The sequence below is a fragment of the Rhodococcus sp. IEGM 1379 genome, from assembly GCF_030056815.1.
Classification (GTDB): Bacteria; Actinomycetota; Actinomycetes; order Mycobacteriales; family Mycobacteriaceae; genus Rhodococcus_F.
Genome location: NZ_JASHKR010000002.1, coordinates 1 through 115,343, shown reverse-complemented (window position 1 = coordinate 115,343; position 115,343 = coordinate 1). Strand labels below are relative to the sequence as shown.

Genomic DNA, 115,343 nt, shown 5'->3' with positions numbered 1-115,343 from the left:
CCGACTTTTTCGCCGCTGAAAAGCACTGACGCCATCGGAAGTCCCGAAGCCAGACTCTTCTTCGACCCACAGAACAGAACAACGATCCGGTCCTCGATTTCGAAATGCAGAAGTCGGCCTGCCAGCGTCGTGACCGCCAGGACCGCCGCCAGTAGAACAGCACAGACAGCAAAGAGTGCGGCGATTTGCCATGGTTCGATTGCGCCCCAGATATTTTCGTTCATCCCCTCGCTGAACGCAACGTAGACGACCAGGAGGATCGAACCGCGATCGACCAGCTTCGTGGGCTTTGCATGACGAGTGAGCCATTCACCCACCCACGGCCGAATTAGCTGGCCTGCCATGAAGGGTAGGAACAATTGCAGAACGACGACTCCTATCGACGATGCATCGATTGGAGCATCGTCGGTCGTATCCATCAGGAGAATCACAAGCAGGGGTGTCACCAACACGCCCAGAATGTTGGAGAACGACGCACTGACGACCGCACCCGCAACATTTCCGCGTGCCATCGACGTGAAAGCAATCGAAGACTGGACCGTGGAGGGAACCAGACAAAGGAACAGTAGCCCGGTATAGAGGTCGTTCGAGAGCACCGACGGCACCAGGATGCGCATGCCCAGACCGAACAGCGGAAAAATGATGAACGTGACTGCGAGAATCGTCGAGTGCAAGCGCCAATGGCGGACACCTTGCCAGGCCTCTGCAGGTGAGAGCCGTGCACCGTAGATCAGAAACAGCAGGCCGATTGCAATTTTGGTCAACCAGGAAAACACCGATGCAGCGGTGCCCGATGCCGGAAAGAGGCTGGCCAGTGCGACTGTGGCGAGGATGGCAACGATGAAGCCGTCCACGTGGAATCTGCTGAGAATCTTCACTTCAATGAAGCTACAAGCAGCCCAGTCATCACATTTTGCAATTCCGCCTATATTAGTTATCACGATTCGCGATAAGGAGTGAGGATGTTGGATCCGGTTCTTCTGCGTAGCTTCATTGCCGTCGAACGCACTGGCAGCTTCACCACAGCAGCAAAACATCTCGGAATCCGTCAACCGACTGTCAGTGGCCATATAGCGAAGCTGGAGGCACGGGTAGGTCGAGAGCTCCTCATCCGGGACACCCACCGCGTCGAACTCACGACCGACGGTGCCGCCATGCTCGCCTTCGCTCGTGAAATCCTTGATGCACAGTCCAGAGCGATGCAGTATTTCGGCGGTGAAGAACTGTCGGGGCAAGTTCGATTCGGGGTGTCCGAGGACCTCGTCACGGATGAACTACCCAAGATCCTCTTCAAGTTTCGTCGTGACCACCCTGGCGTGAACATGGAACTGACAATCGGATTGAGCGAAGAGATACACAACCAATTACGCTCCGGCAAAATTGATTTGGCTTTCGTCAAGCGAAAGCACGGCGACAAACACGGACAACTCGTCTTCGAAGACCGACTGGTGTGGGCCGGCGCACCGGGCGCCGTTGTCCCGACTGGACAGCCCGTTCCCATCGTGACCTACCATCCGCCTAGCCTGACCCGCGACGCAGCTCTTTCGGCCCTCCGCAACGCCGGCATCGAGTTTCGGATCGCATGCACAACGAAGGGACAATTGGCGTTGAGAGCAGCGACTCTTGCCGGCCTGGGCTTCATTGTGCACAGCGAACAGTTGCTTCCACACGACCTGGCTCAGGTGCAGGGATTGCCATCTCCCGGTTCGATCGAATTTGTCCTCGTCACGACCTCTGGCCGTTCACAGTCAGCACCTGAGCGCGCCCTGACACGTGCCATCGTGGAGAACACACACAGCTTTCAGCGTCGAATTACCCGCCAGTAAGTGTGACTTGGCATCCTTACTAAACTCGAAACGCTGTAGCCGCTCGCTGAACGAGGGAGAACTGTGCCGGATCCAACGCAACGTCCTGTCGGGCCTTACTCGTCAGGCCTGCCCGCCGGTGCCCTCGACGTGCGTATGCCGGACTTGGAGCGCTTCGGCCGCCCTCAGTTGTGGCGATCGGCAATTATTGCTGTGGTCCTGTCGACGTCCATCATCTTGGCTTTGATCGTCTGGCCGTTCCGCAGACGTGGACGCGCCATTGCCGATGCCGCTGCTGACGGACTGGTGGACGGCTTCATCACCCTGGGTCCGACGTTCGTCAAAATCGGGCAACTCGTTGCGTCGTCGTCGGGAATCTTTCCCGCCCCGCTGGCCAATGCGTGTTTGCGTTGTCTTGACGACGTTCCGCCGTTTCCCGCTGACCAGGCACGTGACATCGTCGAATCAGACCTCGGTTACTCGATCGCCGAACTCTTTGCGGAATTCGACGACCAACCACTCGCGGCAGCGTCTGTCGCTCAAGTACATGCGTGTGTGCTGCACGACGGACGCGAAGCCGTCATCAAGATTCAGCGGCCAGACATTTACGCGCGCATGTTGATCGATCTTCGGGCCGCGTACTGGGGTGCGACTATTTTGGAAAAGTTTGTCGAGTTTCTTCGAATTGCCAATGCTACTGCCATTATTCGCGATCTACATACGGCAACGATGACTGAGCTCAACAGTGCCGTCGAAGCTGATCGCCAAACAACCTTCCGAAACAACATCGGAGCATTCGGCGACAACAAGGGCGTTACGACGCCGGAGGTGTACTGGGATTACTGCGGTCCCCGAGTCATCTGCATGGAGCGTATGCGCGGAGTGCCTCTGGATCGATTTGTCGCCGGTCCGGACGGCGTCGACGAAGCCCGCATGCTCATTCGGCGCGGCGTGAAAGTGTGGCTCGAATCCGTCATTGTTCACGGTCCTTTTCACGGCGACGTCCACGCTGGGAACCTATGGGTGCTCGACGATGGCCGCATTGCGATGCTCGATTTCGGCATAGTCGGCGTTCTCCCGGAAACGTGGCGCACAATCCTCTCGGACATGTTCCGTGCAACGTTGATCGACGGTGATTTCGCCCGCGTCGCACGAGGTATTCGCGCCTTGGGATATGCCACGGACTACGAGGTGGACGACGACCAGCTCGGCTTGCAGGTTGTCACCGCGCTGGCACCGATTCTGGGACGTGATCTGGGTGAACTCAAGCTGAGCGAACTCATCATGGCGCTCGTCAACCTGGGCAAGCAGTGGGGTGTTGCGAGTCCTGAGGAGTTGGTCCTTTTCGGCAAGCAACTCGGGTACTTCGAGCGGTACGCGACGGCCCTCGCTCCCGGCTGGGTGATCGGCCAGGACCTCTATCTCTTCAAGAATGTCTTCCCCGAAGACATTGCCGCCAAAGCGCAGCAATTAGGTATCACGATCCCTGATTGATCGCTGTTGCACTCGACCATCCACGACATTCCCGGCGCGGGCGCTAATCTGAAGCAACACTCGCGCAAGGAGCTTCCAGTGCATCCAGCACCCGTCACGATGACAGAGCACGAACCCGCCGGCAAACGAATCGGTACTGGTGCCACAACCCTCGGTACGCTTGTGAGCTCTCTCGACAGTTCCATGATCGAGTTACTCGACAGCCCGGACGGTCTCGAGGTCGAGATTCGCTCGATGACGCTCCTCGAGATCGGCGATATCGAGGATTCGGAAACCACCGGGGCAATTGCCGACGTCTATCTGCCGGTCGGAATTTCCGTTGATGTACTGATCGCCTGGTTGCAGGTATTCGAAAGACACCAACATCGCCCGAAGCTGATGTTGGTCAAGAATGCACGCACAGAAGTTGCACTCCGGGATGCGGCAAGGAAATCAAGAATCGCCCTGGCTGCGGTTCATCCGAAAGCCAGCTCCGGACATATCTATTCACTGATACAGAAGTTGCTCACACAGAGCACGTATCGCTCGCGCTCCGCCGAGAGTTCCGCGTCTACCGGCGATTCCGACCTGTTCGCCCTCTCCGAAACCGTCGCAGAACTGACCGGCGGTTTGGTGACGATCGACGACAACGCCCTCCACATCCTTGCGTATTCCGCAGGCCATGAAGGTGAGGACGACCTGCGACAACGATCGATCCTCGGTCGCGAATGGCCGAGTGCGTATACCCAACGACTGGATGAGCGAGGCACATTCGAACATCTACGACGCTCGGACGCCGTCGTAGATGTACCGGCCGAACCGAAAATCGGTGCCGCACACCGATTAGCAGTAAGTATTCGGCGTCCGGATCAAAGAACCGACACCACTTCGGGTGCACATCAACAACATCTCGGAACGATCTGGGTACAGAGCACAGATAAGCCACTCGCCGACGATTCCGACGAGGTACTGCGGGGCGCGGCGGCAGTAGCGTCACGCATCCTGATCAGAACGCTCGATGCGTCCAGTCGCGAGAGCACACAGGTCCAGCGCTTGTTCGGCGCCATGGGCGGCGGAATCGACGTCACATCCCTAGCTGACTCACTGTCATTGTCCATCGAAGGCCCCGCAGCGCTTGTAGGTTTTTCGACCGGCAAACAGGAACCAGCCGATCTGCAGCGGCTGACGAATTCACTGCGCCTGCACGCCAGCGCTTTTCGACGCGACGCCGTCACCACACATATCGTCGACCGGGTGTATGTGCTCTTCCCACATGCGGAGGAAGACGCACTTGTCGGCGAATGGGCCGCTGATACCATCCAGCACTTGGAAATTCGTTCACGGGTTGTCGCGCGTGCTGCGGTCGCTGTGATGATTCCCCGCTTGTACGGAGTCCCCGAAGCCCGAAGAGAAGTCGACCGCGTACTGGACGTTCCCGGGGACAAGCCTTCTCGGGTAACAACACTGGCGGCGTCTCGCACGGCGGTCCTGCTCGGCGAGATCCTGGATTTGGTGGGCAGCCACGACCGCCTTCGTGATCCGAGGATTGATCGACTACTTTCCTACGACGACAAGAACTCTTCCGACATGCAGTTCACACTCGCGACCTATCTCTCTGCATTCGGGGACGTGAAAAAGGCTGCGGTACTGCTGAATATTCACACCAATACATTGAGATACCGGGTCCGTCGCGCCGAGCAAATCATGGGCATCTCGCTCGACGAATCGGATACTCGACTTCTGACAGAGCTGCAATTGGCACTCCTCGCCCGTGGACCGGCTGAGCCCGAGCGCCTGAGTTCCGATGCCTGAAATCTGATTGTCGCGTATGTTTCCTCAGATGACCCGCACCGCATCTCAGCGCCCGAACCGCCGATCCGTGCTACGCAGTGCCGCAATCGGCCTCGGCGCAGTCGCTGCCGGTTCCACTCTGGGACCACTGTCTTCTCTCGGACCGCTGTCCGCGAAGGCAGGGGCCTCCCCCACCCAACTGACCGGCAAGACCGCGGTGGTGGTCGGCAGTGGCTTCGGCGGCGCCGTCGCGGCATTGCGTCTCGGACAGGCGGGCGTGCAGACCACGGTCCTCGAACGTGGCCGACGGTGGCCGATCCAAGCTGATGGCAACACTTTCTGCACAGTCAACGAGCCCGACGGTCGATCCGCTTGGTTCAGCGACCACCCGCCCATCAACCAGTTGACCCGGCTGCAGACCATCCCCCGGTATCCCGGCCTCATCGATCGGATCACGGGCAACGGCATCGACGCCGTCTACGGGGTCGGAGTTGGCGGCGGCTCCTTGGCCTTCGGGGCATTCACCCCGCAGCCCAGGCGCAAGGATTTCACGCAGGTATTCCCCAGTCAGATCGATTACGACGAACTCGACCGGACCTACTACCCGCGCGCCAAGAAGATGCTCGGCACCTCGCCGCTACCGGACGACCTCCTCGCGGATCCTTCCTACAAGGGCGCACGAGCTTGGCTCGACTACATCAAGGATTTCGGCGGAGAGCCTGTCCTGCACGACTTCTGCGTCGACTGGGACGTTGTTCGCGAGGAGCTTGCCGGCCGCAAGCCCGCTTCCTATTCCGTCGGCGAGGGCCCCTACGGCACCAACTCCGGCGCCAAGAACAGCGTCGACCACAACTATCTTCCATCTGCCGAGGCCACCGGCAACGTGACGATCCTGCCGCTGCACGAGGTCATGGAGATTCGCGAGATCTCCGGGCAGGACGGGTTCGAGGTTTCGGTCAAGCGGATCGACGAAACCGGCGCGGTACTCGAGACAAAAACTCTCGTCGTCGACTACGTATTCATGGCGGCCGGCTCGTTCCATACCTCCGCCTTGCTCGCGACTGCCAAAGCGAAGGGGTCGCTGCCACGGCTGAACGATCAGGTCGGCAAGGGCTTCGGCAACAACGGCGATTTCCTGATCGCGCGCGGCTTGCTGCGCCGGGACTGCGGTGCCAAACAGGGCGGTCCCGGTGTCGCCTTGATGTACGACGACGACAACCCCTACGGCCCGATCTCGATGTCCTGGGAGGCCTCACCGTTCCCGGACATCGCCGGCGGATCGATGATGGCAAACCTGATCCAGGTCATCTCCGACGAGCGCGGCTCGATCGACTACAACCCCGCATTGGGCCGGGCCGAGTTGAACTATCCGCACGGTGAGGCCGACAGCGACGTCGACGCACGCGGTCGCAACTTCGCGGGCCGTTTCCACGAGCGCACCGAGACCCGGTTCGGCTCCTCGGCAACCGGTGTCCCGATCTACACGCGGCTCGCGGACTTCGGCTCCGGTTGCACCTGGCACGGTCTCGGCGGCATGGTGATGGGCGAGGCCGCCAGCTACGAGGGCCAGGTCCACGGCTACAAGAATCTGTTTGTCGTCGACGGATCTCTCCTGCCGGGGTCGTCGGCTCTGGTCAACCCGGCACTGACCATTACCGCTGTCGCGGAGCGGTGCCTCGATCACTTCGTCGAATCCCGCGCCTGAACCCGAACTCTCTTTCCTTCCAACCTGTCCGATCAACGAGACAACTCGCCAAGTAAGTGGACATTCACGGGTACACAAAACTCGTACCCGAATCAATACCACTCACCTCAGGAGCCCTCTTGCGCACTCGTGGAGCCGTAATCCGTCAAGCGCCCGGCAAGTACGAGGTCGTCGACCTCGAACTCGATTCACCCCGCACAAACGAACTCACCGTCAAGATGGTCGCCTCCGGCCTGTGCCATTCGGACGACCACATCGCCAGTGGTGATCATGGTGTCGGCCGCTACCCCATCTGCGGTGGACACGAGGGCGCGGGCATCGTCGTCGAGGTCGGCCCGCACACCCAGGGCTGGGCCGAAGGTGACCATGTCATCTTCTCGTTCCTCGCCGCATGCGGCCGATGCCGCTGGTGCGCAAGCGGAATCCAGAACCTCTGTGACAACGGCGCAGCCATCATGACGGGTGGCCGTCCCGGCGAGGTCGAAAGCTTCCGCATGTCCTTGGACGGTGAGCCTGTTTCACAGACGTGCGGCCTGTCTACTTTCAGCGAATACACCACTGTCAGCACTCTTTCTGCCGTCAAGGTCGACAAGCACCTCCCCTTGGAAACACTGTGCCTCCTCGGCTGCGGCGTCGGTACCGGCTGGGGCGCAGCGGTCAACTCCGCCGAGGTCTACCCCGGCCAGACCGTGATCGTCATGGGTGTCGGCGGTATCGGGATCAATGCCGTGCAGGGAGCCGCTCATGCCGGCGCCTCCCACATCATCGCCGTCGATCCTGTCGAGTTCAAGCGTGAGAGCGCCCTGAAATTCGGCGCAACACACGCGGTCTCGACGATGGAGGAAGCAACCGAGATCGCCCGCTCCTTCACCAACGGCCAAGGCGCGGACTCTGCCATCGTGACTGTCGGCGTCACCACCGGCGAACATGTGGCACAGGCATTCTCGTCGATCCGCAAAGCCGGGACGTGCGTCGTCACCGGACTCGGCAAGATGACCGACATCGGAATACCGGTGAGCCTGTTGGAGCTCACTCTCTACCAGAAGCGAATTCAAGGATCTCTCTTCGGAGCATCCAACCCCACCGCCGACATTCCGTGGATGATCGATCTGTACACCAGCGGAAAGCTCAACCTCGACGGATTGATCACCAACCGCTACACACTGGACACCATCAACGACGGTTTCGCGGACATGCATGCCGGCCGTAACCTGCGCGGAGTCATCAACTTCTGACGCTCCCGAGAAGTTGCGGAGGGTGCGGACAGCGCCCTCCGCAACTTCTGTCGGTGGCAACCGAGACAATGGACACCGGACCGTGTCCACGGCCCCGGTTCAGGAGGGCAAACGATGACTGCGAACGGTTACGGAGACGTGCGGCCACTCCGGCCTGACGCCTTGTTCAAGCAGATCGCGATGCCCGGCTGGGTTGAACTGCACGTCAGGCAGATCAACCTCCGTACCCCCTCCGCCACACGGTATGCCGCCTGCGCGGTGGATGCCTGGAAACGTACGCCAGAAGTAGCGTCGGCCGAACCGGATCGCAGTCGTATGACCATCTGGGCGATACGCAAGGCCGAGAAGGCGACGCGCCTGGCGCAGGAGTCCGAGGCTGCAGCCACACTCGCGCGCCGCACGTCACCTCGCCTGTCCGATGAAGACATGAAAGCACTTCGCTCCATGCACGATTCAACCGAAGGCAAGTTGGCCTATTCCGCCGCGGTAGTCGCCGCCGACATCGAAAACTCCCCGGCCTGGACGGATCCCCACTTCGCACACCACCACACGCACGTCGACCTCTTTCGCCAGGTCACCGACATAGCGGTCAGTGCTCGCGGTCTCCTGCGCGCCAAAGAGGAACTGGGACCGAAACCACCGCCGACCTTGGAAAAAGATAGCGACGTGATGGAAGTATTCCGTCACCACACTCAATTGCACCAGCGCAGATTGGAAGCGATCACCCAACGGCTACAGGGATTGCTCCGCTATCGCGAGAACGTCCTCGCCTGCGAGATCATCATCGAGAAGCGAGAGTGGTTGGCCCAGCACGACCGCCGCTGGGAGCGCGCTCAGTTCATTCCCGAGATCACAGATTCTCTTGCCGGCGAAGACCTTCAGCGCGCAACCGACGAAGTCGAACACAACACGGCAACTGCCCTGGCCTTCCTGGAGGAGAGCGCTCGACGCCTTTCCCGCGTCATGTCCTGACTTGTTGTTCCCTCTGAACGTCGATGATCGAGTCAGCGCTGCATCGCGCGGCGCACACCTTCGATCAACTCCAGAAATTCGGCCTTCGGGGTAAAGTCCACATACTCCGAATCTTCGATTGCTCCGGGGACATGACCAGGCGCCCAGTAGAAGACAGCACCGGCGTTGTAGATCTGCCGCCCCGATTCGGAGTCGGTGTAGATCTGCCCCTTGAGTACGTAGCCGTAGCGCGGGCACTGACACCGCCCGCCTTCGAGATGCGCAAACGGTTCGGCGAAGTTCGCGGAGCAGGTCGCTGCCATGGCGCCGTGCAGCTCGCGGGCTCCTACGAAGAACCTGTGGCAACCCGAAATATCTTAGGCGCCTATATCTCCCAGACGTACTCCGCGTACGGTACCGACCGGTGCTGAATCAGTGGAGCCTTCCGGGCAGAGTCCGGCAAAGCGCTCCGACATCTCGGAGTGCCACAACTCCACCGATTCCTGCACATCTGGGGACATCGCCGGCTACTTGATCGACGATCCGTGCTGCGTCAACGGCATGACCTCGATGGTCATGTACGGGAAGAGCGGCAGATTCCAGAGAATCTCGTGCAATTCGTCTGCCGACTCGACATCGAAGATGCTGATGTTGCTGAACTGACCCACAATTCGCCACAGGTGCACCCACTTGCCTTGCCGTTGCAGGTCTTGTGAGTACGCCTTCTCTGTAGCGACTGTTTCGGCTCGCACAGTCGGATCCAGATCGCGCGGAATATCGACGTCCATCCGTACGTGAAAGAATGCCATGTTCTTTTCCTCTACTTCCTGGTCCAGGTCTTGACTGCGTCCATGTTCAGTTCCACACCCAGGCCGGGGCCCGACGGGAGATGCAACTGTCCTTCGGAGTACTCGAGCGGTTCCTGCAGCAACTCTTCGCTGAAGAGCAAGGGTCCGAAAAGCTCTGTTCCGAAGTTGATTCCAGGCTCGGCGCACGCGAAGTGCAACGAGGCCGCCGTGCCGATCGGACCCTCGATGGAGGTTGCGCCGTGGCACGCGATACCCGCAGCCTTTGCGATCGCGACGATCTCGCGACTGCGCTGCAGCCCACCGCATTTGGTGGTCTTGAGTGCGATGACATCGGCGGCCGAACGCCGGGCGATCTCGAGCGCGTCGTGCGGCGTCTGCACGCTTTCATCGGCCATGATCGGAATCGGTAGCAACCTGCTCAGTTCGGCAAGGACCTCGATTTGATCGGCAGGAGTGGGCTGTTCGATCAACTCGACGCCACCTTCGGCCAGCTGTGGCAGGTATCGCAGAGCGGTGAAACGATCCCAACGCGCGTTGATGTCGACTCGTACCCCGGCGTGACCGTCGAGCGCCTGCGCAATTTCGATGATGCGCGCCGTGTCTACTGCGGGATCGAGAGCGCCCATCTTGAGTTTGAAGCTGAAATTCATACGAGATTCCAGCTTTTCGTGGGCTTCTTCGATAATCTCAGCCGCCGGAGCAGCGCCCAGAGCCCAAGTGACGTCGACGCTCTCACGGAAGGCGCCACCGAGCAGCGTGTGCACAGGCACGCCCAGGCTGCGAGCCCAAGCGTCGTGCAACGCCACGTCGACGGCTGCCTTCGCGAATCGTGCGTTGGCGACGATCTTCTCGATATCGAGCATGATCGAGGTAATCTGATCGACTCGCCGGCCGATAATCATTGGCGCAATATATTTCTCGATGATGACCTGCATCGTCTCCACCGACTCACCGCCCCACCATGGACCGCCGGGGACAACCCCTTCGCCGTATCCGACTACACCGTCGGACGTACGAATCGCGACCAGCAGGAGCGGCTGCACCGTCATCGAAGTGGTGGCGAACTTGTGGGGGCGAACCAGCGGGACGTCGAGGATGGAGGTCTCGAGGGAGACGATCGACAGGTCAGTCATCAAATCGCTTTCTCTTGCTGCAGTAGTGAAATCAGGCCGGATCGAGCACGAAGTCGTAGGTCACCCGATTGATTCCGTCGACGCCGGGCTTCGGATCCAGAATCAGTTCGGGCTTGGTGGCTGTGGCCACGTCGTTTTCGATCCACTCGCCACCGGAGAAGTACAACTGCGTGGTGACGGTGCGCTTGCCGGGGGCTTTCACCATGAGGTGAAGGTGCGCCGGACGCCACGGGTGCCAGCCGGCCTTTTCGATGAACCAGCCGGTGGGTCCGTCGGTCGGAATCTGGTAGGGCGCGGGCTGAATCGTGGTGATTTCGAAACGACCGTCAGAGTCGACCTCGACGGTTCCGCGCAGGTTTCCGTCTGGAATGTGCGGGGCGAAGTGAGAGTAGTAACCTTCGTCGTCGGCATGCCAGAGTTCGACTGTCGCACCCTCGAGCCCCCCGCCCTCGAGGCCACGAACCTGCCCCTCGAATACCAGCTTCGATCCAACCTCGTCCTCGCGCATGGGAAGTGTGCACTTGGCCGGCAGCGTCTGGGCATCGGCTACGTAGTACGGGCCCTCGATGCTGCCCTTAGTGCCGTGTTGGCCGCGGTAGGCGACCTCCTCGACGTTGTGCTCAACGAACACGTCCAGCCACAGCGGCCACTCGCCGTACTGGCCGATGTCGATCAGCCACTGCTTGAGAACCCGATATTCGGGGTACGTGACGCCGTGCTTGTCGATGACTCCGGCGAGCGCCTCGAGGACATCCTTGGCGATCGCCGAGACGCGCTCGGGCGAAGTGTCCGCGGTGACGCGTTCCTGCAGGAACTTGTCGGTGGCGGCGGTGCCCGAACCAGCTGCGGTGGGGCTCTCGGAAGTGGTCATGTGGTCCTCCTCGGGATGGTGAAACTCTGTTACCGGGCGGGCGCCGTATCGCTGGGCTGAGTCGGCTCCCGAAGTTTAGATGTACGCTCTGCGTACACGTGTTACGCTGTGCGTACGTAGGTACTGTGCGCCCAGTCACAGAACTTTGTCAACCATCGAGCGTCTGACGTCGCAAAAACCGCAGATGAAAGGCCATACCGTGCCCGAGAATGATCGCGACTACATCCAGAGCATCGAGCGCGGCTTCGCAGTTCTCATGGCCTTCGACGAGAACCGCCCTAACCCCTCACTAGCCGACCTGGCAACCGAAACCAGGCTGTCGAGGCCGGCGGTGAGACGCATTCTCCTCACACTCCAGAAGCTCGGATACGTCACCGGAAACAACAGTCGCTGGTCCCTCACCCCACGGGTTCTGAGCATCGGCCAGCACTACTCCGCATCGCATACCCTCACCGAAGCGGCGCTACCGCGCCTGATGGAGATCGCGGAACACACCCACGAATCCGCCTCCCTCGGCGTCCTCGACGGCGTGGACGTCGTCTACGCAGCCCGCGTACCGGTCCGCCGCATCATGAGCATCAACGTGAACGTCGGAACCAGAGTGCCCGCATATGCCACCTCGATGGGCCGCGCCCTACTCGCTTGGGCACCAACCGAAATCGTCGACAATGTCATCGCCAACTCCACGTTCAACGCCCTGACCCCCACGACGATCACCGACGAAGGCGCATTCCACAAAGCCCTCCGAGTAGTGCGCGAGCAGGGATACGCCCTCACGTCCGAGGAACTCGAAGACGGACTGATCTCACTCGCCGCGCCGATTCGCGATGCCAGTGGAAGCGTCATCGGCGTGGCGGCATGCTCGTCGTCGGCGGGGCGGACCACCCCGGAAGCCTTCCGCACCGAAGTAGCGCCGTTTCTGGTCGAAAAAGCGAACCAACTCAGCGCCGATATGGGATATCGCAGCTGAACAAAATCAGTCGAACACAACACCCTTGGTCAGGACTGGGCATTTGCCTAGTGTGACCCGGACCACACAATGTCAAGGTTAATTCAGTACCGGACGCAGCCCCGTCCGGAAAGCGGGCCCAGTGCCAATTTCGACAGCCCTCGGTTGTCAACTGGTCGCCCACTCGATCTGGAGGTTACCCATGACGGATATTTTGGACGCCGCCCACAGCACCAGCACGAGCGAATACACGAGTATCCGCGCCTTCCTCGACGACGCTCTCATCGAGGACCCGGAGACCGGCCGCTACCAGGTGAGACGCAGCGTGTTCACCGACGAGCAACTGTTCGAACTCGAGATGACCCACATTTTCGAGGGAAACTGGATCTACCTCGCGCACGAAAGCCAGATCCCTAATGTCGGTGACTATTTCACCACCTACATGGGCCGCCAGCCCATTATGATCACCCGCAACAAGGAAGGTGAGTTGGGCGCGCTGATCAACGCGTGCAGCCACCGCGGCGCGATGCTCTGCCGCCGTAAGACCGACAACCGCACCACTCTCACCTGCCCATTCCACGGCTGGACGTTCAACAACTCCGGCAAGCTGCTCAAAGCCAAAGATGCACGCACCGGCGGTTATCCAGAGCAGTTCAACAAGGACGGCTCGCACGACCTGACCAAGGTGGCACGGTTCGAAAGCTACCGCGGCTTCCTCTTCGGCAGTCTCAACGCAGATGTTTTGCCCCTCGAAGAGCACCTCGGCGACACCACCAAGGTCATCGACATGATCGTGGACCAGTCACCTGACGGCCTCGAGGTACTACGCGGGGCCTCCACGTACACCTACGACGGAAACTGGAAACTGCAGACGGAGAATGGGGCCGACGGCTATCACGTCTCGTCCACACACTGGAACTACGCGGCAACCACCGCCCGTCGCACAGCCGGCGAATCAGCCAACGAAACCAAAGCCATGGATGCCGGGACCTGGGGCAAGCAGGGCGGCGGCTACTTCTCCTACGACTACGGTCACCTGCTTCTGTGGATGTGGTGGGGAAACCCCGAGGACCGTCCGCTGTACGAGCGCAAAGCAGAGCTCGAGGCCGAGTTCGGATCCAAGAAGGCCGAATTCATGGTCGGTGCGTCACGCAACCTCTGCCTCTACCCGAACGTGTACCTCATGGATCAGTTCAGCAGCCAGATCCGGCACTTCCGCCCGATCTCGGTAGACCAGACAGAAGTCACGATCTACTGCATAGCGCCCAAGGGCGAAAGCGCCGAGGCCCGCAGCAATCGCATCCGTCAGTACGAGGACTTCTTCAACGCGTCCGGCATGGCTACTCCGGACGACCTCGAGGAGTTTCGCTCCTGCCAGAAGACCTACCAGGCTTCCGGTGCACCGTGGAACGATTTGAGCCGTGGTGTGGCGCACCAGGTCGTCGGCCCCAACGAGGTCGCAAAAGATCTCGGCATGGACCGCGTCCTTTCCAGCGGAGCCAAGACCGAGGACGAGGGCTTGTATCCGATCCAGCACGGCTACTGGCGTGACGCCATGCTCGCGGCAGTTGATGCCGAAGAAGCCGGTGCTCCGCGCGCCGATTCCACCCGGACGAACTGAGGAACTCCATCATGACCACTGCAACCGGCACCACCGTCACCCAGCACGCCATCGAGCAGTTCCTCTACCGCGAGTCCCGCTACCTCGACGATCGCGAGTTCGAAAAGTGGATCGAGTGCTATCACCCGGACTCCGAGTTCTGGATGCCGGCTTGGGCCGACGACGGCGAACTCACCACCGACCCGCAAACCGAAATCTCACTGATCTACTACCCCAATCGCGGTGGCATCGAAGATCGCGTTTTCCGAATTCGGACCGACCGGTCCAGCGCCACAAGCCTTCCCGAGCCTCGGACCGGACACAACATCTCCAATGTCGAGGTGCTCGAGCAGCGCGAAACCCAAGTGGATGTGCGCTTCAACTGGTTCACCCTGTACTGCCGCTACAACGCTGTCGATACCTACTTCGGCACGTCGTTCTACACGATCGACTTCGCCGGCGAAGCGCCGCTGATCATGAAGAAGAAGGTCGTACTCAAGAACGACTACATCCATCACGTAGTGGACGTCTACCACATCTGACCGGCACTTCTTCTTCACGAATCGAGCTGTTTCCCATGACTTTTCAAGCTACGCAAGGCTTCCAAGTTGCACTGAGCTTCGAGGACGGCGTCACGCGCTTCGTCGAGTGCAAATCCGGCGAGACGGTAGCCGACGCGTCGTACCGTGCGCGGATCAACATCCCCCTCGACTGCCGCGACGGGGCCTGCGGAACTTGCAAGTCCCTGTGTGAGTCGGGCAGTTTCGACGGGGGCGATTACATCGACGAGGCCCTCACCGACGACGAGGCCGAGCAGGGCTATTGTCTGCCGTGTCAGATGGTTCCCGAGTCCGATCTGGTTCTTCAAATTCCCACCACGTCCGCTGTTGCCAAGACTGCGGCCGGTTCGTACACGTCCACCATCACCGAGATAGTGCGGCATTCAGATACCACGGTAGGTTTCACCGTCTCGGTGGAGAACCGCAGCGATCTCGTGTTCCTGCCCGGCCAGTATGTGAACATCCTCGTTCCCGGAACAGAATCGACTCGTTCGTATTCGTTCAGCACCGGCCCTACCGTCGAGAATGCGTCGTTCCTGGTCAAGATCACTCCGGGCGGCTTGATGTCGGACTACCTCAGCGAACGGGCGCAGGTAGGCGACACACTCCAACTCACCGGCCCGATGGGTAGCTTCTTCCTGCGCACGCAACAACGTCCTGCCCTGTTGTTGGCCGGCGGCACCGGTCTGGCACCGTTGCTCTCGATCCTCGAGAAGATGCGGGCCGAACGCTCCGAGTTGCCGGTTCACCTGGTCTACGGTGTGAGCTCCGATGATGATCTCGTGGAGCTGGATACACTGCGCAAGTACGCAGAGACACTGCCGCAGTTCACCTTCGACTACTGCGTGTCCGATCAAGGTAGTTCCGCCCCGAACAAGGGTTACGTCACCGGACTCATCGAACCGAAACATCTCGACAACGGCAATGTCGATGTCTATCTGTGCGGACCGCCGCCAATGGTCGAAGCCGTACGTCAGCATTTCAAGGACGTGTCGATCACGCCGACAAACTTCTACTTCGAGAAGTTCAACACTGCAGCCACTCCGGCCCTGACCACAGCTACCGAGCTGACTGAAGCCGAGCGCGCAGCCACCGTCAAAGCTGCGACCGAGACCGGACTTCCGCCAGTACCGGCATCCGTTCCCACGACAGATATCAGTACCTACGAGATCGGCGAGGAGCATCTGCCAGTCGCCGAGTCGGACGCACAGTTCGATGCTCGGATGGCACTCGAACTGGGCGCCATGGAACTCACCATCGGCCGACTCACCTCAGCGCAGTTGATCGAGTACCGAATCCTGGCCGAGAACTCGGCCGCATCGATCGAGCGCGATCGGTTCACGGACGCAGCGGCATTCACCGAAACAAATGCACTGTTCCACGACTTCCTGTTCCGTTGCACCGGCAACGAGATTCTCTTGCAGGCGTACCACCGACTCGAGGTAACCGAGCTTATGAACCGGATATTGCGAACAGCAGATTGGGTCGACGAGCACGTTGCGGACGATCACCTGCGAATCGTTCGCGCTTTCGCAGAGAACGACCGAACCGCCGCACGCGAGTTGATCGTCACCCACAGTGCGCATGCCAAATCCACGATGCGTCGGGCAATCGCCGACAATCACCTGAGCACCGCACAACCTCACGCGAGCGTTGCACCATGAGCCCCCGAATCTTTGCCGACCGGTTCACCGATCGCGTTGTCGTCGTCACGGGCGCCGCTCAAGGTATCGGTCGTTGTGTTGCCGAAAGGATCTCGGCAGAGGGCGGTTCGGTGGTTCTCGTCGACCGGGCAGAGTTGGTCCACGAGGTGGCCGGCTCACTCGAGCGCTCCCACTCCATCACTGCTGATCTGGAGCAGTTCGCAGGTGCAGAGAAAGCAATCGACGAGGCGCACGGTCACTTCGGACGAATCGACGTCCTGATCAACAATGTCGGCGGCACCATCTGGGCGAAACCGTACGAGCACTACACCCCCGAACAGATCCAAGCCGAAGTGCAGCGCTCCCTCTTCCCTACATTGTGGAGTTGTCGGGCAGTTCTCCCCCATCTGATCAGTGCTCGCAGCGGAACAATCGTCAACGTCTCCTCGGTCGCAACCCGCGGAGTTAACCGTGTTCCGTATGCGGCAGCCAAGGGTGGCGTCAGCGCAATCACTGCTGCACTCGCACTGGAAGTCGCACAATACGGAATACGCGTCGTGGCAACAGCTCCCGGCGGAACCGACGCACCAACTCGCGTCGTGGCCCGGGGGCCCAGTGCACAAACCGAGGACGAGAAGATCTGGTACCAGCAGGTCGTCGACCAGACCGTCGACTCTTCCCTCCAAAAGCGTTACGGCACACTCGACGAACAAACCGCTGCGATCACATTCCTTGCCTCCGAGGAGGCTTCGTACATCACCGGCACGGTTCTTCCCGTCGCCGGCGGCGATCTCGGCTGAACCAGCCTCTTCCGCTCCACACACTCTTCTTCCTGATCTCTCGAACGGAGATTTGCCATGTCCTCGATCGAAATTGGTTCCTGGGCCAGCGCCCGCCATCGATCTTCGGTGCTGTGGGTGGTTGCCATCGCAGCCATCGCCATCTTGTTCGACGGATACGACCTCGTCGTCTACGGCACGATTCTGCCGGTCCTGATGGATGACCCTGGCCAGATCGGTGCGCTATCCGCATCACAGGCCGGCGCTTTGGGGTCGTACGCCCTCGTCGGAGTGATGGTGGGCGCCTTGACCTGCGGCGCGATCGGAGACCACTTCGGGCGCCGAAAGATGATGCTGATCAACATCGTCTGGTTCTCGGTAGGTATGGCGCTGGCGTCATTCGCCACCAGCATCACCACCTTTGGACTTCTACGATTCTTCACCGGCATCGGTGTCGGCGGACTCGTCGCCACGGCAGGTGCGATGATCGCTGAATTTGCACCACCCGGGCGCCGAAACCTGTTCAACGCCATCGTCTACAGCGGTGTACCGGCCGGCGGCGTGCTGGCGTCGATACTGGCAATCATCCTTCGCGATGCCATCGGCTGGCGCGGCCTGTTCCTCATCGGCGCGCTTCCCCTCCTCATTCTGTTTCCGCTTGCATGGTTCCGACTTCCCGAATCGCCAGTGTGGCTCGTCGCTCGCGGCCGCATCGACGAGGCGCAAGCAGTGTCCCTGAAGACAGGAATTCCTCTTCCTGCCACCGTAACTCGACCCATCGATGCCCCCGCGGAGAAGGTCGGCTTCCGGGCACTCGCCAGCAAGCAATACGTCTGGGGCACTGCACTACTCGGCCTGATGAGTTTCGCCGGTCTACTCCTGACCTACGGCCTCAACACCTGGCTACCCAAGATCATGGAGAATGCCGGGTACAACGCCAAGGGATCACTCTCGTTCCTGCTGGTCCTTAATGGCGGTGCCATCATCGGTGGCCTCCTCGCCTCCCGGATCGCCGACATCACCGGACCACAGCGTGTGGTTGCCACCACCTTCGGACTTGCCGCGCTTGCTCTGCTGCTGTTCACCTTCGACTTCCCCCTACCCATCCTCCTGGCGTCCGTAGCAATCGCCGGAGTCGGAACCATCGGAACGCAGGTATTGATCTACGGATTTGTGTCCAACTACTATTCGACGCCCGCCCGCGCCGCCGGTGTCGCGTGGTGTGCCGGGTTCGGCCGCCTCGGCGGAATATTCGGGCCCCTCATCGGCGGCAGCCTGATCAGCGCCGGTATCAGTTCAGAGGCAGCCTTCTATGTCTTCGCCGGTATCGCAGTCCTGGGATGTATCGTCACGTTCTTCGTCCCGAAGCAGACACCAGATCTCGATACCACGCCTCTCGATATCTCGGCACTACCCGCAATAAAGGAAACCAGTGGCGAGGCCGGCGTTACGGTGGTCGGGTGACCCATCGCGACGTGCTGGTCGGCCGAGAGCGCGAACTCGCAGCTCTCGGCCGGGCATTGTCGACAGCGCAGGCAGGTTCCCCGACGCTTGTGCTCATCGAAGGGGACGCCGGGAGCGGCAAGTCGACACTCGTTAACAGGTTCATCGACATGGCGGCGCACCACACCCTTCTGCACGCCCGTGGGCTGGAATGGGAATCGCAGACCCCCTTCGGGGTGGCCCAGCAACTACTCGAACGCCCGGTCTCCATTGCTGCTCCGGTGCCGGTGGCCAATGAGATTCTTGCAAGCTCCGACGGTCTGACCTTCGTCGTGGTCGACGACGCTCACCACAGCGATGTCGAGTCGCTTCAGGCTATTACGTCGGCACTTCATCGAGGCCGAGATACCCCGCTGCTGATCATCCTCGTCGCCGAAGAATCTCCGCGACTGAGCATGGAGGTGAGTCACATTCTGGAGCTTCACTGGGCGCAGCGCCTACACATCCGCCCGCTCGACGCTTCCGAGATTGTCGAGATCGCTCAGGTACGCAACGGTATCGATCTCGGTTCCGGTGCAGCACGACAACTTCAGGAGTTCACGGCAGGAAACACACTGGACGTCGTCTCACTTCTGGACGAGTTACCTCCGTCGCAGTGGTCCCATTGGCACCGCACCTTGCCGCTCCCCCGCCACCGAGCAGCCTCGATCGCTCATGACCTTGCGGCGTGCAGTGACGAAGCACGCACTCTCGTCGAGGCGGCAGCGGTGCTGGGCAACAACACCACGTTGTCCCACCTCTCACTGCTGGCCGAAGTCCGAGACATTGTCGAAGCACTGGACAGTGCCTTCGCAAGTGGACTGCTCACAATCCACGAACAGCGCGGCAGCACCGAAGTATCCTTCCGAGGTCCGATGATCGCGGCCGCAGTGAGCGCCACATTGGGACCGGCACGCTTGCATCAACTTCATCTACGCGCGGCCGACATAGCCTGGGGCGATGGCGAACGGTTGTTCCACCTCGCGGCCGCCAGCACCACACACGACGAGCGCCTCGCCTCGGACCTGGTTACCTACGCGGCACTGCGCGCTGCGGAGGGCGCCTGGTCCGAAGTCGCCGACGCCTTGGTCACCGCCAGTTCCCTCACTACCGATCAGAGCAAACACGAAGATCGGCTACTTCGAGGAGTCGACGCGCTGACCGGATCTGGCGACATTCCGCGGGCTATGGTCTTCGCTCCCGAAATCGAAAGCATCACGCGCAATCCACTTCGCGACGCTGTTCTCGGGTACCTCTCCATCCATCGAGGGCGCCCGACCGAGGCTGCCGACCTACTTACTCGCGCGTGGAGTAGCTGCCGGGCAGACCTCGAGCCCGCCACTTCGGCCTTGATCGCTCAACGTATGGTCCTGCACTCACTCGCCACGCTGGATGGGACGGCGCTGGTCGAGTGGGTCGATCGCGCAGTCGAATTGGTGGGCCCCACTGATCCCGCCGCAGTCGAGTCCGAGGCGATCAAAGGACTCGGATTGGGTGCGACAGGTCAGGTCGACCAAGCGCTCGCTGCATATGAAGAACTCTCCGACCGGATTCGCCCCGGAGCTCAAGCTCAGCGATTCCAGATGGGCCGCGGATGGCTCGAGCTTGCTCTTGATCACCCTGAAGCGGCCCGCCGCGACCTTGAAACCGCAGTATCCACCGAGTTTTCCAGCGGTTCGGCGCGGATTTCACTGTGGGCGCAGGCCTGGCTCGCGCGCACTCAGTTCGCGCTCGGCGCGTGGGATGAAGCCTTGACGACGGTCGAAAGTGCCGGCGCAGAACTGGATCGATTCGAGATCGAAATAGTCCGGCCACTGATTCATTGGTCCGGGGCTCAAATACATGCTCTGCGTGGAAACTGGGATCTGGCTCGCGATCATGTACGTCGGGCGTATGCCGGCACACATGCGTACGAGATCATGTATGTTCCTTCGCTTCTCGCCAGAGCTCAGTTCGCCGAGGCCGCGGCCGACTATCCCGATGTCCTTCTTGCGCTGGCACCGCTGACCTCGAGTAGCGCGCAGCAATGGCTCGACGAACCTGGATTCTGGCCTTGGGTCGATCTCTACGCGAACGCTCTGGTCATGGTCGGGAGAGTGGACGACGCCGACGCATTCTTGCGACCGCATGAGAGGACAGCACTTAAGCGTAGACACCGCTCTGCAACGGCTCGGCTCGGCTACGTACGTGGCCGCATCCATGGTGCGCGCGGCGAACTCGATGCTGCTCGCCAATGTTTCGATGAGGCATTGCTGAGCATCGTGGAGCTACCACTCCCCTATGACCGCGCCCGGATCAACTTCGCGTACGGCCAAACCCTCCGTAGGGCAGGGAAGCGCGGGGACGCCGATGTTGTCCTCCGTGCTGCTCGTGCGCTCTATCTGGCCCTGGGCGCCGGTACGTATGTCGAGCGTTGCGATCGAGAACTACGCGCCGGAGGATTGAATCCTTCACGTACGGACAAGGGCATCACCGACTTGACACCGCAAGAACGTGCCGTTGTCGATCTCGTTGCCGCAGGCAAGAGCAATAAGGAAGCTGCCAGCGAATTGTTTCTCTCCGTCAAGACAATTCAGTATCACCTCACCCGCGCGTACGCGAAACTCGGACTGCGATCACGTAGTGAACTCGCAGCCTTCTTCCGCGAACGCGGACTCTCGGATCCGCACCAGGAAAACTGAGATATGACAAATATTCCCACTGACGAAGCTGCGGCACGCATCGCAATGGAGCGTGTGCCGCAACCTGTTCACCGATATCGGCAAGTTCTGCGCGACTTCGGCGGAATATACGCAGCGAACGCCGTCATCGGTATTGTCTTTTCTGCCACGGGCCCAGTGGCAGTGATCTTGGCTGCGGGATTGGCCGGAGGCCTGACCCAAGCACAGTTGGCCTCTTGGCTTTTCGGCGCCTTCTTCGTGAACGGAATCCTGACGATTACAGCGTCCTGGCTCTATCGCCAGCCGCTGGCCTTCTTCTGGACCATTCCCGGAACAGTAGTTGTGGGCGCGTCGTTGGAGCATCTGCCGTGGGAGCAGGTACTCGGAGCGTTCTTCGTCACCGGCGTTCTGATCTTGTTTGTGGGATTGACCGGCTGGATCAGACCGATCATGGCTACTCTTCCCATGCCTATCGTAATGGCAATGGTTGCAGGGGTTTTCCTTCATTTCGGTACCGACCTGGTCGAGGCGCCTGCCCACGATGCAGCGATTGCACTACCTATGATCGCAACGTTTGTTGCACTCAGCGTGTTCGTGAAGGTCGGACGCTTCGTTCCTCCGGTCCTCGGTGCATTAATTGTCGGCGTCATCATCATTCTCGCCACCGGACGGTTCGCCTCCGCCGGTGACGCTCACGAGTGGTTCGCTCATCCGGTCCTGACCAATCCCCAATGGTCCTGGCAAGCAATGATCGAACTAGTTGTGCCGCTGGCCATCACCGTCATCGTGGTACAGAACGGACAAGGGATCGCGGTTCTGCGAACGGCCGGACATCAACCTCCCATCGGGACAGTGACAATTGCTTGCGGCATCTTCTCGCTCGTCAATGCGACGGTCGGTTGCGTGTCGACCTGCCTCACCGGACCGACCAACGCTCTCCTCTCGATGTCCGGGGAACGGACAAGGCAATACACCGCCGGAATTTTCTGCGGACTGCTCGCCGTCGTCTTCGGCCTGTTCGCACCGACATTCGTTGCGTTGATGCTGGCCACGCCTGCAGCGTTCATCGTCACGCTAGGCGGTTTAGCGATGTTGAAAGCCCTGCAGGGCGCCTTTGTCACCGCGTTTGGTGGCCGATTCACTTTCGGCGCAATGATCGCGTTTCTGGTGACAATCTCCGACGTCGAGATACTCAACATCGGCGCCGCGTTCTGGGGCCTCGTATTGGGTGTCATCGCCTCGCGAATCCTCGAGAGCAAAGACTACGCCGCCACCTGACATGCGATTATACGCATTATCTACTTTGACAACCATTTGCAATAAAGACTAGATCTATAGCCATGCAACTCAACACCCGCGTATCGCGGAGCCTCACCCTCGCCGCATCGGTAGGCCTCTCACTCACCCTCGCCGCCGGCTGCGCGTCCGATACCGGCGGCTCTCCACAACCGGAAACCGGTACCACCGCAACAGCTCCCAAAGAACAGGCATCGGCAACACCTCGCCTCGCCGTGTCCTACGACGGCGGAGTTCTGATTCTCGACGCAACCACACTCGATACTGTGGACGAAACGGAGATCGAGGGGTTCACCCGCCTCAACCCCGCCGGCAATGGTCGACATGTCATCATTTCCTCAGGCGAGGCCTTCAAGGTTCTCGACACCGGCACCTGGTCGTCGACCCATGATGACCACACTCATTACTACACAACCGATCCCGCGATGACAGATGTCGAATTCGCAGCCAACGAGCCGGGGCACGTCGTACGCCATGCCGGCAAGACCGTACTGTTCAACGACGGATCGGGCCTAGTCGAGATTTTCGATCCGATTCACCTGGCCAAGCGGCAACCGCGAGTCGAGACCTACACAACACCAGAGCCTCACCACGGCGTCGCGGTAGCACTCGCCGACGGAAATCTGCTGACCACGATCGGAAATTCGGAGTCTCGCAACGGCATTGCCCTCCTCGACGGCGATCGCAAGGAAATCCTGCGCAATGAGCAATGCCCCGGCGTCCATGGCGAAGCCGTTGCTGCCGGGGAAACGATTGTCCTGGGCTGCCAGGACGGCCTGCTTGTCTACAAGGACGACGCTATCACCAAGGTCCAGAGTCCAGACCCATACGGCCGCATCGGAAATCAGGCAGGGTCCGAGGAATCCGAGATCGTACTGGGTGACTACAAAAGCGACCCCACGGCAGAGCTCGAACGCCCGCAACGCATTTCACTGACCAATACGTGGACCTCGGAGCTGAAACTCGTCGACCTCGGCACCAGTTACACCTTTCGCTCTCTGGGGCGCGGACCACACGGAGAAGCATTGGTTCTCGGCACCGACGGCGCTATCCACGTCATCGACCCACACTCGGGCGCAGTGATCAACAAGATCGCAGTGATCGACGAATGGACCGAACCGACCGACTGGCAGGAACCGCGGCCCGCACTCTTCGTCTCGGATCACACGGCCTACGTTACCGATCCCGCTTCGAAGAAGCTGATTGCCGTCGATCTCGAGGATGGCACCATCGCCGGCGAGACCACTCTCGATCACACGCCCAACGAACTGACCGGCGTTACCGGCTAATCTCTATCGTATCCATGTTAACTAATTGATGTTATCGCCGTTTACATGAGCTCGAGAGCGAAAATACTGGCGGCGGCGAGAGAACTGCTCAACGCCTCTACCACCGGGGATATCTCCACCCGCGCCGTGTGCGAGAAAGCGGCGTCGGCGCCCCCGCTCTCTACCGCCAGTTCGGCGACAAGGACGGCTTGCTCGCGGCCGTCGTAGACGCGGGATTCGCGGAGTACCTTGGCCGGTAAACGGGCCGCCGTCCCCTCGTCCGACCCGGGGGCCGATCTACGCGCCGGCTGAGACACGCACACCGCCTTCGCTCGTACACATCCTGCCCACTCTCGACGCTCACCTCACCAGCGATTCGTCAATACCTCTCTCCACCAACGAAATTACCTTGATGCGTGAATGGCTACGGCGACTCTCCGATTCCACCACAACCGATCAGGAGTGATCGCATGACTGACATCGTTACTCGCACTGCAATCGTCACCGGAGCCTCCGGCGGCATTGGCCGCGCCACCGCAGAAAAGCTTGCCACCGACAAAATTGCTGTGGCCGTTCACTATTCGGGAGATCTTCGACGTGCGCAGGAAACCGTCGACGCGATCACTCTGGTACTCGCAAAAGGAGTTACGAGGACGCGATATCACGGTCAATGCTGTAGCACCCGGCCCCACGGCGACCGAACTGTTTCTCGACGGCAAGGACGAAACGACGGTGGCGAACCTGTCGAAACTCGCCCCACTGGAACGCCTCGGCCCACCAGCAGATATCGCCGAGACAGTCGCTTTCCTCGCCGGACCGGCGCGCTGGGTCAACGGCGAGGTTATCTACGTCAATGGCGGCGTCGTCTAGTTTATTTCCGCTGCGCCGACGTTCGCAGTCAGCCCTTCGATCCAGGCTCCTCCGGGTTGGGGGTGGCCGGATCGATGGTGTCGGCGTGATCCTGCTTCTGTTTCAATTCGTCCTTCGAACTGGCTACATCTTTTCGATGCTGCGCCGCATGCTGTTGCATGGCAGATGCTTCCGCGGCTTTGGCATCGGCCTCGGCCTGAACCATGCGAGCCTTTGCCTCGGCCTCCTCCGCCCGTGCCTCGCGTTGACCGACTTGGAAGGACGAGTCCGCGACCTCTTCACGAATCTCTTCTGCCTGATGGTGCAGATGCTGGTTGCGCCTGTTTCGAGCCGCCCACACCAGAAGTCCCACGACCACAATCACGACGACCACAATCACAATTGTCCAGATAACACTGCTGGTACTCATACTTCCAGAGGTACCCACCAGCGCGCTTCTCACACGCCGAGACTGCCAGGACTTAAGTTGGCACCGCACAAACCAAGAGATTGTCATCGACAACCGACCTGCTCACTCACAGGAGCGTCGACAACTCCGCATGACCGAACAGTCCCGGCAAGCCTCCAGTGTGCAGGAAGACGGTAGTTGTCCCCGCAGCAATGACATTGTCCTCGACAAGATTCATCAACCCTGCAAACGCCCGGCCGGTATATGTCGGATCGAGGAAGATCCCCTCGGTGCGCGCGAGATGACGGATTGCACGAGAAGATCCGTCTGTGAGCGTCGAATAGCCTTGGCCGACTTGGTCTCGTACGATCCGGAGATTTCCCGATCGCACTGCAGGACCGGGCATCTCGTCCAGCAATCCGGCTACAGTCGACACTGGATCGCTCACAGCTCCGACATCGACGCCGATGACCCGATCTGCACCGAGATGGGCTACCAAACCTGCCATCGTGCCGCCGGATCCGACTGCGACCACAACACGATCGAACCCAGGAATCTGCTGCTCGATTTCACGTGCGCAGTCGACGTAACCCTGCGCCGCAACGGCACTGGTGCCCCCGAAGGGAATCACGAAAGGAATACCACCGGACCGGACCACCGAGTCACCGGCTTCCGCGATGACCGAGTCGGTGTCCGTCTGCCCGGCCCAGACGATGTCGGCACCTACGACGGCATCCAACACCAAGTTTCCCTGCATCGTCTCTGGCCGAGTGCCTCGCAGAACCAGGATGCAACGCAGACCCAACCTCGCAGCGGCAGCTGCCGTCAGACGAGCATGATTGCTTTGCGGCGCACCGGAAGTAATGAGAGTAGTCGCACCGAGCGCTACTGCCTGAGCACAGGTGTACTGCAATTTACGTATCTTGTTGCCGCCGCCACCGAGACCGGTGACGTCGTCACGTTTGATCCACAGATCATCGGCGCCGAGCCCCAGGGTCCGCGCACAACGAGGCATCAGGTCCACGGGAGTCGGCCAGGTGCCGAGGGAAATCGACATTGCACTCACCCCTGGTCACTGTCAGGACATATCCAGGTGGGCGCTGAATTCAACGTAGCCATACACATCAGCGTAGCTGCGAGGGACTCAACCCATCGCGGTTGTGAATCGACTGCACGCTCGACCACGAAAGCCGATCAGGATGGGACGTTCAGAAACCATGTCCGACTGAATCAGAGGTGGCCGGGATCGGTGTTGGCGCCGCACAGAACTACGCACAGCTCGCCGCCTAGCGGCGCAGTGATGCGTCCATCCAGCACGGGAACCAACGTGGCTGCGGTGCCCAGTTCTACCAGAATTCGAAATTCACGCCACAGAAACAACCGTGCCAAAATGATCGAATCATCTTCGACTACAACACTGTTCGCTGGATATTTGGCCAGCGTCGCCCAGGCGATCGCGCCAATTCTCGTCGCTCCCAACGAATCGCCCGCGATGCTGTTGACCTCGATATCGACCGGTCGACCGGCATCGAGCGCTGACCGAAGAGTGGCGGCACCTGTCGGCTCTACGGCAACCACCTGGTCACACTCACGTGCAGCCGCAGCGATGCCCGACACCAGGCCGCCACCACCAACTGAGATGCAATAGGTGATCGGTCCTGACACCTCTTCTTCGACTTCGAGGGCAATGCTGCCGGCGCCGCTGACGATGTCGGGCAGGTCGTAGGCATGCAACTCCAAGGCACCACTCGAACGTGCGATGACCGTTGCGGCTGCAGCTGCGGCTGCGTAGCGGTCACCGACCTTTTCGACTGTCGCACCGAGCTCCCCGAGGGCCTTGACCTTTGCTTCCGGCGCCGTCTCCGGCACTACGACGGTGCAGTGGAGACTGCGTCTGCGCGCCGCCCATGCTGCTCCGATCGCAGCATTGCCACCGGAGGCGATGACCACTCCTGCGTCGGGCATCACGCCCGCCTCAATTGCGCTTTCCACGGCATTGAGGCTGCCGCGAACCTTGAACGAGCCGCCGTGCTGCAGGTACTCGAGTTTGAACAGCACCGAAATATCGCCGGAGGGTGTAGATACGGAGGCCCGGAAGACCGGCGTGCGGCGGGCCAACCCCGCGATCCGAACCCTGGCCGCCTCGACATCCGTACGCTCAATCGATACGGGGAGAGCGGTGTTGTCGACGCTGAGAGCCATGGGGAAACTCTACGGTCTTCGTTTACAGTCGAGCGATGGTCATCACTACGAAAACTGTGGACGACGTGCCGCTGACCGTCAGCAAACCGGATCATGGGGTCGCACCGGGGAAAGCGGTGATCGTCCTGCAGGAGGCCTGGGGCGTCAACACCCACATCGAGAGCATTCTGACGCGTCTCGCCGACGCCGGCTATCTCGCAGTTGCTCCGCACCTCTACCACCGCGGATCACACACGTCATTCACTGATTTCCCTTCCGCCAAGGACGCGCTTACGGCACTGAACAGCGAAGGCATCGGCCATGACGTGCGTGCCGCCGTCGCATACTGCAAATCCGAGGGAGCCGACAAGATCGGATCCCTCGGATTCTGCATGGGCGGCACGGTTTCGCTCTGGTGTGCTGCCGAGCCCCTCGTCGACGCGGCCGTCACCTATTACGGCGGGGCAGTCACCGAATCGCGGTGGAATGGAATCCCAGCCGGTTCCGAACTCGCTGCGCAACTGAAGGTCCCGTGGCTCGGACACTACGGGGACCTCGACCCGAGCATTCCGCCTGAATCCGTCGAGCAGTTGCGGTCACACGCTTCGAAACTTGCTCGGGTGTACCGATATCCGGATGCCGGTCATGCCTTCAACAACGACACCTCGTCCGACCACTACTCCGCTGATGCGGCCGCACTTGCTTGGTCACGCACCATGGAGTTCTTTACCGAGACACTCTGATCCCCTTGGCCAGATCAGGGAACACGCTTGACGACGGTACCTGTGATCTCATCCTCGATCTGATCAGCATTCAAAACCTGACTGCGCGCACGACGTGCACGGGTGAAATAGAAGATGGCAATGACAGCCAGCACAAACGGCACACCGAATACCAACGTCATTTCAAAGGCCTCAGCCCACAGAGTTGTCACCATAATCGCAACCATGAGGCCGCCACCGAGAATTGTGCCGACGGGGAAACCCGGAATAGTGAAGGACAGTTTTGTTCCCTCTGCCTTCATCCGCTTGCGGAAGAACCAGTGTGTGACGAAGATCAGCAACCAAGTCGCCATGGCACCGAACATCGACAGTGAGATCATCAATGTGAATGCCTGCTCCGGAAAGAGCACGTAGACAACGGTCGCGACAGCGATACCCGACGTCGACAGCAGCAACGCATTGACCGGTGAACCGTTAGCACGCACCTTGCCCAGAATCTTCGGGGCATCACCGGCGCGGGAGAGGCTGAACATCATGCGGGAGGACACGTACAGCTGACTGTTCATTGCCGACAACGCAGCGATGATCACCACGAAGTTGAGAACACTGTCTGCGCCAGGAATATTGATAACCTGCATCACTGTAACGAACGGGCTTCCGCCACTGAGAATCTTGTCCATCGGCGCGATAGCCACGATCAGGCCGAGGGTCGCGATGTAGAAGACGAAGAGACGCACGATCGTGACACGGAAGGCCTTCTTGACTGCTACAGCCGGATTCTCCGCCTCGCCGGCCGCGATCGCGATCATCTCGATACTGAGGTAGCTGAAGATCGATACGATCACGGCAAACCACATACCTGAGAAGCCATTCGGCATGAATCCGCCACCGCTGGTGTAGTTGTGGAACCCGTAGTCAGGGTTTCCGCTGCCGAACACAACATAGGCGGCCATGATGATGAAAGCCACGATGGCAAAAACCTTGATGGTGGAGAACCAGTACTCCATCGTTCCGAATGCCTTGACGTTAAACATATTCACGCCGATGAGCACTGCGGAGAACAGCACGATCCAGATCCACTGCGGTATGTCCGCAAACCAGAACTGCATGTATTCACCGATAGCGGTGACCTCGGTTCCCACCGCGAGAACAATGCACGACCAATACAGGTACCGGACGAGAAAGCCGACAAGCGGGCTGACGTAATACTCGGCGTAGGCTCCGAACGATCCCGAAGTTGCGTGCGCAACAGTCATTTCCGCCAATGCGCCCATCAAGAGCAGCGCGATCAAACCGCCGATGGCGTAACTGATGATCACGCTCGGGCCGGCAAACCCGATCGCGAACTTACTACCGAGGAAGAGCCCTGTTCCGATTGCGCCACCAAGCGCGATCATGCTCATCTGTCGCGCGCCGAGCTCTTGTTTCAGACCGGATTCGCGTTGCTGAATGTTCTTGAAATCACTCATGAATTGTTCCTTAGGAAAGGCGGTTCCACCGGACCGCAGAGGTTTTTCTGACGATCAGGTGACGGCTTCGCGTTCACGGAACTCTGCGGTGTCCCACGCCTTGTTCTCGAGGATGTCACGAAGAACATCCACTGCATTCCAAACATCGACGTAGCCGACGTACAACGGAGTAATGCCGAAACGGAGGACGCCAGGTTCGCGGTAATCGCCGATGACGCCGCGGCTGATGAGCGCCTTCATGATCGAATACCCCTCAGCGTGAACAAAACTCACGTGTGAGCCTCGGTCCGCGTGATCGCGCGGAGTGATCAGCTTCAGATCGAACTCGCCACAATGTTGTTCGACCAGATCGATGAACAAGTCCGTCAATGCAAGGGACTTCCGACGTACGGCACCCATGTCTGCGGCCAAGGCAATGTCGAGGCCACATTCCACCAGAGACAGTGACGTCATCGGCTGCGTGCCGATGAGGAAACGCCGGATTCCGGAATGTGCCTCATATCCAGGCTCCATCGCGAAAGGCCTGGCATGGCCCCACCATCCGGACAGGGGCTGCTGACCCAAGTGCAGGTTGCGCTCATTCACCCAGATGAATGCCGGCGATCCGGGTCCACCATTGAGGTACTTGTACGTGCATCCGACCGCAAAATCGGCATCGGAGCCGACCAGATCGATCTCGAGGGCGCCCGCAGAATGTGCCAGGTCCCAGATCATCAGGGCGCCGCGCTCTTGCACCTGCGCGGTGACTGTAGACATGTCGTACAGATTTCCGGTGCGATAGTTCGCGTGGGACAGCATCACGACCGCGGTATCGGAGTCGACGACGTTCGACAGTTCCGCTGGGTCATCGATCAGGCGCAGTTCGTATCCGCGGTCGAGGAATCCGATGATGCCTTCGGCAATGTAGAGATCAGTCGGAAAGTTGTCACGCTCTGACACGATCACCCGCCGGGCGGGCTGATTCTGCTCCGCAATGGTCAACGCTGAAGCGAGCGCCTTGAACAGGTTGATCGACGTCGAATCGGTGACCACCACTTGACCCGCGCCGGCACCGATCAACGGAGCCAGCTTGTCCCCGAGCCTGGTCGGCAGGTCGAACCATCCGGCCGTATTCCAGCTCCGAATCAGGCCGATTCCCCACTCGTCGCGAATCACGCGTTCGGCACACGCCGCTGCGCTGCGCGGTTTTGCACCGAGCGAATTTCCGTCGAGATAGATCACTCCTTCGGGAATCTCGAACTGGTCGCGGAATGCGCGCAATGGATCGTCGAGGTCGAACTGCACGCAATCCGCCTGCGCGAGGACTTCTGTCGCTGTCATGGTGGTAGCTCTCCTAGTGGATGGTGTTGTCGAAAGAATCAGGGGAGGGTCCGCAGCACTGCCCGTACCGGACTCGCATCGAGGTTGCGAAATTTCAGTGGCAGAGCAATCAGCTCGTACCGGCCCTCGGTTACGTCGTCGAGGCAGAGTCCTTCGAGAATCGATATTCCTCGATCGTTCGCTGCATGATGCGCGTCCATGGACTTACTTGTCATCGGATCGAACGACGCTCCGTCGATTCCGATCAACTGGCCGCCCCGGTCCGCGAACCAATGGATCAGTTCGGAGGCGACACCGAAAAAATTGCTGTCCCATTGGGTCGGATAGTGCTCGTAGGTTCGAAGGATCAGACGCGGCGCCGATAATCCTCCAATTCGGGCCAGGGCAACCTCGAGGTCGGTAATGCCGGGTGCGCCCTCACAAGCCGTCAGATCGAGCACCAGTGCCTCACCCAGATAGGGCTCGAGCGGGACATCCCCGATCGATGCACCGTCGATACGGGTGTGTGCCGGCGCATCCGCATGCGCGCCGACGTGTGGCGTCGTGCAAAACTTGCTGACGCTGACCACGTCATTGCCGTTCATATCGAAGGTCGAGGTCCGAGAGAACGCGGTATCACCTGGCCATACCGGCGAGGTCTCGGAGATAGCTGGACTGATGTCGATCAGTTCCCTAACCTGGTGCGGGTTGCTCATTGGATGCATCGAGGCCTCTCCGCGCGAGCGCAGGAACTGTGACGAGAATCGCCAATTCGATAATTCGGGGTGCTCGGCAAAAGTTAGGATCATCTTCACCTGCGGTCAATAGACACTGAATATCTTGGATGACAGAGGGAGAAATTGAATGATAAATGCGATCGAGAGCGCCGCAGCGATGGTTCGATCGAATCATGTTCGGCTGGACGAGATCGATACTTCCATCATTCGGGAGTTGGTTCACGACGCCCGAATTCCCAATAATGCATTGGCTGAGAAAGTCGGAATTGCCCCTTCTACCGCACTTGCCCGGATGCGTGCGCTCCGAGAATCAGGCGTCATCAAGGGCTTTCATGCAGATATCGATCTGGAGATGCTCGGCCTCGAGATCTCTGCCATGGTTTCCGTTTTGATTCACTCACATGCCCGAAGCCGAATGACTGAAATAGCCGAGCGGATCAGCAAATTAGACTCGGTTCAGCGTGTATTTCTCATCAGCGGGGATCGCGATCTATTAGTTCACATTTCGTGCGAATCACCCTCCAGGCTCAGGGACTTCGTGAGCACCCACCTCAATGATCCCGCTATCGCGAATACACAGACCAACTTGATCTTCAGTGAACTACAGCACCATCACTAGGCACGAAACATACAAGCACGGATACGAAGACTGCCCGGCGACCAATTTGGCCGCCGGGCATGGATATTCGTATGAGAGAGGCTACTTCGGTAGCGTGACAAGGCCTTCTCGAGCCACCGTTGCCAGCAGCACGCCTTCGCGCGAGTATATCTTTCCGTGCGAGAGCCCCAAACCGTTTCCGGCAAAAGATGATTCCTGAACCAGAGCGATCCACTCGTCGACGCGACCGTCGTTGTGCCACCACATTGCATGGTCGAGGCTCGCGGTAATCACACCGGGGTCTGCCCAGGCTGCACCGTTATTACGAAGGATCGGTTCGAGCAGCGTGTAGTCACACAGGTACGCAAGCGCAGCCCGGTGGACGTTTGCATCATCGGGCAGTCGGTCGTAAGCCTTGAGCCACACCGTCTGCCGACGCGTACGCTCACCGGCGGCGGAAGTGTAGATTGCTTCAGGCGAATGCCGGATGTCGAAGCTACGGTCGTTTGCCCAGTACTGAGCATCCCGGACGCTCGAATCACCGAGCGCGTCTCCGGCAGTCGGTAGATCCTCCGGATTCCCGAGATCTGTCGGCATCGCATCCTGATGCCGCACACCGTCGGATGCGACGTGGAAGGACGCCAACCCCTGAAAGATCGTCTTACCCGACTGGACTCCGCACACCGCTCGCTGCGAGAATCCTCGGCCGTCACGCAACCGGTCGACCTCGTAGACGGTCGGCTCGTGGACATCGCCGGCGCGTAGGAAGTATCCGTGGAACGAATGGACACTGCGATCGTCGGTGACCGTCTTCATGGTCGCCGCAACAGCCTGTGCGACACCCTCACCGCCGTAGGCGCGTTCCGACGGGATCACTTGGTGGCGAGCTGCAGGCGGCAGCTCGCCACGAGGCGTGGTGATCGCGCTGCACGGTGGATGGTGGCGAGACCGACACGACCTGCATCTGATGGATCCGGTCTGTGCACACCTGCATCGCTCAGGTTGGACTGTTGCCAACGTCGAGTACCGACGTACCGGCGATGATTTCGGGGGATGGCCCGTGACGATGAGCGACGTTGCGGACGCAATTGCCGCCGTCCGTGCTGCCGAACTTGGGCCGGACGGGTCACCGACCATCGCCATCGGTCATTCCGCAGGTGGACATCTGGCGTTGATGTCGCTCTCGCGAGGGCTGATCGACTCGGCAGTTGCGTTGGCGCCGATCACTGATCTTGCGCGGTGTGTCCGCGAAGAACTCGCCGCCAACGCAACCGTTCTCTTCATGGGCTCGGAACCCGATACCGATCCGCAGGCCTACCTCGACGCCTCGCCGATCTCGCAGGCTCCCAACAGTCGCCGACGCCTGATCGTGCACGGATGCCAGGACGATCGAGTACCGATCGAACACAGTCGCAACTACATACGCGTCGCGATGAGCGACAACGAGCCGGTTTCTTACCTGGAGATGATCAACACCGATCATTTCGATGTGATCGATCCCGAGCATGCGAGCTGGCCGGCAACCGAGGCGTGGTTCGATATTCAGTATCCACAGCCCTAGTCGAAACCCGGTAGGCCCCAATCATATTGAACGCTACCTACCGGGTCTCGTGGAGATCACTCAGGATCCGGCTCGAATCCATTCTTCGAGATGCGGCGCCTCGGTACCGATGGTCGTGCCGTCGCCGTGGCCGGTGTGAACCTTGGTCTCGGCGGGGAGCGCAAACAATCTGTCCCGGATCGATCCGATGATGGTCGGGAAATCGGAGTACGAGCGTCCGGTTGCTCCGGGACCACCGGAGAACAAGGTGTCACCGCTGAACAGTTCGCCGGCTTCCGGCAGGTAGAGGCACGTAGAACCCGGCGAGTGGCCTGGCGTGTGCAGGGCAAGAATATCCGTGCCCGCCACTGTAATTCGCTGACCGTCTTCCAGACTCAGGTGCTTGACACCGGGATGCGTCATCTCCCAGAGGACGTCGTCAGCCGGGTTCAGATAGATCGGGGCGTCGAGTTTCTCGGACAGTTCCGGTGCAACCGTGACGTGATCATTGTGTCCGTGAGTGCACACGATGCCGACAACCTTGCGGCCGGCGACAGCGTCGATGATGGGCTGCGCGGTGTGCGCGGCGTCGACGATGACCACCTCGTTGTCGTCACCGATCAGCCAGATGTTGTTGTCCACCTCCCACGTTCCGCCGTCGAGGCTGAATGAACCGGAAGTGATGACACGATCTACACGCAAGGTCACAGGACCACCACCGAGCGGAGAACCTCGCCGCGATGCATCGTCTCGAAGGCCTTCTCGACCTCGTCGAGCTTGATGCGTTCACTGACGAACTTCTCGAGGGGCAGACGTCCCTGCTGGTACAGATCGACCAGGAACGGGAAGTCGCGCTCGGGCAAGCAGTCTCCGTACCAGGACGACTTGAGCGATCCGCCACGCGAGAAGAAGTCGATGAGCGGCATCTCGAGCTTCATATCGGGCGTCGGAACACCCACCAGCACTACAGTTCCCGCGAGATCACGCGCATAGAAGGCCTGCTTCCAGGTCTCCGGTCGTCCCACGGCGTCGATCACGACGTCAGCGCCGAAACCGCCGGTCAGTTCCTGAACGGCCTCGACGACGTCGTCAACCTCGGTTGCATTGATTGTGTGGGTGGCACCAAGTTCTAGGGCCCACTCCAGCTTTCGCGGATCGCGGTCGATAGCGATGATCGTTCCGGCGCCGGCCAGGCGTGAACCCATGACGGCGGCGTCGCCGACACCACCACAGCCGATCACGGCCACTGAGTCGCCGCGACTGACGTTGCCGGTGTTCATGGCGGCACCCATACCAGCCATGACACCACAGCCGAGGAGACCGACCACTGCGGGATCCGCGGAGGCGTCCACCTTGGTGCACTGGCCTTCGTGGACGAGGGTCTTGTCGGCAAACGCGCCGATACCGAGAGCGGGCGTCAGTTCGGTGCCGTCTTCGAGCGTCATCTTCTGCTCGGCGTTGAACGTGTCGAAGCAGTACTGCGGGCGTCCGCGCTTACACGCACGGCACTGGCCACACACGGCGCGCCAGTTGAGAACAACGAAGTCCCCGATCTCGACGTGGGTGACACCGGGGCCGACGCTCTCGACGATGCCCGACGCCTCGTGTCCGAGAAGGAACGGGTATTCGTCGTTGATTCCGCCGTCACGGTACGTGAGGTCGGTGTGGCACACGCCGCACGCTGCGATGGCGACAACCACCTCGTTTGCACCGGGATCGGGAATCGTGATGGGAACGATCTCGACGGGGGCACCCTTGGATCGGGCGATGACGCCGCGTACCTGCTGTGGCATGGCTCTTAGCTCCTGGCTCGATGAATAAAACGCACTATGAGGTTAGCCCGAATATCCGAACGGGAACCCTGGCCGAAATAACTGATCGACCTAGCCGAAATACCTAACTACAGGTCACGGCACATATGCGATGGCAGCACCGAGAACACGAATGCCCACTCGATCACCGGCCGTCAGCTCGCTCGTTCCGAATCGGCGAACCGTCACACGCTCGGCGAGGTCACCATCGACATGGATCCCGACCAGCGCCTCCGAGCCCAGATACTCGACATCGACGACGGTCCCCGACACTGCCGTCACGTCCGTTGTCACTTCGATCTGCTCCGGCCGCAACATGATGCGCGCCGGGCCACTGATGCCGGAAGAATTCGGCGATACCGCGATGGAACCGAGCGCGCAGGTGGCGGTCGATCCACTCACTACCGCCGGCAGAACGACGGCGTCGCCGATGAACTCCGCGGTCGGAACGTCGACGGGAACGTCGTAGATTTCCCGCGGTGAACCGAGCTGCGCCAGACTGCCGGCGCTCATCACGGCAACGTGGTCGGCGAAGGACAACGCCTCGGACTGATCGTGCGTGACCAGGATTGTCGTGACGCTCGCTTTCGACAGAACCTCGGCCACGATCCGACGGGTGGTCACACGCAGTCCGGCATCGAGGGCGGAGAACGGCTCGTCGAGCAACATCAGTTCCGGCTCACGAGCAAGTGCCCGCGCCAACGCAACTCGCTGCTGTTGCCCGCCGGACAATTGGTCGGGACGACGCGATGCATACGACTCGTCCAGCGAGACCATCTCGAGCAACTCCGCGATCCGCGACTTTGTCCGGGCCCGCCGGGGCAATCCGAACCCTACGTTGGCCGCGACGTTCGCATGGGGGAACAGTGCACCGTCCTGAGCCACGTAGCCGACTGTTCGCCGGTGTGCGGGAACCCATCCGGTGCCGGCGACGGCGCGCCCGTTCAGCGCAATACTGCCTTGATCCGGCTTCTCGAAACCGGCGATGAGCCGGAGCAGCGTGGTCTTGCCACAACCCGAAGGCCCGACGATGGCGGTCGTGGATCCGGATTCGACGGCAAAACTGATACCGCGCAACACCTTCGTCGTTCCGAACGACTTGTTGATCCCTGCAACTTCGAGCGCGTATGTCATAGACCGGCAACCTTTTTGGACTGAGTGAAAAGCAGGTACGTCATCGGCAGAGACAGCACGATCATCATGAGCGCGTACGGAGCGGCGGCGGCATAGTCGATTTCGCTGCTCAGCGACCAGAACCGCATGGACAGCGTACGAGTTCCCGTGGGTGCGAGCAGCAGAGTGGCAGTCAACTCGTTCACGATGCCGAGGAAGACCAAAGCACATCCCGCCGCGGTCGCGGGAGCCGCGAGGCGTAGGGTGACGCGGAAGAACGCCGAGATCGGTGAAATCCCCAGAGACTGAGCCGCTTCCTCGAGTCCCATCGGCGCCTGCGACAGTCCGACTCTCAGATTCACCAGCGCACGCGGCAGGAACAACAGGCAATAGGCGGCGATGACCACACCCACGGTCTGATAGAGCGGGTGCAGGTATCGGATGGTGACCGTCACCAAAGCCAAGGCGACGACAATGCCGGGCAAGGAACTCGAAATGTACGTTGCGCCTTCGAGGAAGCGGCTGAAGCGCCCTCGGTGACGAATCGAAATCCAGGCAATCGGGAACGCGAGCACACAGGTAACCACGGCACCGGCAAGCCCGAAGCCCAAAGTCTGACCGAGCGCCGACGCCAGTTCGTCGAACTTCCACACGTCACGGCCGCCGAGAACGGTCCACCGCAGAACACTCGCAACCGGAACACCCACGGACAGAATGATCGTCGCGGCAAGAAAGACGAGAGCGAGTGGTTGGTATCGCCAACCCAGATCAGCCGGCGTCATACGCCTGGCCGAGCCGGAACCGATTCGCGCATATCGCGCGCTACCCCGGACGACGGATTCGATCACCAGGAGGGTCAGGCAGAACAGCACCAAAACGCCGGCGAGCATCGTCGCGGCTGCGCCGTTGAACGTCGATTGGTACTGCTCGAAAATCGCGGTGGTGAAGGTGTCGAACCGGATGAACACGAAGGCGCCGTACTCGGAAAGCAAATGCAGCGAAACCAACAGTGCGCCACCGGAGATAGCAAGCCGCAACTGCGGCACGACAACGCGGAAGAACACAGCCCACGGGCCGAGTCCGAGCGCGCGAGCGGATTCCTCCACTGCAGGATCCAACCGTCGCAAGGTCGCCGCGACGGGAATGTAGACCAGCGGGAAGTACGACAGCGTCGCGATCAGCACACCGCCGTGCAGTCCTCCGAGCGATGGAATTGCCGTCACCCAGGAGTAGCTGTTGACAAACGCCGGAATGGCAAGTGGGGCAGCAAGAAGAACAGCCCAGATCTTGGCCCCGAAGACACGGGTTCGCTCCACCAACCACGCGGCGACAACACCGACGATCACACACAGGGGCACGGTCACAACCACCAATTGCACCGTATTGACCAGCAATTCGAGCACCCGCGGCCGGAACAGCAACTCCGAAGCTGTATCCCAGCCCGTATCGATACTCTGCGCGATCACGTAGCCCAGTGGAACGAACGAAACCGCAACCACCAGAAGGGCGGTTACGGCCAGGAGAAATGAGGGTCGGTTCCGCGGTGCGGTCGTGCGAGCCTGCGCTCGCTCCGACCGCACGCGGTCCTTCAATCCGAGATTCAGAGCAGACCAGCTTCGGTCATCAGCTGCGTCACCTGCGGGCTGTTCAGCTTCGCCGGATCGATCTTCGGCGCCTGCAGATCTGCCAGGGGAACCAGCTTCGCGTTGGCCGGAACATCGCTACCGACGGTGTACTCGAACGACGTACCGTTCTGCAGAACTTCCTGGCCGGACTTGCCGGTGACGAACTTCAGGAACTGCTGCGCTGCATCCTGCTTCGAGCTGGACTTCAGAACGCCGCCGCCGGAGACGCTGACGAACGCGCCCGGATCTTCGTTCTTGAAGTAGTGAAGCGTGACGTTCTTGCTGTTCTCACCGGTCTTGGCCTGATCGCCGAACCAGTAGTAGTGGTAGATCACGCCGCCGGGGATCTCGCCCGCGTTGACAGCCTTCATGACCGTGCCGTTGCCCTTGTACGTGCGGACGTTGTCCTTCATGCCTGCGAGCCATGCCTTGGTCGCGTCCTCACCCTTGAGTTCGAGGAGGGCACTGACGATCGCCTGGAAGTCCGCTCCCGAAGGCGAAGCCGCCCAGCGGTCCTTCCATTCCGGGTTCTGCAAGTCCAGGAGCGACTTGGGCAGCTGATCTTCGGTCAGCATGTCCTTGTTGTAGGCGAAGACTGTGGAGCGCGCAGCGATGCCGGTCCACTTGCCACTCGACGGGCGGTACTCGCTGGGAACCTGGGCGATGGTGTCAGCCTTCACGTCGGTGAAGAGACCGGCGTTCTCGACGAGGGTCATTGCGGGCGAGTTCTCGGTGAGGAAAACATCAGCCGGCGACTTGTCACCTTCGGCAACCAACTGATTGCCGAGCTCGGTGTCACTGCCCTGACGCATCTCGACCTTGATGCCGGTCTCCTTGGTGAAGGCGTCGGCCCACTCCTTGGTTAGCGACTCATGCTGGGCGTTGTAGACCGTGATCGACTCGGGAGCACCCGCTGCACTGGTTTCCGTCGTCTTGTCCGAATCCGAATCCGAACTCGAGCACGCGGCAACTGCCAAGACTGCAGCCGTAGCCAACGCAATCCCTGAAATCCGTCCGAATCGCTTGCGCATATCCATCCGTCCTGTAGTGGCCGGGACCACTCCCGACTCGCTTCGTCGGTGATGTTACCCCCAGGGTTGGCATACCTAAGCCACAGTGTGGCCGAAACGCGATACCGACCGGACTGCGCTTTACCTGGTCATCTGTCTAATTTGCGGACTTGATGCCCGCTTCCCTACCCACGGCTGCGGCGGCACCGCGGTTCTCGACGCCCAACTTCTTCAGCACTCCGGCAACGTGAAACTTGACCGTGCTCTCACTGACTCCGAGACGTTCGGAGATCGCCTTGTTGCGGCGCCCCGCGACCAGATGCTCGAGCACTTCGAATTCGCGCGGCGCCAACTCCGCGAGTGTGTGGTCCACCGGAAGCGCCAGGTGTACGTCGAGCGGAAGGGAAGCACTGATTCGACTACCCCAACCAGGCGTCGATTCCGACTCGATCCGGCCGCCCAAAGTTTCTACCCGAGAACGTAATTGACGCTCGATGTCGGCGACATCCGCTTCGCCTCCGCCGTCGTCGCGAATATCGAGCAGCAGCGCAGAACCGTCCACACTCCACGCCACACGAATCCGGGACAGCGTGTGCTGGTCGGCCAAGGCAAGCACCGCGCCCCGCACCACTGCCCGCGCACCGTGCGCGACTTCACCGGGAAGGCCGCGGCCGTCGACGGGCGGTTCCACCATTTCCAATTCGATCTCGCGGTGTTTGAGCAACGAGCGCAACTCCCCTCGCATCCGCGCAAACGCCGTGGTGATGGCTTCTTCTGCCAGTTCACGGTGAACGTCGACGGCTGACCGCAACCCGATCAACGCCGACGATGTTGTCTCACGGGCGGACGTTCGCGCCCGAGTGTCGTCGAGATCATCCGAGCGCAACGTGGCAAGAATGGTTTCCAGCGTCGCAACATGGATTTCCGTCATCTCGGCAACCGTGCGTGCGCGTTCCGACGACGCCGCTCTCGACTCCGCCAGATACGCCGGACTGGCGTTACGAACCTGCAATTGAATGCCTGTCGCCACTACGCCGAACAGTGCCGCCACGACCGCGAGCGATGCGTTCCGAGCGGCCGCAGCACGCGGCGTCAGCACGAGCAACGTATCGGTCCGATCGCGAATCGCGAACACCTCCCGCTCACGACCGGCAACCGTCATCACACCCCGAAAAGTCTGTCCTACAGCAAGACTGCTGCGAAGGTGATCGAGTTCAGCGATGGTAACCCGATCTACGACGGCTGGATCTCCGGCCACTTTGCGCGGCCTACCGGTACATTCGCGGGTGAATATCACGAGCGACGAGTGTGGTGCCGTATCAGCGATCAGCGCCGAAAACCGGCTCCCGATCTCGGGTAGCGGCCCGACCAGGACGTCGCGTAGAGCCGAGATCAGTTGAGGGGCGTTGTCGACGGTGCTCACCGGTCAACGATAGCGACGCACACTATTTCTGCAGCGTCGTCCTCATCAGCATCACGTTGTAGTCCGACCAGGTAGTGGCAAGAAAGTACAGATCCTGCCCCTGTGACCACGGATGCATGTACGCACCGTACAGACCCGGGACGGCGCCCGATCCGATCACGACGTCGGACGCACTCCACGGACCGGTCAACTGATCCGCTGTTCGCAACACCAGCGAGCCTGATGCATCGGAGTACATCGCGACGAATTTGCCCAGATAGTTGTTGTACTGCACCGACAGCTCACTCACATCACCATCGAGAACGGGCACAGCAACATCGGGATTGTTTGGTACCCAACCCTTTCCGTCCCAGTACTCGTAGGCTGCCGCATCGACGATCGCTTCTTCCTTCACCCGCGAGAGCCTCGCTTCGGAGAAACGACCCGGTGGCGTCCCGAAGTTGTAGACGTACCCACCGTCTTTGACGAAGGACCCCATCTGAAAATTGGCATTGCCGGTCAACGGCAGATTAGGGCGCGCCGACGACGGTTCGACCTGCCACGTCTCACCGTTGTCGTGCGACGACGCGATCTGCGAGAAGTTGGTGATCCATTCTCCTGATCCTCCCCACGCCCGCACCGACATGTAGTTGACGTACTGCACTCCGTTCACCGAAATACCCGTCGTAGGGATGCTGCTGGTCTCGACGCCGGTGACCTTGAGGCTTCCGATGATTTCGCGAGAACGATTCGGCCGGTCCGTAGGCGAGGTGTCGATATTCATGCCGTCGCTCAGATTGCCGTCGCCGCTGCGGAACAGGACGTTGCTGCGCCAGTCCCCCACAACTCCGTCACAGAGGAGATCCGACCCGATGCCGACGGTGTCGCCGAACACGGTCAGTACCTGACCAGCTCCGTTGTCCCACATGATCCCGAGATCCGTGCCCAGGACATTGAACCGTTCGACGGTCCGGTTTGGGCTCAGTGCGCCGGTGATGTACTCGACCGCCGAAGTCCGACCCTGCAATTCGGGAAGATTCCCGTTGGTTCCGTTGAGCCAAGGAATCGGGTTGGTCGGCCCGCCCGACTTCTCGAGACTTCCTGTGACATTGCAGTCCCACGGCGACGCTTGCGCGTGGGTCGCGCCGAGTAACGCGGTGGACGCGACTACACAGGCAACCGCTGTCGCCGACAACTTCGCCATCGATATCAATCCATCCTCCGAACTGTCGGCCGACATATCTACGAGTTTCGTTGCATGGCAACATAAATAGATGAACGGACCCGCAACGGATCACGTTCATCTAAAGTGTATTTTTCTCGGAGTTCCCTACTTCGGAACACTTCAAACAAGGACTACCTCGTGCGCACCAGATACTCCCTCGGCTTTCAGACCTCCAGCACAGTTACACGCACCATGATCGTCGCGGCGTTTGCTGCGACCGCCTTGACTGCATGCTCCGGAGAAAGCGCAGACACCAAGCTCACATCTACGACGGCGGCACCGGCGACAACAACCAGCGCGCTGCTCACCACGACAACAGCTGCCCCGGTCGCAACGACTGCCGCCGTCTCGCCTGTTGCACCGCCTCCCTCCGCACCCCCGGTCGTGACACCTGCCGCAGCGCCCGCGACGATGCCTGACGTCATGTGCATGAATCTCCAAGATGCGCAGGACACCATCCAGGCTGCCGGCGTCTTCTTCTCCCGGAGTGCAGACGCGACGGGCGCCGGCCGACGCCAGGTGGTCGATTCGAACTGGATCGTCGTCGATCAAACTCCGTCAGCTGGTAGCCCGTTCGGGGAGATCGAAGCAGTGTTGTCCGCAGTCAAGATCGGTGAACCGAACCCTTGCTGATCCAGCTTGTCGTCCGATAGAAAGCAGAATGGCTCCGCCCATGGACAAGTACGACTGCAAGAAGGCGCACAAGGAGCTTTACACGCCGACCACCAAGGCCTTCGTTTTCGTCGACGTCCCCGAGTTGACCTACATCGCAGTCGACGGACACGGAAACCCGAACACATCGCCCGAGTACGCCGACGCTGTGGAGGCCTTGTACGCCGTCGCCTACACGCTCAAATTCACCAGCAAGAAGACACAAGGCCGAGATTTTGTGGTCGCACCACTCGAAGGTCTGTGGCGCGCCTCCGACATGGACGCCTTCGTCGGCGGCGACAAGGACGATTGGGCCTGGACGATGATGATTGCGCAGCCGGACTGGATCACCGGAGCAGACATCGAGCAAGCCCACGCTACGGCCGCCGGCAAGAAAAATCTCCCGGCTCTCGACCTGTTGCGCCCGGTCACATTCACCGAAGGCCGCAGCGTACAAATCCTGCATATCGGCGCCTACGACGACGAAGCCCCTACTCTCGCCCGGCTACACGACGAATTCATGCCCGAACACGGACTCACCTTCAACGGCGATCACCATGAGATCTACTTGAGTGACGCTCGCAAGACAGTTCCGTCCAAGCTCCGAACAATCCTCCGCCAACCCGTTTGCTCCGCCTAGTCGACCACGCCACGATTTACAGTTTCAGATTGTCCGTCACTGGCACACCAATTGACCGAAAACGGTCACACTGATGACTATCTCTTTGTACTGTGACACGGCTGGACATACGTCCAACATTTGCCGTGGCGTCAACCGCACTTGCGCTCCGGTCAACGACAGGAGCCTTGACAGTGTCGCCATCCGCTTCCGACGCCTCTACGCGTCGAACGCACCTCATTCGCACCATCCTCGCTGTTCTCGTTATTGCGCCTCTCTCGATGGCTGCGTTCTACATGTGGGCGCTGTGGAACCCCGGCGACACCGTGAACCAATTGCCGGTCGCTATCGTCAACGCCGACGCCGGCACCGATCTCGACGGAACTCGCCTCGAAGCCGGAACCGAGGTGGTCTCAGCACTGGTCGACAGTGGTGACGTCGCCTGGAAGGTTGTGACGGCCCAGGAGGCGAAGGACGGCGTCGACGACGGCACCTTCTACTTCTCGGTGGTAATCCCCGAGAACTTCAGTGCCGATGTCGCAAGCGCCGCTACAGGTTCAGGCCGCAAAGCTCAGCTCCAGGTGGTCTACAACGACTACAACAGCTTGGTAGCAACACCCGTCGGGGAAAGCGTCATCGCACAGGTTCGTTCGGCCGTCTCCGAGTCGATCGGCGAGCAGTCCATCGACCAGGTCCTCGTCGGCCTCGGCGATCTGGGCGCCGGATTCGGAGAAGCTGCAGTCGGCGCGAAACAGCTTTCCGACGGCACCGGCCAGGCATTGGCCGGCACCAAGCAACTCCACGACGGCAGCAAGGAACTGGCGACAGGCCTCGGTGAGGCGAACCAGGGTGGGAAGGAACTCGCAGCGGGCACCGGCGAACTTGCTGCCGGGGCAGACGAGGCATCCGCCGGGTCGAAGGAACTGAATACCGGCATGGCGCAGTTGGTCGCCGGAACAGATGAGCTCGGCGCCGGCGCCGGCCAGATCAGCGAAGTGGTCGACATGGTGACCACCCCGATCCTCGACCTCGTCGGCTCGTCCGGACAGGTAGTCGGCCAGATCGATTCATTGATCACTTCACTGCGCTTTGCGGGCGATCCCGTATCCGTCGGACTCGTCGATGCACTGTCCGGTTTGCGTGCCACGCTGACAGCGCAGCCGGCAGAAGACGACATCGTCAGCCAACTCGGCCAACTGCGTGACGGTGCCAGAGAAATCACGAGCCAACTCACCGATCCGAAGAGCGACTACCGCGGCGGATTGAATGCAGCAGCAGCCGGTGTCGGCGAATTGAGCAGTGGGCTCGGCGAGCTTTCCTCCGGCGCGCATCAACTCGATTCCGGCGCGAACGAACTATCTTCCGGCCTCGGCCAGCTGGCAGCCGGCAGCATCGAACTCCGCGATGGGCTGGGCGAGTTGTCCACCGGCGTCGGCGAGTTGGACGCCGGCAGCAACGAACTGGCTCAGGGACTCACCGATGGTGCTGCCCAGGTTCCGCAGTTCACCGAAGAGGAACGTTCCACCACCGCAAACCTGCTCTCGGCACCCGTCTCAGTCGATGCTCGAAACAGCTATCCTGCCGCCGGATTCGGACCGGGCGCAGTACCCGCGGTCATGTCTGTGATCCTGTTCCTGTTCGGAATCCTGACCTGGTTCGTGGTTCGCCCACGCCGAGGTCGCTCGGAACAAGTACACAGCTCCGTGGTCCGAGAAGGTCTGCGTCGGTACCGCGTTCCGGCACTCGTCACTCTGGTGGCGGCCCTGGTTCTGTCAGTAGTTTCGCTGACCATCGCGAATGTGGACCCGCCGAGCGTCGTCGCAATGATCGCCGTCATGATTCTCGTCGGCGGCGCAGCAGTGGCATTGGGACGACTGTTCACTGTCGTATTCGGCCCGATCAATGGCACGTTCATCGCCCTGGGCGCCTTGATGATTCAGATCTTCGCCTTCGGCGCCGTGTACCCGATCGAACAGATGCCGGCGCCGCTGCAGTGGTTGCACGCCCTGATGCCACTGACCTGGGCGCGCAACGCAATGCGCATGGTTCTGGTCGGCTACTACGGACCGAAATTCTGGCTGGCAGTAGCCGGTCTGTTCCTTCTGGTGGTCGGAGCTGTTGCCTTCACCATCTGGTGGCGTCGCCGTCAGGAACCAACTCCCGACGACAACGCTCCCATCACCGAGGAGATCGTGTATCTCCAGCCCACACACAGCTGAGTCAGGTCAGCAGGTTCCGCTCACTCCTCCATCGAGCGGAATCACCGCGCCGGTGAGATAAGCACCGGCGCGGGAGGACAGGAAGAACGCCAGCCCGGCAGCATCTTCCGGAGAACCCACACGCCCAAGCGGAACCGATGCGGCGACGGCATTGTCGCTCTCCTCGTCTTCGAGAAGGAACGCCATCATCGTCGACGGAAAAGGTCCCGGAGCAATCGCATTGACCGTGATCTTTTCCGCTGCAAGCGTTGCCGCCAACTTCCGAGTCAACATGTGCACGGCAGCTTTGCTCGCACCATAAGAGAAGTTCTCGGAGCCGGTTATCTGCCGGCGAAATCGGGGCCGAAAGCAGTCGAGGAAATTCTTCGGATCGAACTGGCACCGGGTTACCGCTGTCCACATCTTCGGTCAGGTGTCCGTGATGATGCCGACCTTCACCGGCGGCGGATCCCTCTCTCTGCTCGCACGCTTCGATCCCGCTGCCATGCTCGAGATGGTTCGCCGAGATCAACTGACCATCATGGCCGGTGTCCCCACAATGTGAAATGCAATGCTGCATGCGGCCGCCGATGTAGACAGCTCGGATTTCGAGCAGCTTCGGATCGCAATCTCCGGCGGCGCCTCACTACCCGGAGAAGTTGCACGCGCCTTCGAGACTCGCTTCGGCTGCACCATCCTCGAAGGTTACGGATTGACCGAGACCAGCGCGTTCGGAACCTTCAACAACATCGATCGAGGCGCAAAGATCGGATACACCGGCCGAGCCGTACCCCGAACAGTAGCCGAGGTTCGGGACCACGACGGAAACATCTGCACTGCAGGCATAGTCGGTGAAGTCTTCATCAAAGGTCCGACCGTGATGAAAGGCTACTGGAAGCGTCCCGAAGATACGTCCGCTGCGCTGTCGGACGACGGCTGGTTCCGCACCGGAGACCTCGGCGAGACCGATGGTGATGGCGATCTCCGCATCGTCGACCGACTCAAGGATCTGATCATCCGCGGCGGATACAACGTGTATCCGGGAGAGGTGGAGGAAGTCCTCTACAGCCATCCCGACATCATCGAGGCCGTAGTGATCGGCATCCCCGACGATTACTACGGCGAAGAAGTTGCGGCGGTAGTCGCAGTACGGCCAGGATCGTCCGTCACTACGGACGACGTGACGGGCTGGGCGCGGGAGCATCTGTCCGCCTACAAGATTCCTCGCGTCGTCCAGTTTGTCGACTCGTTGCCCACAGGATCTACCGGCAAAATTCTCAAACGCTCGATCGATCGCACAGAACTGATCGCACAGAAACAGAACTGACAACAGAGGGGTGCGTCTGCAGCATTGCCTGCCGCGGCACCCCTCCGTCAGAACCGTCAGAGTGCGTCGAAGTACTCGATCTGCGGGGCGCCGGCCAGGAAGGGCGCCATCGCCTTTCCGGCTGCCTGAAAGTGCTCGGACGTGCCGTGCGCCTTGATGGCTGCACTGTCCTGGTACAGCTCCATGAACTTGTACGAATTGGCATCAGATTTGGAACGGATCAGTTGGTAGAGAACCGTTCCCGGCTCCTCCGTGCGAACCTTCTCGGCCAGTTCGGCGACGACAGCTTCGAACTGCTCTCCGCTGCCCTCTTTGACCGTGATGTCTGCGATAACAGCAATCATGTATTCCTCCGATAATTTCAACTCAACTGGTTCGATGACTGTACTCATAGTTGGCCCGCAGACGTCGCCCCTGATCAACTCTCGAAGTATCGACGCGGATTGCCCACCAGCATTGTCGTGATCTGGTCTTCCGTCACTCCACGTTCGAGCAGGGCCGGGATGACCTGATCGCTGGTGTGCGTGAAGTTCCAGTTCGGCACTGCCGCCGCTTTCGCCTCACTGGAGAACCAGTCGATGAAACACGCGGCGTCATGTGCGAGAACCATCTTCTCGGCATATCCACGACGCACCATTTCGACTACGGTATTCACCCGGTTCTCGAAGGGCAGCAACACATCCAGACCGAATCGGTCCATGCCCAACAGCGAACCCCCGTCCGCGAGCGCACACAGGTAATCGAGGTCTGCCGAATCGCCCGAATGGCCGATGACGACTTTCGCGAGGTCTACACCCTCGTCGGCCAGCACTTTCTGTACGACCAGGCCGGATTCGGTGTGCGGGTTGGTATGGACCGTGATCGGCACGCCGGTTTCGACCTGCGCCGCTCCGACTGCGCGCACCACGCGCTCGACGCCCGGAGTAAGGCCAGGTTCCTCGATTGCGCATTTGAGGAACGACGCACGGATGCCGGTTCCGGCAATGCCCTCTCGAATATCCTTGCCGAAGCCACCGAACGAACCTACCGAAAAGCCATGTCGCAGGCCGTCGGCCAGGGCGCCGACTACATTCTCGATGTATTCGGTCGCGTCATGCACGCGGTGGAATCGTCCACCGAACTCCGGGTGCTGACCAAGCGTGAACCGATGCTGTTCGTCAAACTCACAATGATGCCGGGGCCTGTCGAGTCGATCTCCGCGTCGATCGCAGCTGAGATCCTCCAAACTCAGGTCGATGCCGGCCACATCACGATCGCCCTCTCGCCACAGGTTCTGGGCGGCGCGCTGGTTCGCATCTGCGACGTACATCTTTACGCGCCGCTACTCGGGCGTGAGAAGGCGGAAATCGAAACAGCCCTCGACCTGATCGCACTGCTACTCGCAGTCACCCACATATAAATCCCGACACGCACGACGAAATTTGTCGTCAGACGTCTGATGAGTTGCTAGGCTCCCTGCAGTCAACCGGAGAGGGAGCCGTGTCCGACGAACATGCAGGGCCTGCACTGCGCGGTCCGCTGGTACCGCAACTGGAACAGATATTCCGGTCAAGAATCCAACAGGCACAATGGGCTCCGACAACACGGATCCCCAGCGAAGCCGCCCTTGCCACCGAACTGCGCGTGGGGCGTTCGTCCATCCGTGAAGCCATCCGCCTGCTGGCCCGTGACGGACTGCTGGAAGTACGACACGGCATCGGCACATTCGTCGCCGCGGAATCCGACCTCGAACATGCCGACGAGTTCACCCGACTCCTCCGGCGATCACGTCTCCTCGAAGTTTTCGAGGTCCGACGCGCCTTGGAAGTCGAGGCTGCCAGGCTCGCAGCCGAGCGTGCACAACCTGCCGACCTGGAGAGGCTTCGACGCCAACTTTCCGTGCGCCACAGCCACTTCGAAGGTGATGTCGAGCAGTTCATCGACGTAGACCTGGACTTTCACACCGAAGTGGTTCGACTGTCAGGGAATGCCGTTCTACTTTCCCTGTTCGAGTCGGTGCGCCCGCTTCTCCGCGACACTCTTGTCGAATTGATGGCCCACGAAGTCGGAGTTCCCGACACTTCTCATACCCACGACCAATTACTCACAGCACTGCAGGATTCAGACCCGGACGCAGCGGTAGCTGCCACCCGGGAGAACATCGATACGGTCTTGCGGCAACTGCGCGTACTCGATAGTTAGAAAGGCCGCACCGACGTGCAACATCCTCAAGGCACAGTGCTCTCGACAGAACATGTGGATTTGGTCCGCGGCGGCCGATACTTGTTGCGAGACATCACTATTTCTATCGAGCCCGGCCAACACTGGGCACTACTCGGCGCAAACGGGGCCGGCAAGAGCACGCTGCTGAGCCTGTTCGGTGCGACCGAGCACCCCACCCGTGGTTCCGTCTTCGTACTCGGCCACAAATTGGGTCGCGTCGACATGCGTGAACTGCGAATGGACATCGGACACGTCAACCCGCGCCACACGATCGGGATTCCGATCACCGTCCGAAACGTCGTCATCACCGGCCTGACCAACACCACCGAGATAATCCCACGCTGGTCACCGACGCCCGAACAACTAGCACATGCCGACGCCGTGATCGACCTACTCGGCATGAGCTCACGTTCGGATGCATTGTGGCCCAACATTTCTCAAGGCGAGCGCGGGCGAACCCTGATTGCCCGGGCCCTCATGGTCGAGCCCAGACTCCTCCTTCTCGACGAACCTGCCACCGGCCTCGACCTGGCCGCCCGCGAGCAGCTGCTGACCGCCCTGGACGACCTTCGCCACCAAAATCCATCTTTGGCAAGCATTCTCGTGACTCATCACATCGAAGAGATTCCGAGTACCACGACGCATGCTCTGCTGATCAAGGATGGAATCATCACAGCGAACGGTCTCGCCGACGACGTGATCACGACAGAGAACATCAGCGAATGCTTCTCACATCCCATCGAGATCGAGCGACGCAACCGGCGCTGGAATGCTCAGTCCCGGCCTCGCGAACTGATCTGAGCGCACGTCAGAGTCGACGCGCACCCGGACCATCTCTACCCAGTTCGTCTCCAGGGTTGAGAAGATTGCACGTTTTGAGAGACAGGCATCCGCAACCGATACATCCGGTCAGTTGTTCTTGGAGGCGGGCGATCGCCTGCTTGCGGTCCTCGAGTCGCTGATTCCATTCCTCGGAAATCTTGCTCCAGTCCTTCTTGTTCGGCGTTCTCCCCTCGGGAAGCGAGGCAAACACCTCTGCGACTTCCGCGAGTGGGACACCGAACCGGACGGCCAACTGAATCAACGACACCCGCCTGATCGCGTGGCGCGGAAACTTTCGCATGTTGCCCACAGTCCGCTCGGCTGGAATCAGTCCAAGACTCTCGTAGTACCGCACTGCTGACACCGCCGCACCGGTACGGGCGGAAACCTCGCCGATGGAAAGAAGTTCGTCGCTCTTGCGGATCATCATGTCTCCCAGCGATGGCCTGAAATTGACCTCAAGGGTACTTGAGACTTTACATTCGTCGACATGCACTCTCGTACTGATGCCTCTGCCGGCGCCTGGCGCCAATTGTTGGGAGGCCGACATCTCGGAACTGCCACCGTCCTGGCCGGCGGCGTCGCGTTGTACGCAACCAACGTCTATCTCATGACCAGTCTGCTTCCGACGGCAATCAACGAGATCGGCGGAGCGCAGTACTACGCGTGGACCGCAACAGTTTTCCTGATCGCCTCCGTCATCTCCTCGATCTCTGTCACCAAGATCCTCGGAGCGCGAGGACCGCGAGGTGCATATCTGATCGGGCTCGGAATCTTTGCGCTCGGCACGATGGTCTGTGCAGCCAGCCCGTCGATGGAACTACTGCTCGTAGGACGGGCGATTCAAGGTTCCGGCGGCGGACTGCTCGCGGGACTCGGCTACGCCGTCATCAACGCGGCGCTCCCGAAGCATCTGTGGACCCGCGCCGCTGCGCTCGTATCGGCGATGTGGGGAGTCGGTACATTCGTCGGCCCGGCCGTCGGCGGCGTCTTCGCGCAGTTCGACGCTTGGCGATGGGCATTCGGGGTTCTTGTCGTTGCGGCAATTGCGGTAGCCGCTCTGGTTCCCCACGCGCTTCCCGCCCACACAGCCGAACCCACGGAACGCAATTCGGTACCCGTACTGTCGCTCGCGCTGTTGAGCGCAGCAGCGCTACTGGTGAGCGTCGCGGGTGTACTGCCCCACCTCACCGTCACCGCTGCACTGATCATTGTTGCAGTGCTTCTGCTTGTTGGATTCGTCTTTGCGGACCGCCGCAGTCGCCATGGTGTTCTGCCTCCGTCGACGTTCAACTCGTCGTCGCTCAAGTGGATGTACCTGACCATCGTTGTCCTGGCGCTCGCATCGACGGTCGAAACCTTCATTCCATTCTTCGGTCAGCGACTCGCCGGGATGTCACCGGTGGTCGCAGGATTCCTCGGAGCTGCCCTCGCACTGGGCTGGACTTTCGGTGAGATTCCGAGTGCGTCGGCAACGACGCCGCGGATCATCCGAAGAATCGTGGTCGGCGGGCCGGTCCTCGTCGCTGTCGGACTGGCACTTATGGCCGCTTTCCTCACGGAACAGGCCGGAGCCGCAGCGACCACTGCATGGGTCGTCGGACTAGTGGTTGCCGGCGCGGGTATCGGAATCGCATGGCCCCACTTGGCCGTCGGAGTGATGACTGCCGTCACCGAACCCGGTGAAGGCGCCAGAGCCGCCGCTGCCGTCAACACCGTGCAGTTGATCGCCAATGCATTCGGAGCGGCTCTGGCAGGTGTGCTGGTGAACATCGGAGCGCCCTCGACCCTTCGTTCGGCACAATTGCTTCTGATCACCTTTGCCGCCGTAGCGTGTATCGGCGTGGTGATCGCAGCCCGCGCATTTCCGGCGCCTGGAGAGAAGGTTCAACCGTGACCGAATCGAATTCTGCCCAGACCGGTGACGGCTTCCCGAAGGTCGGTGCGCCCGCGCTTCGCGCCTTGCTGGGCGCTGGATACACCGAATTGCCGCAACTGGCGTCGGTACCGGAGAAAGAACTGGCGAAGCTTCACGGTATGGGACCGAAGGCGCTACGCATTCTCGGTGAAGCTCTCACAGAACGAGGACTGACGTTCGGCGAGGACTGACCCACCGTCACACAATGCTTGCCCGTACCTGATTTCCGCCTTCTCGCTTCGCTTGATACATGGCGGAATCCGCGACACGGAAGAGCGCAGAAACCATGTCGTCGACAGCCTCATCGGGACTCTGGGGCACTGTGCGAATCGCGATTCCGATGCTTGCACTTGTCTCGGGAACGTCATTGTCCCCATTCATTGCGGCAGATATCCGGGTGGAGAGTTTGGCGACCGAACCGAAGGGCACCCGTTCCAGCACCACGAATTCGTCGCCTCCGACCCGGGCAATCAGGGCCGATTTCGATGTCCACAATTGAATACGCAACGCGGTCCGAATGATCGTGCTGTCACCGATGTCGTGGCCGTGCAGATCATTGATCTTCTTGAAGCGGTCGAGATCGATCACCACAACCAGTAATGCATTCAATTCATTGATCTCGTCGCCCACAATGGCCGAAGCGCGACGGGAAAGCCCGCGGCGGTTGAGTAAACCGGTCAGCGGATCCAATTCCGACGTGGTCGCATCGGAACTGAACATTGCCAGCATGATCTGGGAGACCACCGGAATGACATAGATCGTTGCGAGGGTGACACCGATTTTTGCAATACCCAACCCCCAGTCGGTGTTTTCCCCGAACAGGAGAGTCCACCCGGCAGCCAGGGTCACAAGAGTGGCAAAGACCAGATGGCCGAGTTGCAGCTTCGGATTATGGAAGAACGCGATGTAGCCACCGATCGATGCAAACACCACGCAACACAGCAGTCGCGCCATCGGATCGATATCGCACGCCGCTGACAACGCTATCGCTATATCGGAGCCGAAAACGAACGTATACGACCACAGCCTCGTGAGAGGCCGGAACCACCAGATAACACCGGCGACCAGGCAAGCTGAAGAAATAGCCAGGTTGACCGATCGCCAGAACGTTCCTTGCGGGCCTACTTCACTCCAACGCATGACGATCAGGACCATGCCCATTCCAAATGCAGTTCCACCGACCAGAAGTCGGCACGCGACCACAAGGGCTCTGTCTTCGAGGTAACGCAGAAAAGTACTGAACTGGTCGGGAAGCCTCCACCATACTGCGACCAAATCGATCAAGGCCTTCATTCAGCTACCACCATTCAGCTACCACGTTTCTACCGCCGCAAATCCGCTGCATACGCCGGCGGCCCACGTGACGGAAGGATTCCAGTGGTGATGACGCCATAACTTGCAGCATAACGACTGTGACGAATCCGACCAACCGTCCCCGCCGATATTTCCTCACCAACGCTGGCAGGAGCAGCAAGTATTCAGCTACGCCGAGTGTTAGCTACTGTATATCGTGTTAGTTCACAGCTTCGTACGCTGCCGATACGTACTCGGCCGACCGCTCCGACCCGAGCAGCCCAGGCCCCATCTTGTTCATGACATACGAAATAGTCATGCGCTTGTCGGTATCGATGACGATCTGCGAACCACCCCATCCGCCCCAGAAACAGATCCGCCCCTCCGGGACGAACGGGACGGACTCCGGCGTCGGCAACCCGAATCCCACACCGAACCGAACCGGTACGCCCAGGACCAGATCAACGCCGTAGGACTGTTCGTCGAAAATCATGCCGATGGTCTCCTCGGACAGGAGTCGAACGTCTCCGACCTTCCCGCCGCACGCGATCACCGACTGAATCCAAGCGAGGGCGCGCGCATTGGAATGGCCATTTGCCGCCCCGATCTCGGCGGCGCGCCAACCGTCGGTCCACGAACTTGTCGCGTCGGCTGGCGGTGCCGTAAACGTCTTGACCATGATGCTGTCCATCCCGAGAGCAGCGATGTCGATCGGCAGCGGCGGTGGAGCGATGACATTGGAGACGCGTCCGTACTCCGATTTCGGCAAGCCGAGCCGGAAATCCGCGTCGAGCGGCCCGGCGATTTCTTCTTCGATGAACCGCCCCAGGGTGCGTCCGTCGATGCGTCGAACAACCTCGCCGATCAGGTGTCCGAAGTTGAGCGCGTGATAGCCCGATGCAGTTCCCGGCTCCCACCAGGGCGCCTGCGTTGCCAATCGCGCTGTTGCGTACTCGTCGTCGCAGATGTTCTCGAGCGTGAACGGCTGATCCCAGCCCGATACGCCCGAGGTATGCGAGAGCAACTGACGGACTTCGATCCGATCCTTGCCATTCACTGCGAACTCGGGCCAGTACTGCGCGACCGGCGCGTGTATGTCCAACAACCCTCGGTCGACCAGCATCAGCGCAGCTAGCGCGGTCACGGTTTTACTGCACGACCAGACATTCGTGACGGTGTTCCGCTCCCAGTGCGCGGTATGTTCCGCGTCAACCCACCCACCCCAGATATCAACGACGGATTCACCGTCGATCGTGACTGCTATGGACGCGCCGACGTCCTCTCCGGAAGCAATATTTCGTTCGAGCGCACTTCTCAGTTCAGAAAATCGCGGATCACATACGCCTTCGATATTGGTCACGAGCGGCCTCCGGGGTATGAATGAAACCTGACGTCGAGTTCAACTACCGAATGAGTATGTGCCCGATTTCGATGTGGCGTCAATCACTTTCTGCCCGCAATCCCCACTCAGACCAGCGCAATGCCCTTCGCGATTCGACGACGGAAATCCCAGAGATAAAAGTTGTAAGGGAACATCCGCACGATTTTCGGCGTGTATCGATTCACACGCGCGACGACACGCATCGATCGATCGAAGTTGCATTGACGCCTCTCGCTCCACGGCAGCCGCATTTCGTCGCGAAACGTCTGCGGAAGGAAGCCCGTGGTCACGAATCTGTTGAAAGGTCCGACCACCGGATGGAGGATCCGATGAGTGAACGACGCCGACGCTATTCCGTAGAGGTGCGCGCGAATCGTCTCGTCAATGCTGATCTTTTCCAGATTGCCATTCCAGTAGACCTCGAAGGCATCTCTGTCTGCCGGCCACATTTCACGGCGCATCTGCAACGTCGTACCTAGCGTTGCACTACGCTGATAAATCGCTTCGTGCGTTACCGGATCCGGATTTCCGTACAAAATCTTGTAAACGTCTTCGAACCCCCGGTACAGGCAGGCCGCTACCCAGAGCTGAAGCTCCGGATCGAATGCGTTGTATTCGACCGGGCTGTTCTCATCGGAACGAACGTACTTGTGCGCGCCATTGACGGCATGCCGATATTTCTTCTTCTCCTCGTCAGTAGCGAGCGAGGCGACGGACAGATATGTCAACGTCGTCCGCGTCCGCTTCACGGGATGGCGGTCCAGGCGCCCGGTTTCGACCTTGCTCTCATAGACGCCGTAACCCACTGCGGGCCTGCCCAACTGCATGATCACATTCGCTCCGGCAGCCAGTAGCCCGAGGCCGGACATCGCTTTTTCGATCTCCGCGTCGACGTCGACACTTCGCTTCAATTCCTCACCCGTCGTCATACCTGCTCCCTCGGTGACCATATCTGCGAACGTGCGTGATCAGATTAGTGAATCTTTGAAACGACAAGATGTCAAGATGTTCTTATGAATGACCAACCGCGCCCCTACGGCGGCGTCGACGGGGCACGTCGAGTGGAACAACGACGTGAGTCCCTTATCGAGGCCGGCCTCGAACTGATGGGATCCCCGGAACCTGAACTCACTGTTCGCGGAGTCTGCAAACAGGCTGGTGTCGCCGCCCGGTACTTCTACGAAAGCTTTGCCGACCGCGACGCGCTGATGTCGGCCGTGTACGACAGCGTTGTCACCGACATCGCGATATCCACCCAGGCTGCCGTAGACACCGCCGAATCTGAGCACGACAAAGCGCTTGCAGGCATCGCGAATATCGTCCACACCATCGCGCGCGACCCTCGGCGCGGCCGCCTACTGTTCTCGACGGCATTGACCAGCCCGATACTTGCCAACCGACGTCGTGATTCGACGATGGCATTTGTCGGACTCCTCGCCGGCAACGCCACAACGTTCTACCGACTCGGGAACAGCAGACAACTGACCCTGACAGCCACCTTCATGGTCGGTGGTCTCGCACAAACTCTCAGCGCCTGGCTCGACGGTTACATCGACGTCACCGAGGAAGAACTTGTATCGGATTGCGCTGCAATCCTTCTCGCGCCGTCGATGAATCAGCAGGACTAGTCCCAGATGCCGATCTTGTCGAGATGGGCAAGGAGTCGCTCGGCACCGTCGGAGAACTGCACTCGCATCTGCCTGCCCACCTGCCCCAGATCCCGCTTCTCGAAGGCCTCGATCAGCTTGACGTGACTCTTCACCGCCAACTCACCCCAGCCCGGATCAGTCGCATAAAGCCGGGCCGGCGTGTACCGGATGGCACCGAAGAGGAACCAGCCCAGCTTGGCGCCACCCGCCACTCGATTGATCAGACGGTGAAACTCGAACTCGCACTGCTCGATCGCCGTTGCGTCGGAACGCTCGAGCGCCTCTCGCAGCGCTGAGTTCAGTTGCACCAATTCGGCCAAATGCTCAGCGGTAATACTGGCGGTTGCGCGTAGCGCCAACTTGACCGCGATCTCACCCTGCAGCCAGAAGATGTCCTCGATGTCCTGTCGACTCAACGGACATACGACGTAACCCCGGTGCGGCACCAGTTCGACCATTCCCTCGCCGCGCAAAGCGACGAGAGCCTCCCGCACCGGTGTCACACTCACACCGAGTTCTGCTGCTGTTTCATCCAATCGAATGAAGTCGCCCGGCCGGACGCCGCCCGACATGATCACATTACGAACGTGATTGGCGACGTCCTCGGACAACTGCGGACGCCGTCTCAGAACAGGGTTCGCCGCCCTAGAGCGTGCAGGCGCTGCCACAACCGATCCTCACAGTCCGTACGTCTTACCGATGATGTCTCGCTGAATCTCGTTGGTACCACCGTAAATGGAAGACACAAGAGTCTTCCGCACATGATGTTCCATGTCGAACTCAGTGGCGTAACCGTACCCGCCCATCATCTGCATGCCTTCGAGCGCCGCCTTCTTGGCGGTCTCGGTGAGCTTGAGCTTGGCCATCGATGCTTCTCGCGGAAACATCGTCGTCGGGTTGGCGTCAACCATCCGCGCGACGCTGTAGACCAGGAGCCGACCGCATTCGATTTCGGTGGCGAGGTCCGCCATCCGATGACGCAAGGCCTGGAACGTTCCGACCGGCCTGCCGAATTGTTTACGGGTGGTGATGAATTCGAGAGTGTCATCAAACGCCCTTTGCGCCGTCCCCAGCATCATGGCTGCAAGAATCAGTCGCTCGATGTTGAGTCCGGCCATCAACTGCTTCCAGCCGTTGCCCACCTCGCCGACCACAGCATCCTCCGGCAGGAACGTGTCCGTGAAGTAGAGGTCGTTGACCTCCTTGCCGCCCATGGTGTCGATGCCGCTGATCTTCAATCCGTCGACGTTCGCCGGGACGTGAAACATCGTCAGGCCCTCGTGCTTGCCGGTGCCTCGGGAAGTGCGAGCCACCAGCAGAATGTTCTCGGCAAAATGGGCATTGGAACACCAGGTCTTCTGACCGTTGATCAGCCACCCATCGTCAACCTTCTCGGCACGGCAACTGAGATTGCCGACGTCCGATCCGGCTTCAGGTTCCGACATCGAGATCGACTGCGACGCACCTCGAACGATGCCGCCGAGCACTTCCTTCTTCTGTGCCGGGCTACCGAATTTCTCGTACGCCGCGCCCGTGATGACAGTAGGTCCGAGGCCGCCGATCGGAGCCATTCCCTTGGCTGCCTCGTCGAGGAATATGCACAGGTCAACTGTGCTGCCGGCGGATCCACCGTATTCTTCGGGGACGGTCAAGCCAAGCCAGCCCAATGCTGCCATCTTCTCGTAGAAGGCCTGGTTGTGGTTGTGTTCACCGAAGTTGGTCAGTTGGTCGCGCTGACCCCGCGTACCACTTTCCTTCTTGCAGAATGCCGCGACGGATCGGGCGAAATCGGACTGCTCCTGCGTGAAATCCATATTCATCGACTGCTCCCGAATGGTGTGATCTTGAGGGGGTTGTCGTTGCGCACTCCGGCGCATACTGTGACACCCAGCACAGTAAATCACATCACATATATGTGATGCGTCGAAACGTGGAGGCCTCACCCAGATGACGGAACAACTCGGCAGTCAGAGCACATCGATCGATCCTCACGCCGACGACAACACCTTCGCCAGCGTCGATCCCCGAGACAACACTGTCATCGCTCGATACCCCGTTGCGGATCGAACCGCCGTCGATAGTGCCGTTGGCGTCGCCCGCACTGCCGCCCGCTGGTGGGATCAACTCGGATTCTCCGGACGACAAAAAGTGTTGCGGGACTTCCGCTCGGCAATCGCGAACAACGCAGAAGCCATGGCCGCGATCATCTCCGCCGAGACCGGCAAACCTGCCGACGACGCAGTCCTCGAGGTAATGCTGGCGCTCGAGCACCTCGACTGGGCGGCCCGTAACGCACAGAAGGTACTGCGCCGCAGACGCGTCGGAGCCGGACTGATCAGCGCCAACCAATCAGCATCGGTCGGCTACCGCCCGATGGGAGTCGTCGGGGTCATCGGCCCATGGAACTATCCGCTCTACACTCCGATGGGATCAATCGGTTACGCCCTGGCTGCCGGAAATGCCGTCGTCTTCAAACCTAGCGAACTCTCACCCGGAGTAGGCATCGAACTGGCACGCCTGTGGAACATTGCCGCACCGGGTCACCCTGTCCTGCAAACCATTACCGGCGACGGACAGACCGGCGCGCTGCTGTGTTCGTCCGGAGTGGACAAGATCGCATTCACCGGATCAACGGCGACCGCCAAGCGAGTCATGGCGACATGTGCTGAAACCCTGACCCCGTTGGTCGCCGAATGTGGGGGCAAGGACGCCATGCTGGTGAACTCCGACGCCAATCTTGATGCAGCAGTCAGCTTTGCGGCCTTCGGCGCCGTCGGCAACGGTGGACAGACGTGCGCCGGCGTCGAGCGCATCTATGTCGCGGCCCCGGTCTACGACGCATTTCTTTCCAAACTCACTGCAGCCCTGACCGATGCGCACGCCGGAGATAGCGATTCCGCGACTTACGGACCGATGACACTGGGCAAGCAGACCGCGATTGTCCGAGGACACGTCGAGGACGCCCTCAACCGGGGAGCGAAAGCCGTTCTCGGCGGACTCGATTCCTTCCGCGGCCCGTTCATCGACCCCATAATCCTGACCGAAGTACCCGAGAACTCCACCGCGATCACAGAAGAAACCTTCGGCCCCAGTGTCGTCGTGAACAAAGTGGCCGACATGGACGACGCGATCGAGCGGGCCAACGCATCCAAATACGGCTTGGGTGCCTCCGTGTTCACCAAAAGTTCCGCACAGGGGCGAGCAATTGCCGAGCGTCTCGAATGTGGTGTTGTCACGGTCAATTCGGTTCTCGGGTTCGCCTCGATCGCGGCGCTACCCTTCGGCGGCGTCGGCGATTCCGGATTCGGCAGAATTCACGGGGCAGACGGCTTGCGTGAATTCAGCAGCGTCAAGTCCGTTGCCGTACAGAGGTTCAGCGCCCCACTCGACCTTTTGACCATCGAACGCAAAGCCCGCGACATGAAGATATCTCGCTGGATGTTGGCGAAGCGGCACGGCTAGAACGGGACGCCGTTTCCGTTTCCCCTACCACCGAATTGAGCGAAAGTGCCGTTCGGCGCATCCAAGGCGCCCAACGGCACTTTCGCTCGGAGTGGATTCCCGGCAATCACGACGGTCGAACTTCTGGTTGGATGAACACCGGAAGCAACGCACCAAAGGGGTAGCAACTGTGGTTTCAGATCCCATCACCGGCCTGGAAACGGAACTCGCCGACATGTGGCAACGGGGTCGTGCTCGCTCCCGGAAGTATGCCCGGGCAATTCATCCGAAGCTCGATCCGGCGCTCTACCCCGTCCTGGTCATCCTGAACCGGAACAAAGCCGTGCGCATGTCCGAGCTGATCTCGACGCTCGACATCGAGAAATCCACCCTGACAAGGCAGATCAATGCTGCTGAGCGCCTCGGATTGGTCGAGCGGATTCCGGACCCCGACGACGCCCGCGCCAAACTGGTGGCATTGACGCCTGACGCCAAAACGAAACTGAGCAATATCCAGAACCATCAGATCGACGAGTGGCGTGCCCGTCTGGCCACCTGGAAGCCCGAGGACATCGTCACACTGACGTCGTTGCTCCGACGCCTCGGCAACTCGGAGAATTAGCTTCAAAACAGTTGCGCACTGCAACCAACTTCTCCTATAGTTGCAATATTCAACTAGGCGAGGGGCGGCGATGGTCACACCCGAAACAGCCGAATCCGTCATTTACAGCCTCGGGGCGCTCGTGCGCCGGCATCGCGAAATCGCCTGGGCCGAATCTCATGGACAAACACGCGGCGCGCTTCCCGACGCAATGGGCGCCCTGCTCTCACTGATGTCTGCAGACGAAGTGAACAGAACTACCGAACTGGCCGCAAAATTGCGAATCACCGCGTCAACCCTCAGCCGACACGCAGCACAGGCCGAAGATGCCGGTTACCTACAGCGCCAAGCAGACCCGAGCAACGGTAGGGCATCACTCGAACGTCTCCGCCGGCCCACCCGCGACAACGAACAACTCTCCGTTGACGAACCTTCGTCGATTCTCTCTTTTTCCCCAGCTCGAATAATTCTCCGATACAAGGAAGCTCATGGATACAGCCAAGTCCACGGACGCTCCACCATCTTCACCAACACTGCCACCCGAAGCCCCCGATGACACACAAGCAGAAGATCGACGCTCTCGTCCGCTTGCTTCTCGGCATGTTCGTTGCATTCCTGTCATCGACCATCGTGTCAAATGCATTGCCTACCATCATTACCGAGCTCCACGGCACTCAAGACCAATACACCTGGGTCGTGACGGCAACGCTGTTGGCTTCCACCGCAACAACTCCCATCTAGGGCAAATTCTCCGATCTAGTCAGCAAGAAACTGCTGGTCCAGCTGTCCATCACCATCTTCACCATCGGCTCCGTTCTGGCCGGGATGCCACAAGCCGTCGGCATGCTGATCGGATTCCGCGTCATCCAGGGCCTCGGCCTTGGCGGCCTGCAGGCACTGGTCATCATCGTTATCGCCGCAATGTTCAGCCCCCCCGTGAACGTGGCCGCTACCAGGAACCGATCGCAGCGGTCATGTCGACTGCCACGGTTGCAGGCCCATTGATCGGCGGCGTCATCGTCGATACCAGCTGGCTCGGCTGACGCTGGACGTTCTTTGTCGGCGTTCCCCTCGCAGTCATCGCACTGATCGTCGTTCAACGAACCCTGAACCTTCCCGTCGTCAAGAAGGACGTCAGCATCGACTACGTCGGCGCGACGCTCATCGCCGCCGGAGTCAGCACTCTCCTCATCTGGGTCACTTTGGCCGGCAAGAACTTCGATTGGTCATCGGAGCTGTCCTTCTTCCTGGTGGGCCTCGGAATCGTTCTTCTCGCAGTAGCGATCTGGGTGGAAAGCAAAGTCGAGGAACCCATCATCCCCCTGCGCCTGTTCCGTGATCGCACCACCACACTCGCGACGCTTGCCAGCATCGCCGTCGGTGTCGCAATGTTCGGCGGCGCAGTCTTCCTCGGGCAGTACTTCCAGATCGCACGCGGTTACTCACCCACCGTCGCCGGACTCCTGACGCTGCCGATGGTAATCGGTTCCCTTCTCTCGTCTGGAATCTCGGGATCACTCATCACCAAGTTCGGCCGCTGGAAGGCCTTCCTCGTTGCCGGCTCGCTGACAATGTCCGTGGGATTTTTCCTCCTGTCCACAATCGATCACGCAACACCGATGGCGCAGGTCGGATTCTTCCTCTTCGTCCTTGGCGCCGGCATGGGCATGGTGATGCAGAACCTTGTACTCGCAGTGCAGAACACAGTGGCACCCAGTGATCTGGGAACAGCCAGTTCCACAGTCTCGTTCTTCCGTTCGCGCGGTGGCGCTGCCGGCGTCTCCGTTCTGGGCGCAGTTTTTTCCACGCACGTTGCAAACCTGACAACCAGCGGATTGAGCGCGCTCGGCATCGATATGAGTTCGGCCGGCGGATCCGGCGCTGGGCTGTCGAACCTCAAGGAACTGCCCGAATCTTCTTCATAGCGGGAATTCTCGCCCTGCTCAGCCTCTTTGCCATCGTCTTCATCAAGGAGACGGTTCTATGAACGGAGAGCGGTGACGAACAGTTGATCGCGAAACTGGCCGCTACCGAAGACGTGAGCTCCCGATGATAGAGAACCACAGCAAAGCTCCGCCCCGGGACACTCGAGCGTCCCGGGGCGGAGCTTTGCTTATTCAGTGCGACCGATTCAGGTTGCGGCCCTCTAGGTTGCAGCGATGACGCCGGCGACGGGAATGCCGCCTCCCACCGCCATCCGGAAGTCGATCATTGCCCGCTCGACATGGTTGGCACTCGAGACGACAACAACACCGCTTGCCCGGCGATCAGCCAGAATCTGCGCGGTGTTCTGCGCATTCTGGACCGTCGACCCGGACCGGCCCTCCTCGGTGATCCTGGCAGGATCGATACCGTTGGCAACAAGCCAGTCACGCATTGCCTTGGCCTCGGTAATGCCGGACTTGGGCGCGCCGCCACTGGTGATGATCGGCGCCGCTGGATACTGATGCGCAACCTCCAGCGCAGCCTGCAATCGCTCGACCAGCATCGGACGCATCGTGCCGTCGTCAAACAGTCCGGCACCAAGCACGACGATGTTGGTCCCCGCCGGGTTGAGATCGAGCAGGAGTGGCGACCGGCGCGTCAAGGACTCGGCACCCGTGCACACCACAACCACCTCTCGAACTGTGGATTGGCACCCCCCGAAGACCGAAAGAACACCGTTGACCACCGTGACCGGTGTTATATCTGCACTCGCCGTTGCCGGCGAAAGTCCCACCCCTGCCGCTGCCACCAAAGCTGCTGCGGCAATTCCTTTCAACACAGATGTGCGCACATTGACCATCAAGCTGACTCCCCTGAATTGTCGGATGTCACGCCACGGTATCGACAAGACACTCGAATATCGCACTTTTGATCGGATTGTTACCCAACCGATGGGGGCGATGCATATCCGTTCGAGTCGAGCACAGCGACTTTCGTCGTCGAGCACAGCGACTTTCGTCGTCGAGCACAGCGACCATCGTCGAGCACAGCGACCATCGTCGTCGAGCACAGCCGATCAAGAAGTAAACGGGAATCGCACATCACCTAATTCCTTGGTGCACAAAGGAATTTACCGCTTCTCTCGACTCTCCAATCTGTCGCAAATCGGAAGTAAAGGTTTGGCGATGCGCATCCTGTAGTCGCAGCTCAAACTGCCCTCGCAAAGGTCACAAATGGTGACCACACTGCTCTCGCTCGACACTTTAGGTCAATTGACCTAGAATGGCAGCATGACCGATTCCCTGCACCACAGGTCCGACGCACCGATACTGATCGTCGGAGGGTACGGAACCGTCGGCACCGCATTGACACACCTCGCTGCGCCCGAATTTCCACTTCTGCTCGCCGGTCGCAATCCCGACGGCGGCGCTGAACTCGCTAAAACACACGGAGTTTCGGTAAGACGCTGGGACCTCGGCGACCCCACCCCGTTCGACGCCACAGTCCGCGCAGTCGTCTCGACAGTCAATGATCCACACGACCGCGTTCTACGAGCATGCATAGAAGCCGCGGTCCCGTACATCGATGTAACCAGGTGGGCCGGAAGGCTTGCCCGTGCAGCAACTCTGGCAGGACATCTGGCACCCACCAGTCCGGTCTACCTGTCATCAGGATGGATGGGTGGAGTAACTAATCTTGTTGCTGCAGCACTGGTTCACGAACTCGGAGGTGCCGACGAGATCACCACTTCGATCCGCTACGACACCAAGGACAAGGCCGGCCGCGATTCAGTCGACTTCATGGACCGTCTCGGCCAGGACTACGAAGTGATGCTGCGCGGCAACCCGATCACCGTCAGCCCACTGACCGATACCACGTGGGTCGAATTTCCGGGATCCAGAACCAAAGTGGCACGTATCGACACTCCCGAGCAGCTCACGTTTCCGCTAACTTTGAACGTCGAAACAGCTACAACCAGAATAGGATTCAGCTCGAACGTGTCCACAAATCTCCTGCTCGCAGCCAAGAAGTCCGGACTGTTCCGATGGGGCCGTGGCGACAGATTCACGCCGCTACGCCGAGCGCTCCTCTACTCACCCGGCACCGGCGGCAGCGCGCAGATCCGCATCGATGTGTCCGGGCCTCATGGCGCCGTAAGTGCCATAGTGGTCGATCCGAACGGTCAGGCGCACCTGACAGCAGTGGGTGGATACCTCGCACTACGACGCGTCCTCGAAACGGACATGCGTCCCGGAATTGCTTTCCCCGAATCGGTTCCGCATCCGGAACGCATCATCGGCGAACTCGAGAAACACGGAGTGGCAGTATTGCGGACATGACACTCTCGAAGGGAGCCGCCCGGGCGGCAGCGATTCTCGACGCCGCCGAGGAAGTCCTGATCACTGCTGGCAATGCACACTCGGCGATGCGCGACTTTGCCGCTGCCGCGGGCGTTCGTGTCGGCCATCTTCAGCATTACTTCCCTACCCGGGCAGATCTCATACGCGCGATCATGTCGCGCGCACTCGAACGTTCCCTCTCACGGCTTACTGCGATGACAAAGACCTGGACAGAGGCTGCATCCGATACACCGATCACGCGGGCCGATTCCGAAAGGCTCATCCTCGTTCTGCTCTCCGAGCAGGAGGACCCGGAGACAGTTCGGCTGTACGTCGAAGTGTGGTCCCTTGCCTCTGTTGATACCGAGATCGCTGCAGTCGTTCGAGACTTCTACCGGCAGTATGTCGCTCACGTTGCCCTGATTGTCGCTCGGGCGCAGCCCGACCTCGATTCCGTCGCACTCCGCGGGCGAGCCGAGACAGTGGTAAGCGTTCTCGAAGGTTCGTCAGTCCTTCGTTCGGGCATCGCCCAACTCCGGTCGGAATCGACCGATGCCATTCTCGTGCAAACGCTGCAGTATCTGATTCACGGGTCGTGACGCGCACGTATCGTAAGCGCATGAGCGTTGCACACGAATGGAGCCGGATCACCGACTGGTGCGGTACATACGCACCGGTGACGGCTGCTGCGATGCAGCCGGGATTGTCCGAGAACACCATCGCCGAATACGAGGCGTCCACCGGTTTCGATTGGCCCGCGGAACTCAAAGATCTGTACCGCATACAGAACGGCAGTGTGACGCATGACGATCGCACCGGCTTGTTTCTCGGCAGCGTTCTACCCGACAAGTTCCTCTATCCCATCGACGTTGCCGTAGAGATTCGACTCAACCTCCTTGAAGCCTGGGATGAGATCATCTACGAAAGTGTGGAACTGTACTCCGAGGACGAGATGGACCTACGCGACGGTGACGAAGCCGGTACTGCGGCAAGCATGTTCATTCCTTCGTACCTTCCGTTTGCCGGCCTCGACGAGTATCACTACTTTGTCGATACTCGAGCGGGCGCATTGCACAACTGCGTCACCGAGTACGCGCAGGAATCCTTGGACACCGGTGGCCCCATCTGGGCCTCCATCTCGGTAATGTTGGCGGCTCACGCGAGCGCCCTCGAAGCGGGTTCTGTGCTCGGAGTCTGGAAACCCGTTGTCAGCAAAGGCGTTTTGGAATGGGAAGTCGAAGTATGAGTTCACCGCATCACCGGGCCAGTCGAGTGCTGGCCGACGGCCGCGAGATCATCTACTTCGACGACGTCGGCACCAATCGAGCACATGACGCCCCGGATCTTCGGGAGCTACCGGCGGCCACCCATCACTCGGCTATGCGTTTCGACGCGATCGCCGGTGAGTGGATCACCATCGCGTCACATCGCATGACCCGCACATACCTACCGTCCCTCGCCGACTGTCCACTGTGCCCGACCAGCGAAATCGGCACGGCCACTGAGATACCCGATGCGGAGTACGACGTCGTCGTGTTCGAGAACCGGTTTCCCAGCTTCTCATTCGGCGCGGAGACCGACACCAACGAAGCGCGCCTGGATCTGCTCGATCGTCCTGCAGACGGCCGGTGTGAGGTGTTGTGCTTTTCGAGCGATCACACTGCGTCCGTAGCCGATCTCCCCCTCGCCCGCATGGAGACGATCATCTCGACATGGATTGCTCGCACTGAAGCGCTTTCCGCTTTGCCGGGGGTCGAGCAGGTATTCTGCTTCGAGAATCGGGGCGAGGAGATCGGAGTAACTCTCCGTCACCCCCACGGCCAGATCTATGCGTATCCGTATGTGACACCGCGGACAGAAGCCATTTCCATCCAGGCCGACAAGCACTTTCAGCGCACCGGCCGCTCACTGCTCCGCGACGTACTGGACTTCGAACGTGCCGACGGCACTCGCGTGGTCTACAGCGGCGAACACTGGACCGCGTACGTACCCGTAGCGGCGCGGTGGCCGATCGAGATCCACCTCGCTCCCCATCGTGATGTCCCGGACCTCCCCGCGCTGAACACGGATGAGCGCGCAGAACTCGCAGTGGTCTACCAGGATCTCCTGCGCCGCATCGACCACTTCTACCCGGAAGTCGATCAAGTTCCGTACATCGCGGCCTGGCACCAGGCGCCGGTACGAATCAATCGCCATCTGAGTCGCCTTCACCTGCAACTGTTCTCGATCTTGCGGGCGCCTGGCAAACTCAAATATCTCGCCGGATCCGAATCAGCGATGGGAGCATGGGTCAATGACGCCGTGCCCGAAAACGTGGCCGCTCGCTTGAGGGAGTTGACACTGTGAACTCACTGAAAAATGCTGTGCAACAGTTATTTCTTGCGACGTTCGGCAACGAACCGACTGGTGTATGGTCCGCCCCCGGCCGCGTCAACTTGATCGGCGAACACACCGATTACAACGCCGGACTCTGCCTACCCGTAGCCCTCGAACACCGCACCTACGTTGCCGCCGCACTGCGCGCCGACAACCTGGTGCGGATCCACAGCCGGCAATCCACAACCGCCCACGAAGGTGATTGCGGCACAATCGGACACGGCTGGGCTGCCTATCCCACAACAGTTCTGTGGGCACTCGGATTCGACAACGTCGGCATCGATCTCTATCTCGACTCGTCGGTACCCGTGGGTGCCGGACTCTCCAGCTCCGCAGCACTCACCTGCTCAGTGGCTCTGGCCGTCAACGAACTTCACGGAAATCCCTTCTCCCGCCATCAACTCGCCGAAGCCTGTATCCGTGCCGAAAACGAAGGTGTCGGAGCCCCCACCGGCGGGATGGACCAGACCATCGCACTCTTCGCCCGGCCCACAACAGCGCTTCTCCTCGACTGCCGAGACAACTCCACCGAGCACATCCCCTTCGACCTCTCGTCCACCGATTTCGAACTCATCGTCATCGACACCGCGGTCAAACATTCCCTCGCCGACGGCCAATACGGACTGCGCAGAACCCAGTGCGCCGACGCCGCACAGATCCTCGGCGTCAGTAGTTTGCGCGAGGCAACCCTCGACCAGGTCGAATCACTGGACGACGCAGTCCTTCGGTCCCGGGCCCGCCACGTCGTCTCCGAAAACGAGCGGGTGTGGGGCGTCGCGAAGCTCTTGCGTGAGAACCGGGTGAGTGAGATCGGCCCGCTCCTCGACAGTTCTCACGCTTCATTGCGTGACGACTTCGAAGTCTCATGCCCCGAACTCGACGCGGCGGTGGAAGCCGCGCGCCTGGGCGGCGCCGTGGGCGCCAGAATGACCGGCGGCGGGTTCGGTGGAAGCGCCATCGCGCTCGCCCCCGTGGGCAAATTCCGAAATATACGACAAAACGTAGTAGATACCTATACTCGCAGGTCATGGCCCTCGCCGCGGTTCTTTCACGCGACGCCATCAGGTTCCGCCCATCGGAACTGAGAGCCACCTCACATAAATAGTCATTTCAGATGCGAATTATGTAGGTTCGAGTCATGCAACTGACGCAGTTCACCGATCTGGGGTTGCGCGTCGTCATGCGGCTAGCCGTACTCGACGCCGACGCCTCCCCCAGCACCCGGCTGATTGCTCAGCAGCTCAATGTGTCCTACGCCCACACAACCAAGGTTGTTACGCGCCTCGGCGAGCTGGGCATCGTCAATACCAAACGTGGCCGCAGCGGTGGACTCTCCATCACCGAACTCGGCCGCACCGCCACCATCGGCTGGCTCGCGAGGCGCCTCGAAGGGCCCGGCGAGGTGGTCGACTGTGAAGGCGACAAGCCATGCCCCCTGCGCGGTGGATGCCTTCTTCGCAGCGCATTGCACGACGCGCAAGAAGCATTCTTCGCCTCACTCGACGGTGTCACGATCGCAGACGTGACACGCCAGCCGTCCAAGACTGTTCTCCTTCGTCTCACCACTCGGAGTGACGAAGCAGGCTGAACACCAACGAATCTCGACCGAACGGAGCATCTCATGCTTTCCTCACAGTCAACCGAGGTCATTCGCACCACCCTCCCCGTGGTCGGCGCCGCCATCGGAGACATTACGTCCCGGTTCTACGAGCGAATGTTGACAGCCCACCCGGAACTCGAGCGCGATCTGTTCAATCGCGCCAATCAGAAGCAAGGCGAACAGCAAAAGGCTCTCGCCGGCGCAATCGCCGCATTCGCGACGCTGCAACTCGAACCCGATCAGGACAAGGTCGATCTCATCCTGTCCCGCATCGCACACAAGCATGCATCACTCGGCATTACACCCGATCAGTACGCCATAGTCCACGAGCACCTCTTCGCGGCAATTGTCGAAATCCTCGGCGAGGCAGTAACTCCCGAGGTTGCTGCCGCCTGGAACGAGGTCTACTGGCTGATGGCAGAAACACTGATCTCGATGGAACGCGACCTCTACGAATTGGCCGGAGTCGAGTCGGGCGACGTGTGGCGCACAGTTCGAATCACCGAACGCGTGCTGCAGTCCGCGGATACCGTGTCACTGACTCTAGCCTCGACCGATGGCGGTGAAATTCCGACTTTTGCTCCCGGACAATACCTTTCGGTTGGTGTCGTCTTGGCCGACGGCGCTCGCCAGATACGCCAGTACAGCCTGTGCTCGACGCCCAGCAGTTCCGACTGGCGGATCACCGTCAAGCGGATCTCCGGAGAATTCGACGGCGAGGTGTCGAACTTCCTCTACAGCAACGTCTTCGAAGGTGACACTCTATCCGTCACCACGCCTTTCGGTGATCTCACGATGCCCGACGACGATTCACCGCTGCTACTGGCATCCGCAGGCATCGGATGCACTCCGATGATCGGCATGCTCAACCATCTCGTCGACACCGGGGCGACGCGCTCCGTCTGCGTCATTCATGCCGATCGGTCCATCGCCGATCATGCGCACCGAACCGAACTGAGCGCACTCGTCGACAAGATTCCGGCAGCGAGGTTGCATCGCTGGTACGAGGACTTGGGAGTGCACTCATCGCTCGAGGCTGTCAGCGAAGGGCGAGCGGATCTCCGCGACATCGAACTCGACCCCGATACGCAGGCCTTCCTGTGCGGGCCGATGCCGTTCATGCTGTCGATGCGCGAGTCCTTGATTGCACGCGACATTCCGGCGCAGAATATCCACTACGAGGTCTTCGGACCGGACAGCTGGGCAAACGCCTGAGTCAGGAGTGCCGATGGCGGAAGAGAATGATCGCGAGACTCTTTCGCGCTGGGCCGATTTCGGAGCGATGTGGCGGGTTCTTCACCGAACCCCCACATCGATCACGGTGTCACTGTGCCGCTGCGACGGCGGCGAAGAAATGGATCGCCTGACGTCCACCGATCCGGATCTTCTCACCTGGATCGGTGACCGCCAGGCCAGCGACGAATGATCAGCTCACCACCGGAAGCTCAGCGGCCCTGAGCCGTCGGTCATTCCGACTTGGGGATCATCGACCGACGGGGCACCATTATGGTCGACGGAATCCCGAAGGACTATGTCCAGTGCCTGAAATGGTTGTGTCAGAGCCTGATCGGTGTAGGTAATCCCGACGCGCCGCCGAGGAAGCTGACCAACTGTAATGCGGCGACGCCGTCGTAAGCCGGAGAATCGAGGGCGATCTTGCAACTGGTACCGCCAAATCCCAAGCCGGAATAGGCGAGTCCGAAGTACCCGTTCTTGGCGAAGCTTTGCACCGCGGGAAGCTCATCCTTGTACGAACCACCAAATCCGTTGGTAGTCAATATTGCCGGCGCGGGATTGCCGGCACGCACACCGTCGAGAATGATCAGCTCACCGATCACGGTGCAGGGCGCAGCAAGGTCGGGACCTATTCGGACAAAATCCCCACCTTCTTTGCGTGCGAACGTACCTTTCGGCGCATCCAAGGCGACGAGCGTACCGTTCGCTCAGAAAGAGGGGGTGCGCGTATCTCACTTCACGTTCAACGTCCCGTGCATACTCGAGTGATAAATGCAGTGGAAGGCGTACGCTCCGGGTTCATCAGGTGCCCTCAAAGATCCGGAGTCGTTCGCGTTAACGGTGACGGAAAACAGCCCGGACGTATCGGAGGTAACGGAGTGTTGGGCACTGCTGTTATTGCGGACCGCGACAACCTGGCCGGCTTCGACGGATTCCGGTATCTGGTATTCGAAACCGACGATGTTGATCGTCGGCGCCGTCGCCGCAGCACTGTCCGCCCCGTTCGCTGCCACAATCGACACGGTCTGCATTCCGGTTGAGTCACTACTGGTGTCGCCGCACCCGACCAACGCAAATGTCGACAGAAATATTGCAGCCGTTGCCGCACAAACCCGCTTCATGGGTTCAGCCTCCTCGTCAGAGCCCCCATCAGCTCCCCGGTGCAATGATTACCCCGGAGCGGCAGACCCAAACCGCAAAAGGGGGGCATCTGTGACGTTCGGATTTCTTGCATTGGTAGCCCTCGCCGGCCTCCTCGGACCACTACTGGCGGCACGGTTGAGCTGGCACGTTCCGGTGGTAGTCGGCGAATTGGCCGCCGGCGGCATTCTGGGAGTGACGGGTTTCGGTCTACTCGACTCCTCGGATCGGACGTTTACGTTCTTGGCTGATATCGGGTTTGCGCTGACGATGTTGGTGGCGGGTTCACATGTGCCGGTTCGCGACCCCGAGGTGCGCGCCGCGATCGGCAAGGGGGCCGGCCGCGCGGTAGTGGTCGGCGCGCTTGCCGCCTTGGCCGGTTTCGGGGTTTCGACGGTGTTCGATACCGGTCACGCGGCGTTGTATGCGGTTCTGATCGCGTCGTCGTCGGCTGCGCTCATTCTTCCGATCGTGGATTCGCTTGCACTCGACGGCACGTCGGTTCTGCAGATGACAGCGCAGGTCGCCATCGCCGATACCGTGTGTATTGTTGCGCTCCCACTCGTCATCGATCCGGGCAATGCCGTCCGGGCCGCGGTCGGTGCGCTCGTGGTGACCGTCGCAGCGGCAGCAATATTCTTCGTACTGCGGGCATTGCATCGATCCGGAGATTGGCGACGGCTACACAAGTTTTCGGAGAAACGGAAGTTTGCGCTCGAACTCCGCATCAATCTGGTGATCCTGTTTTCGCTGGCCGCGTTGGCGGCGAGCACTCACGTGTCCGTCATGCTTGCCGGCTTTGCCTTCGGACTTATCCTGGCTGCGATCGGGGAACCTCGACGCCTCGCGAAACAACTCTTTGCGATCACCGACGGTTTCTTCGCGCCGTTGTTCTTCGTCTGGCTCGGGGCTTCGATAAATCTTCGTGATCTGGTCATCCATCCGTCGTCGATTGCGCTGGGAGTAGCTCTGGGCGGCGCAACCCTGATCGTCCACTCGGCGCTACGCGCCACGGGTTTACCTCTTTCGCTGGGTGTGTTGTCGGCGGCGCAACTCGGTGTTCCGGTTGCTGCGGTGACGGTGGGCTCACAACTGGGAGTACTGGGAAACGGTGAGCCTGCAGCAATTCTTCTCGGCGCTTTGATCACTGTCGGTGCAGCGACATTGGCCGGTTCGGCTGCGGCACGGGCGGGGCTAACCGCCTCCAGCTGAATTACCCTGGTACCGAAACCTGCAACAGGTCAGTTACTTACAATACTTTTCGACCAATTCCCTGAAAAATGCTGCACGTATCGACGCGATGGATGTTAGTTTTCTCTGGTCCGAATTCGGTGCCAAGATAGTCACCATGTCGCGCCCTGTTCACCCATCTTCCGGGAGCACTCCGTGGCGCACACTCAAAGAATGGTTCGACGAGCCGCACGATTACGAGTGGTTGGGGCAGCAGCGGTCCAGCCGTCCGATTCAGCCACTTTTCCGTGCTCTGCTCGGGTTCATGACGATAATTTTCGGGATTACCGCCATCTTCAAATTGATCGGACCGGACGCACCGCCGACCTTGTTCGGGAAGTACCTTGCGGTCAGCGTTATCGTCGGGTGCTTTCTCGTCGCGGCGTTCTGGTTTACCCAACCGTTTCCGGGACGACGCGGGCTGATTGCATTCGCCATCTTTGCCGATATCGGGTTCGCCGGGGCGGTTCTGATGGTTGTCGATCGCGAATCGGCAACTTTCGGGTGTATTGCCTTTGTGGTCAGCGGCACCTACGCCACACTGTTCGTCAGCGCCCGGTGGCTTTTGGCGCATGTCGTTTGGGCAACCGGCGTCAGCATCATCGTGTTCTTTCTGGCCTTCCAGGAGCCCAATGCCGACACCACTACCCTCATTGCGCGCGCTCTGGTCCTGTTCACCGCAGTCACCATCCTTCCAATCTTCTCCCACCTGACGTGGCGCACGCTGTACCGCGACGCCCGCCACTCGGATCGGGATCCCCTCACCGGACTGTTGAATCGCCGTGGACTCGAGCCTGCGATCTTGGATCTGTTCGAGCACGCCCGGGCCGAGCATTGGTCTCTCGCCTTTGTTGTTGTCGACATCGACAAGTTCAAGTTGGTCAACGACGTTCACGGCCACTTCGAGGGTGACCAGGTAATCAAGAGAACAGCCGACCGCCTTAGTGCTCACCTCGGGCACCGAGCCGTCATCGGCCGGGTCGGCGGCGAAGAATATCTCGCTGCCATATCGGGACCAATCCCATTGATCAGCGTCTTGATCGACGGCATTGTCGAGGCAATTTCCGGCCATCCGGATGCAGTGCCCACCACTGTGAGCGTCGGCGCGGTGGTCCTGTCGACCGAATCGAAGGCATGGACCGGCGGGGCATCTGCGATTGCGGTCGCGTCGAACGTTGCCGACTCGATGATGTATCAGGCCAAGGCCGCCGGCGGAAACGGTCTCCGTACCGCTGAGATCTAATACCGGCGGTACAATTGTTTTCTCCTAGCTGCATTTCAATGCCAAGATAGGCCTCATGTCCGACACTGCTCCCTCACCGACAGGGAACAGTTCTTGGTCCACGCTCAAGGAGTGGTTCTACGAGCCGCACGACTACGAGTGGATAAAGCACCAACGGTCAAGTCGCGCAATTCAACCGATTTTCAGTGCGTTGATCGGTGTGATGACACTAATTTTCGGGCTTTCGGCCTTCTTCAAATTGATCGGACCTGATACGCCACCGACCCTCATCGGAAAATCACTCTCGGTAGTCATGATCACGGCGTGCATTGTGGTTACCGCGTGCTGGTTCACTCTTCCATTCCCCGGCCGAGTCGGACTCCTCACTTTCGGCATTTTCGCCGATCTCGGCATCGGTCTGGCAGTACTCATGGTCACCGACCGTGACTCCGGAACCTTCGGATGCATTATCTTTGCCGTGTGCGGCACCTTCGTAACCTTGTTCGTCAGCGCAAAATGGCTGATAGCGCACGTCCTCTGGGCCACGGCGATAACTGCCATCGTCTTTGTCCTCGCATATCAGCAAGACGAAGTGAACATGACGACCCTTCTGGCGCGAGCGACGGTCCTATTCGGCGTCGTGACGCTCATGCCGATCTTTTCGCACCTGGCCTGGCGCACGCTGTACCGTGACGCCCGCGATTCAGATCGTGATCCACTCACCGGACTGTATAACCGGCGCGGACTCGACGCCGCAATCGCCGAACTGCTCGAGCGCGCCAGAACAAGAGAAGAGTGCCTGGCGTTCATCGTTGTCGATATCGACAAGTTCAAGCTGGTCAACGATATTCACGGACATTCCGAAGGCGACCATGTCATCAAGAGAACAGCAAACCGCTTGGCGCTCCATTTTGGTCACTACGGGGTCATCGGGCGCGTCGGCGGCGAAGAATATCTGGCAGTCATTTCCGGGGCGCCGGACAAAATTGCCGACCTGATCGACAGCACCAATTCCGCCTTGTCCGACGATCAGGATTCGATACCCACCACGGTGAGCGTCGGCGGGGTAATCATGCCTAGCGATTCGAAAACCTGGGCCGGTGGAGCGTCTGCAATTTCGCTGGCCTCGAAGGCCGCGGATTCACTGATGTATCAAGCGAAGGTTGCCGGCGGAAACGGATTACGGACGACTGAAATCTGAATCGAGCGGATGAAAGTTCTGCCCGGACGAAGTGGATGTGGCCGCAAGATACGCCTCGAGTTGAGCGGCATTCAGCGGCTTACTGATATGAAATCCTTGAATGAGATCACACCCGACTGCTTGGACTCGGCGCAGTTGCACCGGCGTTTCCACACCTTCGGCGAGCGACGTCATTCCCAGGACCGAGGCGAGTTCCACCACTGATTTCACGACGGCCATCTGATGATCAGCACAGTCGACGATGAACAATCGATCAATCTTGAGGACATCGATGGGTAGCCGTTGAAGTGTCGCGAAAGACGAATATCCGGTACCGAAATCATCGAGGGCGACGGTGATTCCCAGGGACCTCAGCGCGTGGATCTCCGAGATTGCCCGGTCCTCGACAACGCCGGTTTCGGTAATTTCGAGTTGCAACAACTCGGGGTCCAATCCAGTCACGTCGAGCGCATTTTCAACCATTTTGCAGAAATCGATTGAGAGCAGTTGCACCGGTGAAACGTTGACCGCGACACGTATTCCCGCCGGCCATTTCACAGCTTCGGCGCAGGCAAGCGCCATTGCCTGCGCACCGAGCGGAATGATCATGCCGGTCTCTTCAGCTACACCGATGAACTGGCTCGGCCCGATGAGCCCCTTGACCGGATGGTTCCATCGGAGGAGGGCTTCCAACGCCACAACTTGCCCGGTTACAGCGTTCACCTGCGGTTGGTAGTGAAGTTCGAACTGGCCGGCAGCAATCCCCCGGTCTAACTCCTGCTGAGCTGTGGCCCGCTCCGAAGCCCAGGCGCGTAACGCCGGCGAAAACCTGCCCACCCTGTTTCGGCCAGTCGATTTGGCTTCGTTCAGTGCGAGATCGGCGAGCATCACCAATTCGTCGGCGTCCCCCGAGTCGTCAGGATTGCTGGCGTACCCGATGGTGGCACGGACTTCGATCCGGTTGCCCGCAATGTGGAAGGGCTCCTGAAGTACGTCGAGATATCGTTCAAATCCGACGTACGAGTTTCGTCCGGCTGGTACATGCGCGACTATCCCGAATTCGTCGCCACCCATTCGCGCAAAAACATCAGCGCCCGCAACCGTTCGAAGGCGGTCGGTGACGGCGAGGAGTAGGCGGTCTCCGACAGGATGGCCGAGTGTGTCGTTGACAGACTTGAAGTTATCGAGATCGAGAATCCCGACGCGCACTCGGTCGAGGTTGCCGCGTCCGTTGACCGCTCGTTCCAACTCCGCTCCGAAGGACCTCCGGTTCGGGAGACCCGTCAGCGAATCGGTTGCTGCCAGTCGCAGAATTTCCTGCTCGTGGACATAGCGCTCGGTGATATCGGATCCGACACCTCGCCAACCACAGATCTCGCCATTGCCGAGTGCTCGGGGATTTGCCGAGAGCGACCACCACCGCCGGTCTCTGTCTATCCGAACAGGAACCACTATGTCCCGGAACGCTGTTATCCGCTCGAACTTGTCGACCAGCAGTTCCGCAGCCACCTTGCCCTCATCGCTGGAGGTGATCTCGAGATGATTGAGCAATTGCCCGAACGTCATGTCCTGCAAATCGCTCGCGGACAGTCCGGTGAGCTGAGACAACCGCGGAGATATGTGCGAAAAACGTCCGTCGATGTCGACTTCCCACAGCCAGTCTCTCGATCCACCTTCGAAACCGTCGAGCAGCAGCGACACCGTCTGGCGTTCCGAATCGGCTTGAATTTCTGCCATCCAGCGTCGCTGAAATGACGCCGAGAGGTACATCGCGCCGACGGTGAGAGCAAACATATAGATCGCGAGTTGGATCGAGAGCACACGCAAATACGGTTCGGAATGCATCGAGAACACAATCATCAAGCCCAGTCCGTGGATGTATATCCACGAGAGACTGGCCGAGCGAACTGTGTAGAAATTGATGGTGCCGGCACCCATGATCCCGGCCATCGTCGCGATGATCACCACGTCGTAGTTGGAGTCGATCGTGGTGAACAACATCGAGAACAGTACGACGTCGAGAATCGCGATCACCACGACTTCGAGCATCAGCCCTGTGTAATCGAAGCTCGTCGACTGTTTCCATCGCGGCACTCTCAGAGAAACTGCAACGCGAGTCGAGTTGAGGAAAACCAGCAGGATGGTAATTCCACCCAACAAACGAACCATTGTTTGTTCCGGCGGAATGACGAACACGAGTACCGAACCGAGAGCGAGCATGAACGCGATATTCGAGAGCGGTGCGACGGAGGAGGTCTCGTCGAGTTGGCGGCGAAAGAAATCTGCGCGCTCGGATGCTGACAACGCGGATCGACGTCCGGGTTGCCTAACACCCGTCAACATTCAGTTGACCTGACTCCGTCACAGGTCAACGCAGCTGCGGTCGAACGCCAGTTTTCAGACATCCGAACCCCCTATGTTGCCCTTATCGAGCGTACTACCTGTTACGTGCGATTTTTCCGACTCGGCGGCTGTTTCGCAACCCCTGTTGCCATTCCCGAAGAATCCTTTTGGCGAGGTTCACTGTATATCGAAACGGGAGTTCACGAGCCACCGTTCGCCTCGAAGATGCTGTGTTCTACTCAATCCGTACCAACTGGAACCCGAGGAACCCTGCCCGTCCCGAACAATCCCGCAATCGCCAAGAGCGCCGCAACTGCGAATGCCACGCGCAATGCCTCGAGCCTGGCCTCGGAATTGACGTCGACAATCGCCGCGGTGGCCTGTTCGCTGACCCCCGCTGCGGCGAGTGCATTCTGAAGTTCCGTAGTGGACAGGAACGGAACACCCGAAGCCAGGGCCGTCGTGGCCTGCTGCTGCACCGACATCGGTACTGCCGGATTACCCTCGATACCCGCGATCACCGATGTAGTGAGGGTGGCGATCAACACCGAACCAATCAGAGCAGTCCCCAAGGACGCTCCGAGATTGGTGGCCGTGTTCTGCAGGCCTCCCACTTCCGCGCTCTCCTCATCCGGAACGGACGACACAGTGACGGCACCGAGTTGTGACGACAAACTTCCCAGCCCGAACCCCATGAACAACATCGGGACCATCACGACTGCGGCATTTGCGCCCGGATCCATCCCGGCGACGAGCAATAGAATTCCGATAATCATCGACAGCAATCCCACTCGAACGATGCGACGAGGGTTTGCGTTCGGCAACAGCTTCGGAATTCCGATCGCCGCCAACACAAGTGCTGCAGACAGCGGCAGAATCCGGATCCCGGTCTCGAGGGCACTCAATTCGAGAACTACGGACAAAAATAGCGGAACGGCAAAGAACACCCCGGCTTGCACGAGAAACTGAACGAAGAACATGAAAAGACCACCGCTGAGTTGCCGGTTTCGCAACATCGCCGGATCCATCAACGGCTCCCGTCCAGCGTCTACCAGTCGCGTCTCCCACCGCAGGAAACCGTAGACCACCAGCAGCCCACCGATCAGCAACCACACAACAGGCGAGAGTCCGAGAATCTGCGGCCCTCCCGGCTTCGCCTGCATCCATCCCCACTCACTCGAACGCAGCACACCGAACACGATCATGCCCAGTCCCACCACTGACAGAACCGAACCGACACCGTCCAACCGCGACTTGACCGGAGGCACGTCGGCGACTTTGCGAAGAACAGCGAGAATCAGGGCCACCAGGACAACTTCTCCGACAAAGACATAGCGCCACGACGCAAAAGTGGTGACGGCCCCGCCGAGCAGAGGTCCGACCGCTACAGCCATCGCCCCCGCTGCTGCAACCAATCCATATGCAGCGGAACGTTTTTCGGAAGAAAAATTGGTTGCGACCAACGCTACGATCGCGGGCATGATCAGCGCCGCCCCCACCCCCTCGAGGAAGGACCAACCGATCAGCAGCACCGCAAGGTTGGGTGCGATTGCCGTCGTGAACGAACCCACCCCGTAGATGATCAGTCCGAGCGCAAATGCTCTTCGACGCCCGATCATCGACCCGACTTTGCTGCCGGTGATCATCAGCGTCGCCATCACCAGCGTGTACAGCGTGATGGCGGTCTGGATACCGGTGATAGTGGTGCCGACATCCGCGGCAACAGTGGCCATCGAAACGTTCATGACCGAACTGTCGAGAGTCATCAGGAACTGGCTACATGCCAACACCGCGAGGACCAAGCCTGAACCTACCTGCGTTGTCGAAACCTCACGGGTCATCGTGGCGGGGTACCCACCACGACGTGTCTCAAAGCATCAACGCTCGCTGCTCCGCCCACGCCCCGACGTCACCTCGTTCCAACGCAACCGCAAGCAACTCCGGAAACTTGTCCGGGGTGCACGCGAATGCCGGGATGCCGAGAGCGCCCAGCGCAGTCGCATTGTCGTGATCGAACGAAGGCGCCCCGTCGTCGGAGAGCGCCAACAACACCACGACCTGCACGCCGGCCGTTTTCATGGCGGCCATGCGTCGGAGCATCTCGTTGCGGATACCACCCTCGTACAGGTCGGAAATGAGCACGAACATCGATTCTGAGGGCCGCGTGATCAACGACTGGCTGTACGCAATTGCCCGGTTGATGTCGGTGCCGCCGCCCAGTTGCGTTCCGAACAGAACGTCAACCGGATCCGACAGCTTCGCGGTCAGATCAACGACCGCGGTATCGAACACCACCAGCGACGTCTTCAACGCTCGCATCGATGCCAGGACGGCGCCGAACACCGAGGCATAGACAACACTCGACGCCATCGAACCCGACTGATCGATGGCCAGGACTACGTCCCGCTGCACCGATGTAGATTTTCTCCCGTATCCGATCAGCCTCTCCGGCAACACAGTTCGGTACTCCGGCAGATAGTGCTTCAAGTTAGCCGCGATAGTGCGATTCCAATCGATATCGCGCAGCGCAGGATTGGATGTCCGGGCCGACCTGTTGAGAGCTCCGGTCACCGCCGCCTTGGTCTTCTGGGCAATGCGTTCCTCGACTTCGCGGACCACCTTGCCGACGACCATGCGGGCCGTGGCCTTACTTGCATCCGGCATCACCTGATTGAGACTGAGAAGAGTTCCCACCAGATGTACGTCGGGTTCCACGGCGTCGAGCAGTTCGGGCTCGAGCAGCAAATGCGTCAATCCGAGTCGATCGATAGCGTCCTTCTGCATCACCTGCACAACTGTGCTGGGAAAGTAGGTACGAATGTCGCCCAGCCAACGTGCAACTTTGGGCGCCGACGCCCCCAACCCGGCCGAGCGACGACTCCCCTTCTTCGGGCCGGAGTTGTCGTAAAGAGCGGCGAGCGCCGCATCCATCTGGTTGTCGCCCGGTTGTCCCAGCCCGCCCAGTGACTCGTCTGCGGACTCTCCGAGCATCAATCGCCATCGACGTAGCCGCTGGTCATCATCGCTTGTGCTCATGCACCCACCCCCAGGATTGTGGCAACGACACCCATCGCCGCTCGACCCCTTCGTGCATCGGTTTCCACCGCGGACTCCACCTTCCGACCACCGCGCACTGCCTGCCCGATCGCACGTCGCTCCACTGCCTCGAATGCACCGAACGTTCGCCGTAACAGGGGCAGGGTGTCGATGAAATCCTGCTCGCGGAGTTCGCGCACCCAACTGTCGATCAAGTCCAGCAGCGCCCGATCATGTACGAGGACCAGGCCTCCACCTCCGAGAAACCCGTCCACCCACCCTGCCTTGTCGGTAGCGGCACTGCCGATGGACAGCGCTCGCGACAAACGCTCCGCCGCATCGGTTTCCGTGATCGAAGCAGCGTCACGAAGCAGTCGCACCATCCGTCCCACCAACATCCCGTTGATGTCGTCACGGTCGATCACACTGCGCATCGCACCTAGCCAACGTGCGGTCGACTCAGGATCGTTGCGCATCATCACGGCGCCGTGAACATTGTCGACGTGCGCACGAAACTCCGCAGCACTGGCATCGTCCATACCGGTCACAGCCACGGGCAGTCCCGTGCAGATTCGGATCAGCAGTCCGTCACCGACGTCGACGAGCGCCGAGATGTCGGTACCCCGTACGTCGCCGTACCGCAGGGTTCGCGTCAGCGGTGGCAGCGCCGCCATCAGGTGTGACACATCATGGTCAAGAGCTGCAACAGTTTTAACGCTCATCAGCACTTCGGCCAGCGCTTCGGGGAGATTCGCGAGGAGCGAGTGTTCCAACAGTCCGATCAACTCTGCCAACGTGATTCCCGGCGTTTTCACCTGTGACACCACTCTGGCCACGGCGCCGCCGGATACCGTCGTACCCCACAGGGATGCCTCGATCACCGACACCGAGAATTCCGGCTTCCATTGCAGTTCCCACGTCTCACGGAAGGTTCCGGTGGATTGAATGTCGCTATCCGCCGGTCGACCCCAACCGATGTCGAGAATGCTCAATCGGTGAAGGAAATGCGAACGCTCGATGTCGATATCGCGACGAAGATCAAGATCCAGATTCTTTGCGCCCGCTTGCTGTTTGAGTCGCAGTGTCTTTGCCCGCGCCCGCAGATCCGCTTCCAACGGAACAGTCGGCGTTTCTTCCGGCACAGCACCCAAGGCTTCGCCCACCACTAACTTTCGAGTGACCAGATCAAGCAGGACGTCGTTGCCTTCGCACATCACCGAGCGCGTCGCTTCGGTCACTTCCGACAAGCCTGCCAACGGGCGGGACCGCAACGCAGCCAGCGCATCTGCCAATCGCACCGCTTCGATGACGTGCGCACTCGAAATCGGTAGATCCTCCGCACGCAACACTCGGGCGACTTTGGTGAGCCACCGCGTAATGGCGTTGTCTGTGGCAGTATAGAGGTGGTGATACCAACCGGGAGAGGTGATTCCGGCTCCGTAACCGGATACCGAGGCAAGTCGCGAATGCGTCCAGGGAACCCACGTCAACGAGGTCTTGATCCTAGCCATTCCCTTGAGGATTCGCGCATCCACCGTGGCCGGACCGAGCGGACCCACCAGAGCCGGTGCATGCCACGCCCCGCACACGATTGCTACGCGTTGTGCCCCGTCCTTGAGCGTCTTGCGGAGCACCTGGCGCATGTACGCTTCGCGGTGAGCAGTTTCCTCGTCGATCGGCACGGTTTCACGCAGCGCAATCATGGCATCAGTGATCGCATCAAAGACCTCAGTGCCGGAAGCATTTGTGCCGGAATCTGATTCGACGACCGAATCCCACCAACGCTCGGTATCGTCGTACCCCGCTGCCGCAGCCAACTCTGCCAACGGATCACCCTCGCGCGTAGTGCGCGCGTCCGACTCTGCCAGCAGATTGAACGCGGGTAGATCACAGAAACGTGCTGCAGCACCGTTGCGTGCAGCCCACTGCAAAGCCTGCCATTCCGGGGAGAACACGGCAAAGGGCCAGAACGCAGCCTTCGACGGCTCACCAGTGACATACGCGAGCAACGCAATCGGCGGCGCCATCGAATCTGACGCAGCCAACATCACCAACGGATCCGCGTCCGAAGGCCCTTCGATGAGCACGACGTCCGGCAAGAACTCGTCGAGCGCACGGCGGACCGCCCGGGCCGAACCCGGCCCGTGGTGTCGGATTCCGAAGACTCGGACCCTGCTGTCACGCAAGGCCCGATCATGGATAGGCAGGCTCACCCGGTGACCTCGCGGCACGCCCGGTAGAAGTCGGACCAGTCACCTCGTTCACGAACCACGGCTTCGAGGTACTCGTTCCACACGACCTTGTCGGCAACCGGATCCTTGACGACCGTGCCCAAGATGCCGGCTGCCACGTCGGAGGCACGAAGTACGCCGTCACCGAAATGTGCCGACAACGCGAGCCCATTCGTGATCACGGAAATCGCTTCAGCCGTAGACAGTGTGCCGGAAGGAGATTTGAGCTTGGTGCGGCCGTCAGACGTAGTGCCGGAACGTAGTTCACGGAACACGGTGACCACGCGCCTGATTTCGTCGGCGGCAGCCGGCACGGCAGGAAGCTCCAGTGCGGCGCCCAACTGTTCGACGCGTCGAGCGACGATGGCAACCTCGTCTTCCTCACTGGCCGGCAACGGCAGCACGACGGTGTTGAACCGTCGACGCAGAGCGGAGGAGAGATCGTTGACTCCACGATCTCGATCATTTGCTGTGGCAATGAGATTGAATCCCTTGGATGCCTGCACTTCGGTGCCCAGTTCGGGGACCGGCAGCGTCTTCTCGGACAGAATGGTGATGAGCGCATCCTGCACGTCGGCCGGGATGCGGGTCAGTTCCTCGATACGAGCGATCTTTCCGGTTTTCATTGCTGTCATTACCGGAGAGGGCACCAGTGCGCCGGCAGTCGGCCCCTCGGACAGGAGTCGCGCGTAGTTCCAGCCGTATCGGATCGCCTCTTCCGGCGTGCCCGACGTGCCCTGAACCAGGAGCGTCGAGGCGCCGGAGATTGCGGCCGAAAGATGCTCGGATACCCAGGTTTTAGCTGTTCCGGGAACGCCGAGGAGAAGAAGCGCGCGGTCTGTCGCAAGAGTTGCGACAGCCACCTCCATGAGCCGACGGGGGCCGAGATACTTGGGCGAAATGACGGTACCGTCGTCCAAAGTTCCGCCGAGCAAGTACGTGACCACGGCCCACGGTGAGAGATTCCACGACGGTGGGCGTGAGCGCGTGTCGGTGGCAGCCAGTGCAGCAAGTTCCTGCGCGTACTCCTGCTCGGCATGCGGACGCATCAATGAGGTTGGACCAGGTGTAGCCGTCATGTGAGCTCCTCGAGCAGGGTCTTGCGGTGGACAATTGTGGTGGCAGCCTTGACAAAAGCTTGTTGCCAGTCGATATCTCGTGCGCGCTCAACCGCCCGGTCCAGCAAAGGCACTGCGCTGTAAGGAAAGTTTGCCTGCGCAAGACGCAGCGAGGCTGCATACTTGTAGCGCGAGAACTCGTTGGCGCGGGCGCCGCCGTCCGCGCGTCGGGCCGCCACTCGTTCCCACTGTGCAATGACGGACGCGGTGATGTCCGCGGGCCACGGGCGAGGAAGCGCTTCGTAGATTGCCACCCGGTCCGGATGGAGCACATTGGCGTCGCCGGTTCCGGACAGTAGGAGATCAGCCAACACGCGTCCGGGAATCAAAGGGAGCAAGCGCCTGTCGGTCGACAACCCGCGGACCGTGAAGATCGCCTCGGCCCACTCCGAGTTATGCTGCAACACAGCTGCAGTGGACCACGCGTCGTGCAGGATTGGTTCCCAGACGGCTTCGGTGATCGAACTCAACACCGCGGCAGGTTCACCGATCATGGTGCTCCACAGCGTCAACGGCGCCGCAGCGATTGCCTGCCGCACATACTCGGCCCGGTAATCGGTGTGCGGGTTCGGCCGGTCCTCGATACCGTCACGACGGGCTGCGGCGTCAATTTCCTCGGGAACATCAACGGCGATCCTGCCCTGTTCGACTCGGACCCACGCTTGCACTCGCTGCGCCATTCGCTCCGCAAACTGCGACCCCAGCAGTCGCCGCAGCATGCTGACCGCTTCGCGTCGTACATCTTTCCGTTTGTCATCAAGAGCATGCTCGAGGAGCGGAATATCGCCAGCAGACGAACCGGCGGAAAGTGCTGCGAGAAATGCTGCTTTATGTTCTCCCCGTTCAGTTTCCCAGGTCTGTGACAACTCGGCCAGGGCCAGCGCGGGATCACTTCGACGAGCATCGGCCAACCACTGGAGTCGCTCTGCAGGAGTGCCGTGACGCCAAAGCCCCGGGTCGGCATCTCGGTGGCGGATCAGCATGAACCATTCGGGATTTCGTGCAGCCAACCACTGTCCACGCTCACCGACAATGAGCAGAATGTTCTCACGATAAAGCTCACTGGCCCGAGCGCAGGAAAGAAGCTCTGCCACAAGGTGATCCGGCGCCCGGAAGTTGCGCTCGATTGCCAACGAGAACCAGTCATCAAGCAGCGTAGCCTTGGCCGCAAGCATGGACAGTAGGTGCGCGGACGACGATTCGGGGAGCGTCAATCTCGAATCCTCGGGGGCAGGCGGAGGCACTTCTGCCGTGGTGGAACCCGCTCCCCCGGCGCGGTAAGCGCGCTCGAGAGTTGCCGCGGCGAGGAGAACTACAGCAGGGTCACCGTCGCGCGTTGCCACCGCTGCACGTACATCGGCGGGAAGATCTTCGAAAGCTACCGCCGTGCGCAAGGTTCCAAGCAAAGCCGTCGATATCAAGCTACTCACAGCGCGATCACCTGACCGCTCGTAAATACCGAAATCGGGCTGATGGCATGGGCATTCCAGGTACCGCATACCGTCACCGGATAGCCGCCGGAAATTCCGAGCAGGGTCCAGAGCGAATCACCTTCTGCGGGAAGCGCAGTGCCAGTTTCATCGACCAGGAACCACGAGCCGTCGACATACGACGGTGTCACCGCACTGATCATCACCGGCCAGGATCGCAACCACGGATCAGCGCTCACCGCATCGGTATAGCTATGCAAGGCGACGTCGATGCTGCCGTGTGGCGCCGTCGTGAACGGTTCCTCTTCACTGTGCAAGTTTCCCAGTCGCGCCCGCAGTGCCGCCGCACCGGGATAAAAATGGAGATCGGCGTCAATCTGATATCCGACAACGGGCGGGACAACTCCGGAGAAGTTGGGGGAACCGTGCGAAAAGTCGAGCAGAACAGACCATTGGCCGGTTACTCGGCCAAGCAACCAGACAGTACGGGCGAAGAGCCGTTTTTCCTCGGTGACCCGAGTACCCATCACCATCCAGTGATCGCGAACGGATGGACGCTCCATGACGCTGTCCGTGCCGACCGGATAGCCCACATGAGCGCGTACCGAATCTTGAAGAGCTTCAGGAAGTTCAGCAATCTTCTGATGCGCAGCGACCAGGAGGTGCAGGCGTGCGAGTTCGTCGAGCACTTTTTCAGGCCAGTTCTCGTTCGATGCCACAATGCCCGCCAAAGTACGCAGCGTTCCCGCTACTCCCGGGGCTTGGGCGTCGACCATACGGGCGGCTACCGCGTCCAACGCCTCCCACGATTTGTCCATCGCTGCCAGGCCGCCCCGGACCTGGTCGGTAATCCACAGGTCGAGTTCGACGAGTCCACCGGCCACTCGCTCGGCGCGCTTCTGAGCGGTGGAAGGGTCCACAACTTTTGTCGCGGCCGGTCGGGTGGTTACTGCCTTCTCTTCCCGGCGGTCCAGCCACTCGGCTGCAAAATCGGCAGGCTCCGACGCCGTCGGCACGCGCCCTTCGGACCACTCGACGAGAAGTCCCAAGGTGTGTTTGCACGGGAACTTACGGCTAGGGCACGAGCACTTGTACGCGGGGCCACTCAGGTCGACTATTGCCTGGTAAGGCTTGGACCCACTGCCCTGACACAGGCCCCAGAGAGCGTTCTCATGGTGACCGGTAAGCGTCCACGACCCAGCTAGTTTCCGCGCAGCGGCCAGCAAGGTGGCGTCGGGAGCTACCGACGCCACCTGCCCAGCAGTCCACGGAGAAGTCACGTGAATACCGTATGACACGCTGCCGACATGACCGCGTTGGACCGACCGCAGACTCAATTCGAACTAGTTCCCGGACTCCATCAACAGGGCGTGCCAGAACCACCACATCAATCCGATGGACGCAGTACCGATCTACCCAACAACTCGCACACCTGCAACGCTAAGGCCAGATCCAGCTTGTCCCGACCGGTCGTCACCGGGTCTGCCAACGCTTTGTTGATGCGGTACTTCACCGTATTGCGGTGCAGATTCATGTAATTGGCGGTATGCAAATGGCTTTCGCCATGCGCGAAGTAGACACTCAGCGTCGTGCGCAGGATTGCGGCCGACGACGTGTCGTCGGCCAACGGCCCCAGCACTTCCCATACCCAGGATTTTGTCGACTCGAGATTTTCCGACAGAAGTGACACCACCGCGACACCGCGATCTCCGAAACTTACGACCGGGCGCGGAGGTGTATCGGGCACAGCAGCAACGGAATATGCGGCGCGCGCCTGCTGGTGTGAGCGTTTGAATCCTTCGACTCCCGAACCTGGGAGGCCGATGGCTACCCGAGTACCACCGTCGAGGGGCACGGACGCGGCCAGCGTATCGAGATCCGGCGCCGGGATTCGTCGACCGAAAGGCAGCCACGCCCACACCGTACGACGGTCGATGGCGGTCACGATCACGGGTTTGTCCGCACCGGCAGTGGCACCGAGATCACGCACCAGGCGGTCGAGGGCATTGAATCCCAACACATCCGCGTCCGACGTCGACCAGGCAACTACGGCCAGATGATTCTGATCGAGTCGATATCCGGTTTCGGCCTCGAAAGCTGCTGTTTCCCCTCCACTTCCGGCGAGGAGAGCATGGATCGCCGCCGAGTGCAGGTTACCTTGCGCGTTGATCCACCGACTCCGCTCCTGCTCGTAGGCATCGAATACATAGAGCGTTATCCAGTCGATATAGCTGTACACAACATCCGAAACATGTTTCAACACTGCAAGAGTGAGTCGTGCCGAGATGTCGAGGGCGCTGACCTCATCGTGACAGATACGCATCAGATCGCCCTGACCCATATGGTATGCACGGACCAACGAATTGGACGGAACATCTCGCTGGGCCAGTCGCAGAGCATATTCCACCGCAGCGGTGGTCGGTTGTAGATGATCGATCGGAATGTCGTTAGCCAGAACATGGACGATGGTCGTGACGTTTCCCTGAACGCTGGCTTCGAGCATCTCGACGAGGTTGGCGTCGTCGTCTAGTTGATCGATCTCGTTAGCCATCATGACAGCCATCTCACGTGCGATATCAGCACTGCGCACGTCGAGACGTCGAGCCAATTCTGCAACCACGGCAAGCACTTCCGGTTCGGCGGCAGCAGGCACCCGGGCGAGGCGCCGTCTCGCGCCAGCACCTCGATCCTTGTTCGAGGGACTGCTCACAAAACCTCCGCGCCCTGACGTCGTAGGTACTTCAGCGCCGACTCCGCCGCGTTGTACCCACACATTCCGTGTGCGCCGGCGCCCGGTGGCGTCGACGCCGAGCACAGATAGGTGCCCGCGATCCCCGTACTGTACGGATCGACGGCGATGCGCGGGCGCATTACCACTTGCAGTTCGGAATTCGCGCCGCCGACAATATCGCCGCCCACCTGATTCGGATTGTCTCGCGCCAGGTCGGCAGTACTGCGGCTTGACGTAGCGATGATCTGTTCCCGAAATCCCGGAGCAAAACGTTCGATCTGGCGAGTGATCGCCTCCGTCGCATCCCCGGAATATCCATGCGGCACATGGGCGTAGGCATACAGCGGGTGGATATTTCCCGACGAGCGGGTGGGGTCAGCTAGGTACTGCTGACCGATCAGAACAAACGGCCGATCAGGCATCCTCCCCGAATTGACCTCACGCTCACCCGCCACGATCTCCTCGAAACCGCCCGCCAAGTGGACTGTTCCGGCGCGTCCACAATCGGGATTGGTCCACGGAACATGGCCCTCGATCGCGAAGTCGACTTTGAACGCGCCGGGTGCTTGCTTGAACTTTCGATACGCCTTCGCCACGCGCGACGGGAGTCGATCACCCAGAATCTCGAGCGCACCGCTCGGATTCACATCCAGCAGAACAACATCCGCGTCGGGCAGTTCCCGGGCGCTACGTACCCGTACCCCGGTATCGATCTTTCCGCCGTGATCGAGGAGCATCGCCGACATCGCGTCGGTGATCGAGCGTGACCCGCCCTCCGCCACAGGCCAGCCATAACGATGGCCGGCGCCGATGATCATCAAACCCACGGCCGACGTCGCCGGCCGCTTCAGTCGGTAGTACGCGTGTGCCGCGACCCCACCGAAGAGCGCTTTGCCCTTCTCCGTCTTCCACAGCTTGGCAGTGACTGTGGCGGGCAACAGTGCCCGTGGGCCAAAAGCAGCCAGCCTTACCGGATGCCGCGGAATGTTGACAATCGGACGCATCAGGTCCGAAGCCAACGCGTCGAAACCCGTCGACAGGTCGTTGAACATGCGATGCCATCTCTGACCATCTGCGCCGAGTTCCGCCGCCGTCTGGTCGAGTGAACGGTAGAGAACGCCCGCATCGCCGTTGTCGAGCGGATGCGCACAATCGGCTTCGGCCCAGCGCCAGTTCAAACCGTATCGCTCGAGGTCCAGCTTGGACAGGTACGGCGAACCGATACCCATCGGGTGAAATGCCGAGCAGTGATCGTGAATGAGTCCGGGAACGTCGATCGGACCGGATCGGGTACCCCCACCGATCTGTTCGGCAGCCTCGAGCACCTGCACGTCGACACCACTCCGTGCAAGGTGTACCGCGGCAGCGAGCCCGTTAGGCCCGCTGCCGACAACTACGGCCTTGGTCACTGACTCACCTCTCGGTTGCGACCTTCTTTGGTGCGCATCTTCGGCTCGGTGACAACGTTCGGATCCGTCACCGCGCGATCAGCGCGTACATCCAGTGTCCACTGAACATCGAACGGAATGGGCCCATTCGGCAACCAAGGCTGCTCGGCAACTGCGTCGGCCACCTTGAACGTGCCTCGTTCGATGACTCCGAGGGCCGCGTCGATCACCTTGTACTCCTGCGTCTCCTTGTGAATGGGCTGCGATTCGATCCAGGTCACCAGGAACTCTCCGGGGGCAAAGTTGCAACGACGCTGGATCGCGGCAATCAGTTTCTCGTCGTGAAGGTGGCCGTCGCCGAAGTTGAAAGCGACGATGGAGTTGCAACTGAATTCGGCCTCACGCAGGGAGTACGTATTGATGTCCTCACCGAGATGCCGAATCATCAGGGAGAACAGCGCACGCCCCTGGCTGTGCATCGATCGCCAACCCAGCAGTTGATGGAGCACGACGTCCGAGACGTCCTCGGGGTACATGGTCATCAATTGCTTACGTGTGTCCTGCGACGGCCGCTTGATGTTCTCGTCGATCTTGGCTTCAGCACCCGGAGCAAAGGCCCATGTAGCCGATGCCCAGTTGCCCGCGTACTGGCGCATGGACGGAAGGAATGACACCAAATCGGGTCGCAAATTTCCCAGGATCGGGAAGAACGCCAGTGCTGCAACAATTCCCACGGTGATCCACGGCGAGGACATTGCTCCGATTCCGTAGCCGTCCCATGCCGGGAAGCCGAGGAAGAGGAATACCGCGGCATAGGCGAACAACAGATTCCATTCCAGCGGCACTGCCAACGGGAAAGTCGACGCGATAAAGAGGTGGAATCCGACCATGAGGAGGACGGCAAGGATTGTGAGCGTTTTGTTGGTGGAGAACAGCAAAATCAACGGAGTGACGATCTCGACCATTGTTCCGGCCACGTGCGCGACGCCGCCGCCCAGGCGAGAGGGACGAAGATCCTCCGGGAAATTGCGGTAGTGCGCACGCTTGATCTTCTTCGACGGAATCCACGGCGTATTGCTGATCATCGGCGGTACCACCAGCGAGAAGTGGCGACCGAACTTCGAGATACCGGCACCGATCCACACCATGACGATCAGCAACTTGAGTGCCAGGATCATGTCCACGAACGGAAGGAACGTGAAGAAGATGATCGCGGGGAGGTACTGCTCGCTGCGAGCGGCGATAAACGGAACCTTGTCGCGCAGACCCAGAATCAGCATCAGCGCCAGGAACGAGTACAGCACGGCAGGACGTACCAGGCCGGCGTTATCCGCAACGGCAGCGTCGATTCCGGTTGTGTGCACACCTGGAAGTACCGCCGCAACAAGAAGATTAGCAACCGCAGCGACGTAGATAACCACATCGAAGACCGTGCGGGTATCGCCGGACGTGAGCGGCACTTTGCCCGGCCACGGTGGCAAGCGAATTGTTCCGGGGCGAATCCAGTAGAGAACGCCACCTGTCATCGGCTTGAAGTGGCCGGCCAGCGGACCCCACGAGCCTGCCAGACCGAGCATTTCGAGCATCATCGTCCACAGAATGAGCTTCTGGTAAACGATGGGCTGATTCCACCATGACGCCGGATCGACCCACGAAAGACCGGAAGTCAAAGTGGCAATTAATGTTCCAGCTAGTAAGTAGAGAAACAGCAATTTCATGATGTAGACGGTGTGAACCATCTTCGGCGTGCCGAACCCGTGATCCACCCAATGTGTGGACATGTCACGCAATCGCTCGAGGAAAGGCTTGTCCATAAATGTGGCGGGGTCGACGGGAGGGAAGTTTCCTTCTTTGAATCCCATGATGTGCTCCTGAAATACGAGAAGTAGGCATGACGGATCAACTCGACGTATGCGATCGAGTTATTCAGCTGGCACGGAAAAGACTGCTAGCGAGCGGGAGTGGCGCTCAAGGCTCGTCTCATTCCAAGTTTGTCGATCTTTCCCACCGGGTTTCGGGGTAGCGCGTCGACAACATAGATCGCCACTGGCACCTTCACTCGGGTAAGCAAGGCCGTGACATGGTCGAGCAATTCGTCTTCGGTGACGGGGGCATCTGGATAGGTAACGACATAGGCGATAGGAACCTCTCCGTAAACATCGTGTGGAGCGCCGATGACGGCAGCCTCCAGCACGGAAGGATGTGTGGCGAGCGAGTTTTCGATCTCCTTGGGATAGATGTTCTCTCCCCCGCGGATAATCATGTCCTTGATGCGGTCAACCAGCGTCAGATAGCCGTCCGCGTCCAGCACTCCGACGTCGCCGGTGTGCAGCCAACCGTCGACTACAGTATTCGCAGTTTCCTCAGGCCTGTTCAGGTAGCCATGCATGACGTTTCCGCCCTTGATGACTACTTCGCCGCGTATACCGATGGGCGCGAAAGTTCCATCCTCAGCGAGGATCTCGATCTGTTGCCCTGGCAGCGCCGGGCCGACGGTTCCGAGTTTCCGTATTCCGCCAACGGGGTTACACGCCGACGCACATGTTCCCTCGGTAAGCCCGTACCCCTCGACGATCTCGAAACCGAATCGCGCCTCGGCTCGTTCGAGAAGTTCCTTACTGATCGGGGCAGCGCCGCACACGGCAAACCTCAGCGAGGACGTATCGATCGACGCGTCCTCGGACTGCGACGTCAACATGGCGTAGATCGCCGGGACAGCGGAAAAGTACGTAGGACGCAATCGCGCAACATCGTCGAAGAACCTTGATACCGAGAACTTCCCGGTAATACTCACCTGCCCACCGACGATCAATGGTGTCAGGACGCTCACACAAATGGCATTGACATGGAAGAGCGGAAGGATCAGGAGGCAGTGATCGACGCCGGTGACGCCGATACTCTGCCCCATCGACGACGCCATGAATTGAAGGTTGGCGTGCGTGAGCATGACACCCTTGGGCCTGCCAGTGGATCCGCTGGTGTAGATCAGGAGCGCAAGATCATCGGCAGCCAGTTCGATGCCGGGCAGGGCGAGATCGGGTGAGCTCTGTGCGAGGTCGTCGACACAGAGCGCCGGACAACCACCGTTCGGCGCATCCGGCCAACCCGTAATCACCAGTCGAGCACCGGAATCCGAGATCTGGTAGTTCGCCTCGTTGGTAGTGAACATCGGATTGATGGGGGTTGCTGCGGCACCGAGGCGCCAGGCGGCCATGATCGCAATCAGCAATTCAATCCGATTGGGAAGCATGATCGCGACAACGTCGCCCGCACCAATACCCTCGCTTACCAGTTGCGCTGCAACGGCTTCCGTACGTTCTGCAAACTCGATGTACGTGAGTTCGACCTGATCGTCACGAAGGCACGGCGTGTTGCCATGCTCTTTCGCCAGATTCCAAGCCAGATATCCGATGTCCGTCACGAGAGTCAGCACCTTTCCTTTGCCTGTGACTCAGAACACTATCGGCGTTACAGGACCAAAGAAACGGTCCGCGGGGCTCAACTTGCCCGATTTCTTTGTGCTCCGAGCACAAGCTCAGGGAGACAACTGATGAAGCAGCTCGTTCGCGCGAGCAGCAACAGCCAGCGATATCCGTGCCAGAATCGGAGACGACAGTTTCCACTGCTGCCAGTACAACGGGACGTCGTCCACATACTCCGGATCGAATCCGACCAACGTGCCCGGCGTTTCGAGACTCTGCAGATCTGGCAGTAAACCCCATCCGTAACCGAGGCGCACCGCGTCCGCAAAATCCGCGGTCGCCGGCACAAAATGACGAGGAGGGTCGACGAGTAGGCCGACCTTCCGGCCCAAGTACCTGTCCTGCAACAGATCCTTGCGGTTGAAGACGACCACGGGAGCCTTCGAAAGTGCTTCTGCCGTAACACCGTCGGAAAACCAGCGTTCACAAAATGAGGCGCTCGCCATCGGACGGTATCGCATGATGCCGAGCAAGCTGGAGGTGCAACCCTGAATCGGCGTCGCCACCGAGGTAATCGCAGCCATCACAGAACCGTCTCGTAGAAGCTCTGTCGTATGATCCTGATCGTCGAGATGGAAATCGAAACTCACTTCGGTCGTGAACGAAGCCAGCACCCGAAGTACCCACGTGGACAACGAGTCCGCATTCACAGCAATCGAGATTCGGGCCATCGCACCGTCCGCATCGCCTAAACCCAACTCTCGGACGACGTCCTGGGTGAGGGCATCTATCTGACGGGCGAGGCGCAACACCTCGCGGCCCGAATCAGTAACGCGAATGGGCTTGGTGCGCTGCACCAGAACCCGTCCCACCGAGACCTCGAGCGCTTTGATCCGTTGACTTATCGCCGACGGCGTGACGTGCAATTTTCGTGCGGCGGCGTCAAAAGTTCCCTCGTCCACCGCGGCGTGAAGGGCCTTCAGTTGTTCGATGTCCAGCATGATCTGAAGCTACGCTAATGCGCAATCAGAATCATTAGCTGGACTCGCGTCTCTTGCGTTGTCAAGCTAGTGCCATGCTCAGCAACAGTGACCCGACGTCAGCCGTCGTCGGATTTGGTGTCGGACTCTCCTTAATCATCGCAATCGGCGCACAAAACGCGTTTGTACTGCGCCAAGGCCTGACTCGATCGCATGTGCTTCCGATTATCCTGGTGTGCGCAGTGTCCGACGCGATCCTGATCCTCGCGGGCATCAGCGGGATCGGAGCACTCCTCGAACACGCGCCGTCACTGATTACCTTCATTCGCATCGTCGGCGCCGTATTCCTCCTCAGCTACGCGGTATTCGCAGCCAAGCGCGCATTTCACCCGCAAACACTGGCACCCGATCAGCATGGCAACGGATCACGACTTGCAGCCGTCACCATGGCCCTGGCGCTGACATGGCTGAACCCACACGTCTACCTCGATACCGTTGTGTTGATGGGTTCAATTGCGAACGGCCGCGGCGAGATCGGACGTTGGTGGTTTGCTGCCGGGGCAATCACCGCGAGCGTCGGATGGTTCAGCGGCCTCGGATACGGAGCGCGCCTGTTGACTCCACTATTCGCCAAACCCAATGCATGGCGAATCCTGGATGCGCTTATTGCAGTGATGATGACAGTTCTGGGAATCAGCTTGCTCACCGAATTGTGAGTGCATGAGTTACCGTCAACCCGAGGCACGATTCTCCCTTTCGGCAGTTGTGACCATCGGGCAGGACTGATAACGATGACCGAGAACAAAGTCGACGACGAGCCGAACCGCGGATTGCTGTTACTTTGTCTGCTCGCAGTTGTTGCGGGTGTCTTCGTCGGATTTATCGGCGGAGCATTCCGGTGGTGTTTGCGCAGAGCTGACAACCTTCGTCAGACGATCCTGGATTGGTCGCATCAGATTCCGTACGTCGGATGGCTTGTTCCGGTCGCGTTGGTGGCGTTGTGCACAGTGCTTGCCGTCCTGATAGTGCGGCGGGTGCCACTTGCAGCGGGAAGCGGCATTCAGCATGTCGAGGCCGTTGCGCGAGGTGAAGCGAAACCACCTGGACTGATCCTGGTCCCGGCCAGATTCGTGGGCGGGCTTTTGGCAATCGGTTCGGGGCTGGTACTCGGCCGTGAAGGCCCCACCGTGCACATGGGTGCGGCGATCGGAGCCGAGACCGGTCGACGTGCCTCTCTCCCCGAATCCGATGTGCGCCTGTTGCAGACGTCGATGTCCGGGGCCGGACTCGCCGTTGCCTTCAACGCCCCGATCGGCGGCGCACTGTTCGTCTGCGAGGAAGTGACACACTCCTTCACACTCCGCACAGTCCTTCCCACCATGTTCGGAGTAGCGGTGGCAGTGGGATGTTCACGGCTTATCAGCGGTGATCGGCCTGATTTTGCCGTCGACGCCGTCCCAACTCCCCAGCTCGCGCTCTTGCCGCTGTTCGTCGTCTTCGGACTCCTCACCGGCCTGCTCGGGATTTGTTACAACCACATGATCCTGGGAATGCTCAATGCCGTTGCGCGCCTGCGACGTATACCTCCGACCATAGTCGGACTTGCAATCGGTGCCATCATCGGTCTCACACTCTTCATCGACCCACTGGCCGGCGGTGGTGGCGACCCACTTTCGCAGTTGATTGTCGGAGGACGCACATTTGTGCTGCCGATCATGCTGCTGTACTTGGTTGTTCGGTTCTTCACTGGTCCGTTGTCCTACTCCGCCGGAACTCCCGGTGGCCTGTTTGCTCCCCTGCTCGCCGTCGGGGCTCTGTGGGGATCACTTTTCGCCGGGCTGTCGAGCTTCATTCCCGGAGTAGACGGCGGCCTCACGATTGCGCTGTCCCTCGTCGGCATGGCCGCATTCTTCGGCGCCGTGGTGCGAGCACCATTCACGGGCATCGTGATCGTGGTGGAGATGACGACAGTAACGTCGGCGCTTGTGCCAATGCTCGCGGCAACGGCTGCCGCCGTCCTCGTCGCGACGTTAGCCGGATCGGCTCCGATTTACGACATTCTCCGCAAACGGATGCTGGCCACACAAAAGTGACCGCCCCCGAGAATATCGGGGGCGGTCACGTGGTCTCGATCTTTATGCGGAGCGGGCCAATTCAGGTTCGCGTTCGACCACTGGTGGCACGGCCGCGATCTTCATCGGCTCCTGTGTGTAGTGGAAGTGCGGGCGTCGGTGCCCGAGGAAGGATCCGAACCACGACATGACTGCGACGTACCGGTTACGGAAGCCCACCAGGTACATCACGTGCACTGCCAACCACATGAACCAAGCGATGGTGCCCTTGAGTTCGATCTTGCCGACACGAACAACAGCACTGAAGCGGCTGATGATCGACATACTGCCCTTGTCCCGGTACTTGAAAGGCGTTCCCGCCTTACGCTTTCCATTGACGATCTTGGCTGCGTGACGGCCACCCTGCATCGCGACGGGCGACTGACCCGGAAGGCCGTTGAGCGAGGTCATGTCGCCGATGGCGTAGACGTTGGCGAAACCGCCGACCGTGAGGTCGGGGTTGATGAGGAGTCGACCGGCGCGGTCGGACTCGCAACCTGTTGCCTCTCCGAGCACTGCGGCAAAATCGTTGGCCCGAACGCCGGCCGACCAGATAACGGTCTCGGCGTCGATGCGCTTCTCTTCCTTGGTCTTTGCCGAGGAGACGGTGACACCGTGCTCGTCGATGGCGGTGACCATGGTGTTGAGAACTACCTCGACACCCGACTTCTCGAGCGAGTTCTGGGTGTACTCACTGAGCTTGCCGCCGAAGGCCGGCAACGCGACGCCGGCGCCTTCGACCATGGTGACGGTGACTTCGTCGGCGCTGATGTTGTTGATGGCCTTCGCGAAGTAGCGGCGCGCCAGTTCCTTGATCTGTCCAGCGAGTTCGACACCAGTGGCGCCGGCACCCACGACGACGAAGCTGAGCAGGTTCTTGCGCATCAGCGCGTCGTTGGTGGTGTGAGCTTCTTCGAAGCAACGCAGGATCTGCTTGCGCAGGATCTCGGCATCTTCGACGGTCTTGAGCTTGTAGGTGACCTTCTCGAACTCGTCACGGCCGAAGTACGCCTGCGTGGCGCCCGTGGCTGCGATGAGTGAGCGGTATCCGAGCGTATGCCGAGTTCCCGAAGCCTCGTAGACGATGGTGTTGTCTTCGGCATTGACCTCGACGACGCGGCCGAGGCGCACGTCGGCGTTGGGGTACTTCTGCAGGATCGTGCGGATGGGGGGAGCGACCTCGCCGGCCGACAGAACGCCCGTCGCCACCTGGTAGAGCAGCGGCTGGAACAGGTGCTCGGTGGTCGCGGAGATGAGGACAAACGGCGTCTTGGACTTCGCGAGCGTCTTCGCGGCAGCGAGGGCTCCGAATCCCGAGCCCACGATCACGACCTGAGTCTTCTCGTGTCCAGCCGCGTCGATATCGGCGCGACCCGCAGCAGTTCTATCCACAACAAACTCCTCAAGCAAATTGAAAGTATGACTATTACCGTATGGAACTGTCATGGGTCAGGTCTAGCTAGCTGCAGTATTCGCAAGACTGTTATCTCGATTGCTCATAAGTAAGCTGTCGCTATGGACTTTCGCCAACTCAAGTACTTTCTCGTCGTGAGCGAGGAACTCAGCTTCAGCCGGGCTGCCGAGCGCTGCTTCATCTCGCAGTCCGCGATCAGCCATCAGGTGGCACGGCTCGAAAAGGAGCTCGGCGCGACGCTCTTCGAACGGTCCACCCGCTCCGTGCGACTGGCCCCGGCCGGGTCGCGTCTGGTCCCCATCGCGCAGCAAGTCCTCAGCCTGGAGACCATGGCGTACTCCGTGGCTCGCGACCCGAGCGCGCGTATCCGGATCACCGGAAACATGAGTTTTGCGGGTCAGACGTTGGACGCCATCGCCCACGTTCGCGAACGCCATCCGGACTTGGACGTGGAGTTCGTGATCAAGAGTTTTGCGCACCGGATGGACGCGGTGGCGTCGGGCGACGCCGATATTGCGCTCATTCGCGGCAGTGTTGATCGTCCGGGCCTGGAACCCATCGACCTCGGCGTCGAGGATCTGCTGATCGTCATGTCGAGCCGTCACCCGCTGGCCGGCCAGCAGAGCGTCGACCTCAACGATCTGGCCGCATATCCCCTGCTCCTGCCGCCGCGCCAAAGCCAGGTGCTGATTCACCAGGTTGTAGAGGACGCGTTCCGGGAGATCGACCGTCGGGTGCAGTTGGGTCCGGCAATTCCGAGTGACCACACCGCCACCCTGGACGTGATCACCAACCCGAACGCGTGGACGTTGCTGTATTCCATCACGGCCGGCGAATCGCCTCGGGCGGGCATCATTTTCATGCGAGAGTCCCACGGACGCTTACGAATCCCCGTGTCGGGTGTGACGCGCAGCGGTACCGCACACCCGCCGGAGTTCAATGATCTGATTGACGCACTAAAAGACGCGATCCGGCCCTGATCCTGAAGGATTTCACTCGCTCAGCGAACGAAATCCTTCACAATCACCGGGCCGGACCGCGCCTTCGGGCTAGGTCTTGCTAGTCACATCCACCGCGCTGTCGACAACAACCTCGCTGGATGTCGACTCGGATTCGGTCTTCTCCAACTCGACCGGCTTGTCACCGGCAACAACTTCTTCCGTGTCAGGTTCTGCCGGCAGTGGCTTCTTGAGGCTCAGGATGATCGAACCTGCCAACACCACGATGATCACGGCAAGGCTTACCAGAGACGGGATCTCGGGGATCGACGTGTTGATCACCTTGTGGCTGGCCTGCAGGATCAGCTTGACGCCGATGAAGGCGAGGATGATCGAGAGACCCTTCGAGAGGTAGTGGAACTTCTCGAGCAGACCGGAAAGCAGGAAGTACAGCGCACGCAGACCCAGAATCGCAAATGCGTTGCTGGAGTAGATGATGAACGGATCATCGCTCACTGCCAGCACAGCGGGAACGCTGTCGACTGCGAATACGAGGTCGGCAGCTTCGATAGCGACAACAACCGCGAACAACGGTGTTGCGACGCGCTTTCCGGCTTCCTTTACGAAGAACTTGGTGCCGGCGTACTCGTCACGAACCGGCATGATCTTGCGCAGCAAGCGAACTGCCACGGATGTACCGGGATCAAAGCTCTCGTCCTCGTCCTTGAGCAGCTTGTATGCGCTGTAGAGCAGGATCGCTGCGAACACGAAGAGGACTGCGGTGAACTTGCTGACGATCGCAACGCCGGCGGCAAGGAAGATACCGCGGAAGATCAGGGCACCGATGACACCGAAGAACAGGACTCGGTGCTGGTACTCACGCGGCACCTTGAAGTAACCGAAGATCAGGGCGAACACGAAGAGGTTGTCAACGGAGAGGCTCTTCTCCAGTAGCCAGGCCGTGGTGAAGTCGACGCCCGAGTCCACCCCCAAGGTCAGGGTGACTACCACCGCGAAGATCAGCGACAGGCTGACCCAGAGCGCGCTCCACCAGGCCGCTTCCTTGAACCCGATGACGTTCGCGCCGCGGTGAGCAAGCAGGTCGATGAGCAGCATGACGACGATGACTGCGGCAAACGCAGCCCACGCCCAGATGGGAACGGACACGGGGTCTCCTTCACTGATTCTGGACGGCCGTTTTGCCGTCTTCACCAGTGTTCCTTGCCGACTTCAATCCATCACGGTCCAAATAGCGATGACTTTTCACGCCAAACTTGCCGGATTCCGGCAAGTTTGAGCAATTTTGAAGAATCACGGCCCGTCAAGTTGTTCTAGCCTGAAGTTATGAGCACCTCGCTGTACTACTCAGCCACCCGCCCGCGACCGTTGTCCGTAGACGAGAGGACCGAAATCGACCGTCTGATCGCAGTACACAACGACGAGTTTCCTTTCGACGCCGAAGTTCTGGACCTGTATTCCTCGGACATCCCGAACACGGTTGTCAACGGATCGACCAAGATCTCGAACGACCCCACCGAGATCGTGCCTTCGCTCGTCTACTGGTTCAACGCGCTGACCGAACTGCGACGAACATTGCCTGACGCGAAATGGGATGTCTCGCTGGACGACACCCCGGTCGACTGGGATGACGAGTCAGGCTACTCACTTCCGGGGCTGCCGGATATCAGCTGAGCGGCGTAGCGGGCCAATCGAGCAGCTTTGCCCCGAGCACTGCTGCGTGCAGCGCAAAACTGTCGTTGGGGTCGTTGACGTTCTGACCGGTGAGCTCGCGGATGCGGTCCAGCCGATACGTCACCGCGCGCACCGATAGATGTAGATCACGGGCGGTCTTCGCGGTGTTTCTTCCGGCCGCGAAGTAGGCGAGCAAGGTGTCCACCATCGGCGCCGCCCCTCCCCGCGCTTCGAGCAGCGGCGTGAGCAGTGTCGAGATCAGGTCGGTGACTGCCGGTCGGTCATTGACCAGAACGCGGTAGACCAGCAGATCGCGGGCGTCGATCACCGGGGAATCCAAGGACAGCCGCTGAGCCAGATCATGGGCGTCGAGCGCTTCGCGGTACGACGCCACCACCCCGGCGGCTGTGGTGCGCGGCCGACCGACTGCGATCTGCCAGGCACCGTCCATTGCGCGTCGTTGCAACTGCACTCGCCCGTCGCCACTGGTTCTGGGGCCGAGAGCCGACCGAATGCCGTGCAGCACATGGTCGATTGCCTCACGATCGGGAGCGGCAAAGACCACCACGAGATTGCCGCTCTTACTGGCAACCAGAGCATCCGAGTCACCCTTGCTGCCGAGGACTGCGCGCTCGACGGCTTTGACCAACGAGCTGTCGTCGGTGAAATCACGGGCGGCAGTTACTACCGCCACAGCGTGGGGCCCGGTGAGATGGAGGCCGAATCCTGAAGCGCGGCCCAGCAATCCGACAACATCTGCGCCACCGGCCAACAGGTCGTCCACGAATTCGCGTCGAGCAGACACCTGCGAACGCACGAGTGTTCGTCGGGCAAGCTGGTATCCCTCTGCCAATTCGGCCACCGCGTCGTCCACAGCACGCAGCATCACTTCGCCGGCAGCAACAACCGCATTCGGATCCGATTGCGCTGCAATGACAGCGGGCAACTCACGCCACAGACGCCAAGCCGAGGACAGGTACAGATCAAGCAAGGCCCGCAGTGCGACGCCCTGGCCCGCGGCTTCCTCGCCGCGAGCACGGAAACGATGGAGAGCCCGACGCTGTAGCGGCTTACCCTCACAGACGGCGACACTGAGTACTTCGAGGAAGTCCCCCAGCAGCTCGACGGGCAGGCCACCGGCGTCGTCTGCCCCTGCGACGGCTACCAGCCGAAGTACATCTGTAGGCACACCGGTTCCGTTCACCTCCGCATTCTCTCACTGCGAAGCGTCAGGACAGACGCATCGAACCCGTGTCGATGTAGCGCTGATGGAACGAGAAAGCCTCGCCCAAAATGTGGGGAGTCTGCCCCGCACCCGGCTGCGCGTCGGCGCGGGCAACGTAGTCGCTGAGCATCGCCCGGAACTCGGGGTGCGCGCACTTGTCGATGATCGACCGAGCTCGACGACGGGGTGACAGTCCACGCAGATCGGCCAATCCCTGCTCGGTGACAATCACCTGGGTGTCATGCTCGGTGTGGTCGACGTGCGGAACCATCGGGACGATCGCCGAGATCGCGCCACCGCGGGCCGTCGACGGGCTCAGGAACATGGAAACGTAACCGTTGCGAGCGAAGTCGCCCGAACCACCGATACCGTTCATGATCTTCGTGCCCATGACGTGCGTCGAGTTCACGTTTCCGTAGATATCAGCTTCGAGCATGCCGTTCATCGCGATGATGCCGAGCCGACGAACTACCTCGGGGTGGTTGCTGATTTCCTGCGGACGCAGCGTGATGTGGTTGCGGTAGAAATCGACATTCGCGGTCAGTTCCTCGATGCCCGCTTCGGTGAGAGCTAAGGCCGTCGACGAGGCATGGGCGACGGTTCCGTCCTTGATCAACTTCAGCATGCCGTCCTGAATGACCTCGGAATAGCAGGTCAAGCCTTTGTACGATCCGCGGTCGAGGCCACCGAGCACAGCGTTGGCGACGTTGCCGATGCCCGCTTGCAAGGGCAGGAGGGTGTCGGCCGGCATCCGACCGGCGCGAACTTCGTGGGCGAAGAAGTCCAGGACGTGATCGGCAATAGCTTCACTGACGGCGTCGGGCGCGGTCAACGGACTCGCGCTGTCGCGGCAGTTGGTTTCGACGACGGCAACGACCTTGGCGGGGTCGACACGGAACGTGGTCTGCCCGATGCGATCCTCGACGCGAACGATCTCGAGGGGCTTACGGTTCGGCGGCAGAGCGGTGCCGTAGTAGACGTCGTGCATGCCCTCCATAGCTGCGGGCACCCACGAGTTGACCTCGAGGATGACTTTGTCTGCGACGTCGAGCCACGTCTTGTTGTTGCCGATCGACGCGGACGGGATCAGCTCACCCGATTCGGTAATGCCGGCTACCTCGACAACGGCGACGTCGACATTGCCGTAGTACCCCTCCCACACCTGCTGAGCTACGTGAGAGAGGTGGATGTCGACGTAGTCCATCCGGCCGTCGTTGATGCGCTTCCGGGCTGTCGCCTCCGACTGGTACGGCATCCGGAGTGCGATGCCGTCGACCTCTGCGAGCAGTCGTTCCGTCTCGGTGGACACGGACGCGCCGGTCAGGAGATTGATAGTGAAGTTCGATCCCTCGCCGCGAGTGTGGTGGATGCGTTCCGCCAAGGCGGGAATGATGACCTTGGGTGTGCCGGCGCTGGCAAAACCGCTGATCGCGACCGTATCTCCGGGGTGAATGAACTTCACGGCATCGGCAGCTGACGTTACTTTCGACGCGAAGGCAGTGCTGCGAATGCGGCCCGAGGCGATGGGCTCACCCAATGAGGAAGTCACGCCAACAGGATAAACAGTGCTTGTCGAGAAGAATTATCGGGATTGTCGAGACAGAATTACCGAGACATGATACGCACACACCGGCCTGAACGGAGTGCCTGTGAATTCCGAACCACCCACCGTCGCGCTGACGCTTGACGCACTTGCCGCGCGAGCAGTCGCATTGATGGCTGACAATCGCCGATTCATTCTCGGGATCACCGGTCCACCCGGCGCCGGGAAGTCCACGGTGGCGAGCGCCTTGGCTGGATCGCTCGGCCCTCGCTCCGCTCTGGTCGAGATGGACGGATTTCATCTCGCCAATCGCGAACTGGAAAGACTGGGCCGCCGCCACAGAAAGGGTGCACCGGACACCTTCGACGCCGATGGATATGCGGCACTGCTTCATCGACTGAGGACATCCGACCGCGAGATCTACGCTCCCGCCTTCGACCGCACCCTCGACGAGTCGATCGGCAGTGCGGTCGCGATCGGACCCGAAACCACGCTGATCATCACCGAAGGCAACTACCTACTGCTCATGGAAGGACAGTGGCCGGTAGCGAGACAGGCCGTCGACGAGGTTTGGTACCTCGACGTCCCCGCGGGGACGCGGACCGACCGTCTCGTGCGCCGCCACTGCGGGTTCGGAAGCAGTCCCGATGTAGCCGAGCGATGGGTGCGCGACGTGGACCAACCGAACGGGGACGCCATCGAAGCAGTTCGCTTTCGCGCGGATCTGATCGTGCGACTGACCACCCAGTAAAACGTCGCCCCCAAAAATTCATGCTGCGCTATTAGACTCCGAATCGACCAAAAAGCCCCTGCGTGACGAGAGGATTCCGGCCATCGCGCACCGCTCGATTCGGTACATCGCAGTCTTGGTGGTCTGCATGTTCACGCTCGTCATTTCCGTCTCCAGCGCAGCGGGCACCGACGCAACGGTCAGCCCCGTTCGTATTTCCTACGCAGCCGACGCCGATACATTCGGCGATCTGTATCTTCCACCCGGCGACGCCGGTTCACTGCCCGTCGTAATCCTGGTTCACGGCGGCGGTTGGGCACAGAAAAGCAACCTCGAATACGCGGGCGCGTGGGCACGAACGTTGACGCCGTACGGAATTGCAGTGTGGAACATCGAGTATCGACGCGTCGGCGGGCACGGAGGTTGGCCCACCACTTTGTCCGACGCGGTCTCTGCCACCAACGCCTTGGCTACCGTCGTGCAGGAAAAGGCCGGGGGCCGACTGGATTTGAATCGCGTTCATATCGCCGGCTACTCCGCAGGCGGGCAGCTGGCGGCTTGGGCAGCGTCGAGGTCAAGCCAGGGGGCCGACGCTCCCGAACCGAAACTAGAGGTGCCGATCCGCTCGGCAACCATTATGGCCGGGGTGTTCGACATGGAACTCGCGGCCACAGTCGGCCAGGATCGATTTGTTCGAAACCTATTGGGCGGCATGCCCACTGACTATCCGGACCGCTACCGCATCGCCTCACCGATCAAGCATCTGCCGATCGACATCCCTGTCACCGCACTGCATGGAAGCAATGACCGAGTTGTCTCCATCGAGCAGAGTCGCCGATACTTCGATGCCGCCCGCGCAGCTGGCGACAATGTCGACCTGATCGAGCTTCCGAACGTCGGGCACGGCGAATTCGGCAATGCCGAATCTCCCGCCTGGGCTATCACCAAGCAAGCAATTCTTGATCACGTCGCGGGCAAGTAAGCAGGTAAACGAACCCGGTTTCCAACACGCTGATCGCAAATAATTAGCTGAAACCGCGACAATGACGTACGGTGGGGTTATCAGAGGGTCGCCGTCAGTCTGGCAGCCGGTCGCTCGTCCAGGTTCAAACCACCAGGGCAAGCATCCAGTTCGGTAATATCCGCACCTCTGATCACTACGCATTTTCATCAGTCCCGCAGATTGTTGACCAGGCCGAAGACCCCGCTGAGATCCATCGGGTCCGCCGCCAATCGCGTACCGACTGCACCAGTATCAACTAGCGCTAACTACCGCGTGAGCTCTCAGCTCGCGCGGCTCAAGAGGAATATCCATGCACAACACCATGATTCATACCGACCAGCACAAGACCACGGATCGAACCCGTGTGCGCGCACTCGAAATCGTCTGCACGCTGTACCGATGCACCACCGACGAAGCCGCTGCGCTGTTGGTCGAGCATTCACAAACCAACCACATCAAGGTCTCCAACCTGGCCAAGGCCCTGGTTGCACTCATCGACGATTCGTCGTCGAACTCGATGTCCGAAAGCGCGTCCACTCTGGCTGCACATTTCTGGCTTCGCGAGATCCGGAACCTGAGCCAGACCCAGCGTCGTAGCGATCACTTTCATCGACACCTCGTCAGCGCCTGATCTTTCCCGAAAAACAAAAGCTGGGGCAGTACACGGAAATCGTGTACCGCCCCAGCTTTGTTTTCTCGGAAATCAAACAGACTCGGACGCCTTGTCCGCGTCAGACTCCGAGGCGTTGTGGTCGACGTCGGAGGTCGTTACCTCGTCCACATGCTGCGGCGCCTTGACCAGGCACGCGATGCTCATCAGGCACATCGCGACCAGGAGGGCGATGACGGGCCAGATGCTGCCAGTCGCCTTGTACATGAGCGTCGACGCCAGCGGAGACAGACCACCGAAGATCGCGCCGGCGCCCTGGTAAGCCAGCGAAATGCTGGTGTAGCGGGCCTGCGGCTTGAACATCTGTGAAAGGACAGCCGCGATCGGACCGTAGGTGGCGGCCAGAACCAGTCGCATTGCCGCGAAGGTCAGGAAGATCAGGAATACCGATCCGGACTCGAGTACCAGGAACTGCGGAGCTGCCAGAAGGGCGACAGCAGCCAGACCCCAGACGACGACGCGGATGCGGCCCACCTTGTCGCCGAGCCAGGCGACTCCGAGTGTGGCGATCAACTCGACCACCGCGGCCACGCTCAGCGCGTTGAGGATCAAAGTCTCGGACAACCCGATTTCGGGACCGGTCGCGTATGCCGTGATGAATGTCGTCACCAGGTAGTACCCGCCGACCGCGACGGGCAGAATGCCGATACCCAGCAGGATGGGACGCCAGTTGGTCACCACCGCGTACTTGAGCGGCAACATCTCGGGAACATCCGCGGACTTGACCTCGGATTCGAAGACCGGTGACTCCTCGACCTTCAAGCGCACCACCAAGCCGACGAGAATAAGCAACGCGGAGCACAGGAAAGGCAGGCGCCAAGCCCAGTCGCGCAGAGCGTCGTCCCCGAAGGTGGAGAGAATGCTGAAGAAGCCGGTGGCCAGCAAAGCGCCGGCCGGGTTACCCAGCTGTGCAAATCCTCCGTAGAACGTCTTCTTGTCCTCGGGGGCGTGCTCGACGGCCATCAGGACCGCGCCTCCCCATTCGCCACCCACGGCAAAACCCTGGACGAAGCGGAGCACAACCAGCAAGACCGGTGCCCAGAAGCCGATGGAGGCGTAGGTGGGCAGCATGCCGATCAGGAAGGTGCCGGCGCCCATCAGTGTCAGAGTGACGACGAGGGCGGTCCGTCGACCCATCTTGTCGCCGACGTGACCGAACACGATTCCGCCAAGTGGACGTGCGAAGAAACCGACCGCATACGTCGCAAATGCTGCGGCGACGCCTGTCAGTCGATCCGTTCCGGGCGGGAAGAAGATGTCGCCGAACACCAGGGCTGCCGCCGTGGCATAGACGTAGAAGTCGTACCACTCGATGGTTGTGCCGACGAATGCTGCAAAACCCGCCTTGCGGGCTTTGACTAGTTGTTGCTCTCGGTTCATGGCTGTTCCTCGGTGGTCGAAGTGTTCGACGATAGGTGGTTATGTCCTGAATGTGCGAGTTCGCCGTCGATCCAGGTCTCCCGGACATCGATCTGAGCGATCGTGTCGGCGGGAACTGCGAGAGGGTCCGCACCCAGAACAACGAAGTCGGCACGCTTGCCGACGGAAATGCTGCCCAACTCCGCTTCCCGGCCCAGCGCTCGCGCGCCGTTGAGGGTGTGAGCCTGGAGCGCCTGGTCAGCGGTAATGCAAAGAGCCTGCGAACCGAGTTGGTGGCCCTGACGCGTCACACGCGTGACAGCTGCCTGGATCGCCTCGAGAGGCTTCGGCTCGGCGACGGGTGCGTCGGAGCTGATGGTGACGGGAACCTCAGCGGCAATGAACTCTCCGAGCGGGTTGAAGCGCTCACCCGGAGTTCCGATCGCCGCGGTGACGCCTTCGCCCCAGTTGTAGTAGTGCTGCGGCTGGTTGACGGGGTAGACGCCGGCCAGGTTCATCCGGGCAATCTGCTCCACCGTCGGGAGTCCGCAATGCTCGATGCGGTGACGCGCGTCGGCGTCGGGATGTGCCTTCTGCGCGGCCTCGATGGCGTCGAGCACCATGTCGATGGCCGTCGGCGACTGAGCGTGCGTCGCGGTCTGTAGGCCTACTGCGTGCGCCTTCGCGATCAGAGCCGAGTAGTCCTCGGGCTCGTGGTACAGCTGCCCGGTACGGCACGGATCGCCCACGTAGCCGTCGGGGAAATAGGCCGTCCAGCCGCCGAGTGTGCCGTCGGCATAGAACTTGATGCCACCGAACGCCAGACGCGAATTGCCGAAAGCGCCATGCATTCCCGTGTCGATGACGTGATCGAGAAGGTGACTGAGCATGTACATGCTGACGCGTGTCTTCAACTGATCCTGTTCTGCCAGACGCAGATACATGTCGAATTCACGACGCGTCACCTGGCAGTCACCGATGGTGGTGACGCCGCCGGCGAGGAACTTGTCCTGCGCAACCGACAGTTGACGAAGGTGCTCTTCAGGCTCGTCCTCGAGGTGGAAGTTGGGGCCATGGTGGCCGACCTTCACTCCGTTGACCCCGGTCAAGATATTGCACGCGGCGTCGGAGAGTTCACCCGTCAGTTCACCGTCGGCATCACGGAAGAATTCGCCACCGTCGGGATTAACTGTGTCCCTGGTGATTCCATGCTTCTCGAACGTGAAGGAGTTGACCACTCCGCCGTGACCGCTGGCATTCATGAGGTAAACCTCGCGGTCGGTGCCGACCAGATCGAGTTCTTCCTTGAGCGGATGACGACCTTCGACGAGGTTGCGATGCTCGTAACCGTATCCACGAACCGGCACACCTTCCGGCGCACTCTGCGCAGCTTCTTGAAGCAGCGCAATGATTTCCGGGATCGAGGATGCCTTCCCGGGGCCACAGTCCACCCAGCTGAGCATCTGGCCGTACATCAACGGATGCGCGTGCGGATCCACGAAGCCGGGCACCACGGTTGCACTGCCCAGTTCCACCACTGCAGTAGTCCGCGCACTCAACCGGCGCGCCTCGGCACGGCACTGCTCGAGAGTTCCGACAGCGGCGAAACGATTGCCGAAGACAAGGAAGGCTTCGGGAGCGGACGCCTGCTCGTCAACGGTGTGGATGGTGTCGGCCGTGAAGATCGTGGCCGTCGCGTCGAGCGGTGATGCTTCGTGGGTGTGCAACTTGCGCATGAGGGTCCTTCGTGAAGATCGTGGTGCAGGTCACTAGTGCAATGAGCGAAAACTACGCCCTGACCAGCAGGGTTGCAACGCACCAAAGTCTCATACCGTGCGGCCTACAGCGTTTATGTTCACATTTGTGATCACTTTTGCACTTATTCGCATAAATACAGGCCGTGTGCGATTCTTATTATGGTTGGTATCGACACAAAAATCTCTGAAAAAGTTGAGGCACAGTGACCGTAGATCTGGATTCCAAGCTCATCGCGGCACTTCAGAAGAACGGCCGAGCCACCTACCGTGAGCTGTCCGCAGCCGTCGACGCACCCAGATCAGCCGTATCCACCCGGGTCCAGTGGCTGGTGGAGTCGGGCACCGTCGCCGTGGTCGCCGTCGCGCATCCCCAACTCCTCGGACTGAAAGCGCTGGCACACGTATCCATTGCCGTGTCCGGCTCACTCACACCAGTCATCGACACATTGATCGAATCCGAATCGGCTGTGTACATTTCGGCAGTCAGCGGGCAGTACAACGTGATTGCGGAACTTCGAGTCCCCAACCACGACGAGTTGTACCGGGCAATTGCCGAACTCCGCTCACAGCCGGGAGTGAGATCTGTGAGCACCTTGGTCTATGTCGACGTTGTCCGGGGAATCTTTATGCCGGACAGCGCTTTACAAGCAGATATACGACTCGACTCGGTAGATATCGCATTGATCGAACTGCTAGAAGGCAATGGACGTATGCCGTTTCTCGAACTGGCCGAACACGCCGGGCTCTCGCCGAGTGCCGTACGCAATCGCGTCAACCATCTGATCGCGAGCACCGCACTTCGCGTGGGAGCCGTCGTGAAGCGTCGCGGCGGCGGGCGCACTCTCGCAATGGGCATCGGAGTAAATCTCGGCTCCCGCGACGACGCCGCCGTGTCCGAAATCGAGGCGCTGCCGGGAATCGAATTCCTGGCTCGGACGCTTGGTCGCTACGACGTCATCGCGACGGTTGCCGCCAATTCGTCCAACGATCTCCACGCACTGTCCGAACGCATTCGGGGAATCGACGGCGTCAGTGGCTTGGAGTCCTGGGCGCACCTCGAGGTCTTCAAAGAGCACTACGCGCGCAGCCTCGACGTTCGGGACTGAATCGGGTTTTCTCTTCGAGCGGAAGGGGCACCCCAGAGTGGGCACCTGACCGGAGGACCGAATCATGACCGCTCACATCGCGTTACCCAGTGCGTCGACGTGCCAACGTTATGTCGTCGCAGTCGCAGCCTCGGTATTTGCCGAATCTGTTGTCTGGTGCGATTGTCCCGCGTTCGACGCAGTTCTCGTATTGCCCGGCGAACTTCCCCCTCACAGTGGCCACCGAGCGGTCTTGGCCTGGAACCACTATTTCGGTTGGGCTCTCGGCGTCGAAGACACACCGAACTCGTCGTTCTCGGTCATCGAATGCCTCGGACTCGGCCGCATGCCCGATCCCTTCGTGTGTGCAGACCGGACAGTCGAATTGATAGCGCAGGCCACAGACTGACTCTCCTCATCGGCGCCTGACCGCGCGGGCATACTATCGAGCGCGAGTTCGTACGCCCGACGAAGGAGACCGACATGGACCCGTCCCCCAGGCCTGTCGGCCAGATCGCCGACATCGAGGTCGAACCGGACGGCAAAGCGACACTGCGCACTCGGCAAACTCCTCGAAGTGAGCGTCGCGCGATCGGCAAGAACCTTCGCAAGCAGGTGCCGCGATCCGCGCTCGGAGATTGGTCTCCCCCGACCACTCGTCGCGATCCCGTAGATCAGGTGAATACCGCCCACGAGGGTCGACTCGATTGGCTGGTTCCCATCCGGGTCGGACGCATGGTTGCGTCGCCGTACGGATTCCTTCGCGGCACAGCAGGTTTGATGGCCGAAGACCTTTCGACGTTGCCGTCTACCGGCATCAATCCCGTCATTTGCGGCGACGCGCATGTCGGTAATTTCGGTTTCTACGGCTCCCCCGAACGCGAACTGGTCATCGACCTCAACGATTTCGACGAAGCTCATCCCGGTCCCTGGGAATGGGATCTACGACGGTTGGTCGCGAGCATCTGGGTGGCCGGCCGCCAGAACGGCTTCACTGAAAGCCAGTGTGAGAGTGCAACAGTCTCGTGCACCTCGGCGTATCGCAACCACCTGGCCACACTCGCAGAACGCCCACTCTTCGGCCGATCGTTCGACCGCGTCAATCTCGACGGCCTCACCGCCCACGTCACCGATCCCGGACTGCAGGCAGAGATCGCGCGTGCCGCCGGGCGCGCCCGCAAACGCACCAGCGATCATGCGCTGTCTCGCTTCACCGTCCAAGAATACAGACAGCGAAAACTCCTCGAAAACCCGCCGCTGACTACTCATCTCACCGATCGGGACACCGGTTTCTTACTGCAGGGGCTGGATGAGTACCTCGAAACCCTTGCGCCACACTGGCGGCGAGTGGTTTCCGGCTACAACGTCGTCGACGTCGCTCATCGCGTTGTTGGCGTCGGTAGCGTTGCACTCCGCGCCTATGTCGCGCTCTGCGAAGGCAGCATCCCGGACGACGTTCTGTTCCTGCAACTCAAGCAGGCTCGCCGATCCGTCGTCGCCCCGTTCGTTCACGGCAAGTCCGCGTGGCATGACCACCAGGGGCGACGCGTCGCCGAGTATCAGCAAGCCCTTCAAACCGTCAGCGATCCCCTGCTCGGCTGGTGCACGGTCGATGATCGCCAGTACTACGTCCGCCAGTTCCGCAACATGAAGGGTTCGGTGGATCTCAACAACATCGACGCGTCGGCGCTGACCGACTACGTTGCGATCTGCGGTCGACTGTTGGCCAAGGGTCATGCCCGGACCAGTGGCGCGTCATTGATTTCGGGATACCTGGGCTCCTCCGACGTGGTCGACACCGCACTCGCCCGCTTCGCGCGACTGTATGCCGACCAGACGGAACGAGATCACTCAGAACTGCGTAAAGCTGTTGCCAGCGGCAGGATCGCCGCCGAAACCGGTATCTGACATTTTTGCACCTCGGTGGTGTTCATCACGGATAGATGCATACCCCCGGGGGTATCTGGCACTATGGAGTTCGAACCCAGCAGACCAGGAGCGCACAGATGATTCTCGAGCAGTACTACATCGAATGCCTCTCGCACGCCTCTTACCTGATCGGCGACGAGAGCAGTGGAACGGCCATCGTCGTCGACCCCCGCCGCGACGTCGACGACTACCTCGAAGACGCAAAGCGCTACGGCCTGAAAATCGTGGGAGTCGTCAACACTCACTTCCATGCCGACTTCGTCTCCGGCCACCTCGAACTGCGCGACGCCTCCGATGCCTGGATCGCTTTCGGCGAGCCTGCTGAAACCGAGTACCCCATCAAAAGACTCGCTCACGGCGAGCACATTTCACTCGGCGAAGTCGATATCGAGATCCTCTCGACGCCCGGTCATACCTGGGAATCGATCAGTCTGTTGATCCGCGAAAACACCGACGCCGTACCGACTGCAGTACTGACCGGCGATTCACTGTTCATCGGCGACGTCGGACGCCCCGACCTCGCCAATCTCGGAGACGGGACCAATACTGATCTGGCGCGAGCGATGTACCGAACCATCCACAATGTCCTTCTGGCACTGCCGGATTCCGTGACCGTCATGCCTGCACACGGCGCCGGTTCATCCTGCGGCAAGAACATGTCGGACCAATTGACCTCCACTATCGGTGAGCAACGACGCACCAACCCCTCCGTCGCTCCGATGAACGAAGACAGCTTTGTCGACATGATCACCAACGGACAGCCTTCCGTTCCGTCGTACTTCGCCACCGACGTCGCGCTGAACAAAAGTGCCCTCACGCTACTCGATCCCGCACGGGTTGTTCCGGAGCTGAGCGACGCGGATCTACGAGCCGAAATATCTTCAGGCACAGTAATCCTCGACGCTCGCAACGTCGAGGACTTCGCGGCCGGCCACCTTGCCGGAACTGTCAACGTCGGATTCGACGGACGCTTCGCAGAGACCGGAGGTATGGTGGCCGAAATCGGCGACCGGATAATCGTCATCACCTACCCCGGAGAAGAGCAGGAAGCCGCTAAACGCCTGTCACGCATCGGATCCGACAACGTCATCGGTTTTGTCAACTCCTTCGCCGACGGCACCTTTCCGGCGGAATTGACCGACCTCGTGCAGACCGCTCCGCGCACCACCGTGTCTGAGTTGGCACAATTACTCGCCGACGACGCCGTCACCCTCGTCGACATTCGCAACCCCGGTGAGCGAGAGTTCGGCACCATCGCCGGCTCTGTATCTATACCTCTCGCTCAATTACGCTCTCGGATAGACGAATTACCGACACATCGTCCCGTGATCGTCCACTGCGCCGGCGGGTGGCGATCCAGCGTCGCCGCTTCATTGATACGCGCACAGGGCCTCGAACATGTCAGTGACCTGGCCGGAGGTTACAACGCCTGGCTCGACGCTTAACCATCCACCATTTGAAGGAGAAGACCATGTGTTCCCCCGCCACCTGCTCTACCTGCTCGAAAACCACCTGGAGCGGCTGCGGCCAGCATGTCGACGACGTCATGAGGTCGGTGCCCTCGGCCCAGCGTTGTACGTGCGAGCGCCCGAGTGGCTTCTTCGAGAACTTGTTCCGGCGGTAGGTAAATGACGCTCACCCTGACCCTGGCACTGGGTTCCGTCATCGGGATCCTGCTGGGGCTTCTCGGTGGCGGCGGATCAATACTCGCAGTTCCGGTCCTGGTCTATGCCTTGGGCATTCCCCTCGAGCAAGCCGTACCGATGTCATTGTTGGTGGTCGGCATCGCGTCACTGTTCGGTGCCATCCCCAAAGTTGCCGCCCGACAAGTTCAATGGCGCGTAGCCGCAGTCTTTGCCGCCACCGGGTTTCTCGCCGCCTTCGCGGGCGGTGCAGTAAACCGGATACTTCCTCCCGCTGTCACGATGACGGGCTTTGCCGCGGTCATGGTTGTCGCGGGAATCCGGATGCTGTCGGAAACCTCCGGCACCGGAACCGCGTGCCGCGTCGAAGGCTCGGGCATCAACTGGCGTCGGTGCACCTCGCGCGCCATCCCCGCAGGCCTGGGTGTCGGGTTCCTGACAGGACTCTTCGGCGTTGGTGGTGGCTTTCTCATCGTCCCGGCGCTGGTATTGCTGCTGGGTATCGAGATGTCCGTCGCGGTTGGCACGTCGTTGGTAATTGTGACCGCCAACTCCGGTTCGGGCTTGGTCGCTTACCTCGGGGATCTCACCCTGGACTGGGGAGTGGTCGCGGCATTCACCGTCACCGCAATCGCTGGGTCACTTGTAGCCGGCCGGTTCGGCCAACGCATCGACAGGGCTCGTTTACAGAAGTGGTTCGCCTACTTGATCTTCGCGGTCGCGGCGTTTGTGGTGTTCCAGGTGATTGTGGTTACCTGAGCGCACATAACCGTCGCCTAGGCGATCAAGTCCACCTACGCTCAAACCATGTTCATGCGCAGCGCGAAGACCTTTGTCCCCGATGCACTTCGTGGATTGATCGCGTCCACCGACGATATTGCCTGGAATCCCGACCCCGGATACCTCACGCGGGCACAGCCTCTTCCGCGCGGGCAAGTCGCCATCGTCTCTGGCGGCGGATCGGGACATGAACCGCTGCATGCCGGATTCATCGGCGCGGGCATACTGACTGCCGTCTGCCCCGGCCTGGTATTCACCTCACCCAACGCGCTCCAGATTCACGAGGCGTCCAAAGCCGTCGACGTCGGCGGGGGTGTCCTGCACATCGTGAAGAACTACACCGGCGATGTCATGAATTTCGGTATCGCACGAGAGTTGCTGCGTGAGGACGCCATTGACGCTGATGTTGTCCTGGTCGACGACGATGTGGCCTCGGAACGAGCTGACGGCAGCGGCCCCGGGCGTCGAGGCACTGCAGCCACCGTCGTAGTCGAAAAGGTATGCGGCGCAGCGGCCGATCGCGGCCACAGTTTGCCGGAGGTGGTGCGGATAGGCCGACGAGTTGCCGAATCTGCACGCAGCATGGCCGTCGCACTGGCACCGTGCACGCTCCCGGGCGCAACGGAGTCGTCGTTCGACCTGCCGGCAGGCCACATGGAACTGGGGATCGGAATCCACGGCGAGCGCGGTCGGGAACGCGTCGACGCTCTGCCAGCACCCGAACTGGTACGTCGACTGACCGATCCGATCATCGACTCACTCCAACTTGTCCGCGGCGATCGTGTGATCGCTGTAGTCAACGGCTTGGGCGCCACCCATCCGCTGGAATTGCAGTTGTTGTTCGCAGAACTCGGAGAATATCTGGACCAGAAGGGAATTCGCATCGAGCGTCCGATGGTCGGAACTTTTGTCACGGCGCTCAATATGGCCGGAGCCTCCATCACCCTCGTGCGGGTCGACGACCAAGTCCTCGAATTCTGGGACGCTCCGTGCAGTGCTCCAGCATGGCCCAATTCGCCGGCAAGAACGTACTCGGCAGTTGGTCCGAGCGGATCCTTCGGCCCCTCGTACACCCCTCCCTCAACCCCGAGGGGCGACGAATCAGCAGGACCTTGGGTAGCCGATTGGGCTCAGAAGGTGCTCGATCAGGAACCAGCACTCACCGACTTGGACCGCCGAGCCGGCGACGGCGACTTCGGAACCAACATGGTGGCGGCCCTTGAACAGTTGGACCTCACTGCGATGAGGGATTCCTACTCCACGTCAACCGCATTCGATGCTATTTCGCAGGCATACCTCGGGCACGCAGGCGGGACGTCCGGCGCATTGTTCGGCATCTGGTTCCGGCATTTCTACCGCGCAGCGGGCAACGGGAGGTTCGATCTCGCGGCCGTCACCACCGCTGCGCGAGCCGGCCTCGACAACATCACCACCCTCGGCGGTGCACGCCCCGGCGACAAGACGATGGTGGATGCGATAGTCCCCGCCGTCGAGGCACTCGAGGAAGCAGTTCGGTCCGGCACCAAATACGACACCGCACTGCACCAGGCTGCAGACGCCGCCCACGCCGGCGCCGAATCAACTGAAGCGATGATCGCCAATCGAGGCCGCGCAAGTTACGTGGGTGAGGCCGCGCGCGGGGTGATCGATCCGGGCGCGCTGGTAATTGCCTGGTTCTTCGAGTGTGGGGCGGGTCACTAAACATCAGTTAAAGAAGTGTGGTTAATCTGGCATCACACGCACGTCGCTTGTGACCTGTCTGGAAAGCACAGGATCGCATGACAACCAGGAGCAGCCAATGCTGAGCACGATGCAAGACGCCCCACTCTCCATTGCTCAAATTCTGCGCCACGGCGCCGCGGTGCACGGCGATGCCGAGGTTGTGACCTGGACTGAAGCCGGCCCTCGCCGACTGACCTATGCCGAGGTCGGGAAGCGCTGCGCTCAGCTCGCTCACGCTCTGCGCGGATTGGGCGTCGACGGAGACCAGCGCGTTGCCACGTTCATGTGGAACAACTCCGAGCACCTCGAGGCGTACCTGGCCATCCCTTCGATGGGCGCCGTGCTCCACACACTCAACATCCGGTTGTTCCCGGAGCAGCTGATCCACGTTGCCAATCACGCCGAAGATCATGTGATCATCGTCGATCCGTCCATCATCCCGTTGCTCGCACCGCAGCTGCCTTCGCTCACGACGGTCAAGCACATCATTGTGACGGGCTCCTCCACTGCGGGCCTCGAGGCTCCCGCGGGCGTCGAGGTTCACACGTACGAGGGCCTGATCGCCGAGCAGCCGACGGAGTTTGCGTGGCCCGAGGTTGACGAGCGCAGCGCTGCCGCGATGTGTTACACCTCCGGCACCACCGGAGATCCCAAAGGTGTTGTGTACTCACATCGTTCGATCTACTTGCATTCCATGCAGGTCTGCATGAGC

At 60.4% G+C, this 115,343-nt stretch carries 107 protein-coding genes and 4 pseudogenes (1 of these 111 running past the window's edge); 60 read left to right on the top strand and 51 right to left on the bottom strand.

Features of this window, described 5'->3' with window-relative positions:
* Nucleotides 1–878: the 5' portion of a bile acid:sodium symporter family protein gene (locus tag QM600_RS01820; RefSeq protein WP_283259768.1), read on the bottom strand. Its footprint begins 139 nt before the window's first position; only the first 878 of its 1,017 coding nucleotides appear in the window; its start codon is at nucleotides 876–878; its stop codon lies off the left edge, out of view.
* 78 nt (nucleotides 879–956) lie between these two features.
* On the opposite strand from QM600_RS01820, the gene QM600_RS01815 reads away from it, so the two are divergent.
* The 6 genes from QM600_RS01815 to QM600_RS01790 all read left to right on the top strand — a co-directional run bounded on the left by QM600_RS01815 (nucleotide 957) and on the right by QM600_RS01790 (nucleotide 8,981).
* Nucleotides 957–1,826, top strand: a complete 870-nt coding sequence (locus tag QM600_RS01815; protein WP_283259767.1) for a LysR family transcriptional regulator — start codon at nucleotides 957–959, stop codon at nucleotides 1,824–1,826.
* Nucleotides 1,827–1,889: 63 nt separating this feature from the next.
* Nucleotides 1,890–3,299, top strand: coding sequence for an ABC1 kinase family protein (locus tag QM600_RS01810; RefSeq protein WP_283259766.1), 1,410 nt, complete (start codon nucleotides 1,890–1,892; stop codon nucleotides 3,297–3,299).
* A 78-nt stretch (nucleotides 3,300–3,377) separates the two neighbouring features.
* Complete coding sequence (locus QM600_RS01805) at nucleotides 3,378–5,090, top strand: PucR family transcriptional regulator (protein ID WP_283259765.1); 1,713 nt, start codon at nucleotides 3,378–3,380, stop codon at nucleotides 5,088–5,090.
* 28 nt (nucleotides 5,091–5,118) lie between these two features.
* Nucleotides 5,119–6,774, top strand: a complete 1,656-nt coding sequence (locus QM600_RS01800; protein WP_283259764.1) for a GMC oxidoreductase — start codon at nucleotides 5,119–5,121, stop codon at nucleotides 6,772–6,774.
* 119 nt (nucleotides 6,775–6,893) lie between these two features.
* Complete coding sequence (locus tag QM600_RS01795; RefSeq protein WP_283259763.1) at nucleotides 6,894–8,009, top strand: NDMA-dependent alcohol dehydrogenase; 1,116 nt, start codon at nucleotides 6,894–6,896, stop codon at nucleotides 8,007–8,009.
* 114 nt (nucleotides 8,010–8,123) lie between these two features.
* Nucleotides 8,124–8,981 (top strand): hypothetical protein, encoded by an 858-nt coding sequence (locus QM600_RS01790; protein WP_283259762.1) that lies wholly within the window; start codon nucleotides 8,124–8,126, stop codon nucleotides 8,979–8,981.
* Nucleotides 8,982–9,013: 32 nt separating this feature from the next.
* On the opposite strand, the gene QM600_RS01785 is transcribed toward QM600_RS01790, so the two are convergent.
* The 5 genes from QM600_RS01785 to catA are packed head-to-tail and all read right to left on the bottom strand — an operon-like array spanning nucleotide 9,014 to nucleotide 11,773.
* A complete protein-coding gene (locus tag QM600_RS01785; protein ID WP_283259761.1) occupies nucleotides 9,014–9,283 on the bottom strand; it encodes a cupin domain-containing protein in 270 nt (89 codons plus the stop codon).
* 54 nt (nucleotides 9,284–9,337) lie between these two features.
* A complete protein-coding gene (locus tag QM600_RS01780; protein WP_283259760.1) occupies nucleotides 9,338–9,481 on the bottom strand; it encodes a hypothetical protein in 144 nt (47 codons plus the stop codon).
* Between the two features lie 6 nt (nucleotides 9,482–9,487).
* Complete coding sequence (gene catC, locus QM600_RS01775) at nucleotides 9,488–9,769, bottom strand: muconolactone Delta-isomerase (protein ID WP_283259759.1); 282 nt, start codon at nucleotides 9,767–9,769, stop codon at nucleotides 9,488–9,490.
* A gap of 11 nt (nucleotides 9,770–9,780) precedes the next feature.
* Nucleotides 9,781–10,902 (bottom strand): muconate/chloromuconate family cycloisomerase, encoded by a 1,122-nt coding sequence (locus QM600_RS01770; protein WP_283259758.1) that lies wholly within the window; start codon nucleotides 10,900–10,902, stop codon nucleotides 9,781–9,783.
* Between the two features lie 31 nt (nucleotides 10,903–10,933).
* Nucleotides 10,934–11,773, bottom strand: coding sequence for a catechol 1,2-dioxygenase (gene catA, locus QM600_RS01765; RefSeq protein WP_283259757.1), 840 nt, complete (start codon nucleotides 11,771–11,773; stop codon nucleotides 10,934–10,936).
* 199 nt (nucleotides 11,774–11,972) lie between these two features.
* Between catA and QM600_RS01760 the strand changes: the two genes are divergently transcribed.
* From QM600_RS01760 to QM600_RS01705, 11 genes are all read left to right on the top strand, one after another.
* Nucleotides 11,973–12,743, top strand: a complete 771-nt coding sequence (locus QM600_RS01760; RefSeq protein WP_283259908.1) for an IclR family transcriptional regulator — start codon at nucleotides 11,973–11,975, stop codon at nucleotides 12,741–12,743.
* A 181-nt stretch (nucleotides 12,744–12,924) separates the two neighbouring features.
* Nucleotides 12,925–14,343: a benzoate 1,2-dioxygenase large subunit gene (gene benA, locus QM600_RS01755; RefSeq protein ID WP_283259756.1), complete on the top strand. Its 1,419-nt coding sequence runs from the start codon at nucleotides 12,925–12,927 to the stop codon at nucleotides 14,341–14,343.
* Nucleotides 14,344–14,354: 11 nt separating this feature from the next.
* Nucleotides 14,355–14,864 (top strand): benzoate 1,2-dioxygenase small subunit, encoded by a 510-nt coding sequence (benB, locus tag QM600_RS01750; RefSeq protein WP_283259755.1) that lies wholly within the window; start codon nucleotides 14,355–14,357, stop codon nucleotides 14,862–14,864.
* 35 nt (nucleotides 14,865–14,899) lie between these two features.
* Nucleotides 14,900–16,546, top strand: coding sequence for a benzoate 1,2-dioxygenase electron transfer component BenC (gene benC, locus QM600_RS01745; protein WP_283259754.1), 1,647 nt, complete (start codon nucleotides 14,900–14,902; stop codon nucleotides 16,544–16,546).
* Nucleotides 16,543–17,325: a 1,6-dihydroxycyclohexa-2,4-diene-1-carboxylate dehydrogenase gene (locus tag QM600_RS01740; protein ID WP_283259753.1), complete on the top strand. Its 783-nt coding sequence runs from the start codon at nucleotides 16,543–16,545 to the stop codon at nucleotides 17,323–17,325. The genes benC and QM600_RS01740 overlap by 4 nt, the downstream gene beginning before the upstream one ends.
* Nucleotides 17,326–17,382: 57 nt before the next feature.
* Nucleotides 17,383–18,768: an MFS transporter gene (locus tag QM600_RS01735; protein WP_283259752.1), complete on the top strand. Its 1,386-nt coding sequence runs from the start codon at nucleotides 17,383–17,385 to the stop codon at nucleotides 18,766–18,768.
* The gene (locus QM600_RS01730; RefSeq protein ID WP_283259751.1) at nucleotides 18,765–21,467 is read left to right on the top strand and encodes a helix-turn-helix transcriptional regulator; all 2,703 of its coding nucleotides are present in this window, start codon (nucleotides 18,765–18,767) and stop codon (nucleotides 21,465–21,467) included. Before QM600_RS01735 ends, QM600_RS01730 begins: the two co-directional genes overlap by 4 nt.
* A gap of 45 nt (nucleotides 21,468–21,512) precedes the next feature.
* Nucleotides 21,513–22,724 carry a benzoate/H(+) symporter BenE family transporter gene (locus QM600_RS01725; RefSeq protein ID WP_283259907.1) on the top strand — a complete coding sequence of 404 codons (1,212 nt, stop codon included), beginning with the start codon at nucleotides 21,513–21,515 and terminating at the stop codon, nucleotides 22,722–22,724.
* Nucleotides 22,725–22,786: 62 nt separating this feature from the next.
* Complete coding sequence (gene aztD / locus QM600_RS01720; RefSeq protein WP_283259750.1) at nucleotides 22,787–24,031, top strand: zinc metallochaperone AztD; 1,245 nt, start codon at nucleotides 22,787–22,789, stop codon at nucleotides 24,029–24,031.
* A gap of 128 nt (nucleotides 24,032–24,159) precedes the next feature.
* Nucleotides 24,160–24,270, top strand: a complete 111-nt coding sequence (locus tag QM600_RS29625; RefSeq protein WP_349307236.1) for a TetR family transcriptional regulator — start codon at nucleotides 24,160–24,162, stop codon at nucleotides 24,268–24,270.
* A 337-nt stretch (nucleotides 24,271–24,607) separates the two neighbouring features.
* A complete protein-coding gene (locus QM600_RS01705) occupies nucleotides 24,608–24,880 on the top strand; it encodes an SDR family oxidoreductase (RefSeq protein WP_283259748.1) in 273 nt (90 codons plus the stop codon).
* 28 nt (nucleotides 24,881–24,908) lie between these two features.
* On the opposite strand, the gene QM600_RS01700 is transcribed toward QM600_RS01705, so the two are convergent.
* From QM600_RS01700 to QM600_RS01690, 3 genes are all read right to left on the bottom strand, one after another.
* Nucleotides 24,909–25,289, bottom strand: a complete 381-nt coding sequence (locus tag QM600_RS01700; protein WP_283259747.1) for a hypothetical protein — start codon at nucleotides 25,287–25,289, stop codon at nucleotides 24,909–24,911.
* Nucleotides 25,290–25,395: 106 nt separating this feature from the next.
* The gene (locus QM600_RS01695; protein WP_283259906.1) at nucleotides 25,396–26,325 is read right to left on the bottom strand and encodes a D-cysteine desulfhydrase family protein; all 930 of its coding nucleotides are present in this window, start codon (nucleotides 26,323–26,325) and stop codon (nucleotides 25,396–25,398) included.
* A 173-nt stretch (nucleotides 26,326–26,498) separates the two neighbouring features.
* Complete coding sequence (locus QM600_RS01690) at nucleotides 26,499–27,470, bottom strand: serine/threonine dehydratase (RefSeq protein ID WP_283259746.1); 972 nt, start codon at nucleotides 27,468–27,470, stop codon at nucleotides 26,499–26,501.
* A 35-nt stretch (nucleotides 27,471–27,505) separates the two neighbouring features.
* Between QM600_RS01690 and QM600_RS01685 the strand changes: the two genes are divergently transcribed.
* Nucleotides 27,506–28,192 carry a dienelactone hydrolase family protein gene (locus QM600_RS01685; protein ID WP_283259745.1) on the top strand — a complete coding sequence of 229 codons (687 nt, stop codon included), beginning with the start codon at nucleotides 27,506–27,508 and terminating at the stop codon, nucleotides 28,190–28,192.
* 14 nt (nucleotides 28,193–28,206) lie between these two features.
* On the opposite strand, the gene QM600_RS01680 is transcribed toward QM600_RS01685, so the two are convergent.
* From QM600_RS01680 to QM600_RS01670, 3 genes are read right to left on the bottom strand one after another with little or no spacing between them, the layout of a single operon-like run.
* Complete coding sequence (locus tag QM600_RS01680; RefSeq protein WP_283259744.1) at nucleotides 28,207–29,640, bottom strand: amino acid permease; 1,434 nt, start codon at nucleotides 29,638–29,640, stop codon at nucleotides 28,207–28,209.
* Between the two features lie 54 nt (nucleotides 29,641–29,694).
* Nucleotides 29,695–30,960, bottom strand: a complete 1,266-nt coding sequence (kynU, locus tag QM600_RS01675; protein ID WP_283259743.1) for a kynureninase — start codon at nucleotides 30,958–30,960, stop codon at nucleotides 29,695–29,697.
* A 38-nt stretch (nucleotides 30,961–30,998) separates the two neighbouring features.
* Nucleotides 30,999–31,664: a cyclase family protein gene (locus tag QM600_RS01670; protein ID WP_283259742.1), complete on the bottom strand. Its 666-nt coding sequence runs from the start codon at nucleotides 31,662–31,664 to the stop codon at nucleotides 30,999–31,001.
* A 139-nt stretch (nucleotides 31,665–31,803) separates the two neighbouring features.
* Between QM600_RS01670 and QM600_RS01665 the strand changes: the two genes are divergently transcribed.
* Nucleotides 31,804–32,295 carry an Lrp/AsnC family transcriptional regulator gene (locus QM600_RS01665; RefSeq protein ID WP_094270348.1) on the top strand — a complete coding sequence of 164 codons (492 nt, stop codon included), beginning with the start codon at nucleotides 31,804–31,806 and terminating at the stop codon, nucleotides 32,293–32,295.
* 81 nt (nucleotides 32,296–32,376) lie between these two features.
* Here the strand turns inward: QM600_RS01665 and QM600_RS01660 are convergent, their stop codons facing one another.
* On the bottom strand, nucleotides 32,377–33,150 hold the full coding sequence (locus QM600_RS01660; protein WP_283259741.1) for an acyl-CoA thioesterase: 774 nt from the start codon (nucleotides 33,148–33,150) through the stop codon (nucleotides 32,377–32,379).
* Here QM600_RS01660 and QM600_RS01655 point away from each other — a divergent pair.
* Complete coding sequence (locus tag QM600_RS01655) at nucleotides 33,146–33,835, top strand: alpha/beta hydrolase family protein (protein WP_349307237.1); 690 nt, start codon at nucleotides 33,146–33,148, stop codon at nucleotides 33,833–33,835. The genes QM600_RS01660 and QM600_RS01655 overlap by 5 nt on opposite strands.
* Nucleotides 33,836–33,895: 60 nt before the next feature.
* On the opposite strand, the gene QM600_RS01650 is transcribed toward QM600_RS01655, so the two are convergent.
* The 8 genes from QM600_RS01650 to QM600_RS01615 all read right to left on the bottom strand — a co-directional run bounded on the left by QM600_RS01650 (nucleotide 33,896) and on the right by QM600_RS01615 (nucleotide 42,425).
* Nucleotides 33,896–34,522, bottom strand: coding sequence for an MBL fold metallo-hydrolase (locus tag QM600_RS01650; protein WP_283259739.1), 627 nt, complete (start codon nucleotides 34,520–34,522; stop codon nucleotides 33,896–33,898).
* Entirely contained in the window at nucleotides 34,519–35,607 is a 1,089-nt protein-coding gene (locus QM600_RS01645) for an S-(hydroxymethyl)mycothiol dehydrogenase (RefSeq protein ID WP_283259738.1), read from the bottom strand. Before QM600_RS01645 ends, QM600_RS01650 begins: the two co-directional genes overlap by 4 nt.
* Nucleotides 35,608–35,721: 114 nt before the next feature.
* Nucleotides 35,722–36,759 carry an ABC transporter ATP-binding protein gene (locus QM600_RS01640; protein ID WP_283259737.1) on the bottom strand — a complete coding sequence of 346 codons (1,038 nt, stop codon included), beginning with the start codon at nucleotides 36,757–36,759 and terminating at the stop codon, nucleotides 35,722–35,724.
* Nucleotides 36,756–38,318, bottom strand: a complete 1,563-nt coding sequence (locus QM600_RS01635; RefSeq protein ID WP_283259736.1) for an ABC transporter permease — start codon at nucleotides 38,316–38,318, stop codon at nucleotides 36,756–36,758. Before QM600_RS01635 ends, QM600_RS01640 begins: the two co-directional genes overlap by 4 nt.
* Nucleotides 38,319–38,338: 20 nt before the next feature.
* Complete coding sequence (locus QM600_RS01630; protein WP_283259735.1) at nucleotides 38,339–39,394, bottom strand: iron ABC transporter substrate-binding protein; 1,056 nt, start codon at nucleotides 39,392–39,394, stop codon at nucleotides 38,339–38,341.
* Between the two features lie 136 nt (nucleotides 39,395–39,530).
* Nucleotides 39,531–40,796, bottom strand: a complete 1,266-nt coding sequence (locus QM600_RS01625; protein ID WP_283259734.1) for a helix-turn-helix transcriptional regulator — start codon at nucleotides 40,794–40,796, stop codon at nucleotides 39,531–39,533.
* 22 nt (nucleotides 40,797–40,818) lie between these two features.
* Nucleotides 40,819–41,979, bottom strand: coding sequence for a glycoside hydrolase family 183 protein (locus QM600_RS01620; RefSeq protein ID WP_502942843.1), 1,161 nt, complete (start codon nucleotides 41,977–41,979; stop codon nucleotides 40,819–40,821).
* A gap of 185 nt (nucleotides 41,980–42,164) precedes the next feature.
* Nucleotides 42,165–42,425: a hypothetical protein gene (locus tag QM600_RS01615; RefSeq protein WP_283259733.1), complete on the bottom strand. Its 261-nt coding sequence runs from the start codon at nucleotides 42,423–42,425 to the stop codon at nucleotides 42,165–42,167.
* A gap of 4 nt (nucleotides 42,426–42,429) precedes the next feature.
* Between QM600_RS01615 and QM600_RS01610 the strand changes: the two genes are divergently transcribed.
* The 3 genes from QM600_RS01610 to QM600_RS01600 all read left to right on the top strand — a co-directional run bounded on the left by QM600_RS01610 (nucleotide 42,430) and on the right by QM600_RS01600 (nucleotide 45,489).
* Nucleotides 42,430–42,633, top strand: a complete 204-nt coding sequence (locus QM600_RS01610) for a calcium-binding protein (protein ID WP_283259732.1) — start codon at nucleotides 42,430–42,432, stop codon at nucleotides 42,631–42,633.
* Between the two features lie 40 nt (nucleotides 42,634–42,673).
* A complete protein-coding gene (locus QM600_RS01605; RefSeq protein WP_283259904.1) occupies nucleotides 42,674–43,291 on the top strand; it encodes a GyrI-like domain-containing protein in 618 nt (205 codons plus the stop codon).
* Nucleotides 43,292–43,464: 173 nt separating this feature from the next.
* Nucleotides 43,465–45,489, top strand: coding sequence for a YhgE/Pip domain-containing protein (locus QM600_RS01600; RefSeq protein WP_283259731.1), 2,025 nt, complete (start codon nucleotides 43,465–43,467; stop codon nucleotides 45,487–45,489).
* 6 nt (nucleotides 45,490–45,495) lie between these two features.
* Here the strand turns inward: QM600_RS01600 and QM600_RS01595 are convergent.
* Nucleotides 45,496–45,813 (bottom strand): annotated as a pseudogene (locus QM600_RS01595) (SDR family oxidoreductase); the annotation flags it as partial.
* Between QM600_RS01595 and QM600_RS01590 the strand changes: the two are divergent.
* A pseudogene (locus QM600_RS01590) lies at nucleotides 45,810–46,795 on the top strand (AMP-binding protein); the annotation flags it as partial. The pseudogenes QM600_RS01595 and QM600_RS01590 sit on opposite strands and share 4 nt — an antisense overlap.
* Before the next feature lie 56 nt (nucleotides 46,796–46,851).
* Here the strand turns inward: QM600_RS01590 and QM600_RS01585 are convergent.
* Both QM600_RS01585 and QM600_RS01580 read right to left on the bottom strand, forming a co-directional pair.
* On the bottom strand, nucleotides 46,852–47,139 hold the full coding sequence (locus QM600_RS01585; protein WP_283259730.1) for a putative quinol monooxygenase: 288 nt from the start codon (nucleotides 47,137–47,139) through the stop codon (nucleotides 46,852–46,854).
* Nucleotides 47,140–47,213: 74 nt separating this feature from the next.
* A pseudogene (locus QM600_RS01580) lies at nucleotides 47,214–47,804 on the bottom strand (phosphotriesterase family protein); the annotation flags it as partial.
* An 84-nt stretch (nucleotides 47,805–47,888) separates the two neighbouring features.
* On the opposite strand from QM600_RS01580, the gene QM600_RS01575 reads away from it, so the two are divergent.
* The 3 genes from QM600_RS01575 (at nucleotide 47,889) to QM600_RS01565 (ending at nucleotide 49,798) form a co-directional block, all read left to right on the top strand.
* On the top strand, nucleotides 47,889–48,194 hold the full coding sequence (locus QM600_RS01575; protein ID WP_283259729.1) for a QsdR family transcriptional regulator: 306 nt from the start codon (nucleotides 47,889–47,891) through the stop codon (nucleotides 48,192–48,194).
* 80 nt (nucleotides 48,195–48,274) lie between these two features.
* The gene (locus tag QM600_RS01570; RefSeq protein ID WP_283259728.1) at nucleotides 48,275–48,976 is read left to right on the top strand and encodes a FadR/GntR family transcriptional regulator; all 702 of its coding nucleotides are present in this window, start codon (nucleotides 48,275–48,277) and stop codon (nucleotides 48,974–48,976) included.
* 15 nt (nucleotides 48,977–48,991) lie between these two features.
* Nucleotides 48,992–49,798, top strand: coding sequence for an ABC transporter ATP-binding protein (locus tag QM600_RS01565; protein WP_283259727.1), 807 nt, complete (start codon nucleotides 48,992–48,994; stop codon nucleotides 49,796–49,798).
* Between the two features lie 7 nt (nucleotides 49,799–49,805).
* On the opposite strand, the gene soxR is transcribed toward QM600_RS01565, so the two are convergent.
* Nucleotides 49,806–50,246, bottom strand: coding sequence for a redox-sensitive transcriptional activator SoxR (soxR, locus tag QM600_RS01560; RefSeq protein ID WP_283259903.1), 441 nt, complete (start codon nucleotides 50,244–50,246; stop codon nucleotides 49,806–49,808).
* A 63-nt stretch (nucleotides 50,247–50,309) separates the two neighbouring features.
* Here soxR and QM600_RS01555 point away from each other — a divergent pair, with 63 nt between their 5' ends.
* Together QM600_RS01555 and QM600_RS01550 are read left to right on the top strand one after the other, a co-directional pair.
* Nucleotides 50,310–51,716 (top strand): MFS transporter, encoded by a 1,407-nt coding sequence (locus QM600_RS01555; protein WP_283259726.1) that lies wholly within the window; start codon nucleotides 50,310–50,312, stop codon nucleotides 51,714–51,716.
* The gene (locus QM600_RS01550) at nucleotides 51,713–51,928 is read left to right on the top strand and encodes a helix-hairpin-helix domain-containing protein (RefSeq protein ID WP_283259725.1); all 216 of its coding nucleotides are present in this window, start codon (nucleotides 51,713–51,715) and stop codon (nucleotides 51,926–51,928) included. The genes QM600_RS01555 and QM600_RS01550 overlap by 4 nt, the downstream gene beginning before the upstream one ends.
* Nucleotides 51,929–51,935: 7 nt before the next feature.
* Here the strand turns inward: QM600_RS01550 and QM600_RS01545 are convergent, their stop codons facing one another.
* The 3 genes from QM600_RS01545 to QM600_RS01535 form a co-directional block, all read right to left on the bottom strand.
* The gene (locus QM600_RS01545; protein WP_283259724.1) at nucleotides 51,936–53,030 is read right to left on the bottom strand and encodes a GGDEF domain-containing protein; all 1,095 of its coding nucleotides are present in this window, start codon (nucleotides 53,028–53,030) and stop codon (nucleotides 51,936–51,938) included.
* Between the two features lie 220 nt (nucleotides 53,031–53,250).
* Entirely contained in the window at nucleotides 53,251–54,390 is a 1,140-nt protein-coding gene (locus QM600_RS01540) for a serine hydrolase domain-containing protein (protein WP_283259723.1), read from the bottom strand.
* A gap of 107 nt (nucleotides 54,391–54,497) precedes the next feature.
* Nucleotides 54,498–55,340 (bottom strand): oxygenase MpaB family protein, encoded by an 843-nt coding sequence (locus QM600_RS01535; RefSeq protein ID WP_283259722.1) that lies wholly within the window; start codon nucleotides 55,338–55,340, stop codon nucleotides 54,498–54,500.
* Nucleotides 55,341–55,424: 84 nt separating this feature from the next.
* Here QM600_RS01535 and QM600_RS01530 point away from each other — a divergent pair, with 84 nt between their 5' ends.
* Nucleotides 55,425–56,039, top strand: coding sequence for a TetR/AcrR family transcriptional regulator (locus QM600_RS01530; RefSeq protein ID WP_283259721.1), 615 nt, complete (start codon nucleotides 55,425–55,427; stop codon nucleotides 56,037–56,039).
* Here the strand turns inward: QM600_RS01530 and QM600_RS01525 are convergent.
* Complete coding sequence (locus QM600_RS01525) at nucleotides 56,036–56,728, bottom strand: GntR family transcriptional regulator (RefSeq protein WP_283259720.1); 693 nt, start codon at nucleotides 56,726–56,728, stop codon at nucleotides 56,036–56,038. The two genes, QM600_RS01530 and QM600_RS01525, sit on opposite strands and share 4 nt — an antisense overlap.
* Before the next feature lie 9 nt (nucleotides 56,729–56,737).
* The gene (locus QM600_RS01520) at nucleotides 56,738–57,880 is read right to left on the bottom strand and encodes an acyl-CoA dehydrogenase family protein (RefSeq protein WP_283259719.1); all 1,143 of its coding nucleotides are present in this window, start codon (nucleotides 57,878–57,880) and stop codon (nucleotides 56,738–56,740) included.
* Between the two features lie 127 nt (nucleotides 57,881–58,007).
* Between QM600_RS01520 and QM600_RS01515 the strand changes: the two genes are divergently transcribed.
* The 4 genes and pseudogenes from QM600_RS01515 (at nucleotide 58,008) to QM600_RS01500 (ending at nucleotide 62,155) form a co-directional block, all read left to right on the top strand.
* A complete protein-coding gene (locus QM600_RS01515) occupies nucleotides 58,008–59,522 on the top strand; it encodes an aldehyde dehydrogenase family protein (RefSeq protein ID WP_283259718.1) in 1,515 nt (504 codons plus the stop codon).
* A gap of 169 nt (nucleotides 59,523–59,691) precedes the next feature.
* Nucleotides 59,692–60,123 (top strand): MarR family winged helix-turn-helix transcriptional regulator, encoded by a 432-nt coding sequence (locus tag QM600_RS01510; RefSeq protein WP_283259717.1) that lies wholly within the window; start codon nucleotides 59,692–59,694, stop codon nucleotides 60,121–60,123.
* Nucleotides 60,124–60,193: 70 nt separating this feature from the next.
* Complete coding sequence (locus tag QM600_RS01505) at nucleotides 60,194–60,658, top strand: MarR family transcriptional regulator (RefSeq protein ID WP_283259716.1); 465 nt, start codon at nucleotides 60,194–60,196, stop codon at nucleotides 60,656–60,658.
* A pseudogene (locus QM600_RS01500) lies at nucleotides 60,655–62,155 on the top strand (MFS transporter). The gene QM600_RS01505 and the pseudogene QM600_RS01500 overlap by 4 nt, the downstream one beginning before the upstream one ends.
* Nucleotides 62,156–62,248: 93 nt before the next feature.
* Here QM600_RS01500 and QM600_RS01495 read toward each other — a convergent pair.
* On the bottom strand, nucleotides 62,249–62,887 hold the full coding sequence (locus QM600_RS01495; RefSeq protein ID WP_283259715.1) for a YdcF family protein: 639 nt from the start codon (nucleotides 62,885–62,887) through the stop codon (nucleotides 62,249–62,251).
* Between the two features lie 430 nt (nucleotides 62,888–63,317).
* Between QM600_RS01495 and QM600_RS01490 the strand changes: the two genes are divergently transcribed.
* Genes QM600_RS01490 through QM600_RS01455 form a run of 8 tightly spaced genes read left to right on the top strand, consistent with a single transcriptional unit; the run spans nucleotide 63,318 to nucleotide 69,769 of the window.
* Nucleotides 63,318–64,367: a saccharopine dehydrogenase family protein gene (locus QM600_RS01490; protein ID WP_283259714.1), complete on the top strand. Its 1,050-nt coding sequence runs from the start codon at nucleotides 63,318–63,320 to the stop codon at nucleotides 64,365–64,367.
* Entirely contained in the window at nucleotides 64,364–64,966 is a 603-nt protein-coding gene (locus tag QM600_RS01485) for a TetR family transcriptional regulator C-terminal domain-containing protein (RefSeq protein WP_283259713.1), read from the top strand. Before QM600_RS01490 ends, QM600_RS01485 begins: the two co-directional genes overlap by 4 nt.
* Nucleotides 64,967–64,986: 20 nt before the next feature.
* Nucleotides 64,987–65,613 (top strand): SMI1/KNR4 family protein, encoded by a 627-nt coding sequence (locus QM600_RS01480; protein ID WP_283259712.1) that lies wholly within the window; start codon nucleotides 64,987–64,989, stop codon nucleotides 65,611–65,613.
* A complete protein-coding gene (gene galT, locus QM600_RS01475) occupies nucleotides 65,610–66,713 on the top strand; it encodes a galactose-1-phosphate uridylyltransferase (protein WP_283259711.1) in 1,104 nt (367 codons plus the stop codon). Before QM600_RS01480 ends, galT begins: the two co-directional genes overlap by 4 nt.
* Nucleotides 66,710–67,828 (top strand): galactokinase, encoded by a 1,119-nt coding sequence (gene galK / locus QM600_RS01470; protein WP_283259710.1) that lies wholly within the window; start codon nucleotides 66,710–66,712, stop codon nucleotides 67,826–67,828. Before galT ends, galK begins: the two co-directional genes overlap by 4 nt.
* A gap of 53 nt (nucleotides 67,829–67,881) precedes the next feature.
* Nucleotides 67,882–68,331 carry an RrF2 family transcriptional regulator gene (locus QM600_RS01465; RefSeq protein ID WP_094270392.1) on the top strand — a complete coding sequence of 150 codons (450 nt, stop codon included), beginning with the start codon at nucleotides 67,882–67,884 and terminating at the stop codon, nucleotides 68,329–68,331.
* A 33-nt stretch (nucleotides 68,332–68,364) separates the two neighbouring features.
* On the top strand, nucleotides 68,365–69,558 hold the full coding sequence (locus tag QM600_RS01460) for a globin domain-containing protein (protein ID WP_283259709.1): 1,194 nt from the start codon (nucleotides 68,365–68,367) through the stop codon (nucleotides 69,556–69,558).
* Nucleotides 69,559–69,571: 13 nt separating this feature from the next.
* Nucleotides 69,572–69,769 (top strand): hypothetical protein, encoded by a 198-nt coding sequence (locus QM600_RS01455; protein ID WP_283259708.1) that lies wholly within the window; start codon nucleotides 69,572–69,574, stop codon nucleotides 69,767–69,769.
* Nucleotides 69,770–69,899: 130 nt separating this feature from the next.
* Here the strand turns inward: QM600_RS01455 and QM600_RS01450 are convergent, their stop codons facing one another.
* Entirely contained in the window at nucleotides 69,900–70,265 is a 366-nt protein-coding gene (locus QM600_RS01450; RefSeq protein ID WP_283259707.1) for a hypothetical protein, read from the bottom strand.
* Between the two features lie 45 nt (nucleotides 70,266–70,310).
* Nucleotides 70,311–70,700 (bottom strand): cupredoxin domain-containing protein, encoded by a 390-nt coding sequence (locus QM600_RS01445; protein WP_283259706.1) that lies wholly within the window; start codon nucleotides 70,698–70,700, stop codon nucleotides 70,311–70,313.
* Between the two features lie 91 nt (nucleotides 70,701–70,791).
* Here QM600_RS01445 and QM600_RS01440 point away from each other — a divergent pair, with 91 nt between their 5' ends.
* The 3 genes from QM600_RS01440 (at nucleotide 70,792) to QM600_RS01430 (ending at nucleotide 74,372) form a co-directional block, all read left to right on the top strand.
* Nucleotides 70,792–71,931, top strand: coding sequence for a cation:proton antiporter (locus QM600_RS01440; RefSeq protein ID WP_283259705.1), 1,140 nt, complete (start codon nucleotides 70,792–70,794; stop codon nucleotides 71,929–71,931).
* A 136-nt stretch (nucleotides 71,932–72,067) separates the two neighbouring features.
* A complete protein-coding gene (locus QM600_RS01435; RefSeq protein ID WP_283259704.1) occupies nucleotides 72,068–73,192 on the top strand; it encodes a GGDEF domain-containing protein in 1,125 nt (374 codons plus the stop codon).
* Nucleotides 73,193–73,247: 55 nt separating this feature from the next.
* A complete protein-coding gene (locus QM600_RS01430; protein ID WP_283259703.1) occupies nucleotides 73,248–74,372 on the top strand; it encodes a GGDEF domain-containing protein in 1,125 nt (374 codons plus the stop codon).
* Here QM600_RS01430 and QM600_RS01425 read toward each other — a convergent pair.
* The 12 genes from QM600_RS01425 to QM600_RS01370 all read right to left on the bottom strand — a co-directional run bounded on the left by QM600_RS01425 (nucleotide 74,352) and on the right by QM600_RS01370 (nucleotide 93,051).
* On the bottom strand, nucleotides 74,352–76,694 hold the full coding sequence (locus QM600_RS01425) for a putative bifunctional diguanylate cyclase/phosphodiesterase (protein WP_283259702.1): 2,343 nt from the start codon (nucleotides 76,692–76,694) through the stop codon (nucleotides 74,352–74,354). The two genes, QM600_RS01430 and QM600_RS01425, sit on opposite strands and share 21 nt — an antisense overlap.
* 239 nt (nucleotides 76,695–76,933) lie before the next feature.
* A complete protein-coding gene (locus QM600_RS01420) occupies nucleotides 76,934–78,535 on the bottom strand; it encodes an MFS transporter (protein WP_283259701.1) in 1,602 nt (533 codons plus the stop codon).
* Between the two features lie 28 nt (nucleotides 78,536–78,563).
* Nucleotides 78,564–79,730, bottom strand: a complete 1,167-nt coding sequence (locus tag QM600_RS01415) for a VWA domain-containing protein (protein ID WP_283259700.1) — start codon at nucleotides 79,728–79,730, stop codon at nucleotides 78,564–78,566.
* Entirely contained in the window at nucleotides 79,727–81,943 is a 2,217-nt protein-coding gene (locus QM600_RS01410) for a DUF5682 family protein (RefSeq protein ID WP_283259699.1), read from the bottom strand. The genes QM600_RS01415 and QM600_RS01410 overlap by 4 nt, the downstream gene beginning before the upstream one ends.
* On the bottom strand, nucleotides 81,940–83,040 hold the full coding sequence (locus tag QM600_RS01405; RefSeq protein WP_283259698.1) for an ATP-binding protein: 1,101 nt from the start codon (nucleotides 83,038–83,040) through the stop codon (nucleotides 81,940–81,942). The genes QM600_RS01410 and QM600_RS01405 overlap by 4 nt, the downstream gene beginning before the upstream one ends.
* Complete coding sequence (locus QM600_RS01400; RefSeq protein ID WP_283259697.1) at nucleotides 83,037–84,509, bottom strand: DUF5691 domain-containing protein; 1,473 nt, start codon at nucleotides 84,507–84,509, stop codon at nucleotides 83,037–83,039. Before QM600_RS01400 ends, QM600_RS01405 begins: the two co-directional genes overlap by 4 nt.
* Complete coding sequence (locus QM600_RS01395; RefSeq protein ID WP_283259696.1) at nucleotides 84,506–85,789, bottom strand: SWIM zinc finger family protein; 1,284 nt, start codon at nucleotides 85,787–85,789, stop codon at nucleotides 84,506–84,508. The genes QM600_RS01400 and QM600_RS01395 overlap by 4 nt, the downstream gene beginning before the upstream one ends.
* A 107-nt stretch (nucleotides 85,790–85,896) precedes the next feature.
* On the bottom strand, nucleotides 85,897–87,219 hold the full coding sequence (locus QM600_RS01390) for a PucR family transcriptional regulator (RefSeq protein ID WP_283259695.1): 1,323 nt from the start codon (nucleotides 87,217–87,219) through the stop codon (nucleotides 85,897–85,899).
* On the bottom strand, nucleotides 87,216–88,649 hold the full coding sequence (locus QM600_RS01385) for a phytoene desaturase family protein (RefSeq protein WP_283259694.1): 1,434 nt from the start codon (nucleotides 88,647–88,649) through the stop codon (nucleotides 87,216–87,218). The genes QM600_RS01390 and QM600_RS01385 overlap by 4 nt, the downstream gene beginning before the upstream one ends.
* Nucleotides 88,646–90,490, bottom strand: coding sequence for a DUF3556 domain-containing protein (locus QM600_RS01380; RefSeq protein WP_283259693.1), 1,845 nt, complete (start codon nucleotides 90,488–90,490; stop codon nucleotides 88,646–88,648). Before QM600_RS01380 ends, QM600_RS01385 begins: the two co-directional genes overlap by 4 nt.
* A gap of 86 nt (nucleotides 90,491–90,576) precedes the next feature.
* Nucleotides 90,577–92,049, bottom strand: a complete 1,473-nt coding sequence (locus QM600_RS01375) for a class I adenylate-forming enzyme family protein (protein ID WP_283259902.1) — start codon at nucleotides 92,047–92,049, stop codon at nucleotides 90,577–90,579.
* A 114-nt stretch (nucleotides 92,050–92,163) separates the two neighbouring features.
* Nucleotides 92,164–93,051, bottom strand: coding sequence for a LysR family transcriptional regulator ArgP (locus QM600_RS01370; RefSeq protein WP_283259692.1), 888 nt, complete (start codon nucleotides 93,049–93,051; stop codon nucleotides 92,164–92,166).
* 74 nt (nucleotides 93,052–93,125) lie between these two features.
* Between QM600_RS01370 and QM600_RS01365 the strand changes: the two genes are divergently transcribed.
* Together QM600_RS01365 and QM600_RS01360 are read left to right on the top strand one after the other, a co-directional pair.
* Entirely contained in the window at nucleotides 93,126–93,746 is a 621-nt protein-coding gene (locus tag QM600_RS01365) for a LysE/ArgO family amino acid transporter (RefSeq protein ID WP_283259691.1), read from the top strand.
* A 75-nt stretch (nucleotides 93,747–93,821) separates the two neighbouring features.
* Nucleotides 93,822–95,123, top strand: a complete 1,302-nt coding sequence (locus QM600_RS01360; protein ID WP_283259690.1) for a ClC family H(+)/Cl(-) exchange transporter — start codon at nucleotides 93,822–93,824, stop codon at nucleotides 95,121–95,123.
* Nucleotides 95,124–95,165: 42 nt separating this feature from the next.
* On the opposite strand, the gene QM600_RS01355 is transcribed toward QM600_RS01360, so the two are convergent.
* Nucleotides 95,166–96,533 (bottom strand): NAD(P)/FAD-dependent oxidoreductase, encoded by a 1,368-nt coding sequence (locus QM600_RS01355; RefSeq protein ID WP_283259689.1) that lies wholly within the window; start codon nucleotides 96,531–96,533, stop codon nucleotides 95,166–95,168.
* 123 nt (nucleotides 96,534–96,656) lie between these two features.
* Between QM600_RS01355 and QM600_RS01350 the strand changes: the two genes are divergently transcribed.
* Entirely contained in the window at nucleotides 96,657–97,535 is an 879-nt protein-coding gene (locus QM600_RS01350; RefSeq protein ID WP_094270418.1) for a LysR family transcriptional regulator, read from the top strand.
* 69 nt (nucleotides 97,536–97,604) lie between these two features.
* On the opposite strand, the gene QM600_RS01345 is transcribed toward QM600_RS01350, so the two are convergent.
* Entirely contained in the window at nucleotides 97,605–98,660 is a 1,056-nt protein-coding gene (locus QM600_RS01345; RefSeq protein WP_283259688.1) for a TerC family protein, read from the bottom strand.
* A 177-nt stretch (nucleotides 98,661–98,837) separates the two neighbouring features.
* Between QM600_RS01345 and QM600_RS01340 the strand changes: the two genes are divergently transcribed.
* Nucleotides 98,838–99,185, top strand: coding sequence for a hypothetical protein (locus QM600_RS01340; RefSeq protein WP_283259687.1), 348 nt, complete (start codon nucleotides 98,838–98,840; stop codon nucleotides 99,183–99,185).
* On the opposite strand, the gene QM600_RS01335 is transcribed toward QM600_RS01340, so the two are convergent.
* Nucleotides 99,178–100,389: a PucR family transcriptional regulator gene (locus QM600_RS01335; RefSeq protein WP_283259686.1), complete on the bottom strand. Its 1,212-nt coding sequence runs from the start codon at nucleotides 100,387–100,389 to the stop codon at nucleotides 99,178–99,180. The genes QM600_RS01340 and QM600_RS01335 overlap by 8 nt on opposite strands.
* Before the next feature lie 25 nt (nucleotides 100,390–100,414).
* Nucleotides 100,415–101,959, bottom strand: coding sequence for a succinyl-CoA:acetate CoA-transferase ScpC (gene scpC / locus QM600_RS01330; RefSeq protein ID WP_502942842.1), 1,545 nt, complete (start codon nucleotides 101,957–101,959; stop codon nucleotides 100,415–100,417).
* 100 nt (nucleotides 101,960–102,059) lie between these two features.
* Here scpC and QM600_RS01325 point away from each other — a divergent pair, with 100 nt between their 5' ends.
* The 3 genes from QM600_RS01325 (at nucleotide 102,060) to QM600_RS01315 (ending at nucleotide 104,317) form a co-directional block, all read left to right on the top strand.
* Nucleotides 102,060–102,704, top strand: coding sequence for a nucleoside/nucleotide kinase family protein (locus tag QM600_RS01325; protein WP_283259685.1), 645 nt, complete (start codon nucleotides 102,060–102,062; stop codon nucleotides 102,702–102,704).
* A 127-nt stretch (nucleotides 102,705–102,831) separates the two neighbouring features.
* Nucleotides 102,832–103,665 carry an alpha/beta hydrolase family protein gene (locus tag QM600_RS01320; protein ID WP_283259684.1) on the top strand — a complete coding sequence of 278 codons (834 nt, stop codon included), beginning with the start codon at nucleotides 102,832–102,834 and terminating at the stop codon, nucleotides 103,663–103,665.
* Nucleotides 103,666–103,996: 331 nt separating this feature from the next.
* On the top strand, nucleotides 103,997–104,317 hold the full coding sequence (locus tag QM600_RS01315; RefSeq protein WP_283259683.1) for an antar domain protein: 321 nt from the start codon (nucleotides 103,997–103,999) through the stop codon (nucleotides 104,315–104,317).
* 72 nt (nucleotides 104,318–104,389) lie between these two features.
* On the opposite strand, the gene QM600_RS01310 is transcribed toward QM600_RS01315, so the two are convergent.
* Entirely contained in the window at nucleotides 104,390–105,736 is a 1,347-nt protein-coding gene (locus QM600_RS01310; protein WP_283259682.1) for an MFS transporter, read from the bottom strand.
* On the bottom strand, nucleotides 105,733–107,451 hold the full coding sequence (locus tag QM600_RS01305) for an amidohydrolase (protein ID WP_283259681.1): 1,719 nt from the start codon (nucleotides 107,449–107,451) through the stop codon (nucleotides 105,733–105,735). The genes QM600_RS01310 and QM600_RS01305 overlap by 4 nt, the downstream gene beginning before the upstream one ends.
* Before the next feature lie 224 nt (nucleotides 107,452–107,675).
* On the opposite strand from QM600_RS01305, the gene QM600_RS01300 reads away from it, so the two are divergent.
* The 8 genes from QM600_RS01300 to QM600_RS01270 form a co-directional block, all read left to right on the top strand.
* Nucleotides 107,676–108,578 carry an Lrp/AsnC family transcriptional regulator gene (locus QM600_RS01300; RefSeq protein ID WP_283259680.1) on the top strand — a complete coding sequence of 301 codons (903 nt, stop codon included), beginning with the start codon at nucleotides 107,676–107,678 and terminating at the stop codon, nucleotides 108,576–108,578.
* 64 nt (nucleotides 108,579–108,642) lie between these two features.
* Nucleotides 108,643–108,966, top strand: coding sequence for a DUF6292 family protein (locus QM600_RS01295; protein WP_283259679.1), 324 nt, complete (start codon nucleotides 108,643–108,645; stop codon nucleotides 108,964–108,966).
* Between the two features lie 74 nt (nucleotides 108,967–109,040).
* A complete protein-coding gene (locus QM600_RS01290; protein WP_283259678.1) occupies nucleotides 109,041–110,465 on the top strand; it encodes a DUF2252 domain-containing protein in 1,425 nt (474 codons plus the stop codon).
* A gap of 98 nt (nucleotides 110,466–110,563) precedes the next feature.
* On the top strand, nucleotides 110,564–111,931 hold the full coding sequence (locus QM600_RS01285; RefSeq protein ID WP_283259677.1) for a rhodanese-like domain-containing protein: 1,368 nt from the start codon (nucleotides 110,564–110,566) through the stop codon (nucleotides 111,929–111,931).
* Between the two features lie 26 nt (nucleotides 111,932–111,957).
* Nucleotides 111,958–112,110, top strand: a complete 153-nt coding sequence (locus QM600_RS29745) for a DUF8730 family Cys-rich protein (RefSeq protein WP_502942841.1) — start codon at nucleotides 111,958–111,960, stop codon at nucleotides 112,108–112,110.
* 4 nt (nucleotides 112,111–112,114) lie between these two features.
* Entirely contained in the window at nucleotides 112,115–112,888 is a 774-nt protein-coding gene (locus QM600_RS01280) for a sulfite exporter TauE/SafE family protein (protein WP_283259676.1), read from the top strand.
* 48 nt (nucleotides 112,889–112,936) lie between these two features.
* Entirely contained in the window at nucleotides 112,937–114,610 is a 1,674-nt protein-coding gene (locus QM600_RS01275) for a dihydroxyacetone kinase family protein (RefSeq protein WP_283259675.1), read from the top strand.
* 97 nt (nucleotides 114,611–114,707) lie between these two features.
* The coding region (locus QM600_RS01270) for an AMP-binding protein (RefSeq protein WP_283259674.1) at nucleotides 114,708–115,343 on the top strand (636 nt) is incomplete at its 3' end.

Coding starts and splice junctions, on each gene's coding strand:
- QM600_RS01800 (WP_283259764.1), top strand. CDS start 5,119: ATGACCCGCACCGCATCTCAGCGCCCGAACCGCCGATCCGTGCTACGC.
- QM600_RS01790 (WP_283259762.1), top strand. CDS start 8,124: ATGACTGCGAACGGTTACGGAGACGTGCGGCCACTCCGGCCTGACGCC.
- QM600_RS01785 (WP_283259761.1), bottom strand. CDS start 9,283: ATGGCAGCGACCTGCTCCGCGAACTTCGCCGAACCGTTTGCGCATCTC.
- QM600_RS01780 (WP_283259760.1), bottom strand. CDS start 9,481: ATGTCCCCAGATGTGCAGGAATCGGTGGAGTTGTGGCACTCCGAGATG.
- catC (WP_283259759.1), bottom strand. CDS start 9,769: ATGGCATTCTTTCACGTACGGATGGACGTCGATATTCCGCGCGATCTG.
- QM600_RS01770 (WP_283259758.1), bottom strand. CDS start 10,902: ATGACTGACCTGTCGATCGTCTCCCTCGAGACCTCCATCCTCGACGTC.
- catA (WP_283259757.1), bottom strand. CDS start 11,773: ATGACCACTTCCGAGAGCCCCACCGCAGCTGGTTCGGGCACCGCCGCC.
- benA (WP_283259756.1), top strand. CDS start 12,925: ATGACGGATATTTTGGACGCCGCCCACAGCACCAGCACGAGCGAATAC.
- benB (WP_283259755.1), top strand. CDS start 14,355: ATGACCACTGCAACCGGCACCACCGTCACCCAGCACGCCATCGAGCAG.
- benC (WP_283259754.1), top strand. CDS start 14,900: ATGACTTTTCAAGCTACGCAAGGCTTCCAAGTTGCACTGAGCTTCGAG.
- QM600_RS01740 (WP_283259753.1), top strand. CDS start 16,543: ATGAGCCCCCGAATCTTTGCCGACCGGTTCACCGATCGCGTTGTCGTC.
- QM600_RS01735 (WP_283259752.1), top strand. CDS start 17,383: ATGTCCTCGATCGAAATTGGTTCCTGGGCCAGCGCCCGCCATCGATCT.
- QM600_RS01725 (WP_283259907.1), top strand. CDS start 21,513: ATGGAGCGTGTGCCGCAACCTGTTCACCGATATCGGCAAGTTCTGCGC.
- aztD (WP_283259750.1), top strand. CDS start 22,787: ATGCAACTCAACACCCGCGTATCGCGGAGCCTCACCCTCGCCGCATCG.
- QM600_RS01700 (WP_283259747.1), bottom strand. CDS start 25,289: ATGAGTACCAGCAGTGTTATCTGGACAATTGTGATTGTGGTCGTCGTG.
- QM600_RS01695 (WP_283259906.1), bottom strand. CDS start 26,325: ATGTCGATTTCCCTCGGCACCTGGCCGACTCCCGTGGACCTGATGCCT.
- QM600_RS01690 (WP_283259746.1), bottom strand. CDS start 27,470: ATGGCTCTCAGCGTCGACAACACCGCTCTCCCCGTATCGATTGAGCGT.
- QM600_RS01685 (WP_283259745.1), top strand. CDS start 27,506: ATGGTCATCACTACGAAAACTGTGGACGACGTGCCGCTGACCGTCAGC.
- QM600_RS01680 (WP_283259744.1), bottom strand. CDS start 29,640: ATGAGTGATTTCAAGAACATTCAGCAACGCGAATCCGGTCTGAAACAA.
- kynU (WP_283259743.1), bottom strand. CDS start 30,960: ATGACAGCGACAGAAGTCCTCGCGCAGGCGGATTGCGTGCAGTTCGAC.
- QM600_RS01670 (WP_283259742.1), bottom strand. CDS start 31,664: ATGCATCCAATGAGCAACCCGCACCAGGTTAGGGAACTGATCGACATC.
- QM600_RS01665 (WP_094270348.1), top strand. CDS start 31,804: ATGATAAATGCGATCGAGAGCGCCGCAGCGATGGTTCGATCGAATCAT.
- QM600_RS01645 (WP_283259738.1), bottom strand. CDS start 35,607: ATGCCACAGCAGGTACGCGGCGTCATCGCCCGATCCAAGGGTGCCCCC.
- QM600_RS01640 (WP_283259737.1), bottom strand. CDS start 36,759: ATGACATACGCGCTCGAAGTTGCAGGGATCAACAAGTCGTTCGGAACG.
- QM600_RS01630 (WP_283259735.1), bottom strand. CDS start 39,394: ATGCGCAAGCGATTCGGACGGATTTCAGGGATTGCGTTGGCTACGGCT.
- QM600_RS01620 (WP_502942843.1), bottom strand. CDS start 41,979: ATGGCGAAGTTGTCGGCGACAGCGGTTGCCTGTGTAGTCGCGTCCACC.
- QM600_RS01615 (WP_283259733.1), bottom strand. CDS start 42,425: ATGACGTCAGGCATCGTCGCGGGCGCTGCGGCAGGTGTCACGACCGGG.
- QM600_RS01610 (WP_283259732.1), top strand. CDS start 42,430: ATGAATCTCCAAGATGCGCAGGACACCATCCAGGCTGCCGGCGTCTTC.
- QM600_RS01605 (WP_283259904.1), top strand. CDS start 42,674: ATGGACAAGTACGACTGCAAGAAGGCGCACAAGGAGCTTTACACGCCG.
- QM600_RS01585 (WP_283259730.1), bottom strand. CDS start 47,139: ATGATTGCTGTTATCGCAGACATCACGGTCAAAGAGGGCAGCGGAGAG.
- QM600_RS01575 (WP_283259729.1), top strand. CDS start 47,889: ATGCACGCGGTGGAATCGTCCACCGAACTCCGGGTGCTGACCAAGCGT.
- soxR (WP_283259903.1), bottom strand. CDS start 50,246: ATGATCCGCAAGAGCGACGAACTTCTTTCCATCGGCGAGGTTTCCGCC.
- QM600_RS01555 (WP_283259726.1), top strand. CDS start 50,310: ATGCACTCTCGTACTGATGCCTCTGCCGGCGCCTGGCGCCAATTGTTG.
- QM600_RS01545 (WP_283259724.1), bottom strand. CDS start 53,030: ATGAAGGCCTTGATCGATTTGGTCGCAGTATGGTGGAGGCTTCCCGAC.
- QM600_RS01535 (WP_283259722.1), bottom strand. CDS start 55,340: ATGACGACGGGTGAGGAATTGAAGCGAAGTGTCGACGTCGACGCGGAG.
- QM600_RS01530 (WP_283259721.1), top strand. CDS start 55,425: ATGAATGACCAACCGCGCCCCTACGGCGGCGTCGACGGGGCACGTCGA.
- QM600_RS01520 (WP_283259719.1), bottom strand. CDS start 57,880: ATGAATATGGATTTCACGCAGGAGCAGTCCGATTTCGCCCGATCCGTC.
- QM600_RS01515 (WP_283259718.1), top strand. CDS start 58,008: ATGACGGAACAACTCGGCAGTCAGAGCACATCGATCGATCCTCACGCC.
- QM600_RS01505 (WP_283259716.1), top strand. CDS start 60,194: ATGGTCACACCCGAAACAGCCGAATCCGTCATTTACAGCCTCGGGGCG.
- QM600_RS01495 (WP_283259715.1), bottom strand. CDS start 62,887: ATGGTCAATGTGCGCACATCTGTGTTGAAAGGAATTGCCGCAGCAGCT.
- QM600_RS01490 (WP_283259714.1), top strand. CDS start 63,318: ATGACCGATTCCCTGCACCACAGGTCCGACGCACCGATACTGATCGTC.
- QM600_RS01485 (WP_283259713.1), top strand. CDS start 64,364: ATGACACTCTCGAAGGGAGCCGCCCGGGCGGCAGCGATTCTCGACGCC.
- QM600_RS01480 (WP_283259712.1), top strand. CDS start 64,987: ATGAGCGTTGCACACGAATGGAGCCGGATCACCGACTGGTGCGGTACA.
- galT (WP_283259711.1), top strand. CDS start 65,610: ATGAGTTCACCGCATCACCGGGCCAGTCGAGTGCTGGCCGACGGCCGC.
- QM600_RS01465 (WP_094270392.1), top strand. CDS start 67,882: ATGCAACTGACGCAGTTCACCGATCTGGGGTTGCGCGTCGTCATGCGG.
- QM600_RS01460 (WP_283259709.1), top strand. CDS start 68,365: ATGCTTTCCTCACAGTCAACCGAGGTCATTCGCACCACCCTCCCCGTG.
- QM600_RS01455 (WP_283259708.1), top strand. CDS start 69,572: ATGGCGGAAGAGAATGATCGCGAGACTCTTTCGCGCTGGGCCGATTTC.
- QM600_RS01445 (WP_283259706.1), bottom strand. CDS start 70,700: ATGAAGCGGGTTTGTGCGGCAACGGCTGCAATATTTCTGTCGACATTT.
- QM600_RS01435 (WP_283259704.1), top strand. CDS start 72,068: ATGTCGCGCCCTGTTCACCCATCTTCCGGGAGCACTCCGTGGCGCACA.
- QM600_RS01430 (WP_283259703.1), top strand. CDS start 73,248: ATGTCCGACACTGCTCCCTCACCGACAGGGAACAGTTCTTGGTCCACG.
- QM600_RS01425 (WP_283259702.1), bottom strand. CDS start 76,694: ATGTTGACGGGTGTTAGGCAACCCGGACGTCGATCCGCGTTGTCAGCA.
- QM600_RS01420 (WP_283259701.1), bottom strand. CDS start 78,535: ATGACCCGTGAGGTTTCGACAACGCAGGTAGGTTCAGGCTTGGTCCTC.
- QM600_RS01415 (WP_283259700.1), bottom strand. CDS start 79,730: ATGAGCACAAGCGATGATGACCAGCGGCTACGTCGATGGCGATTGATG.
- QM600_RS01405 (WP_283259698.1), bottom strand. CDS start 83,040: ATGACGGCTACACCTGGTCCAACCTCATTGATGCGTCCGCATGCCGAG.
- QM600_RS01380 (WP_283259693.1), bottom strand. CDS start 90,490: ATGGGATTCAAAGAAGGAAACTTCCCTCCCGTCGACCCCGCCACATTT.
- QM600_RS01370 (WP_283259692.1), bottom strand. CDS start 93,051: ATGCTGGACATCGAACAACTGAAGGCCCTTCACGCCGCGGTGGACGAG.
- QM600_RS01365 (WP_283259691.1), top strand. CDS start 93,126: ATGCTCAGCAACAGTGACCCGACGTCAGCCGTCGTCGGATTTGGTGTC.
- QM600_RS01360 (WP_283259690.1), top strand. CDS start 93,822: ATGACCGAGAACAAAGTCGACGACGAGCCGAACCGCGGATTGCTGTTA.
- QM600_RS01350 (WP_094270418.1), top strand. CDS start 96,657: ATGGACTTTCGCCAACTCAAGTACTTTCTCGTCGTGAGCGAGGAACTC.
- QM600_RS01340 (WP_283259687.1), top strand. CDS start 98,838: ATGAGCACCTCGCTGTACTACTCAGCCACCCGCCCGCGACCGTTGTCC.
- QM600_RS01320 (WP_283259684.1), top strand. CDS start 102,832: ATGTTCACGCTCGTCATTTCCGTCTCCAGCGCAGCGGGCACCGACGCA.
- QM600_RS01315 (WP_283259683.1), top strand. CDS start 103,997: ATGCACAACACCATGATTCATACCGACCAGCACAAGACCACGGATCGA.
- QM600_RS01310 (WP_283259682.1), bottom strand. CDS start 105,736: ATGAACCGAGAGCAACAACTAGTCAAAGCCCGCAAGGCGGGTTTTGCA.
- QM600_RS01305 (WP_283259681.1), bottom strand. CDS start 107,451: ATGCGCAAGTTGCACACCCACGAAGCATCACCGCTCGACGCGACGGCC.
- QM600_RS01295 (WP_283259679.1), top strand. CDS start 108,643: ATGACCGCTCACATCGCGTTACCCAGTGCGTCGACGTGCCAACGTTAT.
- QM600_RS01290 (WP_283259678.1), top strand. CDS start 109,041: ATGGACCCGTCCCCCAGGCCTGTCGGCCAGATCGCCGACATCGAGGTC.
- QM600_RS01285 (WP_283259677.1), top strand. CDS start 110,564: ATGATTCTCGAGCAGTACTACATCGAATGCCTCTCGCACGCCTCTTAC.
- QM600_RS29745 (WP_502942841.1), top strand. CDS start 111,958: ATGTGTTCCCCCGCCACCTGCTCTACCTGCTCGAAAACCACCTGGAGC.
- QM600_RS01280 (WP_283259676.1), top strand. CDS start 112,115: ATGACGCTCACCCTGACCCTGGCACTGGGTTCCGTCATCGGGATCCTG.
- QM600_RS01275 (WP_283259675.1), top strand. CDS start 112,937: ATGTTCATGCGCAGCGCGAAGACCTTTGTCCCCGATGCACTTCGTGGA.